Here is a 112,745-nt window from a genome sequence, read left to right as displayed (position 1 = left end):
TCCAGCCGAATTCACGCTGGAGCGGTTCGATCAGGATGCCTGCTGACCCCATAGCGGCGGCTGTCGCCAGCATGGTCAGGAAAGTTATGGCGGCGACGATCCATCCGTAATGGATGTTTCTCTGGTCGAGAAAGCTGGCAAGGCGGGCAGAAATCATCTTCAGCGCTTTCTGGTTCAAGCTAGCTATTGGCCAGCCACGGGTTTGATGGCGAAGCCGATCGCTCCATAGCGGGTATGCGGCTTCAGGTCATTGTTTTCGGTCAAGGGGTGTTTGATACCCGATCAATCGAGACTGCGAAGAAGGTTTTGCAATTGCTCTACGCCTTCCTTTCCCAGCCGAGTTTCGATTTCTTCTTGCGCCTGATTCCAGAGCGGAGCGCCTCGCTCCACGAGATGGCGACCTTCAGCCGTCAGCGCAACGCTGGTCTCACGGTGGTCTTCGCTGGCCGCCGGCTCGATCAGGCCCATGCGCTGCAGAACCTTCACATTGCGACCCATTGTCGAACGATCCAGCTCGGATAGATGTGCAAGTTCCGTCAGTGAAATGGAGCCAGCACGGCGTATTTTCCGCAGCGTACTGAACTGCGAAACATTAATGCCAAGCGGAGCCAGCGCATTGTCATAGATGCTTGATGTCTTGCGGGCTGCCTGACGCAGAAGGATACAGAAACAAGGATGAGGCATGTTGCGGGTATATACCCGCAATAGATTGATTGCAAGGCCGAAGTGAAAGCAGGGAGGTCGTTGCTGCCATTCAGTTGACAACAACGATGTGGGGGGATTTATCGTGCGTTAAACCCTGTTATACAGCGATACAGGCCGTCTCTTTCACTTCCTCCATCACGGCGTAGGTGTGCGATTCCCGCACGCCGGGCAAAGAAAGAAGCGCCTCCGAAAGGAAGCGCCGATAGTGATCCATATCGGATACACGGGCTTTGACCAGATAATCGAAGCCGCCGGCAACCATGTGGCATTCTAGAATGTCGGGATTGTTGCGGGTGAAGGTCGAGAAGGTCTCGAAGACTTCCGGCGTTGTACGGTCCAGTTTGATCTCAATGAAGACCAGCATGGCCCTGTCGAGCATCTTGGGTGAGAGCCTTGCCGAATAGCCGAGAATATAACCTTCCCGGGTCAGTCGCTTGACGCGTTCGGCGGTGGCTGTCTGCGAGAGATTTATGCGATCGGCCAGTTCGGTATTGGTCAGGCGTCCATTCTCCTGAAGGGCGCGCAAAATACTCCTGTCCATCGCATCGAGATTTTTCATCAGTGTCCCCAATGGCCGTTTATATGTGACGGCTCTGTTCTTGAATTTTGCATATGTATTTGAGTTGCCACGGAAATCAATCCGAAATCGGCTCTCGACGCAAGACGAAACTTGTTGGGTGGTCCTACATTTTTTTCGACTTTTCGGATGAATGCTGCTGAAAAGTCTGCATAAATGCAAACGGCAACTATAGGTTGCAATTAATATACAACCTTTGGTAATATTGCTGCGTATACTGAAAGTTATACTGCACGTAAAAATTGTATATGGGGTGGGCGACCCGGATATGGAGGAATTGTCCCAATCCTTCCGTTTCGTTCATCCCGCTTCTGAGGAAAACCCGGACAGCTTCAAACTGTCCGGGTTTTCTTTTGAAAGCTGCTGGAACTTCGTTCCGAAGATGGCGCGATTTCACGCTTCGCCGGTCGAATTTTCCGGTTGCAAGTGGACTCATTGAACGGTAACAGTATGTCCATGAACATTTCGCGCAATATCGTCATCAATGGTTGGTGGTGGGTCCGCTAAAAGCGGCCACGCAGGCGTTTGTGCAATTGCGTTTAGGAAACAGGCCGCTGGGATTATCCGGGCGGCCTTTTTGTTTGGCTGTTTGAATAAGACCGGCGGCAACCGGGTTCTGGAAATATTCGGAAGCAACTAAGATTTGGGATAGCCGATCATGAATGCGAAGATTGCGGATAGCGAGATATTCCGGCACGAGACGGCAGGCGGTATTGTCGTCGAGCGGGTGCGCCACCTTACGGCCTATAAAGGTGCGATCGAGACTTATATTGATGCTCTGAACGAACGGCGCGGTGCGGTGTTTTCGTCAAATTACGAGTATCCGGGGCGTTATACGCGATGGGACACGGCTATTGTGGATCCTCCCGTGGTCATCACCTCGCGCGCTCGCAGCATGCGCATCGAAGCGCTGAATGCCCGCGGGATCATTCTGCTGCGGCCTATCCTGGATACGATAAAGGCTCTTTCCGAAGTTGCGATCGATAAGGCTGAGGAAAGCCGTATCGAGCTGACCATCGCCGAGCCAAGCGGAACCTTCACCGAGGAAGAGCGCTCGCGCATGCCTTCGGTTTTTACCGTTTTGCGGGCGATTGTCGGCCTGTTCTTCTCCGAAGAGGATGCCAATCTTGGTCTTTACGGTGCCTTCGGCTACGATCTGGCGTTCCAGTTCGATCCCGTTGAGTACAAGCTGAAGCGCCCCGACGATCAGCGTGATCTGGTGCTGTTCATACCCGATGAAATCTTCGTCGCGGACCATTATTCGGCGCGTGCATGGGTGGATCGCTATGAATTCACCTGCGGCGGTTCTTCCACACATGGTCTTGCACGGGCTACGCCAGCCCAGGCATTCAAGCCGTCAGAAGCCAAGGCTGCGCGCGGCGATCACAATCCGGGCGAATATGCTAAACTCGTAGAGCGAGCCAAGGAAAGCTTCAAGCGCGGGGACCTCTTTGAAGTGGTTCCGGGCCAGACTTTCTATGAGCGCTGTCACACGGCGCCATCGGAAATCTTCCGCCGGTTGAAGACGATCAATCCGTCGCCCTATTCGTTCTTTATCAATCTAGGGGACAACGAATATCTTGTCGGCGCCTCGCCGGAAATGTTCGTGCGGGTCAATGGGCGGCGTATCGAAACCTGCCCGATCTCTGGAACGATCAAGCGCGGCGATGATGCAATTTCGGATTCGGAACAGATTCTGAAGCTGTTGAATTCCAAGAAAGACGAATCCGAGCTGACCATGTGTTCGGATGTGGACCGTAACGACAAGAGCCGTGTCTGTGAGCCTGGCTCGGTCCGCGTCATCGGTCGCCGCCAGATCGAGATGTATTCACGCCTGATCCATACGGTCGATCATATTGAAGGGCGCCTTCGTGACGGCATGGACGCCTTCGATGGTTTCCTCAGTCATGCGTGGGCTGTGACGGTCACCGGCGCGCCGAAGCTTTGGGCGATGCGTTTCCTTGAGGAAAACGAACGCAGTCCGCGCGCCTGGTACGGCGGCGCCATAGGAATGATGCATTTCAACGGCGACATGAATACGGGACTGACGCTGCGCACCATCCGCGTGAAGGATGGTGTGGCAGAAATCCGCGCCGGTGCAACGCTTCTGTTCGATTCCAACCCCGAAGAAGAAGAAGCGGAAACCGAATTGAAGGCATCCGCGATGATTGCGGCTGTGCGCGATGCACAGAAGAGCAATCATATTGCCGAAGAGCGCGTGGCGGCGAAGGTGGGCGAGGGGATTTCTATCCTGCTGGTCGATCATGAAGATTCCTTCGTGCACACACTTGCCAATTATTTTCGCCAGACGGGCGCTACGGTCGCGACAGTGCGTTCGCCCGTTGGCGATGACGTGTTCGATCGGGTCAAGCCGGACCTCGTGGTCCTTTCACCCGGACCGGGTACGCCGCAGGATTTCGATTGCAAGGCGACCATCGATAAGGCGCGCAAGCGAGAGCTGCCGATCTTCGGTGTCTGTCTTGGGTTGCAGGCGCTGGCCGAAGCCTATGGCGGCACGCTGCGCCAATTACGTATCCCGATGCACGGCAAGCCGTCGCGCATCCGCGTGTCGAAGCCCGAGCGTATATTCTCTGGCCTGCCAAAGGAAGTGACGGTCGGGCGTTATCATTCGATCTTCGCCGATCCAGAACGCCTGCCGGATGATTTCCTAGTGACGGCGGAAACGGAAGATGGTGTCATCATGGCTTTCGAGCACAAGCGTGAGCCGGTCGCCGCCGTTCAGTTCCACCCGGAATCCATCATGACGCTCGGCCACAATGCCGGAATGCGCATGATCGAGAATGTGGTCACGCATCTGGCGGGTAAGAACAAGGCGCGCCGCACCAACTACTGATCGAACGTGCTTCGTTCCTATGTCGAACCAGCCACAGCTATCGCTGCGGCTGGTTTTTTTATGCTTTTTCGATGTGTGCCCATTGCCTGCTTTGGCAACTCATTTGCAACTGTAATGCCTTGCATTTGCAGGAGAAAATTAAATGCGCGAACGTAAAAAATAGGGTACGAAGTTTTGCCTTTCTGGGGTATAGAACGGCTGTGAATTGCTGCTGCACATGCCACATACGTTGCGGATTCGTCCCACGTTCAAGCCAATGCGTGAGGGGCCAACAGTTGGCCCGCCCCGGTTTCGGGACAAGATAAAGACAATCAAAGGTTCATCATGGACGCGAGTGCAAAGGTTCGGCGGCTTGCCGCTTGGTCTATTCCCATTGCTTTCGGTGTGATGGGTCTGAAATATCTGGCCTACGCGCTCACAGGCTCCGTGGCTCTTTACTCGGATGCGCTGGAATCCATCGTCAATGTGATCGCTGCAATCGGCGCATGGTGGGCTATTCGTGTCAGCCATTTGCCCGCCGACAACAATCACCCCTTCGGGCACCATAAGGCCGAATATATCTCGGCTGTCGTGGAAGGCGTTCTGATCACGGTTGCAGCACTTCTGATTTTCCGCGAGGCTTGGTTTGCGCTTCAAACGCCGCGGATGCTCAATGAACCTTGGCTGGGTCTCGGTATCAACACGGCGGCCGCTGCCATAAACGGCTTATGGGCATCATTGTTGATTCGCACTGGTCGCAAGTCCCGCTCACCTGCGCTTGAAGCGGACGGCAAGCACATCATGACGGATGTGTTCACCTCCGTTGGTGTTCTGGTGGGGCTTGTTGGTGCTATTGTGACCGGTTGGGCCATACTTGATCCACTGCTCGCCATTCTGGTGGCAATCAACATTCTCTGGCAGGGGTGGGGCGTCATCAATTCCTCGATACAGGGGTTGATGGATATTGGTGTCGAGCCTACCGAGGAAATGCGCATTCGAGATGTCATTTCTTCCAACGCGGGTGGCGCTATCGAGGTTCATGACCTGAAGACACGTATTGCGGGCCGTGTCACCTTCATCGAGTTTCATCTGGTCGTTGCGGCGGATATGAGTGTTGGCGATGCCCATGCGATTTGCGACCGTATTGAAGAGGCCGTGAAGAAGGAGATCGACAGCGCGCACGTGGTTATCCATGTCGAACCGGAAGATGAGGCAAAGCTGCCGCCGGGAACCAGCGCGGTGCCGTTCGCCTGAATAAAATACTGTCTTGCACAGTACAAATCTCGCGTGTAAAAGCTTTTCTCATGACGATAACAAGCGCAACATCATTGGAACATTCCGCAGCGGCCTTCGGCGCGCGCGTTGATGTTTGCGTTCTAAACTCGCTTCTTACCCTCGGCCTTAGCGGCGATCGCCGGGCTCGCTGAAAGGAGCGTCCGGCGGTCGATCTCCGGTCGCAGGCCTGTGCTCCTTTCCAGAAAACCCTTTTAATCGATCAGTAGTGTCCGCGCTTGACGGTTTGAACCCGTCGAAAGCCGGGAGGAAACGAAAATGAATCAGTCTATTGCCGCGCCGCAATCACAATCCGTCTCCGAGCGTAAAGGCATGCCCGTAGCAGGCAGCAAATATTCGCCTTTCCCGGTTCCGCAGCTTGATGATCGCACCTGGCCGTCCAAGCGTATTGAAAAGGCACCGATCTGGTGCTCGGTCGATCTGCGTGACGGCAATCAAGCCTTGATCGATCCCATGGGGCATGACCGCAAGGAGCGCATGTTCCGCCTGCTGATCGAAATGGGTTTTCCTGAGATCGAAATCGGTTTTCCGTCCGCGTCGCAGACGGATTTCGACTTCTGCCGCTGGGCCATCGAACAGGGTAACGTCCCTGACGAAGTGGATTTGCAGGTTCTGGTCCAGTGCCGTCCCGAACTGATCACGCGCACCTTCGAGGCGCTGGAAGGCGCGAAATCGCCGATCATTCATTTCTACAACTCCACCAGTGAATTGCAGCGCCGCGTAGTCTTCGCCAAGGATGTCGGCGGTATCAAGCAGATCGCGACTGACGCCGCCAAGATGATTATGGATATGGCCGCGAAAGCGGGCGGTGGCTACCGTTTCCAGTATTCGCCGGAAAGCTTTACCGGCACCGAGCTGGATGTGGCTTTGGAAATCTGCAATGCGGTCATTGAGATCGTAAAGCCGACCGCAGACAACAAGCTGATCGTCAATCTGCCTTCGACGGTGGAGATGAACACGCCGAACATTTATGCCGACCAGATCGAATGGATGTGCCGCAATCTCGATAATCGTGAGAACCTGATTATCTCGCTGCACCCACATAACGACCGTGGAACAGGCATCGCCGCAACCGAGCTGGGCTTGATGGCCGGTGCGGACCGTGTTGAAGGCACGCTGTTCGGCAACGGCGAGCGTACCGGCAATGTGGATGTGGTGACGTTGGCGCTCAATATGTACACGCAGGGCGTGGACCCCGAACTGGACTGCTCCGACATCAACCGGATGAAGGAAGTCTATGAATATTCGAACCAGTTGAAGATTGCCGAGCGTCATCCTTATGTCGGCGAGCTGGTCTATACTGCTTTCTCCGGCTCGCATCAGGATGCGATCAACAAGGGCATGAAGGCGCGTCGCTCGGCCAACTCTCCGATCTGGGAAGTGCCCTATCTGCCAATTGACCCACAGGATGTGGGCCGTTCCTATGAAGCGATCATCCGCATCAACTCCCAGTCGGGCAAGGGCGGTATCGCCTACATTCTGCAGGCGGATTACGGCTTGAACCTGCCACGCAACCTTCAGGTTGAGTTCCGCGAGATCGTCCAGAACATCACCGATGAGGAAGGCAAGGAACTGCCGTCGAAGCGCATTCACGACGAGTTCCAGCAGCTTTATGTGACGCAGCCCGATGCCCGCATCAAGTTCGTGGATCACCACACCATGCCCGATCCCGAACAGAAGGGCCGCCGCATCCTGACCGCCGAAATCACTGATAACGGCGTGACCAAGAACATCGAGGGCAAGGGAACGGGACCGATTGACGGTTTTGTCGACGCGCTTTCCAAATATCTCGGTGTGAAGATGTCGGTTGTCGACTATTCCGAACATTCACTACAGCAGGGTTCGGACGCTTCGGCCATCTCTTACGTCGAAATGGCTCATCCAGGCGGCAAGCTGTTCGGCGCCGGTATCAATGACAATATTGTCAGCGCTTCACTGGAAGCCATCGTATCGGCCGCCAACCGCGTTATTGGCAAGTGAGACAACGCAAACAGAATAGAAACGGCGCTTCGGCGCCGTTTTTGTTATAGAGTTAATAAAGAATGCGCTCGTTGAGCTTCGTTATTTTCTCGCTTGCATCAGAGACGCCGTGCTCTTCCATCAGGCAGGACCATTCGCCACCAGGCCGCTTATCGATATTGAATATATTATAGCGGGCAGCGGGCTTGTGGCCGCCGAAATTCTGGCTCGCTGACGGCACGCTGATAACTGGAATCTGGCCATTTGGCCCCTCGATCTCGTAATGTGTGATCTGATGCGTATGGCCGTGAAGAACCAGTTCCGTCCCATGCTTGCGTATGATCTTCTGGAAACGGCGAATGCCATAGAGCCGCTTATGGGCAGGCGTCGCGCCATAGATCGGCGGGTGATGGATCATTACAACGCGGAAGAGCCCGCGCGCACCGGCTTCATCCAGCATTGCGGCCAGACGCTTGCCCTGTGCAGATCGGAAATCACCGCTCGCCATAAAGGGGGCCGTCGCCCGCGCTGACGACACACCGATCAATGCAACGGGTCCACGCACGCGCATATAGGGAAATCGCGGGCGGTTGCCCTTGTTGTCGATGGCGTCGCCGCGCATCCATGGTTCCCATTTCCGGCACGCCTTGTCGAGCGCGCCCGGAACATAAGCATCATGATTGCCCGGAACGACCGAGACATCGTCCGGGTTGCCCAATCTGGACAGCCAGTCATAGGCAATATCGATCTCAAGATTGAGCGCCAGATTGACGAGATCACCCGTCACTGCAATATGATCCGGCGTTTGCGCCTGCATGTCGCTGATGAGAGTGTCCAGAACTGTTCCATGCATCGCGTTTTTGCGATTGCGCAGCCAGTTGATATAGCCGGTAATACGCTTCGATGCCAATTCGCGATATCGTACGCGCGGCAGGGGCGAAAGGTGTATATCAGAGATATGGGCGAGGCGAAACATAAGGCCCATTTACTGGATAATGCGTGAAACCGAAACCTGTTTAGCGACTTTTTGTTGATGTCATTGCTGTTTTGGATAGAGGTATATTGCCTCGCGGAGAGACGGTATGCGTTTTCGTCATTTCATATTTCATACTTATTTTCTGATACGACGCCCGATGACGTTGGGTGTCAGAGCAATTGTCTTTGATGAAAAGAAGAATTCCGTTTTCCTTGTCAGGCATACCTATGTGCCCGGATGGCAATTGCCGGGCGGAGGGGTCGAACGCGGCGAGACCTTCGGGCAGGCGCTGGAAAAGGAGTTGCGCGAAGAGTGCAATATTGTGCTGAAGGGTGCGCCACGGCTTTTCGCGCTTTACAAAAACGCTCATGCATCGCCGCGCGATCATGTGGCGCTTTATGTGTGCAAGCAATTCGAGCAGACAGCGCCGCGTTTGCCTGACCGCGAAATAGCGGAGTGCGGCTTTTTTACCCTCGACAGTTTACCGGAGGGAACGACGCCCTCGACGAAGCGGCGCTTGCAGGAAGCGCTTCACGATTTGGAGCCGTTGCCCAATTGGTGAAGGCACGCTGCCGCGCCTCCACCGTGACATTCGGAATTTTAGAACCGGTAGGTGACGCCCGTACCGATAAGCCATGGATTGAGCTTGGCTTTGCCGCTGACTTCCGTGCCGCCGATCAGGGTGGCGTCGAACTTGGGTTCCAGGAACAGCTTCTTGACGTCAAAATTCACGCCCCAATGCTCGTTGAGCATGTAGTCGAAGCCGATTTGCAGCGCGCCGCCGAATGCATTTTTGACCTTGAGGTATTCAACGCCTGTCGCATCCTGATTGTAGAACATGGTGTAGTTGACGCCCGCTCCGACGTAAGGCTTGAAGGCGCCGAAATTAGTAAAGTGATATTGCATAGTGAGGGTGGGCGGCAGAATCCATGCCTTGCCGATTTTGCCCAGCCCGTCGATTGAGCCGGCACCGTTGATATTGGCATAGGTCGTGCCGAGAATGAGTTCGGCGGCAAAATTGTCGGTGAAATAATAGGTGATATCGAGTTCAGGCGTGATCGACTTGGAGTAGTCGAGATCCGAACCCGAAACGCCGTTCACATAGCCGGAATTCTGGGGGATGACGCCGAGCGCGCGAACACGAATCTGCCATGGAGACAGGGCTTCCGGCACAGCCTGAATTTCTGAAGCGGGCTGTGCTACGATGGCATCCGCAGCAAATGCAGCCGGTACGGTGAAGGTCAGCGCGGTCGCGGCCAGCAATCCACTCATGAAGCGGTTCATCTTCTCTCTCCTTAAGTCGTGGTCGGTCTTGGGAACGTAGTGATGCGTGCAATCTGGACCACGCAAGGAAACGCCCCATTGATCGAAATCAAAGGGGCACTTGAGATTTGAGAAAGTGCTGATGTTCCACCAATAGTGTTGCAGGAAGAACGCAGTTCATCCGATCAGGCCATAGAACATGTCCAGTTTGAACCGAAACGTTGGAAATGCTCTATCTTTTTGTTTTTACGCAAGATCGCTTCGCGCTTTTGCTGGAAATGCTATAGGGAAACGATCCCGCTCATGAGGTGCGGAGAAGTCGATCTCCGGTCCGAGCGGCACAACGCCGGTCGGGTTGATCGTCTTGTGGCTGCGATAGTAATGGCCCTTGATGTGCTCCATGTTCACAGTCGCGGCCACGCCTGGCACCTGGTAGAGCTCGCGCGTGTAGTTCCACAGGTTCGGGTAATCGGCAATCCGGTGCAGATTGCACTTGAAATGACCGACATAAACCGGGTCGAAGCGCAACAGTGTCGTGAACAGCCGCCAGTCGGCTTCGGTCAGGCGTTCGCCGGTCAGATAGCGCTGCCGCGAAAGACGGTCCTCAAGCGTATCAAGTGCTGCGAACAGTTGCCCGAACGCTTCCTCATAAGCTTCCTGCGTCGTGGCGAACCCGGCGCGATAAACCCCGTTGTTGATATTGGGGTAGATAAAATCATTGAGCGCATTGATTTCGCCGCGCAGCGCTTCTGGATAGAAGTCGAGCGAAGCATCACCGAATTCGTTGAAGGCTGTATTGAGCATGCGAATGATTTCCGACGATTCGTTGGAAACAATCGTCTGGCGCCGCTTGTCCCACAGAACGGGAACGGTCACGCGACCGGAATAATTCGGATCAGCGCGGGTGTAGATTTCATGAAGACGTTTTGAGCCGTAAAGCGCATCGCCTGTGCTGCCGGTCGTGCCGTAGAAGGTCCAGCCTTCTTCCGCCATCAGATAATCCACGACCGAGACGGAAATTACTTTCTCCAGCCCTTTCAGCGCGCGGAAGATCAGCGTGCGATGTGCCCACGGACAGGCGTAGGAAACATAGAGATGATAGCGGCCAGGTTCGGCCTTGAAGCCGCTTTCGCCGGTTGGGCCGGGGCTGCCGTCTGCAGTTACCCAGTTGCGGAATTGCGATTTTGACCGTTCAAAACGGCCTTTCGTGCTTTCGGTGTCGTACCAGACATCGTGCCACTTGCCATCGACCAGAAGTCCCATGAGATTTCTCCTTTTGGAAAGAGAATAGGTCGAGGAGCGCCATTTTGCAGGATCGCAAGCCGTGAACAGTGCGTAACGGTGCCAAAAAGAACAGTCATTTCCGCCATTTTGAAAAAACAGGCTTGATCTCTGTCCATTTTGGTGTAATGCACCTTCCAGATTGCGGTCGTCATGCCGCCTGGGAGAACGCTGTAATGGAAATGCTTTTCATCCGACGATGAAACTTGGACCGTGCCAAAACGCACGGAACGCATTCCATTGACCTGATGGTCCCCGACTTCTCCTATTGCGATCTTAAGCCCATGCAGCAGCTTGAACTGACCTATGCGCAGGAATGCCCGGCGCACGACATTGAAATTGAAGCCATTAACGCGGAAGCCTTCGGACCGGGACGGTTTACGCGCGCCGCGCATTTCATCCGTGAAGGCGGTCCGCACACTCTCGATCTTTCCTTTGTGGCGTTGATGGGCGGGATTGTCGTCGGGTCTGTGCGGCAGACGCCGGTTGTCATCGGCAAGACGCCCGCGCTTTTGCTCGGACCGCTTGCCGTCAGGCCGGAATGGAAAAAGCGGGGCATCGGCGGCAATCTGATGCGCATGTCGCTGGAGGCAGCCCGGAAGGCTGGCCACAAGCTGGTTGTCCTCGTCGGCGACGAACCCTATTACGGCACGTTCGGTTTCAAGATGGTGGCACCGGGTTCCATGCTCATGCCAGCGCCGGTCGATCCGCGCCGGATGCTCGCCTGCGAACTCGCGCCGGGCGCGCTGAACGGCGTCAGCGGCATCGTGCGCCATGCCAACCAGGCCTGATTGATCTTACCCTGATACTTCGACAGGCTCAGGATGAGGACAAGAGGTGAGAATGATCGGGGCGGGCTTACCTCCCTTCACGATACCACATGCCGCCAAAGACGAAGAGCAGCAGGCCAAGCGCCAGGAAGCCGGAGAACAGAGGCAGGCGGTTGACACTTTTCAACTGTGTATCTGCGGTTTCACGCAGGCCAATCCAGTCATTACCGCTGGCGTTACGGTTGCCGCTGATGGCGGTGATTGTAGGAACCCGGATCGAACTTCCGGCGCTTGCCCGCACCCGATGAACCGAGCCTCCGGTCGCGTCAGCGAGCGGCTTCAGGCGATCGGCCGTGGAGATGCTGTCTGCGAATTCCGGCGCATCAATCGGCCCCACATGGGCCAGTGCTTCCAGATCACTATTCTTCACCCGGAAGATGCCGATCTCATCCGTCTGCAATGAACCTTCAAACAGACCCGGCTTGCTTTGCGCAAGATTGACCTGCAATTCCTTGCCGGATGGAGTGGTGACGGTTGCAACACCCGGATTGTCGCCCATGGTCTGGCGGCGGATGGAAAGGATGCGGCCATTGCCGGAGGCGGTGAGCGCCTCTTCCTCCAGTTCGGGCTCCTGCATCAGCCAGTGGGCGATACGGCGATAGAGTGAAGCATAGGGGCCACCGCCCTCGAAGCCGCGTGCCCAAAGCCAGCCCTGATCGGAGAGGAACATGCCAACACGGCCTTTTCCGACGCGGTTGAGAACGAGCAACGGCTTGTTGTCCGCGCCGCTCATCACCGTTTCGCCCTGTGGCGCGGTGATGTCGATGGTGCGGAACCAGCGGCTCCAGTGTGGCGGCTCCTGATCGCTGCCGTCGAGACCACGCGTGACAGGGTGGCGTTTTCCAACAGTCGTGAGACGCGGATAGAACGCCTTTTCTGTCACTGCACCGGTGGGCATGGCGGGCAGGGCGCTATAAAGCGGCGTGCGGGCAATCGACATTTCGCCTGCATATTCCGGGCCTGCTGCCACCAGCAAGGCGCCGCCATTCTCCACATATTGCGCAATGTAATCATAATAGAGGAGCGGCAGCACATCGCGGTGCTGGTAACGGTCGAGAATGATGAGGTCGAACTCGTTGACCTTGTCTACGAAGAGTTCACGCGTCGGGAAAGCGATCAGCGACAATTCGTTGATCGGTGTACCATCCTGCTTTTCCGGCGGGCGCAAAATGGTGAAGTGAACGAGATCGACGGCAGCATCGGATTTCAGCAGGTTGCGCCATGTGCGTTCGCCGTTGTGTGGCTCACCGGAGACGAGCAGAACGCGCAGGTTCTCGCGAATGCCGTCTACGGTTGCGACAGCGCGATTGTTGGCGTCCGTTACTTCACCGGGAAGCACTGGCGTGGCGACTTCGACAATGTTCACACCGGCGCGAGGCAGGGTGATGGTTATGGGTGTTTCCCTGCCGACCTGCGCTTCTTCCGTGCTGACAGTTTTGCCATTGACGCGGATTTCGACCGGCGCCGGACTGCCGAGGCTTTTTCCTTCGTCGATCACTGTAAACGACATCTCGAGCGGCTTGCCGCTGATGCCATAGCGCGGCGCCTTGTTGAAACGGATACGGCGGTCGAATTCATCCGGTTTGCCTGTCACAAGCGCGTGCAGCGGCGCATCGAAGCCGAGCGCACTCTTGCTGGCGGGAATATCATGGACCTGACCGTCGGTAATCATGATCGCACCTGCAACGCGCGATGGCGGCACATCGAGAAGCGAACGCGCCAGCGGACCGAAAAGCCGGGTTGCATAACCGTCTTCGTTTTCGCCGGGCTTGCCTACTTCCACAATGCGGGTTTCAAACTGCGGCATGGTCGCAAGTTGATCCTGTACCGCTTTCAAGGTGGCATCCGTGTCGGTACGGCGGCCGCCTAGTTCCTGGCTCTGGCTGCGATCCACGATCACTGAGACCACGCTTTTCAGCGGTTCGCGTTCTTCATTGATGATAACAGGATTGAAAAGAGCAAGTGCAAGCGCTGCCGCAGCCAGAAAGCGGATCAGTCCGCCACGCATCCGCAATGCGATCGTGGCCAGAACCAGCAACACCAGCGGTAGGAGAATGGCGATCAGCCACGGTGTGGAGAGGAACGGTTCGAATTCGATATTCATTCTCACCTCCTACCGTCGTTCGCGTTCAAGATGAGGGGAAAACAAGACCGGGAATCGGAGATACTGTTGGAAAACATCACGCTAGTTCCCCAACCGCTCAATGAGGTCCTTGGCGTGGACCTGATCGGATTTGTAGTTGCCGGTCAGCATATACATCACGATGTTTACACCGCCACGGATGGCGTAGATGCGCTGCATCGGATCGTTCGGCACGGTCGGAAGCAGCGGATTGCCTTGTTCATCCACGGCCCATGCGCCTGCGAAATCATTGGCCGTGATCATGATCGGCGTCACGCCGTCGCCGGTGCGCACGGGACGCTCGTGGGGCGAAGCATTCGGGGTCGAGGCCTCGACCCAAAGTGGGCTTCCATCATAGCGCCCCGGAAAATCCGGCATTATGAAGAAGGATTTGGTCAGCACATGATCGTCAGGCACGGGTTCCAGCGGCGGAACGTTCATGCCGTCCAAAATGGCACGCAGACGCTGGTTGGCAGGGGAGGCGGATGGATCGAGGCTTGCTCCGGCCTGCAATTGGTCGCGCGTGTCGAAAAGCACAGTGCCGCCCTGCTGCATATAGGCATCGACCTTGGCAATTGCTTCCGGGCTCGGCATCGGTGCATCGGGGTCGATAGGCCAGTAAATCAGCGGATAAAAGGCCAGTTCGTCCTTTGCAGGATCAACACCGATAGGATCGCCCGGTTCGAGCGCTGTCTTGTCCATCAGCGCGAAGCTTAAGCCCCGCATTCCTGCCTTGCTAATGTCGTCGGTCTGGGCGTTTCCGGTGATGACATAGGCAAGATGCGTCTGCGAGACGGAATTGATGATCGCCTCGTCTCCCGGCTTGCTGTCGTCATGCACCTGTTCTGGAACTTTAGGTTGGGATTGTGCTTGCGCCTCGTCCAACCCGGAAGGAAGAAGATTGAAGGTGAGGGAAGCGGCCAGCAGAACAGCTATCCCCACTGTCTTGGCGCGCACTTTCATGCGGCGGCGGAAGGCGCCGCGCAGCCACAGCATCAAAAGCGTGTCAAGCGCGAGAAGCATCGTCGCAGCAGCGAAGAATGGCCCTGCCAGTGGAACCGACTGGTCCGATGTATAGGAGGCAGGCGTTATTCCGACGGACAGCGTTGGCTGGGCAATCGGTTGCAGCCTGATGTTTGCACCTTCGAAGATGTTGAGCGCTTTCAAGCCGTCCTCATTGCCATAGAAACCCGGTGGCGTGTTGATGCTGACGCTGGGCTGCTCGTTCTTTTCGACGATCAGCGGCTTTGCTTCGGATGTAGGCGGGGTCAGGGTGCCCGAAGCCGAAAGGAGCTGGTACGGAGGAAACGAGACTGAAGCCTGCTTTTCCTGCGCGCCGCTTCTCTGTGACAGCGAAACGATGCGGCGCAACATTTCCACGAATGAACCCGAAATGGGCAAGCTCGACCAGCTCGCGTCGGGAGAGATATGGAACAATACGATGTTGCCACGTCCACGCCGTTCGCCGGTCACAAGTGGTGTCCCGTCCTGTAGAACAGCGTAAGCCTTGTCGTTGAGGTCGAACGAAGGCTCGGCAAGAACCTGCCGGGTGATGGTCACATCGTCGGGGATGGCCAGACCGGCGAAAGGTCCATTCTCCGGGAAAATACGCAGCTTTTGCGGTTCTGACCAGGACAGCGTGCCCCCAAGCGCGCGTTCGCCCTTGCGCAATTTCACGGGCAGAAGCGGATCATTGTCGCTCGCGCCGGCGAGGCGTGGGCCTGCGAACCGCACCAGCGTACCGCCGTTCTCGATCCATTTGGCAAGCTGTTCGGTGACAGGCTGTGGCAGCGTGCCAATATCGGCCATGATGAGGATCGACGGCTTTGCATCCAGCACATCCGGCACGGATTCGAGAAGGTCGGCGGAGCGCGGTTCGATCAGATTGACATAAGGCGACAGGGCACGAGAAATATAGTGCAGCGGCGAGAGCAACGGCTGCGCCAGATCACCGTCGCCGCTGGCGATAAGTCCGACCGTGCGCCGTTCCGAGCCCGCATCGATCAGCCGTGTTGCACCTGCCTGTTCGATGCCATCCACGCGGATCACGCGGAAATCATTGCGAAGCTCCACCGGCAGGTTGAACCGTGCCGTACCTTCAGCACTTCCAAGCGCGAAGGAAAGCGGCGCTTCCGCGATGCGGCGCCCCTTGTCGTCATAGGCAGCGGCGGTCAGCGTGCGCGGAGCCGACACGCCTTCCGGGCGGATGGCAAACGCTTCCAGACTGTCAGCTTTGTTGTCTATGCCCGTCAGCGCGAAAGTACGGCTCAGGTCCGCGCCATACCAGAGAACCGAAGCGAGATGTCCCGACTTGTCGAGTTCTGCAAAGGTTTCCGCATCTTCTCGCGATGCCAGCCCATCGCTCATGAAGGCCAGCCGGACCTTTGCATCCGCAGGCAGGGCTGATGCCAGCCGTTCCATTGCCGACTTGCGGTCAACAGGTACGGGGCGTGGTTCCAGTGCCTGCAGGCGCTCGGCAGCGCGTTTGCCGTCATAGGGGCCGATTTCGGCATTGGCCGGTTCTGCCGAACCCATGATGTAGATTGGCGCGTCGCTGCCCTCGGCATCGGAGATGAGTTTCTCGGCGGCATTGACCCGCTGTTGCCAGTCCTCGGCGGAGGCCCAGCCATTATCGATGACGATAGCGAGCGGTTCATCGCCGGACAGTGCGACCGGACGCGGATTCCAGACGGGCGAGGCAAGCGCGAGAATGACGAGTGCGGCGATGAGCAGGCGCAGCAGCGTCATCCACCATGGGCTTTTTGAAGGGACTTCCTCGCGCTTGAAAACCTGTGCCAGAATGCGAAGCGGCGGAAAGGTTTCCTCCTGCGGACGCGGTGGCGTCAAGCGCAAAAGCCACCAGATGACCGGCAGGGCGATCAGTCCTGCGAGTATAAGTGGCGAACCGAAGGCGAAAGGCAGAAAATTCATGCGCCCGCACTCCCCGTTGTGCTGAGGGCATCATGCAGGCGTGCCAGCGCTTCTGCTGTCGGCCTGTCTGTTCGGTGGACCGTATAGCTCCAGCCAAGCCGCTTGCAGAAATCCGAAAGGGTTTCACGACGGGCCGTATAGAGGCGGCGATAGTCGTCCGCATAGGTTTCTGCGCGCCCGGCGACAAGCGTGGTGCCGGTTTCCGGATCGCGGAACTCGGTGCGGCCGAAATAGGGGAATGTTTCTTCCGCCGGATCGGCAACTTCCACAAGATGCGCGCGGACACCGCGCTGCGCCAGACGGTTAAGAAAATCGGTCAGTTCATTGAACGGATGCAGGAAATCCGATACGAGGACGACTTCGGAAAACCGGCGAATCTGGCCAATGTCTGGCAATGCTGCAACCGGTGTTTCGTGCATCAGCGCGCCCGCCAAACGTTCCGCGCCGTTGCGAGCAGAAAAAGGCTGGATCAGCGCCGGAAAGGCAATGCGTTCGCCGGAGCGCGAGAGAAGCTCGGCAAGGGCGAGCGTCAGTACAAGCGAACGCGCTTCCTTTGAAACGGGCGCGAGTTGCGAGCGATAGAGCATTGAAGGCGAGAGATCGCACCATAGCCAGACCGTATGGGCGGATTCCCATTCGCGGTCGCGGACATAGGTATGATCGTCGCGCGCGGAGCGCCGCCAGTCGATGCGGGCAAAGGATTCCCCGTCTACATAGGGCCGGAACTGCCAGAAATTTTCGCCGGGACCGCGTTTGCGCCGTCCGTGCCAGCCGTTCATGACGGTGTTGACTACGCGCTGTGCTTCAACCAGCAGATCGGGAATGGCCGCTGCCCGCGCACGGGCGCGAGCAAGTGTCTCCTTGCGATCTGCGGTGGAAACTTCTGCGCCAATGACCATCAGACAGCAGCCTTTACCAGATTTGCGATGACGTCACGAATATGCATGCCATCGGCGCGCGCAGCAAAATTGAGCGCCATGCGGTGCTGAAGGACTGGCTCGGCCAGCGCCTTCACGTCATCCACCGAAGGCGCGAGGCGGCCCTCATAGAGTGCGCGGGCGCGGGCGCACAGCATCAATGCCTGGCTGGCGCGCGGGCCTGGGCCCCAGGCAATATGTTTCTTCGCATGGTCGTTATCGGCGTCCGGGCGGGCAGAACGTACCAGCTTGAGGATTGCTTCCACGACGCTTTCGGACACCGGCATCCGTCGCACCAATGACTGCATTTCGATCAGCCGTTCGGCGTTGATGATCTCATAGGCCTTGGCTTCGGAAACGCCAGTTGTCTCCAGAAGAATGCGGCGCTCTGCATCCAGTTCTGGATAGAGAATGTCGATCTGCATGAGGAAGCGGTCGAGCTGGGCTTCCGGTAGCGGATAGGTGCCTTCCTGCTCCAGCGGGTTCTGGGTTGCCAGCACATGAAAAGGTGCAGGAAGATCGTAGCGCTGGCCGGCAACGGTCACATGATATTCCTGCATCGCCTGAAGCAATGCGGACTGGGTGCGCGGCGAAGCGCGGTTGATCTCGTCTGCCATCAGAAGCTGCGCGAAGATCGGGCCCTTGAGGTAACGGAACGAACGGCGTCCGTCAGCGTCCTGTTCCATCACTTCCGAACCGATGATGTCGGAGGGCATCAGGTCGGGCGTGAACTGGATACGCTGGCCGGAGAGCCCGAGCACGGTGCCCAACGTTTCGACCAGCTTGGTCTTGGCGAGGCCCGGTACGCCGACAAGCAATGCGTGTCCGCCAGCCAGAACGGCGACGAGTGCGCGCTCGATCACATTTTCCTGGCCGAAGATCACAGTCCCAACGCCTTCCTTGATGCGGGCAATGTCTGCGAGCGCCCGTTCGGCCTCCGCGACGATCTGTTCGGAGTTGGCGGTTTCAGGCGTGATGACGACACTCATGGGAACCTCGCAATGTGTGACCGCTCTGGCGGAACTGCCTCATAAATCGCATATAATACTGACAAGCCGTGAAAGGGTGACTATTTCATGGCTTTGGATCTATTTGCGCAGGAATAACCGAGTCGGATGATAAAAAGCACCCCTGAAGGCAAAGACGCGCTGCACGAATCCCTGTTGAATATGGGGCGTGATGTTGGAATGACCGGTGGACTGGAGGCACTGATCGCACGCGCCCATGCCGATGCACAAAGCGGACCGGCGACGAAAGAGCGCGGAATTCCACCGGTAGAGCGCTGGAATCCCGACTTTTGCGGCGACCTTGATATGGAGATCAAGGCGGATGGCACATGGTTCTACATGGGTACGCCGATTGGCCGCAAACAGCTTGTGCGGCTCTTCTCGACCGTGCTGCGCAAGGATGATGACGGTAAGACCTATCTCGTCACGCCGGTTGAAAAGGTTGGGATCCGTGTGGAAGATGCCCCTTTCATAGCGGTTGAAATGGAAGTCTCGGGCGCAGGCGAGGCGCAGGTGCTGACTTTCCGCACCAATGTGGGTGACGTGGTGACCGTCGATGCGCAGCATCCCTTGCGCTTCGTGATTGAGCAGTCAACTGGTGGTCTCAAGCCCTATGTGCTGGTTCGTGGAAGGCTGGAGGCGCTTATCGCACGTGCCGTCATGTATGATCTGGTGGCGCTGGGCGAGGAAATCGAAATCGACGGCGTGCCGACATTTGCCGTTCGCTCGGGTGGCGTGGTCTTTCCGATGATGGCGTATGACGCACTGGAGGCTGCTCTTCAATGAATGAATTCCCAGCCTTTTCAGCCGGTGATTTTGCCGAGCGGGTTCGGCAATGGCACCCGGACCACGATGCGGTAACAGGCGATCATTTGCTCAATCCCGATTTCACGCAGGCCATGGTGACCGCGAAGATGCGCGATGCGGCTGTACTGGTACCGGTTGTGGATCGTGGTTCGGAAGCCACGCTGCTCTTGACCCAACGTACTGATACTTTGCGCAAGCATTCCGGCCAGATTGCCTTTCCGGGCGGCGCGATCGACCCGGAGGATGGCACGGCAGAACGGGCGGCGCTTCGCGAGGCGAATGAGGAAATCGGGCTTGCGGCGGATCGCGCCGAGATTATCGGCAATCTGCCGCGTTATCTCACTGGCAGCGGTTTTTCGATCACGCCCATTCTGGCAGTGGTGCAAACTCCGTTTGACGTGTATCCAAACCCGGACGAGGTGGCCGATATTTTCGAGGTACCGCTTTCCTTCCTGATGAATCCGGCCAATCACCGCCGTGAAAGCAGGTTGTTCAACGGCAAGGAACGCTTCTATTACGCCATGCCCTATCACGAGCGATTCATCTGGGGGGCAACCGCCGGTATTATTCGCGGACTTTATGAAAGGCTCTACGTTTGAGCGAGAGTATGAATATTTCCGGCAAGGCAGATTGGCTGAAGGCAAAGCCGTTGCAAGCCCTGTTCAAGGCGCTGAACCGTGATGGCGGCGAGGCGCGCGTCGTGGGCGGCGCGGTGCGCAATACGCTGCTCGGCACCAAGGTGAGCGATGTTGATCTGGCGACGACGCACCTGCCGGAGGAAACCGTGCGGCTTGCTACGGAAGCCGGTTTCAAGCCGGTTCCGACCGGTATTGAGCATGGCACAGTCACCGTCGTCGTGCAGGGACATCCGTTTGAGGTCACGACACTGCGCCAGGATGTTGAAACCAATGGCCGCCATGCCAAAGTTGTATTCGGGACTGACTGGAAAGCTGATGCCGAACGGCGGGACTTCACTATCAATGCGCTTTATGTGACGGTCGATGGTACTGTTATCGATGATGTCGGCGGTCTTGGCGATATTGAAACCCGGACGCTGCGCTTCATTGGCGATGCGGAACAGCGGATTCGCGAGGATTACTTGCGCATCCTGCGCTTTTTCCGGTTTTTTGCCTGGTATGGTTCGGGACGGCCCGAGGGCGAGGGATTGCGGGCCAGCGCTCGGTTGAAGGACGGCCTCTCACAGCTTTCCGCCGAACGGGTGTGGTCGGAATTGAAGAAGCTCCTGTCCGCTCCCGATCCGTCGCGCGCACTCTTGTGGATGCGGCAGGCTGGCGTGCTGAACCTCATTCTGCCTGAAAGCGAGAAATGGGGTATCGACGCCATTCATGGGCTGGTGCGGACAGAGGCCGATCTCGGCTGGCAACCTGATCCGCTGCTGCGGCTTGAGAGCATCATTCCGCCCGACAGCGTGCGGATGGAAGAGATGGGCAAGCGCTTGAGAATGTCCAATGCGGAAAGGGCGCGGCTTGAAGCCTGGGCGCGGGCCGATGCGGTCAAGCCGGAGCTGTCAGAACAAGCGTTGAGAAAGACCCTCTATCGCGGCAGCAAGCAGGCTGTGCTTGACCGCATCCGTCTGGCCTATGCGGCAGCGCGGGCGGATGCTGCGGGCAGTGATGGTGCGATGATCCGCGCCGGTGGCTTCGCACGTCTTCTGGAATCTGCAGAGCATTACGATGCCCCTGTTTTTCCCGTCACAGGCAGTGATCTCCTGGCGTTGGGTTTGAAAAAAGGCCCTGGTCTCGGAGAGACCTTGCGGTCGCTTGAAACTTTCTGGATTGACTCCGGTTTTAGCCTTGACCGTAGCGCGCTTCTGGACAAACTTGAGCGTGGTTAGCGTGGTTAGCGTGGTTCGGTTCCGGGGTGCGGACCCTCACCGCTTTTTCTCCGGCATTTCCGAACACAGAACCGTGTTTCACTTTTATCGGAAATACCCTGAAAATGAATAGCCCATGGCTTGTTTGCAAATTTCAGCCGTAGTTTCATCGCTTTATAGCTGAAGCATGTTGCCCGAAAGGGGAACCGATTTTGGCGGGAAATACGCCCAAGACAGGCAATGAAAATTTCTAGCGCGCGTTTTGAAAGAACATAAGATGTCCAACCCAGATACATCGATACAAGACAAGGCAGCTACCGATCCGAAGCAGAAGTTTGGTACCGAAGGCATCGCCGCCATGGATCGGCCGAGCCGGATCACCCGTTTCTTCATGGGGATCGTATCCTGGGCCGAAGGTCTCAATCTGAAATATGCCAAGCTTGGCAATCCGCCGGTCTATGACAACGCGACCTTCCCTTGGGCTGCTGAGATCGAGAAGGAATGGCCGGCGATCCGCAAGGAGCTGGACAAGATTCTTCTGCGCCAGAGCGAGTTGCCTTCCTTTCAGGATATTTCCACCGATGTGAAGACGATCTCGACCGATAATCGCTGGAAGACGTTCTTCCTGCTCGGTTTCGGTGTGAAGTCGGAGCAGAACATCAAAGCCTGTCCAGAAACCTGGCGTATCGTCAACAAGATTCCTGGCCTCACGACAGCGATGTTCTCTATCTTCGAGCCGGGCAAGCATCTACCACCGCATCGTGGGCCTTATAATGGCGTTTTGCGCCTGCATCTCGGCCTCATCGTGCCGGAGCCCAACGACCAGCTAGCCATTCGCGTGGACAAACAAGTCTGTCATTGGCAGGAAGGCAAGGTGCTGATTTTCGACGATGCCTATGAGCATGAAGCATGGAACCACACTGACAAGACGCGGGTCGTACTGTTTGTCGATTTCGTCAAGCCCTTGAAGTTCCCGGCACGGTTCATCAACTGGTGCCTCATGAATCTCGCCATCTTCACGCCTTTCATCAAGGAAGGCCTCGATAACCACAATGAGTGGGAAAAGAAATTCTACGCGGAGGCGGAAAAGCTTCGCAACCAGCCGAAAACCTGAACGATTTGACACTGGTACGTCGTGTTTGTAAATGAGCAGGAGGGCTTATCGCCCTCCCGTTTTGTGTTCTTGCCGCGCTGCTTTTAAGGGGCGAGAATCTCATGAAGAGGAATTGTTGATGCTGGAGATTGTAGGAGGCCTTTGATCGTTCCGAACTAGCTGCACAATATGGAAGGCGCCGAGAGCGTCTCATAGTGCAGTGTTCAGGAGCGGAAACGGCATTGGCCGTGGATGGTTCGCCATCCGCGAGAGCTGGTGCTTGTCATGGTTTCCATCCAGGCATGAACAACAATGAATATCTCACGCATGGAACAGCGCGTCTTGCACGTGCTGGCGCAGGGCGGCTACATCCGCCATCTGCGCGAAGACGGACGTATCTGCGGAATCGAATGCTTTACCCGTGAAGGCTATCTGCTTTCTGATTGCACGATGGCAGTTTTCCAGCAATTACGCCGCAAGAGACTGATCGAATCCCGAATGGGCAGCCCTTATCGCATCTCGTTCAAAGGGCGCGAAAATGTTCGCGCTCAGCTCAACAACCGGTGAAGGAGAGCGTCATGCATATTCGCAAGGAGATGTCTGAAGACGCCGATGCAATCCGTCAGGTGACGGACGAGGCATTCCGTACCGTGGCTTATAGCAACCAGAAGGAAGGGGAGATCGTCGATGCGCTTCGTGCTGCAAAGGCGCTCACCTTGTCACTGGTTGCTGAAGACAAAGGCGAAGTTCTGGGGCACGTCGCCTTCTCACCGGTTCTGATTGGCGGCGAGGACAAGGGTTGGTATGGGCTAGGCCCGCTCTCGGTTCGTCCTGACCGGCAAGGTGAGGGGATCGGCGGAATGCTTATCCGCGAGGGCCTTGCTATTCTGCGGCAGGAAGGCGCCAAAGGCTGCGTCCTTCTCGGTAATCCCGGCTATTATGTGCGCTTCGGCTTCAAGGCCGAAGCGCGGTTGAAGCTGCCCGGTGTGCCCGCGGAATATTTCCAATGTCTGGCCTTCGGGCCAGACATGCCGGAAGGCGATGTCGCCTATCATGCGGCATTTGATTCATAATACAAAGGGCCGGTTTCCCGGCCCTTTTCATGACTGTCACGGCCACTTCACCACGGGCGGCATGGAAGACAGGATGGAATTCACATTGCCACCGGTCTTGAGGCCGAAGATCGTGCCGCGATCATAAAGCAGGTTGAATTCGACATAACGGCCGCGGCGGATGAGCTGTTCGTTGCGGTCCGCATCGGTCCAGTCCTTGTTGAAGTTCTGGCGCACCAGATGTGGATAGACGACCGAAAAGCCACGCCCCACATCGCGCGTATAGGCAAAATCCGCGTCCCATCCGCCTTTTTCTTCGGGCGAATGCAGCCAGTCATAGAAGATTCCGCCGGTGCCGCGCGGCTCATTGCGATGTGGCAGGAAGAAATATTCGTCGCACCAGTCCTTCACGCGCTGATAGTCGACAATATCCTTGTGTTTGTCGCAGATGAAACGGAAGGCTTTGTGGAAGGCAAGTGTGTCTGGATCGTCCTGTATGCGGCGTCGGTCAAGCACAGGCGTCAGGTCTGCGCCGCCGCCGAACCACTGGCGCGTGGTTACGACCATGCGCGTGTTCATGTGAACGGCTGGCACGTTCGGGTTCTGCGGATGGGCAATCAGCGAAATACCGCTCGCCCAATAGCGCGGATCTTCCTCAGCACCGGGAATCTGCTTACGGAACTCCGGCGAGAACTCGCCATAGACTGTCGAGACATGCACGCCGACCTTTTCGAAGACACGGCCATGCATGATGGACATGACGCCGCCACCGCCGCGCCCTTCATCCTTCTGCCATGGCGTGCGCACAAAACGTCCGGGTTCACGATCCGAAAGCGGGCCCTGTAATTCATCTTCAAGTTGTTCGTAGCTTGCGCAGATGCGGTCACGCAGTTCCTCGAACCAGCTCTGTGCTGCCTGCTTCTTCTCTTCTATGTCTGTGGGGATGATTGCTGGAATTTCGTCGCGTTGCATTGTTTGTTTCCTTCCAGCGCGGTTTGCCGGATCGCTCGGCGGTATCTCGAAGCCAAGGGTAAATGGATGAACGAATGTTTCTTGGCTTATCAAAGTCCGCCGCTGGGGCAAAGCACGAAGCATGCGATCGCCGCGCAGTATAGACCCTCTCCCCAAGAAAAGACTCGTCTTTGTCAGCCTGTTCCCCTATCTTTCTCTACTCAGGGTTTGGAGGCAAACGCATGACAACAGCACCGCCCCGTCCGCCGCTCGAAGGCTTGCGTAAGCAGCTGCAGAAGAGTCGCACCCAGAAAGGCTTGAAGCAAAGCCGTATGCCGCGCGACGGTTTTGTTCGCGAGACATTCACCCTGCCGAGGCCGGAGGCCCGCGAAAAAGCACGCGAATGGTTCGAGACTTTTCCGAAAGCTGCCTACTGGACTGAAATCGAAAGCTGGTGCGAACGCCCTGACGATGTGATTGAGTTCACCATGCGCCGGCTGGCCACTGCGGATTGAGCAATGCTTTAATCGTGACGGTCAAAGCCTTGAAATAGGATTCAGATTAGAGATTGAAGAAAGGCGCCCAGTGGGCGCCTTCCATGTTTGAATTGTTATTCCATTACGGGCTTAGTGGGCCGCGGTCTGCGGTGCCTTTTCCCATGCATTCCAGTTCTGAATGATGCTGTCTGCGTAGGCCTTGCCGACGCGATAGGCGTTGGTCGTCGCGAGCGGGAAACCGCCGGAATTTGCGGCAAGCGATTCAGCCGCGGTCTGGTCCTTGCTCTGACGGTCGAAGTTCGAGGCGGTGCGCAGCAAGGCGATGCGGTTGAAATCGAGCTTGCCAGCTTCGGAACCACGTTTCAGTGCGGTCAACGTAGCATTGTCTTCCATTTGCGAAGTGCAGTAGTCGGCCTTGCCATCGGTTACAAGTTTGGCCCATTCGGCCATGGCCTCGCCGAGCTTCGCACCATGCCAGTAGGTATCGCCCGAAGCCGTATCGCAGATCGTGACCTTTGGAGCGCCAGTCGCAGCGTCTTCAGTGTAGTGCTTGCGATATTCCTTGGCTGCGTCGCTATCGAGAAGCTCTACGTTCTTGGTCGTTGCCAGTGCATAATCAGCAAGCTTGCTGTTGAGTTCAAAGACTTCCGTGCCAGCAGCCCATTTCGGTTTTTCATCGGGCTTTGCCGCGCCGAGGCCGAAAAAGTCCGTGTGCCAGCCTTCCGGTGCTTCACGAATGTCGATGCGGTGGTTCAGATTGGCATCGATGGAATATTTTGCCCAATGCGCCGATCCCAGCGTGCCGTGCTTGGGATCAACACCGGCGATGCCGGCGATCAGGAAATAGGTGTGGCTGAGATCGAACTTGTCGCTCAACGCCAAAGCCGCCGTCGCGCTCGCGGCATTGGCGAAACCCATGGCCGTCGTCATATGGCAAAGGCCTTCGGCCGTGCAGTCGATCTCTGGATACTCGGGGCTCAGGCCCGGCAGGTTGATCTTCTGCGTGAATTTTTCGCCTTCAAGCCATGGCTTGGCTTCTTCGCCAAACATGGTGATGACCATCACCTTGGGCGCGATGGGGGAAGCCTGTTTGGCAAAGGCCGGAGCGCTCGCCAGCAGGGAAGCGGCAGAGGCAGCGAGAGCGATGGTGCGAACGGACAGGTTCATGGATGAAGCGAGCCTTTCAGACCGGATGGGGAGGGATGCCTTGCGAAGCCGGCCCCTTCGCAAGGCGTAATCTTGGATAGTTTATTCCTGCTGGAGGGAATCGCGTCTTTCCCTCCGCTGTCGCAGAGCTTCGCCCGCCGTCATCGCGACCGAAACCGCAAGATTTAGCGATCTCGCACCGGGCATCATCGGGATCAGAAGTCGTGCATCAGCGGAATCGTGAACAGCGTCGGGGACGCCGGACGACTCACGCCCGAAAAGCAGAATGTCATTTTCCTGAAACTGATAATCCGTGTAGGGGATCGCGGCCTTGGTGGACAGCAAAACGATGCGGCGTCCGGCTTGCTGTCGCCAGTCTGCGAAGTGGCGCCAATCCGCATGGCGGGTGAGGGCGGCCTGCTCCAGATAGTCCATTCCGGCGCGCTTGAGGGAGCGGTCGGAAACGTCGAATCCGGCAGGCTCGATGAGGTCGACCGCGAAGCCGAGGCAGGCGGCCATACGCAGGATCGTTCCCGTGTTGCCGGGAATGTCCGGCTGGTAAAGTGCGACGCGCAGTTCCATATGAAGCGGGTAACGCGAAATGCTTATCGCCGCAAGCGCCGAAGGCGGCAATAACCGGAACATCAACAGCTCCGGTGTTGTTATTTCTACGGAATGCATCTGTAGAAATATTCTTGTTTTGTTCCTCTTCCGTCTTGGCAAGTCTCCCGGGACCACCTAAAAGGTGCACCATGTTTAGATGGTTTGAAAAACGACTCGAAGCCTATCCCGAAGAGCCGCCGCGCGAACCCCCGCGCGGACTCGTAGCCTTTTGCCTTTATTATACACGCGGTGCCTGGCCGTGGATCATCGGCATGGCGATTTTCACAACGCTCATCGCCGTGATCGAAGTTTCGCTTTTTGCCTTCATGGGCAACATTGTCGATTGGCTTTCACACCAGTCGCGTGAGACTTTCCTCAGCAATGAAGGCTGGCGGCTCGCCCTGATTGCGGGCGTCGTCCTGATTGGTCTGCCGGGCGTGGTGCTGATCCATTCGCTGCTGATCCATCAGACATTGCTCGGCAATTATCCAATGCGTGTGCGCTGGCTGATGCACCGTTATCTGATCCGCCAGTCGATGGCATTCTTCCAGGACGAATTTGCCGGACGTATCTCCACCAAACTGATGCAGACTGCTCTCGCTGTTCGTGAAACGGTGATGAAGCTTCTGGATGTGCTGAACTATGTCATCGTCTATTTCGCGGGTACTCTGTTCATTGCAGCGTCTGCAGATCTTGTTCTGATGATCCCGTTTGCCGTTTGGTTACTCGTTTACATCGTTTTGTTGCGTGTCTTCATTCCGCGCCTGCGCACGATTTCGGAACAGCAGGCCGATGCGCGTTCGTCGATGACCGGACGTATTGTCGACAGTTACACCAATATCGCCACCGTAAAGCTATTCTCGCATTCCAGCCGGGAAGAATCATATGTGAAGGAAAGCCTTGATGGTTTCCTCGGCACTGTGCATCGACAGATGCGTCTGGTGACGATGTTCCATTTCACGCTCTATATGGCGAACTGCATCCTGTTGTTTGCTGTGGGCGCAATCGGCATCCAGCTTTGGATGAACCAAGCGATCTCCGTGGGAGCTGTTGCCGTTGGCATCGGTCTGGTGCTGCGGCTCAACGGCATGTCGCAGTGGATCATGTGGGAAATGTCTGCGTTGTTCGAGAATATCGGCACGGTGGAAGATGGCATCACGACGATTGCGCGCTCGCATGAGGTTGTGGACGTTCCCAATGCGCCGGCATTGCAGGTGACCAAAGGCAAGCTCGATTTCGACAGGATCGGCTTCCATTATGGCAAGGGCAAAGGCGTCATCGAGGACCTTACGCTCCACATCCGGCCTGGCCAGAAAGTTGGTCTCGTCGGACGTTCCGGTGCTGGCAAATCCACGCTGGTCAATCTGCTGTTGCGCTTCTACGATCTGGAGAAGGGCCGCATTCTGATCGATGGGCAGGACATTTCTGAGGTCACGCAGGATTCGCTTCGCGCCAATATCGGCATGGTGACACAAGATACGTCGCTGCTGCACCGTTCGGTCCGCGAGAACATCATGTATGGGCGACCGGATGCGACAGAAGAAATGTTGCAGCAGGCAATCCGGCTTGCGCAGGCCGACCAGTTCATTCCGCTTCTGACCGACCCGAAGGGGCGGCAGGGGCTGGATGCGCATGTCGGCGAACGCGGGGTCAAGCTTTCGGGCGGGCAGCGCCAGCGCATTGCCATTGCACGTGTGATGCTCAAGGATGCGCCGATTCTCATTCTGGACGAGGCCACCTCGGCGCTCGATTCGGAAGTCGAGGCGGCCATTCAGGACAGCCTCAACACGTTGATGGAAGGCAAGACCGTGATCGCCATCGCGCACCGCCTTTCCACCATTGCAGCACTGGATCGCCTCGTGGTTATGGACAAGGGGCGTATCGTGGAAGACGGCACGCATGAGGAGCTTGTGGCGCTCGGCGGCATTTATGCAAGTCTGTGGGCCCGACAGTCCGGCGGCTTCCTCGGCTTCGATGACAGTTCAGAGGATGCTCTGGTAGAGTAGGGGTGGAAGAATGCTGCTGGTGGCCCCTTCGGGCGTTGGGTTTGCCCTTCCTTCCGTGAACCAGTCCGGCAGCGTTCCTTTCGACGAGCCGGGTGCCGCTGGTTGATGCTCCCGGTTCCGATTCGGTGGTTCGGATGCCATTCAGGAAATCTGAAACGGCCTCATGAAAGGGATGTGATAGCTGTCCGTGGCGCTATCAGTGCAGGGCTTTGGGTCCACCAGTCCGTGGTTTCAAATGGCGAAGCGGCGAAAGTTGAAGGCTTTGCGCTGCCTTTGGTCTGTTATCGCTTTGCCATGCATTCCCTGAATTGAGTAGGCAAATCCGCCTGCGACATCGTGCCGTCATAAGGGCTTGGTGTCTGGACAAGCGATTTTTACACGCATAAACCGGATAGTGAAATGGAGGGAATTTCGTCCTGTGAGCACTTGCAGGACTACTTTTGCGCAAGTGCAAAAGAGGACGAGGGGAGAGTTCAATTGAACATGCAGGTTGAAAAGGAATTGGCACGTGAGCGCACACGACACGGCTGAGCCGACACGGCGTGATTTTTTGTATATTGCGACGGGAATGGCCGGTGTCGTCGGAGTTGGCGGACTGGCCTGGCCGTTTATCGACCAGATGCGTCCGGACGCTTCGACACTCGCGGCTGCGTCCATCGAGGTTGATGTTTCGTCCTTGACGGAAGGAGCATCATTGACTGTTAAATGGCGTGGTAAGCCGGTTTTCATCCGTAACCGCTCCGCCAAGGAAGTTGAGGATGCCAAGACAACTGCTCTTGGTGATCTCAAGGATCCGATCGCGCGCAATGCCAACCTTGCTTCGGACGCGCAGGCGACCGATCTCGCCCGCTCGGCAGGCGAAGGCAAGGAAAACTGGCTGGTGATGATCGGTGTATGTACCCATCTGGGTTGCGTGCCGCTTGGTGAATCCGGTTCTTTCGGTGGCTGGTTCTGCCCATGCCATGGCTCGACCTATGACACTGCCGGGCGTATTCGCAGTGGCCCGGCGCCGGAAAACATGCACATCCCGCAATATGCATTCACTTCCGATACGGTCATCAGGATCGGCTAACAGGTCTTGGGGAGAGAAGACATGAGTGGTGGACACTCCACATACACGCCGAAGACCGGCATCGAAAAATGGGTGGACGAACGGCTTCCCTTGCCGCGTCTCGTCTATGATTCTTTCGTGGCCTATCCGACGCCGCGTAACCTGAACTACATGTACACCTTCGGTGGCATTCTGAGCTTCATGCTCATTTCGCAGATCGTTACCGGCATTGTGCTGGCAATGCATTATGCTGCTGATACGGGGATTGCTTTCAATTCCGTCGAAAAGATCATGCGTGACGTCAACTCCGGTTGGTTGCTGCGCTACATGCACTCAAACGGTGCATCCTTCTTCTTTATCGCCGTCTATCTCCATATCGCCCGCGGCCTTTATTACGGTTCCTACAAGGCGCCGCGCGAGCTTTTATGGATTCTGGGCGTGGTGATCTTCCTTCTCATGATGGCAACCGCTTTCATGGGCTACGTGCTGCCATGGGGGCAGATGTCCTTCTGGGGTGCCACGGTTATCACGGGCTTCTTCACGGCTTTCCCGATCATCGGCGAGCCGATCCAGCAATTGCTGCTGGGTGGTTTTGCGGTTGACAATCCGACGCTCAACCGCTTCTTCTCGCTGCACTATCTGCTGCCGTTCATGATCGCGGGTGTCGTCATCCTGCACGTCTGGGCGCTGCATGTGACGGGTCAGACCAATCCGACAGGCATTGAAGTCAAGTCCAAGACCGATACGCTGCCGTTCACGCCTTATGCGACCATCAAGGACGCTTTCGGCGCGCTCGTCTTCTTCGTGTTCTTTGCCTACTTCATCTTCTATATGCCGAACTTCCTCGGCCATCCGGATAACTATATTCCGGCCGATTCCCTCAAGACGCCTGCCCACATTGTTCCTGAATGGTACTTCCTGCCGTTCTACGCGATGTTGCGCGCCATCACCTTCAATATCGGTCCGATCGATTCGAAGCTCGGCGGCGTGCTGACCATGTTCGGTTCGATCGCGATCCTCTTCGTCGTACCTTGGCTCGATACATCGAAGGTTCGTTCGGCTGTCTATCGTCCGTGGTTCAAGCTGTTCTTCTGGCTGTTTGTGATCAACGCCATCTTCCTCGGCTGGTTGGGTTCGCGTCCTGCGGAAGGTTCCTACGTCTTCATGGCGCAGCTGGGTACGCTCTACTACTTTGCATTCTTCATCATCATCATGCCGGTTATCGGCCTGATCGAAACGCCGAAGCGTTTGCCGAACTCGATCACCGAGGCGGTTCTGGAGAAGAGCGGTAAGGCCGAGATTGCCCCAGTGGAAATCCCTGTTGAAACTCGGGGCTGAACCAGCGAGAGAGATGAAGGACGTCACAATGAAAAACATCCTCAAGAATTTCGCTGCCTTCGGCATTGCTCCGCTGGTTGCGCTTGGTATTGCCTTCGCCGGTTCGGTGGGCCTTGCCTCGGCTGAGGAAGGCGGTAATGCCGCGGAACCCGCACATTTTCCGATCCACCATCCCAAGCAGGAAAAGTGGAGCTTTGCTGGTCCGTTCGGAACCTATGACAAGGGCCAGCTTCAGCGTGGCCTGAAGGTCTACAAGGAAGTCTGCTCGGCGTGTCACTCGATGAATCTGGTGGCCTTCCGTACGCTGGAAGACCTCGGTTACTCGCCGGAACAGGTCAAGGCATTTGCCGCTGAATATGAAGTGCAGGACGGCCCGAATGCGGATGGCGAAATGTTCACCCGCAAGGCGCTTCCGACAGATCACTTTCCGGCGCCATTCCCGAACGCAGCCGCAGCTGCAGCCGCGAACAACGGGGCAGCTCCTCCGGACTTCTCGCTGATCGCGAAGGCCCGCGGCGTCGAACGGGGCTTTCCGACATTCATCTTCGATATATTCACGCAGTATAACGAGGCTGGCCCGGATTACATCCATTCCCTGCTGACCGGTTACGACGAACAGCCACCAGCGGGTATGCATATTGCCGAAGGCACGCACTACAATCCATACTTCATCGCTGGCAAGTCGCTGGCCATGGCAAAGCCGCTGAGCGACGATCAAGTCACCTATGACGACGGCTCGCCGCAGACGGTGGATCAGTATGCACGTGACGTTTCGGCTTTCCTGATGTGGGCTGCAGAACCGCATCTGGAAGAGCGCAAGCGAACCGGTTTCCGTGTTCTGGTATTCCTGATCCTCTTTGCCGGGCTGGTTTACGTTGCCAAGCGTTCCATCTGGTCGGATGTCAAACACTGACAACGGATCATTATGAATTTGCGAATGGGCGCCGTAGGCGCCCATTTTTATTTGCGGTGCGGAGGAGGGGTAATCCTTGCGGCTGCCACACTTAAGCCATGAAAGTGACGGCGCGTCGCCGTAATGTTTCTGGCGAAGATGGGCAGTTTCTTTTGCAATTTGCTCGTTTGAGGGTGTAAAGGAGCTTTGCCCCAACTTTGCCTTGATTAATCTGACCGGCCTTCAGGCCGCCTGAAAGGATGGAAAATGGAATCCGGATTTAAAGCCAGCTTGAAGGATGCGATCCGCACCATTCCGGATTATCCGAAGCCCGGCGTCCAGTTCCGTGACGTGACGACGCTTATGGGCGATGCACAGGCATTCCGTCGTGCCGTCGATGAGCTGGTCTATCCCTATGCAGGCAACAAGGTCGACAAGGTAGCCGGTATAGAAGCACGCGGCTTCATTCTGGGCGGCGCAATTGCACATCAGCTTTCGGCAGGCTTTGTGCCGATCCGCAAGAAGGGCAAACTGCCGCGCGATACGGTGCGCATCGCCTACAGCCTTGAATACGGCATTGATGAAATGGAAATGCACCGCGATGCGATTGAAAAGGGCGAGCGGATCATTCTGGTGGACGATCTGATCGCTACAGGCGGAACGGCGGAAGCGGCGGCGAAACTTCTGCTTCAGATGGGTGCGGACATTGTCGCTGCCTGTTTCATCATCGATCTGCCCGATCTCGGCGGGCGCAAGAAGCTCGAAGCGCTCGGGGTCCCGGTGCGGACTCTCGTGGCCTTTGAAGGCGACTAAGACAGATATCATAAGGGATATTGATTGTGGCTTTGTCGTTTGGACTTCTGGTTTTTCCCTCCATTCAGCAACTCGATCTGACAGGACCTTATGAAGTTTTTTCGTCGGCAGAAGGGGCTGACGTTCACCTGATCTGGAAGGATCGCAATCCGGTCACGTCCTCATCGGGGCTCACCTTCATACCGACGGCGACTTTTGATGATTGTCCGCAACTTGACGTGATCTGTATTCCTGGCGGCGGGGTGAACCCGCTGCTGACGGATGACGTTGTGCTGGATTTCGTCAGGCAGCAAGCGCAGCGCGCGCGGTATGTAACCTCTGTCTGCACAGGCGCATTGGTTCTCGGCGCAGCCGGACTGCTTAAGGGGCGAAGGACGACAACGCATTGGAATGCCATGGATTTTCTAGAGCACTTTGGGGCGATAGCAACCGAGGCGCGCGTTGTTCGAGACGGAAATGTCATTACCGCCGGTGGTGTAACGTCCGGTATAGATTTTGGTTTGTCTATCCTCGAAGAGCTATTCGGACAAACAGAAGCGGAAACTGTTCAATTGACGCTCGAATACGCTCCCTCACCACCGTTCAAGTCAGGGACGCCCAACGAAGCTCGCGCGGAGGTTTTGGAGCGGGGCCGTGAACGTCTCGCCGCATCCAGAGCGGCGAGGGAGGCAATTTTTTCGGGCTGGAAGCGAGACTGATTACCGTTCTGGCAGTTTCACCATCGCGGCATTGTCGAAGGACAGCACCTCTTCGCCATTCTGGTTATGGGCGCTTGTCGTCATGGTCAGCATGGACCAACCGGGACGGGAAGCGAGTGGCCTGATGGCATGGACCCGGCGCCGGTAGGTGATCGTATCCCCGGCATAAACGGGCTTCGCCCATTTGAGGTTTTCAAAGCCCGGCGAGGGTCCAAATGTCGGCGGTGTTTCGCCGCGTTTCAAAGCTTCCTTCGTCGCCTGCACGATGGAAGCGACATTGAGCTTCATGAACACTGCCGTGGTGTGCCAGCCGGAAGCGCATAGCCCACCGAAGACGCTCTTCTTTGCTGCGTCGGCATCCAGATGGAACGGCTGCGGATCATACTTTCGAGCGAAATTGACGATTTCCTCGGCAGTAAACGTATAGCTGCCGATGACCAGGTTCTGTCCGAGATTTTCTTCCAGGAAACTCATGACGCTCCTCCCGCTGTCGCCTCGCAATAGCGGCGCAGCATCATGCACGGATGTTGCATTTCGCAAACGCTTTCGCCGCGCTGATTGAACAGCTCATGATGGAACGTTACCAGCCCGATTGCCGGGCGCGATTTTGAAATGCGCTTGTCCTTGATCGTTGTCACGCCATTCAGCGTATCGCCCGCGAGCACGGGGCGCTTCCAGCGCGTGAATTCGACGCCGGGACCACCTTGTGAAGTCGAGTTTGTGAGGTAGGCATCGCAGACCATGCGCATGATGAGAGATGCAGTTTGCCAGCCTGAGGCGGCCAGCCCGCCCAGCACGCTTGCCTTGCCTGCTTCCTCGTCAAGATGGAATGGCTGCGGATCGAACTCGCTGGCAAATTCGATGATTTCTTCCTTGCTGATCGTACGAGGACCGAAGGGAAGGGTCATTCCCGGTTCCATATCCTCATAAGCATATTTTGGCAAAGGCTTGCTCACCCTCGATCTCCTCCAAAGACACAAAAAGAAAAGGCCGCCGGTTTTGGGCGGCCTGATCGTATCAGGTATTGAAACGGAACAGCATCACATCGCCGTCATGGACGATGTATTCCTTGCCTTCGTCCCTGGCCTTGCCAGCTTCCTTCGCTCCGACTTCGCCATTGTATTTGACGTAGTCTTCATAGGCGATGGTCTGGGCGCGGATAAAGCCGCGCTCGAAATCGGTGTGGATGACACCGGCTGCACCCGGAGCCTTGGTGCCGCGCTTGATGGTCCAGGCGCGGGTTTCCTTCGGTCCGGCAGTGAAATAGGTGATGAGGTCGAGAAGCTTGTAACCGGCACGGATCAGACGGTCGAGACCCGGTTCTTCAAGGTCCATGCTTTCCAGATATTCCTTGGCTTCCTCATCGGGGAGCTGTGCCACTTCCGCTTCGATTGCAGCGGAGATGATGACCGTCTGGGCACCTTGTTCCTGGGCCATCTTGTCGACGGCCGCGCTGTATTCGTTGCCGTTGGCGGCATCGCTTTCTGCGACGTTGCAGACATAGAGAACCGGCTTGGACGTAAGAAGGTTCAGGCCCTTCAGCGTCAGAAGGTCTTCCGGCGAAATGTCCGCCAGCATCAGACGGACAGGCTGGCCATTCTGGAGCAGCTCCAGCGCCTTTTCCATCACCGGCAGAATGGTGAGGGCCTCCTTGTCTTTGCCCGTCGCGCGCTTGCGGATCTGAACGATGCGGCGCTCGATGCTTTCGAGGTCCGACAGCATCAGCTCGGTTTCGACCGTCTGGGCGTCTGATACGGGATCGATGCGGCCTTCGACATGGGTGATATCGTCGTCCTCGAAGCAGCGCAGTACATGCACAATGGCGTCGACTTCGCGAATATTGGCGAGGAATTGGTTGCCAAGACCTTCGCCCTTCGATGCGCCGCGGACGAGACCAGCAATGTCAACGAAGTTGATGCGGGTCGGGATGATTTCTTTCGAACCTGCGATTTTGGCAATCTCGCTCTGGCGCGGATCAGGAACCGCCACTTCGCCCGTGTTCGGCTCGATGGTGCAGAACGGATAGTTCGCGGCCTGTGCTGCGGCCGTTTTGGTCAGCGCGTTGAAAAGCGTCGACTTGCCAACATTTGGCAGACCGACGATGCCGCATTTGAAACCCATGATCGTACCTGTCAGACTAGAATGGAATTACCGTCGCTATGCGACATTGAGGTGTGAAGCGTCAAGAGGCGGCAAGCAGGCGTGTGGTGCTTAGTCTTTTTTGCCCAGCAGCTTTTTCAGCATCTCGGCCATAGGACCGCTTTCAGGAATGTTCGGTTTTTTCTGGTTCTGCCGGGCCTGACGGATATGGCTTTGTGCCTTGGGCGGCGCCTTTTCCATCTGTGCAGGGTCAGCCTTGAATCCGCTTGGCCGCTGATTGCCGTCGCCCATGGCCAGCGCAACGCGATTCATGAAACTGTTGTCCTCGCCCTTGGCGAGCATCGCGGCATTGTCGGCGACAGCGCCCAGAAGCGTGTCCAGCCATTCATTGTCGGCCTTGGCGAAATCGCCGAGGACGTAATTATGCACGAGTTCCTTCGCACCTGGATGGCCGATGCCAAGACGCATACGACGATAATTCAGGCCGCCGGGGAAGGACTGCAAATGCGCGTCGATGGATTTGATGCCGTTATGTCCGCCTGAGCCGCCGCCGGTCTTGATGCGCAGCTTGCCCGGAACAAGGTCCAATTCGTCATAGATCACGACGAGATCGGCAGGTGCCAGCTTGTAGAAGCGCATGGCCTCGCCGATAGACTGTCCCGAGAGGTTCATGAAAGTCTGTGGTTTGACCAGCAGAACCTTTTCACCATCAATCACACCGTCGGCGATTTCGGCCTGAAACTTCTTCTGCCAGTTGGAAAAGCGATGGCGGCGGAATATTTCATCCGCCGCCATGAAACCGATATTGTGCCGGTTATGCGCATATTTGGGGCCCGGATTGCCAAGACCTGCGATGAGCAGCATGGTTCAGAGCCCCCAAAATGCGGCAAGCGATTATTCGCCGTCCTTGGCTTCTTCTGCAGCGCCTTCTGCGTTTTCTTCCGACTTCAGGCCGGCAGGAGCAGCAATGGTGGCGATGGTGAAGTCGCGATCCTGAATGGCGGGCGTTGCGCCCTTTGGCAGCTTAACGGCCGAAATGTGAACCGAGTCGCCGATCTCAAGACCGGTCAGGTCAATTTCAAGCGCTTCCGGGATTGCATTGGCCGGAACGATAAGTTCAACGTCGTGACGAACGATGTTGAGAACGCCACCGCGCTTGATGCCCGGAGCTGCTTCTTCGTTTTTGAAGTGAACCGGAACATTTACGTGGACGACCGACTTCGCGGAAACGCGCAGGAAGTCGACATGCTGCGGGAAGTCACGGACCGGATCCAGCTGGTAGTCCTTCGGGAGGACCTGAATCTTCTTGCCGTCCACTTCGATCGTGGCAACAGTGGTCTTAAAGCCACCGCCATGAATCTTGTAGAAGATCTCCTTGTAGGAGACAGCGATTGCGAGGGGTTCCTGCTTGTCGCCATAGATGACTGCAGGAATCTGGCCGTTGCGACGCAGTTCGCGGGAGGACCCCTTACCAACCCGGGTACGCAGATCGGCCTTGAGCACGTAAGTCTCGCTCATGGCATTTCCTTTCGATGTTACTGGAGTGTCGCCCGCTGTATAATCTGCGCATGATCTTGTCCGAAAACCGGTTTCCACTTTTCGGGACCATGCTTCAACAAACGACATGAAACAGCCCGTATCGTCTGTCACAAGGTGAAAGACCGGACCGCTCCATTCCGCGTTGCCTCCAAGGGTGTCTACGCGGATGGCGGTGCTATAGAGCATAGCGCGCGGCGGTGCAAGTTTTTTGGGTTTGCCTCACACGGAGGCTGACGGGCGATAGTTGGAAAAGTGATCCCGATGGCCTATATTCGGATCGGTAGCTGAAGCGTGAACTCCAGCTAACGTGTACTCAGATAAAGAGCTGTACCCGCACTGTAGCTTGCCAGCCGGTGCGGGTTTTCTTTAATCTAAGCGTGAATATGATGGGGATTAACCACATTCAATTCACCTCCGAATAGAGGGCAAAGCCTTTGCCACGGTCGGAGCGGCTCATCCTCCCCGACGCGCCCGCTTGCTGGACGCTAGCTGCTTTTGCCCCCTGACAGGATTGCTATCAAAACTTCAGGTTGCAATCTACTGCCCGGCATCTGTGGGCATTTGTCTTAACGGGTGGCAATGACAGCCGCAAAAGTGTTAAGCGGGTGCCTGATCGACTGGCGGGTTTTCTGCGCGAGTCGTCTGTTCCTGTAATGTTGAATCAAGGAGGCGAGATGCAGGTCGGTATCGACATGGGTTCTGTCACGGGAAGCGGTTCTGCCTCGGCGGCAGCGCTTGGCGGTGGCAAGCAGGCCATGCTTGATCTTGAGGAGCTTCTCGCCACACGTCTGCTTGTGCAGGGCAATTCCGGCTCCGGCAAGTCGCATCTTCTGCGCCGCCTTCTGGAACAGAGCGCGCAATGGGTGCAGCAATGCATCGTCGATCCCGAAGGCGATTTCGTCACGCTGGCCGATGTTTACGGCCATGTTGTTGTCGATGCCGCCCGCACCGAGGCCGAGCTGACCCGTATCGCTGGACGCATTCGTCAGCACCGCGTTTCGGTGGTGCTTAATCTGGAAGGTCTCGACGTCGAGCAGCAGATGCGCTCAGCCGCGGCTTTTCTCGGTGGCCTTTTCGATGCCGAGCGCGACTATTGGTATCCGATGCTCGTGGTCGTGGATGAGGCGCAGCTTTTTGCGCCTGCTGCCGCTGGCGAAGTGTCGGATGAAGCCCGTAAGCTGTCGCTGGGGGCAATGACCAATCTCATGTGTCGCGGACGAAAACGCGGGCTAGCGGGTGTCATCGCCACGCAGCGACTGGCGAAGCTTGCCAAGAACGTTGCCGCTGAAGCCTCCAACTTCCTCATGGGGCGCACATTCCTTGACATCGACATGGCCCGCGCAGCCGATCTTCTGGGCATGGAGCGCCGCCAAGCTGAAATGTTCCGCGATTTGCAGCGTGGACATTTCGTGGCGCTTGGCCCTGCATTGTCGCGCCGCCCTTTGCCGATCAAGATTGGCAAAGTGGAAACCTCGGCGCGGTCTTCTTCGCCCAAGCTGATGCCGCTGCCCGATGCGCCGGAAGATCCGCTCGATCTCATCTTCACGCCAGCGCCGCAGGAAATCCGCACCCCCGTGCGCAGAGCGCCACCGCCCCCGCCGCCGCCATCGACGTCGGAAATCCTGGCGCAGGTGGCAAAACCCAAGCCCGAAGCCGAACTCGCACAGGAACCTTTGTTTCCGGGCATTGTGGAAGCCGAACGCGATGAGCTTCTTGAAAAGGTCATGCGCGAGATTGTTGATGATCCAGAAGCCTCGTTCCGATCGGTCGCGGTTCTTTATCAGGACTTTCTTGTGCGCTGCCGCATCCATCGCGTGCCAGGCGAGCCATTGGCGCTGCCAGCGTTCCGGCGCAGGCTGGCAGTGGCGCAGGCCAGTATCGAAGGCGATGTTGCAAGCGGCGAGACGTGGCAGCAGGCGCTTGCTCTCTCGGAAAGCCTCACCGATGACGTACAGGGCGTGTTCCTGATTGTGGCGCAGGCGGCGGTGACTGGCGCCCCTTGTCCGTCCGATGCGGCGCTTGCACGTGCCTATGGCACGCATTCGTTCAGCCGCGCACGGCGTCTGCTGACTTATTTTGAAGAGCGAGGGCTTCTGGTTGTCCGCAATGATTTCAAGGGACTGCGCATCGTCAATTTCCCTGACCTCGGCTGTGAGACTGCACCGGGCGACCCGAATGCGCCGGATGATCTGGCGGAAGAGGGTGCAGCCGCCGAGTAAAACAAGGTGTTGCCTGTGATAACTGTCATGAACCTGCAATGATCATCGACGACAGCTTGTGATGGAATCAATCAGGACGGTCACGTGACAGAGCTAGAAGAGCGGCCAGGTTTCGGGGAAATTTTCACGACATTCGGCAAGATAGGTGTTCTATCGTTTGGTGGACCTGCTGCGCAGATCGCCATGTTGCAGCGCATCCTTGTGGATGAGAAGAAATGGTTGGATCAGGAGCGGCTGATCCATGCGCTGAACTTCTGCATGTTGCTGCCGGGGCCGGAAGCCATGCAGCTTGCGACCTATTGCGGCTGGGTGGTTAAAGGCTGGCGCGGTGGCCTGCTGGCAGGACTGTTATTCGTGTTGCCCGGCGCTGTTGTCATGCTGGCATTGTCTACGCTTTATATCGCCTTCGGGCATGTCGAGATCGTGGCCGGACTACTGTTCGGCCTCAAGGCCGCTGTTCTCGCGGTAGTTTTCGAAGCGCTCTATCGTATGGCCAAACGGACATTGGCTTCGGGCTTTTCTTATGCGGTGGCGATTTCGGCCTTCATTGCGATAGCCTTTCTGAAACTGCCTTTTCCGCTTGTCATCCTGCTTGCGGCTGTCGCCGGTGGATTACGGCACCTCATTCAGGGGAGCAGTACAGCAACAATTCTGGGCGAGGCGACACCCGGTGCCTTGCGTGAATTTACGCAGCAGACGCTTATCTGGGGCGGCCTGTGGCTTTTGCCTCTGCTTGGGCTCTTCTTGGTTTTTGGGGGAGGGCATGTCTTTGTGCAGGAAGCAGCGTTTTTCTCAAAGCTGGCGGCGGTGACATTTGGCGGGGCCTATGCGGCACTGTCCTATACGGCGCAGCAGGCGGTCGAGCATTTCGGCTGGATGAAGCCGGGCGAGATGCTGACCGGACTCGGTCTGGCGGAAACCACGCCGGGGCCGTTGATCCTCGTGCTGGTCTTCGTGGGCTTTGTGGGTGCTGCGAACCTCTCGGGCCTGCCGCCGCTTTCGGGGGGCTTTTCCGGCGGATTGATTGCGCTGTGGTTTACCTTTGTGCCCTGCTTTTTATGGATACTGGCCGGCGCGCCATTCGTCGAGCGGCTGCGTCAGGTGCGCTGGCTGTCTGCCATGATGGGTGGGATCACCGCCGCCGTCGTCGGCGTGATTGCCAATTTGGCGCTGTGGTTCTCGCTGCATGTGATCTTTTTGCAGGTGGTCGAGAAGGCCGCCGGTCCTTTCACATTGCCGCTTCCGGTCTGGAGCACAATAGACAATGCCGCCGTCCTGATCGCAGGCGCGGCGGCATTGTTGCTTGTCGTCTTCAAACTGAACATGCCGCTCGTGCTGTTGCTGGCGGCATGTTTCGGGATCGCCATCAGGCTGGTATTCTAGGCTCCAAGCATATCGTGATGGGAAAACCGGTTTCCACTTTTCCGCGACATGCTTTTAGTCGAACAGGCTCGAAACCGACTCTTCCGCTGCCGTGCGGGCGATGGCTTCGCCAATCAGGTCCGAGATCGACAGAACGCGGATATTCGGCGCATCGTTGATTGCCGTGGTCGGCTGGATGGAATCGGTGATGACCAGTTCCTTTAGCTTGGACGAGGCGATACGGGCAACAGCACCGCCGGAAAGAACACCATGCGTAATGTAGGCGGTGACGCTTTTCGCGCCCTTGTTGAGCAGGGCTTCGGCTGCGTTGCAGAGCGTGCCGCCGGAATCGACGATGTCGTCGAACAGCAGGCAGTCCTTGCCGGAAACGTCGCCGATGACGTTCATGACTTCCGATTCACCTGGGCGTTCACGGCGCTTGTCAACGATGGCGAGCTGCGCGTCGATGCGCTTTGCGAGCGAACGGGCACGCACCACGCCGCCAACGTCAGGCGAAACGACCATGCAGTTGCCGGTGGCATAATTGGCCTTCACATCGCGGGCAATGACCGGAACGGCATAGAGATTGTCGGTCGGGATATCGAAGAAGCCCTGAATCTGACCGGCATGAAGGTCGAGCGTCAGAACGCGATTGGCCCCGGCTTCGGTGATGAGATTGGCGACAAGCTTTGCCGAGATCGGCGTGCGCGGACCGGGCTTGCGATCCTGACGGGCATAGCCGAAATAGGGCAGGACGGCGGTGATGCGACGCGCCGAGGAGCGACGGAAGGCATCGATCATGATGAGCAGTTCCATCAGGTGATCATTTGCCGGATAGGAAGTCGATTGCAGAACGAATACGTCTTCGCCGCGTACGTTTTCCTGAATCTCCACGAAGATTTCCTGATCGGCGAAGCGGCGGACGCTGGCCTTACCGAGCGGAATGTTGAGATACTGAGCAACGGATTCGGCAAGAACCCGGTTGGAGTTGCCTGCGAAAAGTTTCATTCTTTTGCCTCTGACGCCGATGCGGTCGCGGTTTGCAGTCTGGTTGTCGCAAAAGTCCGTCGTAACGGACAATCTCAAAAACTTTAAAGCTGCGTACTTATCTGACAGGATCAAGTACAGCAGCTTGCAAGGTTCTTTCGGATGCCGGGGCTATTGCAAAGAGTCATCGTCATTGCAAGGCCTTCGGAAACACAATTGCTGCAAAAAGGCCGGAAAACCGGCTTTCCCACAGTAGGCAAAACAGATTCAGCAAAAGATTTCAGTCTTTTGCTGCCAAAGCAAGTTTCTATGCGCGATTTGCCGCAAGCCAGGCTGAATATTCCTGCATGGTGCGGTCGGCGATTGCCTGCATTGCGGAAGCCGGAACCACGCTCCATGAATCTGCGGCAGCACCGGGAACTTTCTCCTGTCCCTGTATCCGGTGAAGGCGGTTGCCCGAAGCATCCAGAACGTCCCAGACGTAAAGCACCGTGGTCTGGTTATCTTCTGACAGAACGGAGAAATATCCCTTCATGACGTAGGCGGCGCTTGGATCGTTATTGCCTGCAAGCTGGATGCCCTTCGTCTTGGCGTCATCATTCATACGATGGGTGAGGGGCGTCACCACATTGACCGGCGCACCGACTATCGGGGCAATGTGCAACTTGCCCGGCTTGAGCGCTGCACTGCGCTGCGGCGCTGCTGCTGTGGGGGCTGCGGGTGTTGTACCCGTCGCAGGGCTGCCCCGCGTCGTCGCCGGTGCAGCAGTTTGGCCAGCCCCCTGATTGCTCCCTTGTACATTCAGAGCGGATTCGGTGCTGTTGCACGCGGCAAGGACGCTTGTGAGCGCTCCAGCCAGCAACAACATCGTTGAAAGACGTGCCTTGTTCATGTTCGGTTTCATGCTCCTGAAGGCGCGGGTTCTCCGCGGTAGGGCATTTTCAGTTCAAAGTATTCTATCGATTTTTCTCGACGTACATTTTTTCCGAAAACCGCATTCCAGTTTCCGGTGTGCGCTTGCGGCAGTTTTATCACCGATTGCGCCTCATTTTACAATCATATCAAGAGAATGGCGGGATAATGGCTGAGCGGCCCCATTTGTTGTGAGATATGTCTGACCCAGCGTCATGGCGGTCTGTGTGTCGGAATCCATGATGATCATATGCGCGAAAAGCGTCATATCCGGCTGGATGCTCTCCGGATTTCCGGCATAAAACATCTGCGGGTCCATCCATGATGGCGTGAAACGCGCGCCCACCGAATAGCCGCAGGCGTTGAGTCGGTGGCGGGTCAGACCATGGGCTTCCATGGTCCGCGCATGGGCGTCGAAAACGTCGCCGAATGTCGAGGCGGGCGTCATCGCAGCTTCCACGGCTTCCAATGCCTCGCGCGCGGCGGCATAGAGTTCCAGATGATGCGTGGTCGGCTTTCCGATGATCAGCGTGCGCATCATCGGCGCATGGTAGTGTCGGAAGACGCCCGACCATTCGAGCGTGAGCTGATCGTTCTTGTTCAGCCTGCGCCGACCGGACTTGTAGCGGCAAAGCAGGGCATCGTTGCCCGAGCCGATGATATATTCGTTCGCCGGATAATCGCCGTCGCCCGCGAAATTGGCGCTCATCATAGCGGCCAGAATATCGGCCTCGCTGGCACCTGCCTTGGTGAGTTTCACCGCAGCATCAAGCGCGTCGTCACTCAGCTCAGCAGCGCGCTTGGCACAGGCAACTTCGGCAGGGCTTTTGAGAAGGCGCAACCGATCCACCATGCCGGATGCGTCGTAAAGCTTGGCAAAGCTCTGCAACTGTTCGTCCAGCTTGCGGGCATTAGCGCCGGTAAGGCCGTGGGTCTGATATTCGATGCCGATCCGGCTGCCGAGAAGGTCGAGTTCCGTTAGTATATTGCGTAGGTCGGACGCCGGATTGGCATTCTCACGGTCGGTCCACACGACGATGTTCTCGATGTTCGACGTATGGCGTGCCTGCCGAAGATCGGCGGAGCGCGTCATCAGCACCATCGACCCGTCGGCTTTCACGACGAGACATTGGAAGAAGCAGAAGCCGAATGTGTCATAGCCGGTCAGCCAGTACATGCTTTCCTGTGCGAAAAGCAGAAGCGCATCCAGCTTTTCTTCCTCCATCTTCAAGGTCAGACGGTCGCGACGTGCGGCGAATTCTTCCGGCTCGAAGTGAAGGGCCATGTGGTTCTCCTAGTCTTCTATGATGGCAATCGCTGCAATCTGACGCCCGTAATCGGGTTCATTGCGATGGGTTGTGCGGCGGTAGGAATAGAACTGTTCCTCATCGGCATAGGTGCACTGGCGAAGGGATTCTGCCCGCACGCCAGCCTTTGTCAGGCGGTCGGTAATGAATGTCCACAGATCGAACAGCTTGTGGTCGGGCTTGTCGGAAGGCCGGAAATAGGTGGTGTAGGCAGAATCTTTGCCGATGAATTCGGCATAGAATTCCGGGCCGACTTCATAGTTTTCCGGCCCTATAGTCGGTCCGAGAACGGCAATGATATTCCCGCGCTTTGCGCCGAGACCGATCATGGCTTCGATAGTGTTCTCAAGAACGCCACCAAAAGCGCCACGCCACCCCGCATGGGCGGAGCCGATGATCCCCGCTTCGTGATCCGCAAAAAGCACTGGCCCACAATCGGCAGAGAGGGCGCCAATGGCGATGCCCGGCACATTTGTTACCATTGCATCAGCCTTCGGACGTGGGGCGCTGAACGGTTCTGTGACATGGAGGACATCGGGCGAATGCACCTGATGTACAGTCATGAGATGCTCGGGCGCAACGCCAAGGCTTGTCGCAACGCGACGGCGGTTCTCTGCAACCTTTTCCGGCGCATCGTTCGATCCGCTTCCGACATTCAGGCCCATATAGATGCCATCGGAAACACCACCCTTGCGGGTGAAAAAGCCATGCGCAATCCGCTTCCCGTTCTGTCCGACGGGCTTTTCAAGGAGAGGCGAGCGGAGCGGTTGCGGCATATCTGTCATCTTGTTGGCTTTCGTAAACGGCGGGATGGTGGGGGAGGAGGGACAGCTTGTCAAAATCTTTCTGATAGGGAAACGTCAGGCTGGTGCGAAAGGATAGAGGCGCGTCTGTCTGTCGCTTAATGCGAGAACCTTGAACAAGGTTCCCATTTGATCGGGTGCGGCCAGTCTTTCGACGTCCTGTTTGATTTTTTCCTGAAACGCCAGGTCCTTGCCTGCGCCGAGCCGTCCGGCGCGATCAAGAAGGCCCATTGCGAGCAGAAATTCCCCCTGCGTCATCATTCCGGTCTTGCAGCCGGTCGCCCGTGCGCTCTTGTTCAGGCTGTCGAAATCGACATGGCTGGTAAGATCGGCCACACCCGGATTGGCGAATACATCGTCAAACCCGTGTTTCAACATGGCTTGCAGCGTATCGCCGAAACCGGCTTCCAAATGGCCGTAGTCGATGTTGAGTGCCGCGCCGCGCGCGGTCGCTATACGGCGGGCAATTTCCTGCATCAAGGCCGTGCGCGCCGGGGCTGCTTCAAAAATCGCACCTTCGGGTGCTTCCGCATGGCTTGCAGGTAACAGCGCCGGATCGATGCCGCCCAGCCCGCTGACGAAATGGAAATCGTCTTTTTGGTCCAGTGCAATCATCCGTTCGACAAAGCGGCCACTGACCTTAACGAACTGCCGGAACGGGATTGCATCGAACAGTTCGTTGGTAACGAGGATCAAAGGGCCGTCGGGTATGTCAGAAAAGCGCTCGAACCAGTCGATCTTCGCACCCGCATCAGACAGCTTCCCCTTTTGCCTCTCGACAAGGCGCGGGCTGGTTTCCACCATGGCGACCCTTGCTTGGCCCAGCATTTGCGGGGCAAGCCTGTCGATAGTGCGCAGCATGTCGCTCATCAGCGTGCCGCGACCGGGCCCGATTTCGCACAGCACAGTATTTTCCGGGCGTCCCAGCGCATCCCATTCGCTGACGCACCAGATGCCGATCAGTTCGCCGAACATCTGGCTCACTTCCGGCGCGGTGATGAAATCGCCGTCACGTCCGAAAGGTTCGCGCGTCGTATAATAGCCTGCCTCGCGGTCACCGAGGCAGGCCGCCATATAATCGGCAACGCTGATCGGCCCGGAAGTGGCGATCAGGCGTTTCAGCCGGTCTTTCAGCGAGAGGTCAGGCATTCTTTGCGGCAGCCCGCTTTGCACGCCAGACGGCCCAAAGCCCGATCAGCACCATCGGCACCGAGAGGACCATGCCCATGGTCAGCCACCCGCCGAAGAGATAGCCAAGCTGAGCGTCCGGCTCGCGGAAGAATTCGACCGCGATGCGGCTGAGGCCGTAGCCTGTGACGAAAGCGCCGGCAATGAAGCCGGGTTTCTTCAGTTTGCGCCCGAACCAGACGAGAAGGAACAGCACAAAGAAAAGGACTATGCCTTCAAGGAATGCTTCATAAAGCTGGCTTGGATGACGCGGGAGCGGGCCGCCATTGGGGAAATAGACCGCCCATGGCGCATCGCTGACGCGGCCCCAGAGTTCCGAATTGATGAAGTTGGCGACGCGCACCACGCCCAGCCCGACTGGTACACCGGCGGCGATCGTGTCGAACATGCTCCAGACGTTGATGCCTCGTGAGCGGGCAAACAGGATCATGGCGAGCGTTGTGCCGAGAATGCCGCCGTGAAACGACATGCCACCATCCCACACCGCTGGAATGGCGAGCGGATTGGAGATATAATAAAAGAAATTATAGAAGAGCACGTAGCCAATGCGCCCGCCAAGCACCACGCCGAGCGCTGCCCAGATAACGAAATCATCGAGTGTTTCCGGTGCCATGGGCGGCTGGTTGTTGGCCCAAAGGCGGTGGCTTCGCAGGAGTTTCTTGCCGTACCACCAGGCGAACATGATGCCGACCACATAACCGAGGCCGTACCAGTGCACTGCCAGCGGCCCGACGCGGAAGATCACCGGGTCGATATTTGGGAAAGCGAGTGCCGATGCGGGTAGCAACGTCTCAATCATGAAATCACTCCGTTTTGTGACGGAACATGCTGGACCGACCCGTTGTGGTCAAGTTGTTCCCGCCGTGCTGCAAGTCGCATTGTGCTGCGCCTCGGGTGCTCATGTACCCTTAAGGCAGCCTTAAGTATATTCGCCACGGACACTCACGGTTGCCGTGGCGGCTATTTTCACGAGGTCCAGGGTTGTCGATTCAAGTGCGCCGAACCCGATCACTTTCTATAGCTGCGCTTGCATCGGAACCGAGACGGCCCTATTTCAAATTTATGTTTTCAACAGGTCTCTCCTGGAAATAAGGAATGATTGCCATGACCAGCGGACAGAACCGGGTTCTTGATGAACTCGCCAAGCTTGTGACGGATGCGGCGGGCGCTGCGCAGGGCGTGCGCCGTGAAGTGGAGACGGCATTGCGTTCGCAGGGGGAACGCGTGCTCAACACGCTCGATGTGGTGCAGCGCGAAGACTTCGAAGTCGTTCGCGAAATGGCAATCAAGGCGCGTGCGGAGAGCAGCGCGTTGCTGGCAAGAATCGAAGCTCTCGAAGCACGTCTTGCGAAATTCGAAGTTGATTCTGACGCCAAACCGGCAAAATCGGCTTCATCTTCGGCGAAATCCAAAAATAATCCCTGAATATTTATTAACAGGCCGCAAGTGGCAAAAACCCTTGTCTTAGAGTCGGTTAAGGCAAGGGTCGCGGCCGGTCCCCCGTATATTTCCACATGCTTTCACGGCTCTTTGCTCAAAAGGGGCTGGCGTTCAGATTCAGCATCAATAGACTGAAAACACTACATGATTCGTAATGTGGTCATGTAGGCGGCGGCGGGGGGGCTGAGTATCAGGCTTCGCGTCTTTCAGGCTGCTTTCCAGTATCAGTTGCGTATGTGCGTGTGCCATTGGGGCGCTTGCATGCCGATGTGCATGCCGGTTCCTCGACCGATCAATTCGTGCCTGTTTTCCTGCGCTTGTTCTTGCGCGGTGGCTGGCACGGGCGAGCAATGACTTGCGCGCCGGGAATTAGGAAGCATCTGGGGGCAGATGCTTCCCAGAACAGGAAACGGACATGAGCCTTCTTGAGCTTGAATTCGCACGTGAGGCGCATCCGGTGGATGTGATCGAACAGGTCGCGCATTCAAACGACTGGACGTTCGAGCGGACTGGCGACGACGAAATCGCAATTTCGGTTGCGGGCAACTGGACTGACTATCACATCTCGTTTTCATGGATGGAGGATTTCGAGGCGCTGCATCTGGCCTGCGCATTCGACATCAAGGTGGCAGAGCCACGTGTGAACGAAGTCATGCGCCTGCTGTCGCTCATCAATGAAAAGCTTCTGATGGGACATTTCGATCTCTGGCAGCAGGAAGGCGCGATCATGTATCGCCAGTCGCTGCTGCTGGCAGGCGGTGCGGAACCGACCAGCCGTCAGGTGGAGGTGCTGCTGTCGGCAGCGCTGGAGGCCTGCGAAGCCTATTTCCAGGCCTTCCAGTTTGTGGTCTGGTCGGGTGTCACGGCGCGAGAAGCGCTGGAAAGCGTGGTGTTCGAGACCGTGGGTCGCGCCTGACTTCCGTTAACTGAACTGTGCCCCGGCGCTCGCGCCGGGTTTTCTGCGAGGCCGGGAATGAGGGCCGGGGAGTGAAAGAATGAGCGAAGCAACCACCATCACCTGGGCAGATTTCGAAAAGGTCGATATCCGCAGCGGAACCATCGTGGAAGCTGTGCCATTTCCCGAAGCGCGCAAGCCTGCCTTCAAGCTGAAGATCGATTTCGGCGAAAAGATCGGAATCAGGAAATCGTCAGCCCAGATCACCAAGCACTACACGCCAGAGCAATTGATCGGCAAACAGATCATGGCTGTAGTGAATTTCCCACCGCGACAGATCGGGCCCTTCATGTCGGAAGTGCTGACGCTTGGCATGCCGGATGAAGATGGCGAAGTGGTTCTTGCAGCAATCGATAAGCCTGTGCCGAATGGTGGTAAGCTTTATTAAAAGCATGAGAATTTGCGTTAAGCGACCGCGTTGCCCCTCATTCTGATGAGCCGTTGAAAACGGCATCTTGCGGAAGAGGGCGAGCCCGTCCGGTTGACAGAACCAGAACGCTTTAAGCCGGAATATTGATGATAGCGCGTAAGCCTCCGGTCGGGGCGTCTTCCAGCGTGATGTCGCCGCCATGGCTGCGTGCAATATCGCGTGCAATGGCAAGCCCCAGCCCGCCGGTACCGCCTGAATCCTGCGTTCGCGCTTCGTCCAGCCGGACGAAAGGCTTGAACACGTCTTCGCGGCGGTCTTCGGGAATGCCCGGCCCATCATCGTCCACGATAACTTTCAGCCAGCCCTCGACGTGCGAAATCGAAAGCTCGACATTCTGCGCGTGGCGGAAGGCATTCGATACGAGATTGCTGACCAAACGCGAGAAGGCGTTCGGGCGCACATGGACCTCGCTGTTGCCTTCGATGTGATATTTGAAACCGCGCTCGCGCAAGCGCGCCTCGTGCTCCAGTTTTTCGCAAAGCCTGGTGAGGTCGTAGCTTGCCGCTTCCTCAGAACCTTCGCCGCGCGCAAAGGCTAGATAGCCTTCGAGCATGGTCTGCATGTCGGCGATGTCCTGATTGAGCGGCTCGGTGTCGATGGAGTGGCCGGTCAACGCGAGCTGCAACTTGAAGCGGGTAAGGATGGTGCGCAGGTCGTGGCTGACGCCGGAAAGCATGGCTGTGCGCTGCTCGATCTGGCGCTCGATGCGCGAGCGCATCTGGATGAAGGCAATGCCGGCGCGTCGTACTTCCTCGGCCCCGCGCGGATGGAACCCTTCGGGCATGGGGCGCCCCTTGCCGAAACTTTCCGCCGCTTCGGCAAGCTGCTGGATCGGCTTGATCTGGTTACGCAGAAAGGCGATGGCGATAATCAACAGAACTAGCGCGGTGCCGACCATCCATGTCAGGAAGATGCCCGTATTGGACGCATAGGCCTGGCTGCGCCGGGCAAAGACGCGCAACACCTTGTCCTCAAGCTTGATCCTGATCTCGATGAGGTCAGAATCGCCGACTGTGTCCACCCAGAAGGGGCGATTGATCTGGCGGGTAATCTCTTCACTGAGGAAGTAATCGAGAATGGCGAAAAAGGGCTTTGGTCCGGGAGGGGGCAGTGGATCGGGCGGCAGGATCGAAATGTTCAGCGCCAGCCGCTGTTGCGCAATGCGGATGAGATTATCGTAGCCCGGCTCTTGGGGATAGGTTTCAAGAATGTCGATGATGCCCGCAATATCGCGCACGACGGCGGTCGACAGTCGTTCGGTCACCATCTGCCAGTGACGCTCCATGAATACATAGGCGATCACGGACTGGAGCAAAACCATCGGGGCAATGATGATAATCAGCGATCGCGCATAAAGCCCCTTCGGCATGATACGCGCCAACCAGCGGGAGAACTTTCTCAAGGGCGATCTCATCGTGTCAAAACGTCCCTAAGTACTTACGGTTGCGCATCTCGTCGCACACCGCTTCGCTCTTTTTCTGGGAATGCGCTGCCGGAAATATTGCTGTCTGCAAATGGCGTTTTCCATGAACAACATCGCGGTTGTACTTTTGTACACGTCGCCCTGCGTTTTGAGAAAACACCATTTTCTGATCGCGATATTCCTGATTGCCGATGGTTGCTATTCGATGCTGAGCTTATAGCCGATACCGCGCACAGTCTGGAGCCAGATCGGATTGGCGGGGTCCTGCTCGATCTTGCGGCGAAGACGATTGATCTGGACGTCGATCGTGCGCTCGCCGACATCGCCATCCTGACCGGTCAGCTCGTGGCGGGGGATCGTTTCACCGGCACGTTCTGCGAAGATCGCCATGATGTCCTGTTCGCGATCAGTCAGCTTGATTGCTTCGGAGCCCTTTTTCAGCTCGCGACGCGGGATGAAGAAAGTATAGGGACCGAACACGATCTGTTCGATCTTCGGCTGCGCCGGAGGAGCGCCACGCCGCAGGATATTGTTGATGCGGAGCGTCAGCTCACGGGGGTCGAACGGCTTGGGCAGATAATCATCCGCCCCGGCGGACAGGCCGTCAATACGGCTATCGGTTTCCGAAAGGGCGGTCAGCATCAGGATGGGGACGTTCTTCTGTTCACGCAACGACCGTGTCAGCGAAACGCCGGTTTCGCCGGGCATCATCACGTCAAGGATCAGCAGATCGAAATCGATGCCTTCCAGCTTGCGACGTGCCTCAGCCGCGCTTCCAGCCATGGTGACGCGGAAACCGCTATTGGTCAGATATTGTGAGAGAAGGCTGCGGATGCGCGTATCGTCGTCAACGACGAGGAGATGCGGCGCGTCATCCGAGAGCGTCTTTTCTTCTTCTGCAGCCATGGCGTCTTTCGATCCCATTTCGTTCCAATTCGACTATGACGCAACGTGCGTCGGCCGGCATATTACCGACTGGAATGCGGCGCGTCTATTCACTGCCTTTATGGGCGCGTTTTTATGCAAGCACTTACTGCTACTTTGTGTAACACATTGGCTCAAACCTGCCGGGTCGATGGATCTTCGGCAGAAAACTCATCGATCTGCACACGCCGTTCGGGGTTGACCATATTGTAAAGAAAGCGCTCGATTACTTCACGATCCTGCGGTGCGCAATCCTCCAGAGCACGCGCGATGCGCCGCGACTGGGGAAGGGCGAGGGCAAGCGTGAGCTGGCGGCCGCTCTTGGTTGGATAAAGCTTGCGGTGGCGGCGGTCGTTCAGGCCGGTTGCCTGAACGACGTGGCCGTTGTCGATCAACTGCTTGAGCACGCGCGAGAGGCTCTGCTTGGTGATCCGCAAAACTTCCAGCAGTTCCGCAACCGTCATGCCCGGCTTACGGTTGATGAAATAGAGAACACGATGATGTGCCCGCCCGAATCCGATCTTTTCCAGAATAAGATCAGGGTCGGCGGTAAAGTCGCGATAGGAAAAAAACAAAAGCTCAATCACGTTGAGATCGGCAGCCTCCTCAGCCGTCAACGGTTTGCTTATATAATCCATATGGTTCGTCGAATTCACATCGGTGCTCCATTCTGTCGCGCTAAATATGTCAGCATTATTGACATAATTCAATCGCGCAGATAATTTTCGACAAGTGTAAGCCGGTTTTTTTGGAATAATGTTCGCACTGGTACATGCGAGGATGAGGAATAATTGCGCTACCTGGGCTCCTGCCGCCGTTTGAAAATGCGATGGATGGGATTGGGCTTCTGCAATGTTTCGTCAACGGAGGGTTTAATTTCTTTCCATGCATGCTTCGCTTGGGATTTGCGCAATATGTTTACGTAACATCAGAGCATTTTGAACAAAAAAGCCAGTCATTACGCAGAGAAAGGTGACCGCTTCACCAGTTATATCGATTTAGCTGGGGAAGACGGCTGCGGAGAAGTTTGCCCGACCGGAAATCGGTTTCGAGACAGCGCCGCGAAATGTTCAGGAGCAATAAAATGGCTGCGATTCCATTCGATCAACGGGACGGATTTATCTGGCTGGACGGAGAATTCGTCGACTGGAAAGATGCAAAAATTCACGTGCTGACCCACGGCCTGCATTATGCGAGTGCCGTGTTTGAGGGCGAGCGAGCCTATGGCGGCGAAATCTTCAAGCTCAACGAGCACACCGAGCGCCTGCATGAATCCGCGCGCATTCTCGGTTTCAACATTCCGTTCAGCGTTGCAGAAATCAACGATGCCTGCCGCGAACTGCTGACGAAGCAGGGTTTTGAAGATGCCTATGTGCGCCCGATCGCCTGGCGCGGTTCAGAATCGTTGGGTGTTTCGGCGCAAAACAACCGCATTCATCTTGCCATCGCCATCTGGCAGTGGCCGAGCTATTTCTCGCCCGAAGAAAAGATGAAGGGTATCCGGCTCGATATTGCAGAATATTGTCGCCCAGACCCGCGCACCGCACCGTCGCGCTCGAAGGCGGCCGGACTCTATATGATCTGCACGATCTCAAAGCATGCCGCCGAAGCCAAGGGTTACGCCGATGCATTGATGCTCGACTGGCGCGGGCAGGTTGCCGAAGCGACGGGCGCAAACGTCTTTTTTGTAAAAGATGGAGCGCTTCATACGCCGACGCCTGACTGTTTTCTTGACGGTATTACCCGCCGCACGATCATTGATCTTGCCAAACGCAGGGGGATTGAAGTCATCGAGCGGGTAATCATGCCGGAAGAACTTGCCGGTTTCTCTGAATGCTTCCTGTGCGGAACAGCAGCAGAAGTGACGCCGGTCTCCGAGATCGGTCAATACCGTTTCAAGCCGTCCGAGCTTACGAATCTTCTAATGAATGACTATTCTGCAGAAGTTCAGCCGAAGCGCGCGGCAGCCGAATAACTCGGTTTTAAACAGAAAAAGAGCGGCCTTCGGGCCGCTTTTTTGTTATTCCGTCCGTTATTGTTTGACATTGGGTGGTTTAGGCACAAGGTTTCTTTTATCGGAGTCTCGCTATTCCGGTATAAAACTCAGATGGGGTGACGATTATGGAAAGTCTACTACCTATCATTATCCAGCTCGTCGCTGGCGCAGTTGGCGGCAACATTGCTGGCGCGGTGAAGAATATCAGTCTGGGCACCACGGGTAACACGGTGGCTGGAGGCATCGGTGGAGTCATCCTCGGTCAGCTACTCCCGATGTTGTCGGGCGGTGGCCTTGATTCTGTTCTCAACGGTGTTGTCGGCCAGCTGGCTGGCGGTGGCGTTGGTGGCATCGTGCTTACGGCCGTTGTCGGCCTGATCAAGAACGCAATGGCCGCCAAGGCCTGACGCATTGAGCACATCCCGAAAGGCGTAAAACGGCTTTCGGACAGGCTGTGCTTAAGAGGCAGACAGGTAGAGCGCTGATCTGTTCAATCAGATCAAAAGCGCTCTAAAGACTGCATGGTTGTGGGGACAACCGGTACGACGAACTGTCGGGGCGCATTCCGAGAACCGTGAGGCGGCTTTCGGAGAGAGCTTTCGACAACTCTGGAGAGGGAAAACGGGCGGCGTTGAGTCGCCCGTTTTATTTGAACCTCACGCGGAATCGCAGAACCGCTCGATCTGCCTTTTTGAACGCACTACCCAGTGCATGGAAGCGAGATGGAAATCAGTCCAATGAACTGATTTTCTGCTTAGGTGCTTCGCACTTTTGCTGGAGATGCTCTATTTGTGTGTCAGAAAGCGCCTTCCAGACCGCAATTTATTCGAGTGGAGTAGTACCAATGGGGCAATTACAGGCCATCATCGTTCCCGTCACGCCGTTCCAGCAGAATTGCACCATTCTGTTCGACGGTGAGACCAAAAAGGGCGTTGTGATCGATCCAGGCGGTGATCTTGATCGCATCAGGGAGGCTATTGAGTCACAGGGGATCGATGTCGAGGCCATCTGGATCACGCATGGCCATATCGATCATGCTGCGGCCGCGCTCGATCTCAAGGAAGTGTTGAACGTGGACATTATCGGCCCGCACAGGGATGACAAGTTTCTCCTCGACAATCTGGAAGCGGCCGGCCTGAAATATGGCATCACCGAGGGCGTCCGTAATGTTACGCCGGATCGCTGGCTGGACGAAGGCGACAAGGTTTCAGTCGCCGGGCACGAGTTCGACGTCCTGCATACGCCGGGCCATGCGCCGGGGCATGTGGTGTTTTTCAGTCCAGAAGCGCGGTTCGCGATTGTCGGTGATGTTCTTTTCAACGGCTCGGTGGGGCGTACCGATCTGCCGGGCGGTGATCACGCGGCGTTGATTCGGTCTATCAAGGAAAAGCTGCTGCCACTCGGCGACGATATAGGCTTCATCTGCGGGCATGGTCCGGGTGGTCGGTTCGGTGAGGAACGGCGCTCCAATCCGTTTTTGAACGACGTTGGATATGCATAAGCGAAAAGCCGTTAATACAGACGACGACGCTGAGATCAGGGCCGTCGTCCGTGTAGTCTTTTAGCCTCATTATCCCGCATAGGGCTTCGCACTTTTGCTGGCGGTGCCCAAAAGGCGGGATTTTTATTGGACTCTGGCTTTAATTCGCAGAGCAGAAGTGATCGCGGCCGTCATAACCGCGATAGGTGCCGGTATTCGGATTGAACGACCGATAACGGTCGGAGCAATATTGATACCAGCCGCGGCTCCATGGTTCATAGCTTGAGCGATAATAAGTCACTCGGCGCGCTGGTGCTGCCGGGTAATAGGCCGGTGGCGGCGGAGGTGGTGCATAGACCGGGGCAGGCTGCACATAGGTTGGCTGCGGCTGGCTCAGTGCGCTGCCGATGAGGGCGCCCGCTGCAAGGCCGATCACGCCTGCGGCGACTGCATCGCCGTGGTCGCGGTGCCGGTCACGGTAATAGGGACGATCCCAGCCTCCACGATCCCAGCCGTGGCGGCCCCAGGAATCTGCCGATGCAGTTGCCAGCGGTGCGGCAACTGCCGCGATCGATGCTGCTGCCAGAATGGCTGTTTTCGCAAATCGGTTCATTGTTCGCTCCTTCAGAAGCTCGACTGCAATTTCTCCGATACGCTCGCCGAACGGGGCACGCACGTATCGTTTATGAATAACTAATTAACTATTTCGACATGAATGGAGGCTGAACAATGGTGAAGAGGTAAGGAAAACAGTCAGTTTCCGGTCAATTACATGCAGCTTCTGTAATATTTCGCGCCTGAATTGGCAATTCGCCCAGAGCGCGTCCGTTGAACGCGGATTCGCAGATCCGCCCTATCTCTTTGTTTGTATGCATTATCTTGCGCAGAGCCTGCTTCGCCCTTCTGCTGGAAATGCTCTGTGAGCTATCCAGAGGCAACAAAAAACCCCGGCGAAAGCCGGGGGTAAATGGTAGGTTCTAGTATGAACGATCAGCCGGTAACGGTGATGTTCACGGCCTTCGGGCCTTTGCCGCGACGATCCGGTTCCGTCTCGTAGGAAACCTTCTGATTGTCTGCGAGGCCAGTGAGGCCAGAAGCCTGTACAGCGGAAATGTGTACGAAGATGTCAGCGCCACCGTCGTCCGGCTTGATGAAACCGAAGCCTTTTTCGGTGTTGAAGAATTTGACCTGTCCGGTCTGTGCCATGGGATCCGTTCCTTTTCCTTGGCGCCACCGCTCTTGTGGAGACAGTGGTATTATAAATTCTGCCAAGCGCACCACACACCCGGCAGAGGGTTATGCAGGCAGTTCTCGACATTGGGAAGGAACCGATCATTGCCGAAGGGGAGCCTTCGACCCGGAACTTATAGCGGCCCCGGCACGCCGTTCTTCCAGTCTTCCATTTGTTCGCTAAATGCCCGAACGAGTGAAGACTGATCTATGAAGCGGTATTTGGCAAGCAAATTCTTTGGGGAGCATATGATTGGTTATCTTTGAACCGGCATCGTCATAATTTTTTACGATTGTTTCAAGAAAATCCACTGCCCATTTCCAAAACAGAACAGGCTATCCCTAATATATCGCGAATTTAACCGGATATGTCTTGGTATTCTTATCGATTGCGCGAAACTATGCATGCGCCACCGGCGGCGCGCAACTTCGCACAAATTCTGTCGGCTTCCCCGCGACTGTCGGCGCCGATGCGAACCGCGTAGATGCCGCGACGTCCCATCGGGGTCCGTATCCCGCTGATGACGGGATCGTGCCCAGCCAGTACACTGTTGAACTGCCTGCGCAGACGCACCCATTGATTGACGGCTGCGCTGCGGCGGAAATTGCCTGCGACCTGAATGCCCCAGGGCTTGGGTTTCACGCGCGACATCGGAATCGTGGCGCTGCGGATGATCGGCAGGCGCTTGCAGGCCTCGTCGAATGCGAGCTTGGGATCGAGCGGGCGGTTTACGATCTCTTTGCCCGCCGCGAAGTCGTCGGCAGGCGCTCCGGTAATATCCAGCACGTAATTTTCAGTTTCGAGCGGCAGAAAACCACCGGATCGCATCCAGCTTGAAACGCGCCCGGCTCCTGCATTATAGGCGGCGGCTGCGAGGCCCCAGTTGCCGAACGCGCCTTTCAGGTCGTGCAGGAAACTCGCGGATGCGGGGATGGCCTGCTCTATGTCGAAAGGATCGGCAAGGCCGCGTTCCTTCGCCGTATAAGGCATGAACTGCGCAATGCCCTCAGCCCCCACAGGACTGACTGCGTTGTGATCGAAACGACTTTCCTTCCAGATCAGTCGGGCAAAGAAATCACGCGGGATGCCATGGGCGTCGGCATTGGTGCCGATGAGCTGGCAAATGCGGCCGACGGTTGGCGTCGCCTTCTCCGGCGGCAGCGGCGGGGCATAGACCGGCGGGTTTGGTTCATTGGCTGCGTGGGATGAAGTAAAGCCAAAAGGCAGGCTGAAAAGCTGCGAAGCCAGAATAACCGCTATGCTGTGCCGGTACCGATTCATGCTGCCTGTTCCGCCCCTCAACTGCGGCCAAGGTAACCTATATGGGCGGCTTGTCGATATGGTGCGCAAGGTTTTGCACTTTTGCAAAAAGACTTGCCCTTATTGCGGGCTGCGTCATCTTATCGTGTGGGACAAAAGGAGAGGAAAATGCGATTTCACCAATTGAGACAATTTGCAGTTTTTGCGGGGATGCTGTTTCTCGCCGGTTGCGTTGCAGAAGGCGGGATGGATCATCGACCACCGATGCGTCCAGGACCGTCGCAGCCGCAAATGTGTCCGATGATCTATGCGCCTGTCTGCGCTACACGGGGTTCTTCACGAAAGACTTTCGGCAATTCCTGCCAGGCAAGAGCGGAAGGTTACCGGGTCGTTTCAAACGGCCAGTGTGGCTCTCGGCCCGGCTCCGGCTGGGGCGGACAGGGTGTCGGTCCGGTACGCCCGCCGCATCAGGGCAACAGGCCCGGCAGACCGGGCGCAGGCGCTTGCACCCGCGAATATATGCCGGTTTGCGGGCGCCGTGGTAACGACCGGCGCACCTTCTCCAACCGTTGCGAAGCCGACCGTGCAGGCTATCGAATCATGAACGGCGGGCAGTGCCGCTGAAGATGGCAGATGAAAGGGCGGCAGATGCCGCCCTTTTCAAGCTACGGGCTGAGATTTGATGGGTTTGAAACGGTCCATGTTCGTCTCGCCCCAGTCTTTGAGCGCAAGCAAAATAGGCTCGATGCTGCGACCCAATGGGGAAAGACTATATTCCACCTTCGGCGGCACCTGTGCATAGACTTTGCGCTCGATCAGACCATCTTCTTCCAGTTCGCGAAGCTGGTTTGTCAGCACTCGCTGCGTGACGCCGGGTATCTGTCGTCTCAACTCATTGAAACGCAGCGTTCCACCCAAAAGATGAAACAGCACAACGCTTTTCCATTTGCCCTCGATAAGGCCGATGGCTGCCTCGACCGCGCAACCGGGACTGCAATCAAAACGGGAGTGCTTTGCCTTGGCCACTTAAGTATCCTTTTAATACTAAGTTCTTTTATAGGAACTATAAGCTGTTTTTGTTCGTATTTTCATATTCATACAGTAGTCTAATATTTGATCCATAGCAAATGGAGCAAAGATAATGAAAGCTGTTGCCTATCAAAACGCCGGTAAGCTGGAGCGAGCGGATTCGCTTGTCGATATAACGCTGGACAAGCCGGTGGCTGCCGGGCGCGATCTCTTGGTCCAGGTGGAAGCAATTTCTGTGAACCCTGTCGATTACAAAATCCGTAATGGTGTTTCGCCCGAGGCTGGTCAATGGAAAGTGCTTGGTTGGGATGCGGTTGGAACCGTCGTAGAGACCGGTCAAAAAGTGCAGAACTTCAATACTGGCGATAAGGTCTGGTATGCAGGTTCATTGATCCGTCCGGGTGCCAATAGCGAGTTTCATTTGGTTGATGAGCGCATCGTTGGCCACAAGCCCGAAATGCTCGCTAATAGAGAAGCTGCTGCCCTGCCGCTGACGTCGATTACCGCTTGGGAAATGCTGTTTGACAGGCTTGATGTGCGTAAACCCGTAGCAGGTGCGACTAACGCCATTCTTATAATCGGCGGAGCCGGTGGCGTCGGCTCAATCGCAATCCAGCTTGCACGAGCGTTGACGGATTTGACGGTGGTCGCAACGGCTTCGCGACCAGAAACGCAAGAGTGGATCACGCAGCTTGGGGCACATCATGTCATTGACCACAGCAAGCCGCTGGCCAAGCAGTTTGAAGCTCTGGGGATCGGTGCGCCGGCCTTCGTCTTTTCGACAACGCAGACACAGGAACATCTTTCTGAAATCGTCGCGCTGATCGCGCCTCAGGGCCGGTTCGGACTGATCGATGACCCGGACAAGCTCGATATTATGGCTTTCAAGAGTAAGTCGGTTTCTGTGCACTGGGAACTGATGTTCACACGCCCGATCTATCAGACCGCTGACATTGCAGAGCAGGGCAGGCTGCTAAACGAAGTCGCGCGCCTTGTCGATGAAGGCAAGATCAGGACAACGTTGACCGAAGTCCTTTCACCGATCAATGCTTCCAATCTCAAGGCAGCGCATGGAGTGCTGGAGAGCAGCAAGGCAAAGGGCAAGGTCGTGTTGGAGGACTGGTAAGCCTCCAGCTCATTAATCAATGATGTCCGATCACCGTCCCGGTCGGCCTGTCTTGCCGGGGCGGCGCTTCTTGCGCGCTGTTTCTGCCGGGTCTTCGTAAGAGCCGATGCCGGTGCGCTCACGGCGGATCGCCGCATCGTTTCCACCGCTTGGCACTTCGGTCCGCTTGACCGTCATCTCGTCCAGCGTGTTCTTGCGGAACAGCGGTTTCGCCATGTCGGTGCCCGGTCCCATATCGTCGAGCGACGGCTTCTGGAACAGAGACGGCTTGCCGAGCGGGCGCGCCGTATCCGCGCCCATTTCATCCAGCGCCGGTTTGCGGAAACGCGAATTGCCAGAGGGTTTGCCCTTGTTGCGGCTTGCACCCGCATCGCCCGCCTCGAACTCGCGTGCCAGCGGATCGTCGGCAATGGCCAGTTCCGTTTCGCGCAAGCGCTTGATTTCGTCGCGCAGGCGCGCGGCCTTTTCAAAGTCGAGATCGGCAGCGGCATCGCGCATCTGCTTTTCCAGATGCTCCAGATGGGCGGTGAGATTGTTGCCCATCATAGCGCCTTCTTCAGCAAAGCCAGAAATATCGGCCCGGACATGATCACGCTCGTAAACCGAGCCGAGAATATCCGAGATATTCTTCTTCACCGAAGCAGGCGTGATGCCATGCTCTTCATTGTAGGCGACCTGCTTTTCGCGGCGGCGGCTGGTTTCATCCATCGCGCGCTGCATCGAGCCGGTAATATTGTCGGCATAGAGAATGACCTTGCCGTCAACGTTACGCGCTGCACGGCCGATGGTCTGGATAAGCGAGGTTTCGGAACGCAGGAAACCTTCCTTGTCTGCGTCAAGAATGGCGACGAAGCCGCATTCGGGAATGTCGAGGCCCTCGCGCAGAAGGTTGATACCTACCAGCACGTCGAAAGCACCAAGGCGCAGATCACGGATGATCTCGATACGCTCCAGCGTGTCGATATCGGAGTGCATGTAGCGCACACGCACCCCCTGTTCATGCAGATATTCCGTCAGGTCTTCAGCCATGCGCTTTGTCAGCACCGTGACCAGTGTGCGGTAGCCCTTCTTCGCCGTATCGCGAATTTCGCCAAGCACGTCGTCCACCTGCGTCTTGGCAGGACGGATTTCCACCGGCGGATCGATAAGGCCGGTCGGGCGAATGACCTGTTCGGCGAAGACGCCACCCGCTTCTTCCATTTCCCAGCCGCCCGGCGTCGCCGAAACGGCGATGGTCTGCGGGCGCATAGCGTCCCATTCCTCGAAACGAAGCGGTCGGTTGTCCATGCAGGATGGCAGGCGGAAGCCATATTCGGCAAGCGTCGCCTTGCGGCGGAAGTCACCGCGATACATGCCGCCGATCTGCGGAACTGTGACATGGCTTTCATCGATGAAAACCAGCGCGTTGTCAGGAATATACTCAAACAGCGTCGGCGGCGGTTCGCCGGGATTGCGGCCGGTCAGATAGCGCGAATAGTTTTCGATGCCCGCGCATGAGCCGGTTGCTTCCAGCATTTCCAGATCGAATGTCGTGCGCTGGTCCAGGCGCTGGGCTTCCAGCAGGCGGCCGGCGCGCGTCAGTTCGTCAAGGCGATGCTTCAGCTCTTCCTTGATCGACTTGATCGCCTGATTGAGTGTCGGACGCGGCGTCACATAGTGCGAGTTCGCGTAAATCTTCACCGATTTCAGGTCGCCGGTCTTCTGGCCTGTCAGCGGATCGAACTCGGTTATGGTCTCAATCTCATCGCCGAAAAGTGAAATGCGCCAAGCGCGATCTTCCAAGTGGGCCGGGAACAATTCGATCGTGTCGCCGCGCACGCGGAACGAGCCGCGCACGAAATTGATGTCCTGCCGCTTGTATTGCTGGGCCACGAGATCGGCGAGCAACTGGCGCTGGTCGAGCCGGTCCCCGATCTTCATTTCAAAGGTCATGGCCGTATAGGTCTCGACCGATCCGATACCGTAGATGCACGATACGGAGGCAACGATAATCACATCGTCGCGTTCGAGCAGCGCGCGGGTAGCCGAGTGGCGCATTCGGTCGATCTGCTCGTTGATGGACGATTCCTTCTCGATATAGGTGTCGGAGCGCGGCACATAGGCTTCTGGCTGGTAATAATCGTAGTAGGAAACGAAATATTCGACGGCATTGTGCGGGAAGAAGTTCTTGAACTCGCCGTAAAGCTGCGCGGCCAATGTTTTGTTTGGTGCTAGGATCAGGGCGGGGCGCTGTGTCCGCTGGATGACCTGCGCCATGGTGAAGGTCTTGCCCGAGCCGGTGACGCCGAGCAGGACCTGCGTGCGGTCATCGTTCTCCAGCCCCTCCACGAGGTCGCGAATAGCCGTCGGCTGATCGCCGGACGGTTCGAAGCTGGTTTCCATACGGATCGGAATTCCGCCTTCGGATTTCTCCGGGCGGGCAGGGCGGTGAGGCGTCCACAGTTCGCCATTCTTGAACAGCGGATTGCCGGAAGCGATCAGATCCGACAGGGCTTGAACCGTTGCCGTTGCGCCGGACGGATTGAGCCCGGTCGCGTCTTCCAGACTGATATCGAGACCGGCGACGGGATTGAGGCCAGCCGCTGCGCGTTCCTTGGCGGAAGCGGCACCACCCATCGAAGTGCCGCGGCCCGTGCGCGACGCTTCCTTGCTGCGCTCGGGAATCTTCTTGGGTTGTTTGGGGCTTTTCGCGCGTGGTTTTGCAGCCTCGTTGCCGATCTCTTTCGCCCAGTCAGCGATGGAACCGGATAAAGGCGAACCGGAAAACCCGGCCTGAGGTGCTTCGCCGAAACCACCTGAATGTGGCGTTTGGCCGAAGTCGCTAGCTTGGTCGAGCGAATCCTGGGAGTGTTTATCTTTTGAGGAAGCCATATACTCAATATGGAATTTCAGCGCCCAAATGAAAAGAGTGCGACAGCGAAATCCATCACACCCTTTTCGCATTTACCCATCCTCCTGACAGAAGGCTGTCAGGAGGGCGGTCTTTCTGAAGTGCTTTACAGCCTGCCACCGGGGCGTATACGGGGGCCGGGACCAAAGCCGGGGTGGAAACCCGGATGGTCATTCCAGCCGGGACGGTCCGTCCAATGCGGGCGTGGCGCTCCCCTGTACGACTGGCAATTGCGCCCGATACAGCCATTGTAAACATTGCCGCCGCCATTCCAGCCGCGATAAGGGCCAGGACCCCAACCGGGACCCCAATAGGGGCCGTTATTGGCGGATAAGGCCGAGCCGATAGCAATGCCTGCGATCAGCGGTATGCCGATGGCTGCGGCGGTCGATCCAAAATTGTTATTCGTCGTATAGCCGCCATTGCCGGTCTGAATGGCGATATAGCTCGATGCGGCCCAGCCGGTCATGCCACCATAGGTCACCTGACACCAGCCGTAGCCGCTGGTGCAGCCTGCAACTGTGATGCCGACGCCATTCGGGATCGCGCCAATGGTTCCATACTGGGTGCCGGGACCGACGCGAAGATTAATTGTCGATGTTACGATTGCTGATGATGCGTACGCATTTGTTGAAACAAGAATTGCTAATGTAACTATGGAAGATCTTACCGATAGTTTCATATGTCATTCCTCTAATATGCTTATAGTAATTACTTATAGCACGAAGATAATTATTTATATGCATCACGATTTTTCGATTTCAATTCATGATTAATGAATAACGGCCCCTTGAAATCGACGTTCATTCTAACGGTAAAAGGCTTCATGTGACACTTTTCTTCCGGGGACGCTTGTTTCATATTTGAATGCGACTCTCTCAAGCACGTAAGGACAGACATCGATGAGTACTGAAAATGTGCCGAAGGGCATGCTGACGTTGCGCGTTCCGGCCATGCCCAAGGATGCGAATGCGGCATTCGATATTTTCGGCGGCTGGGTGATGGCACAGATGGACTCTGCATCCGGCATTCGCGCGGCAGAGCGCGCCAAGGGCCGCGTGGTGACGGCGGCGGTTCGTGAAATGTCGTTTGCCAAGCCGGTGAAGATCGGGGATGCGCTCTGTGTTTATACGGAGATCACGCGGGTTGGGCGCAGCTCTATAACACTGCGTGTTGAAGCCTGGGCGCAGCGTTACCTGACCCAGCAGATGGACCTCGTGACCCATGGCGAGTTCATCATGGTTTCGCTGGATGAGAACGGCAAGCCGACGCCGGTGCCGCCGGAAGAATGAACCGATGCGAGGCAGCCCGGCGCAGACCGGGCTCCTTTATTTGCAGGCACGATAGCCGCTGCGCCGCTGCATCAGGTCGAAATGGAAGTGATCGGCATGTTCCGGGTTATAGCCGGGGCCGAGAACCGTCGTGAAATAACCGCAAGCGTCAGAGCGTACGCTGTTGAGCAGGCCCTTTTCACGGAAGGCGAAGAAGCCCGGCTTGCGCACCATAATGTTCTTGCCATTGTTCAGCACGATCTTGGTGACATCGATGGCGTTGCCGCGTGAATGTTCCGACATTTTCGCACCGCGACGGTTGTTCATGGTGCGGCAGGAATAGCCCCCGGCGTTATAAATCGTGCTCACGCCGGACAGATAGCGCAGCCGCGAGGCCGGTTGCAGATCGCCCTTTATCCAGCGTGCAAAGGCTTCTGTCACCTGACAGTTCAGCGTCGCTGCCGGTTTGAAGGCGATGGAACCGCTGTTGAAGCCCGATACTTCGATAGGGTTCTCGATATGGCAGGAACTGCTGCGATAGATCGCCGGCTTTTCCTTGAAGACAACGCCGAGCCGTTTCAGGCGCGTTCGGCAGGCCGCTTCGGCGTTGGACATCGTGTAGATGTTTTCGGCGGCTGTCACCGGATTTTGAATAGGAGCCGTGAAACCATAATCGCCAGAATAGTGCGGCTGGCTCTGCTGCGCGGATCGCGCGACATGACTTTCTTCTTCTTCGGCAAGTCCGACCACGCGCTCTTCCTGGGGCCCCTGCATGACGGGTGCGTTCATCACTGGAGCGACATTTGCGATCGGTGTATCCGGCACCACAATATCGGAGTTGCCGACATTGGCCTGCGGACGCGGGGCGCTCTCGCCGGAACAACCGGCAATGAGTGCCAGCAGGACGATCGGGAACGACGGGGCCAGGCCCCGCATTCGGGCGCGCTGGCGGCTGACTGGAACGGTGGCGGACAACGCAGAACTCATGTCCATACCTTTTCTTCAGGAGACCAGACCGATGGCGTTCCGCAAATACTAGCTTGCAAGCGTAAAGGAAGAGTCAGCGCCTGTGTTAAGGGCTGTGGCGTAAACGGGGCAGCGGCACAGCTTGATCCGACCAGATTAAAACGAGGATCGACAAGATTACGCTTCAATTAAAAAATAAGGGAATGCCGATCAACTCCGTAAGATCGAACTACGCTTCAAAGCCCGGCATTGGCAAAATCTCGCCATTGTTCTATCACCCCACAGCGGCTTCGGGCCATGCCGCAGATAACAACCTCCCGGTCCCTAAAGTCATTTCCATGTCAGCACTGATTTCGCCAAGCGTTCTGCCGATTCTCCTTCTCATCGGCTCGAACATATTCATGACTTTCGCCTGGTATGGGCATCTGAAATTCACCAGTACGCCACTCGTCACGGTCATTTTTATCAGTTGGAGTATAGCGCTGATCGAATATTGCCTTGCGGTTCCGGCCAACCGCATCGGGCACGAGGTCTACTCCGCAGCGCAGCTCAAGACCATTCAGGAGGTCATCACGCTGGTGATCTTCAGCCTGTTCTCGGTGTTCTATCTCAAGGAAGCCTTTACCTGGCACCATCTGCTGGGTTTTGCGTTCATAGCGGGGGGCGCGGCTTTGATATTCAAAGCTTGATGGCCTTATCTGGCTGGATCGGCGGCGTGAACCAGCCCGATCTTGCGTTTCCAGAACATGGGTACGAGCTCTACGGCCAGCATCGCGGCGAAAAGCAGCCCACAGCCGATAAAGCCGATGAACGTCAACCGGTCGCCGAGGAAGATGGCGCCGAAGAGAGCCGCGAAGAGGGCTTCCGAAGACAGGAAGATCGCGGCCTGTGCGGACGTCGTATAGCGTTGCCCGACAGCCTGCAAGGTGAAGGCGATGCCGGACGAAAATACGCCGGTGAAGAGGATTTCTTTCCAGGTGAGTGCGATGGCAGACCAGTTGACGTCTTCGACCATGGACGCGATGGCGATGCCAGCGAAAGCGCTGGTCGCGAATTGGATGCAACTGAGCATTATCGGCCTGCCAGCCCTGTTTGCTCTGCCGATGAGCACAACCTGCAAGGCCCAGAATACCGCGCCGCAAATCACCAGCCAGTCACCCTGTTTAATGGCGGTCAGCGTTCCACCGGAAAGCAGGAATATGCCTGCAAGACACGTTGCCGCGCTTGGCCAGACGACAGGATGCGGCCATGTGCGAAACAGAATGACGCCGAGCACAGGCACCATCACGACATAAAGCCCGGTCAGAAACCCGGCATTGGTGACGGATGTGGTGATCAGTCCGATCTGCTGGAGGACAAGCCCTGTGAACAGGCTCAGTCCGATAACCATGAAAAAGAGATAGTTCGAGCGGCTCAGGCTGGTATTCGCACGGCGTCCTTCGGCTATGGCCCATGGCAAGACCGTGAGCGCTGCGATCGCCGAGCGGATGCCGATGAAAAGAAACGGGCCAATGCTGGCCATCGCCGTCGATTGGGCCACGAACCCCATGCCCCAGATGACGCCTGCCAGAAGCAGCAGCATGTTGGCCTGTACGCGCGTCATTCTTACCTCGGTTCGATCTTTTCCTGTCGTCATGCTATAGGCAATATTGCTGGCAGGCGGCAAGGGAACTTCCGATTCTGCGACATTCGTGCATGATCTGCTGCCGGTCAGCGGGCTTTCTACCAGCGGAGTTTTTATGCTTTCTTTGTATCGTCAAGCCGCCGTCGTGGCGTCAGTTGCCACAACGATGCTGTTTCTGGACGGAGGCGAATCACTCGCTGCCTTCAAAAAGGTTCGCGACACGCTGGCTTTTTGCGATTTGGCGCAAAACTGTACATTGACTCTTACTCCGGTTGAGAGCGACGGCGCACCGGCGCTTGGTATCTTTCGCAGCAGCCAGCCTGGCTCAAAGCCGCTGCTCCGGCTTTCCTATGTCGACCCATCACAGAGAACCGGCAAGATGGAGATCTCCATCGAAGGTCAGACGCTGATCAATGTCGATGTTTCGGCATTGAAGGCGCGGGATGATCAGTTTGATTATACGGGTGATCTTGCCGGTATGCTTCATGCGATGAAGAACGGCCAGAAACTGCAACTGAAATTTGCCGGAAAGTCCTCGACCTATTCGCTTTCAGGCTTCGTTGGCGGACTGATCTATGTGGACGAACAGCAATCGCGCAACGGGACCGTCGAGGCATTGCAGGTCAAGGGCAGCAAACCGGCACCGGTTCCCCCTACATTAAAACTGATTGAAACGATCGAGGAAATACCAGCGGAAATCCGTGGGGACTTTTCGGACGAAGCTGCGGCTTGTGGCGGCGCCAGCCCCGGCACGTTCCGCAATGCAGGTGGTTTTGAAACGAAGATTGCCGATGGTCTTGATCTTATCGGCCTGCCTTGCGGCTCACCTGGGGCCTATAATCAGCCTTATGCCTTCTATAGCCGCTATGAAAACAAGATCGTGCCGATCTCCCTGCCGACCATTTCCGATGACGGCCCGACTGTGACCGATACGGCGTGGAATATCGATTGGTCACAGAAAACCTTGACGTTGACGGGGGTCTTCAAGGGAAGAGGGCTTGGAGACTGTGGCATCTACGATGTCTGGAAAGCCACAGACCGCGGCGAGGGCAGGGTGCGTTTCGTCCTGTTGCAGGAGCGGTCAAAGGGCGATTGCGATGGAAATTATGCTGGAGGCCCCGAGAAGTGGCCCGCAAGCTGGCCAGTCAACACGAAATAGGGGCCGCTTAACGGCGGAGTTGACAGAGACATATTTTTCCGCGTGAAATGGTTGATGGAAATGCTATAGTTCTATGAACGGTTATTCGAACGGTTCCGAGACGGATGTTTCGGTGACCGTTTTCTTTTTGTGTGTCGGAGGCTGGTTGGCCTTCGAAAAGCGCCTCGCACTATCCAAGCATTGCGCGAGGTGAGGCGGGCAAACCAAACTGCCGGTGCGTGCAGGACCTCCGGGAGAGGCCAAGCGCCGGATGAAGGAAAGGACTGGGTATGGAAAAGTTCCCTATGACCCCTGGCGGTTTCGAGAAGCTCAAGGAAGAGCTGCGCTGGCGTCAGCAATCGGAGCGTCCTCGTATTATTGAAGCAATCGCGGAAGCTCGCGCGCATGGCGATCTGTCGGAAAACGCCGAATATCACGCTGCGAAAGAAGCCCAGAGCCTGAATGAAGGTCGTATCAACGAACTGGAAGATCTGGTCGCACGCGCCGAAGTCATCGACGTCTCGAAGCTGTCGGGCGACCGTATCAAGTTTGGCGCCACCGTCACCATGATCGACGAAGATACGGAAGAAGAGAAAATCTACCAGATTGTCGGCGATCAGGAAGCCGATGTGAAGGAAGGGCGCATCTCCATTTCATCGCCGATTGCGCGCGCGCTGATCGGTAAGGGCGAAGGCGACACGATTGAAGTCAACGCACCTGGTGGTTCGCGTTCCTACGAAATCGTCGGTTTGAAATTCGTCTGATTTCCGTGACCGCCGACAAGTCAGATTCAGGGCTGGTTTCCAGACAGGTTCGGGTTGAGGACGTGGAGGTGGTGGCGCCGAATTTCAAGCGCCGCCTCTCCGGTGTCACATCGACAATCGTTCAGCTTATCCCTTTGCAGCGCGCAAAGGGGCTGAACATTGCGACGATGGGACCGGGGCTGCCGGATACGCTGCCACATCTGGGATGGGGCGCTTTTTGCTCCTTCTGGTCGAAACCAAGAACGAAACCGTTCCGCATCTGGCATGCGCGGCGCAATATCGAAATGCTTGCCGGTATTTTCATGCGGGATGTGCTACGCATGAAACTCAGGCTGATCTTTACCTCGGCAGCACAGCGAGACCACAAGCCTTTTACCAAATGGCTTATCCGTCGCATGGACGCGGTGATCGCGACGAGTGGCCGGTCGGGGAGTTTTCTCGAAGTCCCGCACCAGGTCATCATGCATGGCGTGGATTTGCAGCGGTTCCATCCGCCTCTCGGCGACGAGGACAATTTCACGGCGTCGGGCCTGCCCGGAAAATTCGCCATCGGTTGTTTCGGTCGCGTGCGTTCCTCCAAGGGAACGGACCTTTTTGTCGACGCGATGATTGCGCTTTTACCAAAATATCCAGACTGGACGGCGATTATTACCGGGCGCACGACTGCGGAACACCAGTCGTTCGAGGATGCGCTGAAGGCGAAGATCGCCGCTGCCGGCTTGCAGGACCGTATCCTGATACTGGGGGAGGTGCCAGACATCCGCGTCTGGTATCGTCGTCTGACGCTTTATGTTGCGCCGTCACGCAACGAAGGTTTCGGGCTGACGCCGCTTGAAGCCATGGCGTCGCAAACCGCAGTTGTTGCCAGTGATGCGGGTGCCTATGCTGAAATGATCGTGGATGGCACCGGTACATCGGTTGCGGCTGGCGACGGGGAGGCCCTGCGCAAAGCTATTGAGCCTTATCTTGCCGATCCGGCTTTGGCTGTGCGTGATGGCAAAAACGCGCTTAGGCATGTCCGCGCCACTTTTCCGCTTGAGAAGGAAGCCGCCGCAATCAGCGGCGTCTACGAGCGCGTATTCGCCGGGAAGTGATAAACCAGCTCCCGGCACAAGCTGTCACAATGTCAGAGGATCATCAGCGGTTCGTCCTTGACTGGACGAATTGTCAAAGCTGTGCGCACGGAATCCACATTGGGAGCAGCGGTCAGCTCTTCGATTACGAACGTCTGGAACGTGTTGAGATCGCGCGCGACGCAATGGAGCAGGAAGTCGGATTCGCCTGAAACCATCCAGGCACGGCGTACCAGCGGCCACTGCTTGGTTTTTTCGGCGAAAGCCTTGAGGTCGGCATCAGCCTGACGATGAAGGCCGACTGAACAGAAGGCGACCAGATCCTGCCCGAGCGAGTTGCCGTTCAATATGGCGCGGTAGCCCCGGATTACGCCGCTTTCTTCCAGCTTTCGCACACGGCGAAGGCAAGGCGGAGCGGAAATACCAACACGTTCTGCCAGCTCGACATTGGTGATGCGCCCGTTATTCTGGAGCTCCCGAAGGATTTTCCAATCGATTTCATCCAGATCGGCCTTGATCGGCATGCGTAACTCCGCGCGCAAGGAAATTTCATTCCGGGGTAATTATAGAACATTCATCGCCATTGTGGCGCAATCTAATCCTGCTCATATCAAATGAAGCGGGCGGATGTAAACTGCCTAACGCTCTGTCAACGCATCCAAAAAGTGCGAGTGAACAGGATATACACGGTGACGAGCTCCAGACGCCCTGCCAGCATCAGGAAGGAAAGGACCCACAGCGCGGGATCATGAACGGTGGAAAAGTTACCCACGGGGCCAATCGTGTCACCAAAGCCGGGGCCTATGTTGGAGAGCGCAGTAAGCGCGCCGGTGAAGGCTGAGACGAAGTCGAGTCCCAGCGAGGCAAGCAGCACAGCGCCTATAATTAGCGAGGCGCAGTAGAGGAACAGGTAGAGAAGCACGTTCTGCGCTATTTCGCCGGAAACTTCCGAACTGCCGTAGCGTATCTTGATGACAGCATGCGGCATGATGAGCCGGGCAAGATTGGCGCGCGTCAAGCTCCATAGGATGATGAGGCGATTCATCTTGATGCCACCGGATGTCGACCCGGCGCATCCACCCAGAAATGAAGCGAGAAAGAAAATTCCAATCGCTGGCGGTCCCCACAGGAAATAGTCTTCTGTGGCATAGCCCGTTGTCGTCATGATCGAGACGAAATGAAACGAGGCCGAGATCAGGGCGTCGCCAAAAGGCACATCAGACCCGAGCCGCAGAACCACCGCGAGCGCAAAGCTGAAGCCGATCACGATTGTGAAGAACAGTTTCACCTGCGGGTCGACAAGTGATTCCATGCGGCGTGGCATGAACGCCTTGATATAAAGCACGAAGGGCAAGGCTGAGAGAGCCATGAAAATCGTAGACACGACCAGAAGAGGGCGGTTTCCGGCATAAAAGCCGATGGAGCTGTCGTGCGTGGAAAAACCCGCAGTCGCAATTGTCGTGAAGCCATGATTGATGGCGTCGAACATGCTCATGCCGACGGCAAAATAAGCAATAATACAGGCAGCAGTCAGGCTGAGATAGGCAAGCACGATGCCCAGCGCGATCTGGTTCATGCGCGGGAGGATTTTTTCCGACTTGTCGGAGTTCTCCATATGGAAAAGGGCGAGCCCGCCCGCCCGTAAGGAAGGCAGCATCAGCAGGGCCAAACCGATAAAGCCGATACCACCGATCCAGCAAAGAAGCGAACGCCACAGGAGAATGCCGCGCTGCATATTGTCGAGCCCGCTCAGCGCGGTTGCGCCAGTGGACGTCAATCCCGACATGGCCTCGAAGAACGCAGCCGCGTAACTGATCGGCAAATGCGAAAAATAGAGCGGGATAGAGCCGAGGAAACTGCCCGTGAGCCAAAGGCAGGCAGTCAGCAGAAAGCCGAGACGCGGAGTAAAGCGCGTCGTCTGCTTTTGTGTCGCAAGCAGGATGAGCGCTGACAGCGCACCTGTCGCAGCGGCGGAGCGCACGAAGATCAGCCAGTCATCACTTCCGTCTCGCAAGTCGATTGCAGCGGGCAGGAGCATGGCCATTGCCATGATGAGGCCGAAACGTGCGCAAATATTGGCGACTGTCTTGTAAATGGCGGCCGACTCCGGGTTGCGCAGGTTATTCCTTATATCGAGCTTGTTTAGCGTGAGATCGATCCACCCGCAACGTGCTGGCGTGAAAGGGTTTGCTCAAAAGGTGACAAGCTGTGGCTAAAGCGCAGCAAATCCCCATGGAACCTTGCAAACAATCAGGTGCAGACCTACCTTGGCCATAAAGTCTGGGCATTGGCTGAACGAGACGCGAAAGTGATTCTGTTAAGCTGGAACCCACCCGCTTTAAATCGATTTTATAACCCTTCCAAAAACTGTGGAACATTTTTGGGAAGGGTGCCGTAAAAGCAAACCTGTGAAAACCAACATATGGAGCGCCGATCTGGCTCGATAAGGTCGCAGCGCTCCCGGACCGGAGAGAAACTTCATGTCACAGCGTCACGCGCCAGTCATAGTCATCGGCTCAGGTCCTGCTGGTTATACTGCGGCGATTTATGCCGCGCGCGCCATGCTGAAGCCCATCGTGATTGCTGGTTTGCAGCAGGGCGGTCAGCTCATGATCACCACCGATGTGGAAAACTATCCGGGCTACGCCGAACCCGTTCAGGGGCCATGGATGATGGATCAGATGGCGACACAGGCGCAGAATGTCGGTGCAGAAATCGTCCACGATATTATCACAGAGGTTGAAACCACGGTGCGGCCTTTCCGTCTGAAGGGCGATTCCGGGACGATCTACACCTGTGATGCGCTGATTATCGCCACAGGAGCACAAGCCAAGTGGCTTGGGCTCGACAGTGAACAGACGTTCATGGGGGGCGGCGTTTCGGCTTGCGCGACCTGTGACGGTTTCTTCTATCGCGGCAAGGACGTGGTCGTTGTCGGTGGCGGCAATACCGCTGTCGAGGAAGCGCTTTATCTTTCGCATATCGCCAAGAGCGTGACGGTCGTGCATCGCCGCGATGGTTTCCGCGCGGAGAAGATCATGCAGGATCGCCTGCTTTCGCGCCAGAACGTCTCCGTAGTCTGGAACAGTGTGATCGACGAAATCCTCGGCACCGAAGCAAAGCCACCAATGGGTGCGACAGTGACTGGCGTGCGCCTCAAGAACGTGGTGACGGGTGAGACGCAGGAACTCGATACGCATGGTGTTTTTGTTGCTATCGGTCACGCACCTGCGGTTTCTTTGTTCGAGGGCAAACTCAAGCAGAAGCCGAACGGCTATCTGTGGACCGCGCCCGATTCGACCGCTACCGACGTTCCAGGCATTTTTGCTGCGGGTGACGTAACGGACGATATTTACCGGCAGGCTGTGACGGCCGCCGGTATGGGCTGTATGGCTGCTCTTGAAGCCGAGCGCTGGCTTGCCGCACAGGAACCGCTGCACGAAGCTGCCGAGTAAAGCATTTCCGAGCCAAAAGTGTGAGATGGTTTTGCGTAAGGTAAATGCGGTGAAAACAATGAGAGGGGATAATCGTGGTCGCTCCGCTCGACTGGGATAAATTGCGCATTTTTCATGCTGCGGCTGAGGCCGGGTCGTTCACCCATGCAGCCCAGACATTGCATCTGTCGCAATCAGCTATCTCGCGCCAGGTGAGCGCGCTGGAGCAGGATGTCGGCGTCCCGCTGTTTCATCGTCATGCGCGCGGTCTCATCCTGACCGAGCAGGGCGAAACACTTTATCGCACGGCACATGACGTGCTGATGAAGCTCGAAAACGTTCGCTCGAAGCTGGCCGAGAGCAAGGAAAAGCCGACGGGCCGTCTCCGTGTGACGACGACGGTTGGTCTTGGTTCTGGCTGGCTGGTCGAGCGCATTCAGGAATTCGTCGAACTTTATCCCGACATCCAGCTTCAACTGATCCTCGACAATGAGGAGCTGGACCTGACAATGCGGCACGCGGATTGCGCCATCCGTTTGCGGCAGCCGCAGCAGCCGGACCTGATCCAGCGGCGGCTGTTCACGGTGCATATGCATGTCTATGCGTCTGCCGGATATGTCTCGAAATATGGGAAGCTGAGTTCGATTGACGAAATCGACCAGCACCGCGTCGTGACTTTCGGTGAACCGGCGCCAAGTTATCTGACGGGCCTGAACTGGTTGGAGGTTGCCGGACGGACTGACGGCAGCACACGTATTCCGGTGTTGCAGGTGAACAATCTGCTGTCGATCCGTCGCGCCGTGCAGCGGGGCGTTGGTATCGCTGTTCTGCCCGACTATATGGCCGACAAGGAATCCGGTTTGGTGCAGCTTCTGCCAGAACTGGAAGAAATTCCGTCCTTCGATACGTTCTTCTGCTATCCGGAGGCTTTGAAGAACTCCGCGAAACTGCATGCCTTCCGCGACTTCCTGTTCTCGAAGGCTCGCAACTGGACCTATTGATCGCATCTTGCGACACAAAAAAGACCGCGCTGGCAACCAGTGCGGTCTTTTTGTTGTGTCGAACAAGCAGGAGCATGTCACACCCTCATCCTTCGAGACGCTGCCTTCGGCAGCTCCTCAGGACGAGGGCGATGGCGTCTGCGACCTGACTCTTACTTGCGCGGCAACAGGCGCCGGACTTCCTTGGAGGCATCGGCAAGGGCTTCTTCCGGCGTGGCGGACTGCTCGACGACGCGCGAAAGATTGTCCACGATGGTCTGTGTCACCTTCACGCCGTTCGAGCCCGGAAAGGCATACCAGGGAATCATCACCGGCATCTGGCTGAGACCGGCTTTGAAGAGGGGGTTCTCGTCGTAGAACTTGCCGAGATACTCGTCGGATTTTGCAGCCAGTTCGTTATTCGGCACGTAGCCGGTGCCGGGAACGACAACGGAGGCACCATAAGGACCGGCGGCAAACTTGGCGAATTTCCATGCCGCATCCTGCTTGGCCTGGTCTTCGGTCAGGATGACAACCGCGTTGCCTCCGGTAGGCAGGCGACCTTTCTCAGCGTTGACGAGTGGGATTTTCGCCGTGCGAAGATCGAACTTGTCGCCGACATTCTTGATGGTGTTGCGCAGCGCCCCTGTCGTCTGGAACGAGAAGCCGACTTTTCCAGCCGCGAAAGCCTGTTCACCCGCAGCTTTGGTCAGAACCGGCATACCGCCTTCCTTCACCATGCGGTCGATCAGCTTGAAGGCCTGGAGACCCTCCGGTCCATCGAAAGCGACTTTTTTCTCATCTTTGGTCAGCATGGTGCCGCCAGCGCCAAACAGCAGCGCGGAGAACATCCAGTCGTCGCCCTGCCAGCGGAAGTCAATGCCCTCATTGCCGTTGCCGAGCGCCTTGATCTTGCCGCCCAGTTCAATCACTTCGTCCCAGGTGGCGGGTGGATTATCAGGATTGCCGCCAGCGGCCTTCAGAAGATCGGCATTGTAATACATGATCGGGTTGGACGTTGCGAAGGCAAGGCCGACCTGACGGTCGCCGACACGGGCAAGACTCAGCAGGTGATCAGTGAAACCCTGTGCTTCCATGTCGGCTTCTTTATCGACCAGCGCCTTCATGTCGACACCGATATTGCGCTCTGCCAGAACACGCAGGCGATTCAGACCAGTGAATGTGATGTCCGGCATTTCCGACGTTCCAGCCTGACGCATTATCGTCTGGATACCTTCTTCGTAGGTCGCCGACGGACTGACGAAGTTGATCTTGATGTCCGGATTTTCCTCCATGAACTTCTTGGAGATATCAGCCATGACATCCTTGAAGAAGCCCGGCATCGGATAATGAACATTGAGGGTCGTGTCGGCAAAGGCGGGCGAGCCGAGACCTGTTGCCATAGCCAGAGCGACGAGTGCACTGGACAAACGTTTCATGTTTGAACTCCTGTGGTGGAAGGGAGGGAAGAATTCAGCCTTTGAGGCCGGTGAGGGTGATGCCTTCGATGAAGCGGCGCTGGGCAGCAAGAAATGCCAGCAGCAGCGGCAGGGTGATGATGAGAGTCGCTGCCATCAATGCCCCGTAATCGTCGCCTGCTTCCGCAGCGCGGAAATAGAGGAGACCCAGCGGCGGCGTAGCGCGCTCCATGCCATTGATGACGATCAGTGGCCAGAACAGATCGTTCCAGTGCGCGACAACGGAGAAGATAGAGAAGGCCGTAATCGCAGGCCATGCATTGGGCACAATGACCCGCATGACGATGCCTGCTTCGGACATGCCGTCGAGGCGCGCGGCGCTGATCAGATCATCCGGCATCGCGCGGAAGAACTGTAGAAACAGGAAGATGCCGAAAACGGAGATAAAGAACGGTGCACTGAGAGCGAAATAGCTGTTGAGTACGCCGAGCTGGTTGAAGCCGACATAGAAGGGCAGTGCGGTGGCATGGATCGGCACGAGCAGACCGAGCATGACCATCATCATCATGGTGCGTTGACCCCGGAAGTTGAGCTTTGCCATGGCATAGGCGCAAGGTATGGCCACAACAACCTGAACGACCAGAACGAGCGCGCAGACGACCACGCCGTTGAACAGCAAAAGCCCCATCGGCACGCGGTTGAATGCCTTGGCAAGATTTTCCAGGAGCGCCCAGTTGTGCGGGATCAGCGACAGGGAGGATGAGAAAATATCCTGCTGCGACTTTGCAGCCGTCGACAACATGAAGATGTAAGGCGCGAGGAAAAGCAGCGCACCCATTGAAAGAATGCCGAGACGGAGCGAACGGGTGAAAGACATACCGAATTCCTCAATAATGGGTGCGGCGGTCCAGCACGCGGAACTGCAACATCATCAGGATCACGAGAACCGCAAGAAAGATCACCGTCATTGCAGAGGCATAGCCGACGCGCAGATAGACGAAGCCTTCCTGGTAGATGGTCCAGAGCAGGACTTCCGAAGCCTTGTTTGGGCCGCCTTCGGTCAGCGTCTTGACCGTCTCAAACACCTTCACAGCATTGATGATGCTGATTGTCGCGACGAAAAGCGTGGTGGGGCCAAGCAGAGGCCATGTGACGAGCTGGAAGCGCTCCCAGCCGCTTTTCACGCCGTCCACTTCGGCTGCGGAGTAGAGTTCTCGCGGAATGGCCGTGAGACCGGCCAAAAACAACACCATGTTGAAGCCGACGCTCTGCCAGATGCCAATCAGCGCAAGGCTGAAAAGCGCGGTCTCGCTGGAGCCTAGCCAATTGGGTCCGGCGATGCCGATCATGCCCAGCATGGCGTTGACGGGTCCGAGTGTCGGATGCAGCAGATATTGCCAGACGGTTGCCATGGCGACGAGAAGCGACGCAACCGGCAGGAAATAGACGGTGCGAAAGAACGATTTGCCGCGAACCTCGCCTTCGATAAGGAGAGCGACGCCAAGGCCGAGAAAGACGGAAGCGGGCGCTACGATCACGGTGTAGAGCGCGGTGTTCTTCAGTGAGATCAAAAATGTCCTATCACTGAAGAGTTCCGCATAGTTTTCCAGTCCAATGAACTCGAAGCCGTCGTAACCAAGTTCGAAATTGGTCAGGCTCCAGAAAATCACAGCGGCCGTCGGAAGGAGAATAAGCAGCACCGTCAAAATGATGGCCGGAGCCGCAAGTTTCCAGGCAAGTCGTTCTTCACGGCGACGGGCTTCCTCCGCAGCCGTGCGTGCGCTGGTGGCCGCGAGTCCAGATAGCGTAAGATCAGACATGTGCGGCAGCCTTTGTCGGCAATGCGATCTTGACGATGTTTCCGGCTGGCTGGCGAAGGCGCAGACCATCTTCCCCGAAGAGATAGGCGTTGCTCGCATCGAAATGCAGGCCGACGGGCAGGCCGACCACGATGTCGCGACCTTCTTCGGGTGAAAGCTTCACAGTGAGATGGTGTGTTGCGCCGGGAGCATCGAGATAGACGAGAACTTCCGAGCCGAGAAACTCTATCCGCGAGATCGTGCCCGCAATGCCTGTCCTGTCGTGCGGCTTGAGCTGGAAATGTTCGGGACGAATGCCGATACGGATATTGGTACCGGAATGGGCAGCTACGTCTTGCAAGACGGGACGGCCGGCAAAATGAACCATGCCGTTGTCACTGACCAACGCTTCCAGAATATTGATGCGCGGCGTGCCGATGAACTGCGCCACCTCGATATGACGAGGATCGTTATAGATTGCGGTTGGCGTATCGATCTGGAGCAGCTTGCCGCCCATCATGACGGCAACCCGGTCGGCCATGCTGAGCGCTTCGGCCTGATCGTGGGTCACGTAGATGGTGGGAACACCGGCACGGCGATGCAGCTCAACGATTTCCGCGCGGGTGTGAACGCGCAGATTGGCATCGAGATTGGACAGCGGCTCATCCATCAGGAACACGCCCGGCTGACGGACGAGCGCGCGGGCAAGAGCCACACGCTGGCGCTGGCCACCCGACATCTGGCCAGGTTTACGGTCGAGCAGATGATCGATCTTGAGGCTCGCTGCGGTTGCCTTGACCTGCTTCTGTATGGCGGTGCGTTTGCTGCGCTGGCCAGGAATGAGCGCGCCGATCATGGGCAGGCGTTCCACGGCGGTCAGATCACGCATTGCAAGCGGTACCGCGATGTTTTGCGCTGTCGTCAGATGGGGATAGAGCGCGTAGGACTGGAACACCATGGCGATGTTGCGGTCTGCGGGATGAGCGCCGGTTATGTTGCGCCCGGCAAGCTCAACGCTTCCTTCGTCCGCATGGTCGAGACCGGCGAGAATACGCAGTAATGTGCTCTTGCCGCAGCCTGAGGGGCCGACGAGAGCGATGAACTCGCCTTCCGCAGCTTCAATGGAAATGCCATCGAGAATGCGGTTCCCGCCATAGGATTTACCGATGTCACGGAGGACAAGCGTGCTCACTGGCTTGCCTCCTCGGTGACTTTTTCGCTGTCGCCGGCATGGTGTGGATAGACTTCATGCACCACATCGTCGATGACATAAGGCGTCAGCCCATCGATGCGGACAATGCTGCTCGTGGCGACTTCATTGAGATCGTGAATGGCAGCGCCGAGAATGCGCTCGCCGGGGAGGTCGCGTTCCATCGGACCAACGATGAAGGCAGCAGCGGGAGCCCAGATATAGTTCGTGCCGAAAGCCTCGCCTGACCACGCACGGTGCAGGTGACCGCTGGCATGTAAATGCACATTGTACTGCGCGAATAAATCATAGAGACGCTGGCGCGGGGCGGGGCGGATGCCCCAGTAACCGCTATCGCCTTCATCGGGATCGTCCACAAAGAGCGGCTTGTGGGCGAAGACGGCAACAGGCTTGCCATCGCTGTTCTTCAATTCATCTTCGAGCCACCGGAACTGGTCTGCTTCTTCGGCCTCACCGGAGCCGATGATAAGGCTGTTAAGGCCGATAATACGCCAGTTGCCGAAGTTTTCCGCCCAGCGGTCCGGTCCGATATGGCGACGCCAACGCATCAGGCGTTGTAGATTGACCGGCTGGTGGCTTTCAGGAAGGTGACCGATGTCGTGATTGCCCGGAAGGCTGAGAACACGCGCTGGAAGTTCATTCAGACAGGCACGGCAGAACAGAAGATCGGCCTCCACGTCGGCGCCATCCACTGTAAGGTCGCCAGTGTGGATGATAAGATCGGGCTTCTGCCGATCGATCCAGGCAACGAGTGGTTCCCAGTTGCGATTGAAGTGCGGCTTGATGGGGCTGAGGTGGGTGTCTGTAATCTGAACGATCCGCACGGGTACGCTCCTTCTCGGGTCTGTCTATTGTCGCAGCACTTGCTCGCGCACTTCAGGCGGCGCGACATGCACGGCATCTTGCCGGGGCTTTTAGGCTTGTTGTGTGACAAGCTCGCTGCACTGCAGTGACAGTTGCATGACATCTGCTTCAAGCGACTCAGAGAGGGGGGATTTGCCAAATTTGGAGGCATCGTTGTTATGCCGATGCTCATGCTTTAGGCGGCTAATCTGCGCATTATAATATTGCGAGATAATTTGTATCGCCATAAGTATTTGTTTTTAAATAATTTTAACTCTTGATCTAGACATGCGTAAAATGCATGGCTGCATTGCGCTAAAGTCGCATTGCAAAAACAATGGGCAAGAGGCATATAAAGGTCATCTCAGCGCTGCGTTTCCTCCTCCCATTTGCGCGGGCTGAGTGTTCCCCTCTGGAGGTTTGCCTCAAGGCACCTTCAAAACTCAAAGCCAGACATTTGTCTGGCTTTTTTTTTGGCTTTTTGCCTTCCCTCTTTTGTTCGTTGAATTGTTTGCACGAAAAAGGGGCCTTTCGGCCCCTTTGTCATTCAATCTTTTAGGCTGTTAGCGCAAGCTGGCGCAGAAGCGCTGAATGCGGGTGCAGGCTTCTTCGAGAAGTGCATCCGACGTCGCATAGGAAATACGGAAGTTCGGTCCGAGACCGAAAGCCGAGCCATGAACAACCGCGACCCCTTCTGCTTCCAGCAGTTCGGTGACGAAGTCTTCATCGGTTTCAATAACCTTACCGGCTTCCGTCTTCTTGCCGATGAGGTCGGCGCAGGACGGATAGACGTAGAAGGCGCCTTCTGGAGTCGGACACTTGATTCCTTTTGCCTGGTTGAGCATGGACACGACCAGATCGCGACGCGCCTGGAAAATCTTCTTGTTTTCCGGGATGAAATCCTGGGGGCCATTGAGGGCTTCAACTGCGGCCCATTGTGCGATGGAACAGGCGCCCGAGGTCTGCTGCCCCTGCACCATATCCATGGCCTTGATGAGCTGCAACGGGCCTGCTGCGTAGCCGATACGCCAGCCCGTCATCGCATAGGCCTTGGACACGCCGTTCATGGTGAGCGTGCGGTCGTAAAGCGACGGCTCGACCTGAGCGGGGGTTGTGAAGACGAAGTCACCATAGACCAGATGCTCATACATGTCGTCGGTCAGGATCCAGACATGCGGATGACGAACCAACACGTCAGTCAGGGACTTGAGTTCAGCTTCCGTGTAAGCTGCGCCGGTCGGGTTCGATGGCGAGTTGAAGATAAGCCACTTGGTCTTCGGGGTGATCGCCTTTTCCAGATCGCCGGCAGTCAGCTTGAAGTTATCTTCGATCTTCGTGTTGATGAAAACCGGATTGCCGCCGTTGATCGCCACCATTTCAGGATAGCTGACCCAGTAAGGGGCAGGAACGATGACTTCATCGCCAGGGTTCAGCGTCGCCATAAAAGCGTTGAACAGAATCTGCTTGCCGCCAGTGCCGACAATGGTCTGTTCCGGCTTGTAGTCGAGACCGTTTTCACGCTTGAACTTGGCAACGATGGCCTGACGCAGTTCTGGGATGCCAGCAACCGGCGTGTACTTCGTTTCGCCGCGATTGATCGCGTCGATGGCAGCCTGCTTGATATTCGTGGGCGTGTCGAAGTCGGGCTCGCCTGCACCGAGACCAATCACGTCCTTGCCCTTGGCTTTCAGTTCACGTGCTTTCTGGCTGACCGCAATGGTCGCAGATGGCTTTACACGAGAAAGGGCGTCGGCGAGAAATGCCATGATAGATCTCCATAGATGGCAGGCTCTGTTAACCGGCACCGGGCGCGGTCCGGCTTTGCGGGTTTTTCTATGTCCCATCGGCGCAGGAAGCGCAACAGAAGGATTGTGATTTCATCGGCAATTGCTGGATTTCGCAAAAATGTGTTGCCGAAACGAACAGATCCATCAGCAATGCTGACATATCAACGCAAAGAAACTGATTGGACACGAGGCCGCCGGGCAGAAATATTGCCGCACGATAGGAGAAGATCATGCTGACACTTTATGAGCACGCCGATTCCGGCAATTGTTACAAACCTCGCCTGCTTCTGGCAAAAATCGGCAAGCCCTTTCGTCATGTTGCGGTTTCCTCGCTTGATGGATCGACGCGCACACCGGAATACCTGGCCAAGAACCCGAACGGCAAGGTTCCATTGCTGGAACTCGAAGACGGGCGCTTCCTCGCTGAATCGAATGCCATTCTCTTGCATCTGGCGGAGGGGACGGCCTTGTTACCGACAGACGCTTACGAGCGCGCGCTGGTCTATCAGTGGCTGTTCTTCGAACAATATAGCCATGAGCCTTACATCGCAGTACGCCGGGCCTTGATGGTCTATCCAGAGCGGTCCCGCGATGCGACCCCGGAGCGTCTTGCGGCCACGCTAGCCGGTGGCGACAAGGCGCTGGCAGTAATGGAAGCTCAATTGAAGAAAACTTCGTTCATCGCCGGTGACGATTATACGGTGGCTGATATTGCACTCTATGCCTACACGCATGAAGCGCATCTTGGCGGTTTCAACATGCAGCAATATCCCGCTGTCCGTGCATGGCTACAGCGCGTGGCCAGCGACGAGGGGCATGTGCCGATCGACTGGTTGCCGTAAGTTTCATCCCGCCATCAGATCGCGCAAGCAGCGCGTGGCCATCAGTTTATAAGCGGCTATCAGCGCATCGCATTCGATTTCCGAAACCTCGACGGCGATGCGCATGGTGGATTCGCCGAAATGCATCAGCAGGAAGGCGGTTTCGTCCAGTTGTGACGGAAGTGTGCCGGGTGCCAGTCGACGGATCGTTTTGGCCAGTAGCTGGCCGTTCCGCCTGCTTTCCGCAATCTCCATCTTTGACAGGGACTTATCTGTCTGCGTGGCCGACCAGATATCGCGCATTGCCGGTTCCAGCCGCATCAGGGCCAGATAGTCATCCATCAAGGCATTGAAGGCGACAAGCAGCTCGTCAGCCGAACTGGCTGCTGCAAGTCCTTCCGCGATGCATTGGCGCGATTGCGCATTGCACCTCTCAAACAGGTAACGGATCAGCGCACTTTTATCGGGAAAATACTGATAGAGCGCGCCGATGGAAATACCAGCCTGCTGGGCGATTTCACTCATCTTGAGACTGTCGCTGCCTTTGGCGGCGATTAGAGCTGTAGCGCATTCAGCGATGCGACGAATTTTTTCCTGTGCGCGGCTTTGGCTTGGCGTGCGGCGCAGAACTGATGCACTGGCTGTCTCTGCTTGCTTGGCGGAATTCTGATTCATTATCGACCCACATATTTCGCTCTTGACAGAATATGAGGAACTCTCACATATTGCAATATGAGGGTTTCTCATATTTTAAAAGAAGGAAGACGAACGCGCATCGTGCGCGCAACGCTGCCGTTGACGGCGGATGGGAGGACCAACGATGACGACGAGTTTTCAACTGCTTGTTCTGCTGACGGCGTGGGGAAGCGCGATTACAGGGGGCATCTTCTATGCGTTTTCAAGTTTCGTGATGGCCGCGCTGGCACGCATTCCGGCCAATGCTGGTATAACGGCGATGCAGTCGATCAATATCACCGTTATCAATGCGACGTTCTTTGCTGCCTTTTTTGGTACAGCATTGTTGTGTCTGGTGATTGTCGCGCTGGGATTGACGGGTTTTGGAGGTCTGTCAAAGTGGGCGATGATTGGCGCTGTCGTCTATCTCGTCGGCACGATTGGCGTCACGATGATTCTGAATGTGCCACTGAACAACCAGCTCGCCGGGATGGATGCCAATGCTGCGGCGTCGGCGGATGTATGGTTCGCTTATGTACGCGACTGGAGCATGTGGAATCATATCCGCACCATTGCGGCTCTGATCGCGGCTTTAATTCTGGGCGCAAGCGCGCTGGCGAAGGGTTGAGTAAAGGCAGACAAACAAAAAAGCGGGCCCGAAGACCCGCCTTTTCTCTGCCTTGCGGCAAAACTTATGCTGCGACGAGGTTGTCGGCAGACGAACGGCCCGAACGACGGTCCTGTACGATTTCGTACGAAACCTTCTGACCTTCATCGAGCGTGGCCAGACCAGCGCGCTGAACGGCGGAGATGTGAACGAAAACGTCCGTGCCGCCCTGATCAGGCTGAATGAAGCCGAAGCCCTTGGTCGTGTTGAACCACTTAACTGTTCCCGTAGCCATGGGAAATTCCTTTGTAACATAGTAGTAGAGTAGTCCGTATGCTTCGCACACGTCCCTGTGAATCGAATTTATGGACAGGAGATCGTTAGGAAGCACGGCAGGCCGCACGGGTCGCAAAGTCACTTGACCGAAAAATCGATGCAACAACTATATGCGACAAATTTGACCAATACAAGACAGCTACGTTGCCAGCTAGAAACTGATTTTATTCAAGCTTCTCGCCATGCCGAGTCCGAGCCGGTTTTGCGCGCTCGATCGGTCGAGCCAAAATAGCCGGAACAGGATCGGAGCACCTCCGTCGCATGGTGTCATTTCATAATGATCCCAGGTTTCAGGCGCGGAACTTCTCAATTGCAAATGAAAGCAGTGGCGGCGATGCGGCTCCGTCCTTCCGAGTTCGGGGTAGTCATAATCGACGGTTTCGACATGGATCATGCCGTCGTCGTAGAGAAGCCCCGTTTCTTCGGCAAATTCGCGATAAGCGGCGGCGAGAATATCTTCTCCGGCATCGACCGTGCCGCCCGGCACCTGAAGCGGCGTTTCAGGAGAATCCGGTTCTTCAAAAACTAGAAGGCGACTGTTCCAGGTTGCATAAATGAGCACTTTGTCGATGGGCTGGATTGTAACGGTCATGGAGTGCTTCCGGCAGGGTTCGTGCTCTGGCCATAATTGCAACGAATGATTTGCGGTAAAACCCACATATTGTTGTGGGCCATCATGGGTGATTTGCGGGAAAAGCGTACTGATCTCCTATCTTTGACTTCCACGTGACGCAGATATTCAGCATGTTGCAGACATAACTGCGAGATTGAACGGGCGGATGGGCAGCGAGGCAGGACATGACGTCTGAATCAGACGAAGACAAGACGAAGCAGAGCGTGCCTAAAAGAGAGCGCCACAGTAGAAAGCCCAGACGCAGTGTCACCGAGCGTCTGCGTAAAAGTTCGGTCAAGCTGATCGGCGGCAATCCGTCACGCGACGGGACCGATCTTTTCTCTCAGGTGTCGATGATGGTCGGGGCTTTTCTGGTCTCGCCGGTTCGCAACACGCTGATCGCACTTGGGACCGGCATTTTCGTTCTGATTGTGCTGATCGCCATTGGACAGGTCGCTATCAATCGCTGGAACGAACCATTCTACGACGCGCTTTCACGTCGGGACATGCAGGCTTTTTTCCATCAGCTACTGGTCTTTTTCGGGATTGCGGGCAGCCTGCTTGTGCTTAACGTGTCTCAAACCTGGCTCAACCAGATGTTCAAGCTCAAGATGCGTGAGGGGTTGGCGCGCGATCTGGTGGGCCAATGGCTGGTGCCGGGCCGGGCTTTCCGTCTTGCCAATGCAGGCGAGATCGGTATCAATCCCGACCAGCGTCTGCATGAAGATGCACGGCATCTTGCCGAAATGTCATGCGATCTGGGCATCAATCTGCTTCAGTCGACGGTCATTCTGGTGAGTTTTGTCGGCGTTCTGTGGTCGCTTTCGAGTGGTTTCGTGTTTCATGTCGCGGGCTACAGTTTCTCGATCCCTGGCTACATGGTCTGGGCCGTTATCATCTATGCGGCTTCCGCTTCCTGGCTGACATGGATCGTCGGGCGCAGCCTGGTCAATATCAACGCCAATCGCTATGCACGCGAAGCGGATTTTCGCGCATCGCTGATGCGCGTCAACGAGCATCTCGACGCCATCACCCTCTCGCGCGGAGAAGGTGACGAGCGGCGACGCCTTGATCTGGATATCGATGCTGTTCTGACTGCGATCCGCAAGATTGTCTATGCAACCACGCGCTTGACCTGGGTAACGGCCGGTTATGGCTGGCTTACCATCGTGGCACCTATCCTCGTTGCGGCTCCGGTCTATTTCGGCGGTGGGCTGACGTTCGGCGGGCTGATGATGGCCGTTGGTGCGTTTTCGCAGGTGCATAATGCGCTGCGCTGGTTTGTTGATAATTTCGGGGCGATTGCAGACTGGCGGGCGACCCTGCTGCGCGTCGCGAGCTTTCGTCAGGCGGTACTGCGCATGGACGAGCTTGGCTATCTGGACCGGCAAATCGATCTTGCCGTCAACGACAGTGACAAGCTGACGCTCGATGATGTTTCCATCGCTGCGCCCGATCAGTGCCTGAAGCTTTCCTGCAAGGCCTTTTCCGTGAAGCCCGGCGAACGGGTGCTTGTCACGGGCGGAACCGAGACCCAGAGAACGCTCCTGTTCCGCGCATTAGGCGGGCTCTGGCCATGGGGTGAGGGGCGGATCGGTATGCCTGCCGGCGATGGCGTCGCCTTCATGCCACGGGCGCCTTATTTTCCTCCTGGCAACCTAAAGGGCGTGATCGTCTATCCGCTGGACATCAAAAGGTTTTCGGAAGAAGACTTGGAGAATGTGCTGCGACGGGCGGGGCTTGAGCGGCTTTCCACGAGCCTCGACCGGGTTGCGCGCTGGGATCGGGGTCTGACCGACGATGAACGTCAATGCGTCGCCTTTGCGCGCTTGATCCTGCAAAAGCCGCAATGGATCGTCATCGATGGCGCGCTCGATGGACTTGATGCCGAAGCCTATGATCGTATTCGCGATATGCTGAATACCGAATTGAAAGAAGCAGCCATCATTCATCTTGGCAAGCCACATCTGCATGATGGGCTTTTCACGCAGCAGGTCAATCTGGAAGATGATCCTTCAGGAAAGCCCCTGGAGATACCAACCCTTAAAACAGCATAAAAAAGCCGCCGGTTTATCGGCGGCTTTTCTAAGTTCATGATCTATGCGATCAGCGGAAGTAATCCTGAAGCGGACGCACTTCCAGCGATCCGGCCTTGAGGGCTACAATCGCTTCGGCTGCTGCTTCGGCTCCGGCCATGGTTGTGTAATAAGGCAGCTTCTGCATCAAGGTTGCGCGGCGGATCGATTTGGAATCGGATACCGCACTGGCGCTGTCGGTTGTGTTGAAGACCAGATGAATCTGGCGATTGCGGATCGCATCTTCAACATGCGGACGGCCTTCGATGACTTTGTTGATCTTGGTCGATTCGACGCCGTTGGCTTCGAGGAATTTCTGCGTACCGCCGGTTGCCATGACCTTGAAGCCGATGCTTGCAAGCTTGCGCACCGCGCCGAGTACACGTTCCTTGTCTTCGTCACGCACCGATACAAACACCGTGCCTTCGCGCGGCAATTCAACACCAGCACCGAGCTGTGCCTTTGCGAAGGCCAAGGCGTAGTCGTAGTCGAGACCCATGACTTCGCCGGTCGAGCGCATTTCCGGTCCGAGCAGTGTATCGACGCCGGGGAAGCGGGCAAACGGGAAAACAGCTTCCTTGACCGCGATGTGCGGACGGGATGGTGTTTTCGGCTTGCCGCCATAGGCTTCAAGCGCTGCTTCAAGGCTTTCGCCAGCCATGATGCGGGCTGCAACCTTGGCAATTGGTGTGCCAACGGTTTTGGCGACAAAAGGAACGGTACGTGATGCGCGCGGATTGACTTCGAGAATGAAGATTTCGCCATCCTTGATGGCAAACTGAACATTCATCAGGCCGCCAACATTAAGTGCCTTGGCAAGAGCCTCCGTCTGGCGTTCCAGTTCGGCGACGGTTTCAGGGGAAAGCGAATGAACCGGCAGCGAGCAGGCGCTGTCGCCTGAGTGAATGCCAGCTTCTTCGATGTGTTCCATGATGCCGGACACATAGCTGTTCTTACCGTCGCAGAGGCAGTCCACGTCCACTTCGATGGCTTGTGTAAGATAGGTATCGAACAGAAGCGGGTTCTTGCCCAACAGGGTGTTGATCTGGCCGGTCTTGTCGTTTGGATACTTGGCCTTGATGTCTTCAGGTACCAGTTCCGGCACCGTATCAAGAAGATAGGTCTGCAAGCCACGTTCGTCATGGATGATCTGCATGGCGCGACCGCCAAGCACATAGGACGGACGCACAACCAGCGGGAAACCAAGATCGGCAACGATCAGGCGAGCCTGCTCAACCGAATAGGCAATGCCGTTCTTTGGCTGATTGAGGTCAAGCTTGATCAGCAGCTTCTGGAAGCGATCACGATCTTCCGCAAGGTCGATGGCGTCCGGCGAGGTGCCGAGGATCGGGATACCTGCCTTTTCAAGCGCATTGGCGAGCTTGAGCGGGGTCTGGCCACCGAACTGCACGATGACGCCGTGCAGCGTGCCTTTTTCCTGTTCAACACGCAGGATTTCCAGCACGTCTTCTGCTGTCAGCGGCTCAAAGTACAGGCGATCGGAAGTGTCGTAGTCGGTTGAAACAGTTTCCGGATTACAGTTGACCATGATGGCTTCATAGTCTGCATCATTGAGCGCGAACGCCGCATGGCAGCAGCAATAATCGAACTCGATGCCCTGACCAATACGGTTTGGACCGCCGCCGAGAATGACGACTTTCTTGCGATCCGACACTTCGGCTTCCGAGTGCGGCTGGCCAACAAAAGGTGTTTCGTAGGTCGAATACATATAAGCGGTTGGCGAAGCGAATTCCGCAGCGCAGGTGTCGATGCGCTTGTAGACCGGATGTACGTCGAGATCATTGCGCAGCTTGGCGACATCCTCTGCGTCCAGACCGGTGAGGCTGGCGAGACGTGCATCGGAGAAGCCCATGGCTTTCAGCATACGCAGGTTTTCGGCATCCTGTGGCAGGCCGTGTTCGCGAATACGGGCTTCCGTATCAACGATTCCTTCGATCTGCTCAAGGAACCATGGATCGATCTTCGACACGTCATGGATCTGCTCGGTGGTCAGGCCAAGACGCATTGCCTGTGCAACCATACGCAGGCGGTCTGGCGTTGGTGTACCGATGGCTGCACGGATTGCATTCTTTTCGTCGCCTTCGTCGATGTTCGGAATGGCGATTTCATCAAGGCCGGTCAGGCCCGTCTCAAGACCGCGCAGTGCCTTTTGCAAGCTTTCCTGGAAGGTACGGCCGATGGCCATGACTTCACCGACCGACTTCATGGCGGTGGTCAGGATTGGTGATGAGCCGGGGAATTTTTCAAAAGCGAAACGTGGAATCTTGGTGACGACATAGTCGATCGAAGGTTCGAACGAGGCAGGCGTCGCGCCGCCGGTGATGTCGTTATCAAGTTCGTCGAGCGTGTAACCAACCGCAAGCTTGGCCGCGACCTTGGCAATCGGGAAGCCGGTTGCCTTGGAGGCAAGCGCGGAAGAGCGTGAGACACGCGGGTTCATTTCAATGACAATCATGCGGCCATTGGCCGGGTTGATCGCGAACTGAACGTTTGAACCGCCGGTTTCGACGCCGATCTCGCGTAGCACCGCAATCGAGGCGTTGCGCATGATCTGGTATTCTTTGTCGGTCAGCGTGAGTGCCGGGGCAACGGTGATGGAATCGCCGGTGTGCACACCCATCGGGTCGAGATTTTCAATCGAGCAGATGATGATGCAGTTGTCCGCCTTGTCGCGAACCACTTCCATTTCATATTCTTTCCAGCCCAGAACCGACTCTTCGATCAGAACTTCAGTGGTTGGCGATGCATCGAGACCACGTTCGATGATTTCAAAGAATTCCTGGCGGTTATAGGCAATGCCGCCGCCGGTGCCCCCGAGCGTGAAGCTTGGGCGGATGATGGCCGGAAGGCCAACCACATCGAGCGCCTGAGCAGCCTTTGCCAGTGCGTGCGTCATGTAACGCTGCTTGCGTTCAACCTCGCCGAGCTGCCACTCGGTTTCAAGCTTATCGAGTGCCTTATCCAGTTCGTCACCCGAAAATTGGGCCTTGACTTCGGCACGTCTGGCCTCGTGGCGCTTGCGATCCTCGTCCTTAATTTCGGTCGCATTGGCGAGCATCGAAGTCGGGGTGTCGAGGCCGATCTTTTCCATGGCTTCGCGGAAAAGCGCGCGGTCTTCTGCCTTATCGATCGCTTCCGCGTTTGCACCGATCATTTCAACATTGTAACGCTCAAGAACGCCCATGCGACGGAGCGACAATGCGGTGTTCAGCGCAGTCTGGCCACCCATGGTCGGCAGAAGCGCGTCAGGGCGCTCTTTGGCAATGATCTTAGCAACAACTTCAGGCGTGATCGGCTCGATATAGGTCGCATCCGCCAGATCCGGATCGGTCATGATCGTTGCCGGATTGGAGTTGACGAGGATGATGCGATAACCTTCCTCTTTGAGCGCCTTGCAGGCCTGTGTGCCGGAGTAATCGAACTCACAAGCCTGACCGATGACAATGGGGCCCGCGCCGATGATCAGGATCGATTTGATATCTGTACGTTTCGGCATGAGCTCATCCTATCTTCTTCGCGCGCATGATCTTGTCCCGAAACCGGTTCCCACTTTCGAGAGACATGCTTCTTAGCCTGCCAGAAAAGCCCGCACGGTTTTCCGGCGGGTTGGCAGTGTATTAATTCTGTGGGCTAAGCGGGCCTTATAGGCAATCATTTCGATAAGCGGAACCCCACAAATCGTTTTATTTCAAAGAAAGTGGGTGCATTCATGAAAATTCTTGCCCACCTCATGCTTTCTCTATGGATGTTGTAACCGAACCAAAGCGTTCGCGGGCCAATTTCTGGCTGGCGCGGTTGATCGGCAGCAGGTCGCCGTCATTCGTCAGCAGGCTGAAACCGCCATTGGCTTTGCGCAATCCTGCGACATGCCGGTCGGCAATCCAGTGTCAGCGATGTATCTGGGGCCTCCATTTACTTTTTATGTTGCCGTGCCAACTCTTTATGCGACAATTAAAGGTATAGTTTGGTGCCGCTTCGTTGAGGGTGGCGTGGTGCAGGGGAGTTGATCAATGCGCTGGCAAGGTCGTAGGCAAAGCGACAATGTGGAAGATCTGCGCGGGAACCAGGGTGGTGGTGTCGGCGGCGGGTTTGGTCGCGGTGGTGGTCTTGGCGGACCCGGCTTTCGAATCGTTCGGGGCGGGGGCATTTCTGGCATCCTGATTCTGGTGGTGATGTTCTTTGTGCTGCGTGCGGTTGGCATCGATCCACTGCCGATCCTGTTCGGTGATGGCAGTATGGGGCCAGGCGTAACGCAGCAGGCGGGTCAATCCGGTCGAACGGTTGCCGAAGGTGGCAATGTCGCGAATGACGAAACAACACAGTTCGCCCGGACGGTGCTGGCCGAGACGGAAGACGTGTGGAGCGGCATTTTCCAGTCGCGCGGTCAGACCTACACGCCGCCGACGATGGTTCTGTTTTCCGGGCAGGTTCGTTCAGCTTGCGGCTTCGCATCTGCAGCGTCCGGTCCGTTTTATTGCCCTGGTGATCGCAAGCTCTACATTGACTTGAGTTTCTATAAGGAACTGGCAAACCGTTTCGGTGCCTCCGGCGATTTCGCGCAAGCCTATGTCCTCGCGCATGAGGTCGGTCACCATGTCCAGAACCTGCTCGGCATTCTGCCGAAATTCAATCAGATGCGCCAACAGATGAGTGAAGCGCAGGCAAACCAGATGTCGGTTCGGGTTGAACTTCAGGCTGATTGCTTCGCCGGTGTGTGGGGCTACTACACGGAGCAGAAGGGTATTCTGGAGGCTGGCGACCTTGAAGAAGCCCTGAATGCGGCGCACCAGATCGGTGATGACACGCTGCAGCGCCGCAGTCAGGGTTATGTCGTGCCGGAAAGCTTCAATCACGGTACTTCTGCCCAACGCGCCAAGTGGTTCCAGCGCGGCTTCGATAGCGGTAAGCTCGAATCCTGCGATACATTCAGTGGCGATGTTTGATATCGTTCTGCTGCTGTAGACATACTGTAGAAGAGGCGGTTTCGACCGCCTTTTTCTTTGCGCCGGTAAATGTTGGCCCTTTTTGGCAGGAAGCCCGTAATATTCGCCTTGTCGTGAAATAATTTTCCAGATAAATGCTTTTTCCACCGGCGCGGCCTTTTTCCGATTTACAAGCGTGACGCTCATCAGTTTGAGCGGCGATGGCGCGCGAGTTCTCCAATCAACACAATTTATGAATGTTCCACGCTGTTGGTGGTGGAGCATATTTCAGGTGTCCCATGCATGATCCCCAGTTTGTACGGCGGGGCTTGTTACTCGTCTTTATGACACTGTTCCTCGACATTATCGGCATTGCGATCATCATGCCGGTTCTGCCGACTTTTCTTGAAGAGCTGACCGGCGCGGATATCGGCACCGCAGCCGTCGATGGCGGCTGGCTTTTGCTGGTGTATGCTGGGATGCAGTTCCTGTTTGCACCCATGATCGGCAATCTGAGCGACCGCTTTGGCCGACGCCCGGTGCTGCTGGCCTCGATCTTCACCTTCGCTCTTGATAATCTGATCTGCGCGCTTGCGGCTTCCTACTGGATGCTGTTTGTCGGTCGTGTTCTGGCGGGCATAAGCGGGGCGAGCTTCGCGACGGCATCTGCCTACATCGCCGATGTCAGCGATGACAGCAATCGGGCGCGCAATTTCGGTTTGATCGGCATTGCTTTCGGTGTCGGTTTCGCGCTTGGTCCCGTGCTGGGCGGTTTACTGGGTGAATTCGGTCCGCGCGTTCCGTTCTACGGAGCGGCGTTCCTGTCTTTCATCAATTTCATCCTCGCCTATTTCCTCTTGCCAGAGACGCTGACGCGCGAAAACCGGCGTACCTTTCAGATCGCCCGGGCCAATCCGCTGGGCGCGCTAAAGCAGATGCGAAATTACCCTGGTATCGGTTGGGTAGTGCTGGTCTTCTTACTGTTCTGGTTGGCCCATGCGGTCTATCCGTCGGTGTGGGCCTTCGTCGGCGCCTATCGCTATAACTGGAGCGAAGCCCAGATCGGTCTGTCGCTCGGACTGTTCGGTATCGGCGCAGCATTCGTGATGGCTCTGGTTCTGCCAAGAGTTTTGCCAGTGCTCGGCGAGCGGCGCACAGCGATCACAGGCTTGCTGTTCTCCTGTCTTGGCTTGATTGGATACGCCATCGCATGGAAAGGTTGGATGGTATATGCCGTCATTTTCCTGACGGCGTTGGAAGGTCTGGCCGACCCGCCGCTGCGTAGCATCGCGGCAGGCAAGGTTCCACCATCAGCGCAGGGCGAATTGCAAGGGGCGCTGACAAGCGTGTCAAGCATTACGACCATCATCGGCCCGCTCATCTTCACGCAGCTTTTCGCCGTGTTTACCGGTACGAGCGCACCGTTTGTCTTTGCAGGCATGCCCTATGCCGTTGGTGCCGGGCTTGTTTTTCTGGCGTTGGTTGTCATGGTGGCGCGGGTGCGCCCGAAACCACCGGCCAAGCTGTCGGAGGTTTGATCAGTACGAAAACGAAAAGGCCGGAATTTTCACTCCGGCCTTTCACTTTGATGGCTTGTGCAGAGTGTTAGGCTGCCTGTTCGCGTTCCGAAAGCGGTGTTTCGCCCTTCTTTTCGCGGATCAGGTTGATAAAGCGACGGAACAGATAGTGCGAATCCTGCGGACCGGGCGACGCTTCAGGATGGTGCTGCACCGAGAATACTGGCTTGCCGACGACGCGCAGACCGCAATTGGTGCCGTCAAAAAGCGATACATGGGTTTCCTCGACATGTTCTGGCAGCGAATCTGAATCGACCGCGAAGCCGTGATTCATCGAGACGATCTCGACCTTGCCGGTCGTGTAGTCCTTCACCGGATGGTTGGCGCCGTGATGGCCCTGATGCATTTTCTCGGTGCGTCCGCCGAGCGCTAGCGCCAGCATCTGGTGGCCGAGGCAGATGCCGAAGACCGGAAGATCGGTTTCGACAAGCTTCTTGATGGTCGGCACGGCATATTCGCCAGTTGCTGCCGGATCGCCGGGGCCGTTAGACAGGAAGACGCCATCCGGGTTGTGGGCGAGAACGTCTTCAGCGGTTGCCGTTGCAGGCAGCACGGTAACCTTTGCGCCGAGGCCGGTGAGCAGGCGCAGAATGTTACGCTTCACGCCAAAGTCGAGCGCTACTACGTGATATTCCGGGGCGTCCTGTTCGCCATAGCCGTCTGTGAGCGTCCATGGCGTTTCCTTCCATGTGAGGCTCTGGCCAACGGTGACGTCCTTGGCGAGATCGAGATTCTCAAGGCCGCTCCATGCGGCGGCGCGTGCCTTGAGCGCGTCGAGGTCGAACTTGCCGCTTGGATCGTGTGCAATGACCGCGTTCTGCGCGCCGCGCTCGCGGATGAGCGAGGTCAGCGCGCGCGTATCGATACCGCTCAGTGCAATGATTTCCCGCTGCTTCAACCAGGCATCCAGATCTTCCGTTGCGCGGAAATTCGACGGCGATGTGATGTCGGCCTTGAAGATGGCACCGACCGCACCGTGCCGATTGGCCGGCGTCAGGTCTTCGATGTCCTCGGCATTGGTGCCGACATTGCCGATATGTGGGAAGGTGAAGGTTACGATCTGACCGGCATAGGATGGGTCGGTCAGGATTTCTTCGTAGCCGGTCAGTGCGGTGTTGAACACGACTTCGGCTTCGATCGCGCCGATCGCGCCAAGGCCCTTGCCTTCGATCACGGTTCCATCGGCAAGGACGAGGATGGCGGTTCGCTTCTGAATAGTCCAGGGTGCTGTTTTCGGTGTGGTTTCTGTCATGGTCTGCACTCCTGTTTCGTTAGCCACGCGCCAGCGTATGCTGTTATTTCGTTACCAGTTGGAGCATCGATCTGATGCAATCAAATCGATGCTCCAACTGTTTGTCTTCATGCACGCCGTTGTGCCAAAACCGGTTCCGACTTTTGGGCGGCATGCTCTCGGCGGCACGTCCCCATGTTTCACCCCGCCACCGGTAAGGTAGCTTGAAAGATGAAGCGTCAAGGGTCATATATGCGCCAAAAGGCAGCGGGGATTTCAAACCTCCCGCCGCGAGCACGTGCCGATGTCCTGCTAAGCCTTGAGCAATAGAGAAACTTGAAGGCCGGGTCAATCGTCCGAGGCCATGCTTTCCTGAAATAATGACGATATTCGTCGTATTATTATTTATCGGGATGGTGGTTCGGACAGCTCGGCGATTCCATTCGCTTGCTGTATAGATGCAGGAAACGAACAAAACAGAACTTACATCGTCAGGAGAGACGTTATGCTTCGCCAGGAGATTTCCCAGGCCCTCACAACCGCGCTGAAAGCACAGGACAAGCGCCGCATGTCGACGCTGCGGCTGATCCTGGCTGCGGTTAAGGACCGAGATATCGCCAATCGCACCGCTGGCAAGGACCCCGTCGGGGATGAAGAATTGCTGGGTATTCTCGGCAAGATGATCAAGCAGCGTGAAGAATCCGCCCGCATCTATGAAGAAGGCAGCCGCCTTGAGCTCGCGGAAGCCGAGCGCGAGGAAATTGCGATCATTTCCGAGTTTCTGCCGCAACAGATGACTGAGGCGGAGGTCAAGCAGGCCTGTGCGGATGTGATTGCCGAAATAGGCGCCCAGGGACTGCGCGACATGGGCAAGTGCATGGCTGTTCTCAAAGAGCGCTACGCAGGCAAGATGGACTTCACCAAAGCCAGCGCTATCGTGAAGTCGCTTCTGCAATGAAAGCGTGAGGCATAAGCGCTTTCTTGAACCCGATGCGTATTTGGCCCCGCTCTGCGGGGCTTTTCGCATATCGTCAGCTCTGCTTGGCGGCTTTCAGACGCGTATCGCTGAGGAGCCCTTGTTCTTCGAGTACCGGATAGGCCATCGAGGCGAGAAGCGAGTTGATCTGCTTGAGATCACGGATGGTGTCGAGATGGATGCTGCTCGTCTCAATACTGCGAGTGGCGCCTTCGCGCAGGCGGCTGAAATGGCGCATGCTCGTCTGCTTCTCCAGTTCACGCAGCTGGTCCTTTTCCTGCACAAGCTGGCGGGCCGTGCGACCATCGCGTGAAACGATCACATTGAATGCCATATGCGCATTGGCTAGAACCATGGCGTGGAAATGGCTGAGCTCTTTCCAGCCTTCCTCGGTGAATTCCAGCTTGTGATCCATCTTCTTTTGAACATGCACCAGCATGTTGCGCACGATGATGTCGCCGACCTGCTCAAGCTTCACGCATGCGCCCAGCAATTCCTGCATGCGCAGTGACTCGAAATCGCTGAGCTCATGGGTTGCAAGCTTGGTCAGATAGAGCTTGATCGCGGCATGGCGCTTGTCCACGCGGTCATCGAGGGCTTCGAGTTCATCGATCCGCACCTGATCGGGCTTTTCATAAAGTTCGATGATCCGCCGCAGCATGACTTCGATCGTATCGCACACGCCGACAACTTCGCGCGTCGCATTGGCAAGCGCCTGCGAGGGCCGGTCGAGCACGGCGGTATCGAGCGCACTATATTGCTCGATCTCGATCGGCTGCTGCGAAGCCGGGGCGGTTTTGTCCGCATTGAGATTGACCAGTGCCTCGGTTGCGCGCAGCACAAGGCGGGAAAGCGGAATACCGGCAATCATCACGATGACGTTGAACAGGATATGCGCATTGACCACCTGTGAAACCGGATCAGCGCCGAGGAAGGCAACCGACGGTTTGAAGGTCTGGTAAAGCACCAGCATGACCATTGATCCGGCGCCACGCATCAAAAGGTTGCCGAGCGGCACGACACGAGTTTCAGGCGGTGCGTTCCGGGTCAGGATTGGGGCGATGATCGACGAACCCAGATTGACGCCGAGCACCATCACCACGGCAAGCTCGGGATGGATCAACCCACGCGAGGCGAAGGTGGTGAGCAGAATAACGGCTGCAACGCTGGAATGAAAAAGCCATGTCATGATGGCCGCGAGCAAATAGGCAGTGATCGGATCGCTTGACAGATAGTCGACGATGACTGGCAGCAATTCGCTCTGCCGCAGCGGTTCGGTGGCCTGTCCTGTCATTTCCAGTGACATGATGAGCAAACCGATGCCGACCAGAATGCGGCCAATCTGCCGCCAGTCACGGCGCTCGGTGGTCATGAAGATGCCGGTGCCGATGACAAGGCAGAGCGGCACCAGAAGCGTGAGGTCGTAACTCAGGATCTTGACAACGAGGGCAGAGCCAAGCTCGCCGCCACGCACAGCCATGAGGCCTGCAACACCGCTTACAAACCCCGAGCCGACAAAAGAACCCACGAGAAGCGTAACCGCTGTCGAGCTTTGCAGCGCGACAGCAAGGGCAAGGCCGAAGGCGACAGAAAGCAGCGGGTTCTGCATCTGGCTGCGCAGACGCCGGCGCAGCCGGTCGCCATAGGCACGCTCCACCCCGGTCCGCACCATGCGCGTTGCCCATAGGAGAAGGGCGACTGCGCCAGCCAGATGCAAAAGGACTACAGAACCATTCACGGCAAAATCCCTTCGGGTTGGAGGTGGGTTGAAACTCGGATTGATTAAGCTAACGCAACAAATGAAGAAAAAATATGTTCCGGCTAATCAAATTTCCAAGAGATATGGTCTTGTTTGCAGCAAAAAGCAATCCACTCCCGCAGTGTCATGACGAATATATGACAGTTTTGTGACAGAGCGCTTGTTTGGCAGCGACGTGTGATTAGCGGGGAGTGGCATGCCTGCACGATGGACTGTGGGAACAGGCGCGCCTATATAGTCTATCGACAATCATCTGCCTGACCGGCTGACCCGAAAGTGAAATCTGTAATGCGTTTTCCGCCCTCCTTTCTCGATGAGATCAGAGACCGCGTCCCGATCTCGACGCTGATTGGTGCGCGCGTTTCGTTTGACCGCAAGAAAAGCAATCCTCCCAAGGGGGATTTCTGGGCTTGCTGCCCGTTCCATGGCGAGAAGACACCGAGCTTTCATTGTGAGGATCGCCGGGGTCGGTATCATTGTTTTGGTTGTGGCGTGACCGGTGATCACTTCAAGTTTCTGACTGACCTTGAAGGGCTGAGTTTCCCGGAGGCGGTGGAGCGTGTAGCCGATATGGCGGGCGTTCCAATGCCTGCGCGTGATCCAGAAATGGAAAAGCGAGAGGCACAGCGCGCAACGCTTTACGACGTCATGGATCTGGCTGCGCAGTTCTTCGAAAACCAGCTACAAAGCGCCGTTGGCGCCAAGGCGCGCGCCTATTTGCGCGATCGCGGACTTTCGACGGCAACACAGCAAGCGTTCCGCATCGGTTATGCGCCGGAATCGCGCAACGCATTGAAGGAATTTCTCGCAGGCAAAGGCGTATCGCGCGAGCAAATCGAGGCGTGCGGCCTTGTCGTGCACGGCGAGGGGGTTGCCGTTTCCTATGACCGTTTTCGCGATCGTGTCATGTTCCCGATCGAGGATCTGCGCGGGCGCATTATTGCTTTCGGCGGGCGTGCGCTTTCTGCCGATGCTCCGGCCAAATATCTAAACTCGCCGGAAACCGAACTCTTTCACAAGGGACGGGTTCTCTATAATGGCTTGCGGGCACGCAAGGCCTGCCAGCCGCAAGGCGGCGAGCCTGCCAAATCCATCATTGCCGTTGAAGGCTATATGGATGTGATCGCGCTTGCGCAGGCGGGTGTCCATCAGGTGGTTGCCCCGCTTGGTACGGCGCTGACGGAAGAACAGCTCGAACTTCTCTGGCGCATCAGTCCTGAACCCGTGCTGTGCTTCGATGGCGACGGAGCTGGGCTTCGTGCCGCCCATCGCGCTGTCGATCTCGGCTTACCGGCCTTGCAGCCCGGCAAATCGCTGCGCTTCGCGCTTTTGCCGGAAGGGCAGGACCCGGACGACCTCGTCAGGGCGGAAGGTCCCGCCGCGTTTCATGCCATCCTGCGTGACGCCAGACCGCTGGTCGATATGGTGTGGACGAGAGAGACGGCAGGCGGCGTTTTCGATACGCCGGAACGCCGGGCCGAACTCGAAGCGCGGTTGCGGGAAATCACCAGCCGCATCGCGAATGAGGATATTCGGCGTCACTACAGTCAGGATATGCGGGAGCGAGCACAGGCCTTTTTCGGGCAAGGACGTCGTCAGGGGTATCAAAGCGGCGGACAGCGCAATTCGTCTTTCAATCGCAGGAATGATGGCGGGCGTGGAGGCGGCGGACCGGCAGGCGGCAATGGTCGTCTTGCGATTTCCGACAGTCTGGTGCGCTCTACGTTGGTCAAGGGCGGCAGGCCGGGCGCGGGATCTCACGCCCCGTTGCGCGAAACAGCAATTGTGCTGACGCTTCTCAATCATCCGCGGCTGATCGAAGAGGATTTCGAGACGTTGGCCGCGCTCGATCTGGGGCACGAGGCCCTCAAATCGCTGCATCTGGCCATGCTGGATGTGCTGGCCGCCGGTCATATTGAAGATGGCCACGCGATGCGGCGTGCACTGGGCAATGCAGGGCATGGCGAGCAGATTGAAATGCTCGAACTCGTGGTAAAGGGTGCGAAACTCTGGACTGCGACAGCTTTGGCCGCAGAAGACGATGCACGCGAAGCTCTTCGGCAGGCGCTTCACTTGCATCAGCGTGCGCGCACACTACATAAAGAGCTGCGAGCCGTTGAGGCCGCGCTTGAAACCGATGAGACGGGCGAATTGTTTGCGCGTCTCAGAGATATACAAAATCAGATTTTGAAAGCTGATGCGACTGAAGCTCTGATCGACGGTTTTGGCCTCTCTTCAGGGCGCCCGCCAGGCGGTTTTTGATTCGGTTTTCCGAATCAGCTTTGCTGGAACGACCGGAATGCGGGGGTTGCGATCCGGAAAACGTGCTCTATCTGGCCGACGAAGAGGCCGTGACAACAAATGATTCGCTTTTTAAGCGCGAATCAGGTGAGTCGCTCTTGACGTGTGGCTTAAATGACGGAATCACGACAGTCCGAACAAGGAAAAGAACAGAACCGGTGATATCCGAGGCTGCCAGCAGCAAGGTGAATTTGGGCTGGAGAAGGAGCGTTGTCTGGCCGACCGCCTCTGCCCACAAGAACTCGGAGATCAAGAAGCCCGATACCGATGGCAAGGTTAATCTGCCATTAATAGGAAATCGGCTACTCGCAGAATCAACTGACGGATTGCGGCCTCGCAAAACTGTCCGAGAACTCTATATATCTTAGAAGCGACCGGGGTCGCCTGGAGAAGAACATATGGCAACGAAGGTTAAGGAAAACGAAGAAGCCGAAGTCGAGCGCGAAGGTGCCGCCGACGGTCCGCTTCTCGACCTTTCTGACGATGCTGTCAAGAAGATGATCAAACTCGCGAAGAAGCGCGGCTACGTCACCATGGACGAGCTGAATGCCGTGCTGCCTTCCGAGGAAGTGACATCCGAGCAGATCGAAGACACGATGTCGATGCTTTCCGATATGGGCATCAACGTCGTTGAAGATGATGAGCAGGACAACGACCGCGAAGAGAACAACGACGACGACTCGGAAGAGGGTGGCGATCTGGTTGAGTCTGGCGGTACGGCTGTTGCCACCACCACGACCAAGAAAGAGCCCACTGACCGTACCGACGATCCGGTGCGCATGTATCTGCGCGAAATGGGTTCCGTCGAGCTTCTGTCGCGTGAAGGCGAAATTGCGATTGCAAAACGCATCGAGGCTGGTCGTGAAACGATGATCGCCGGGCTTTGCGAAAGTCCGCTGACCTTCCAGGCGATTATCATCTGGCGCGATCAGCTCAACGACTCCAACATTCTGCTGCGTGAAATCATCGACCTCGAAACCACCTATGCCGGTCCGGAAGCCAAGCAGGCTCCGGTGATCGAGCGCGTGGAAGAGGAAAAGCCGCGCGATGACAAGCCTCAGCGCCGCTCGCGTGATGACGACGACATTACCAATGTCGGCGGCGACATGCCCACGGAAGAAGAGGAAGAGGACGAAGACGAAGCCAACCTGTCGCTGGCGGCCATGGAAGCCGAACTGCGTCCACAGGTCATGGAAACGCTCGACCTCATCGCCGACACCTACAAGAAGCTGCGCAAGCTGCAGGACCAGCAGGTCGAGGGCCGTCTGGCCGCGACCGGCGAACTGTCGTCGAGCCAGGAGCGTCGCTACAAGGAACTGAAGGATCAGCTCATCAAGGCGGTGAAGTCGCTGTCGCTGAACCAGAACCGTATCGAACAGCTCGTCGAACAGCTTTATGACATCAACAAGCGTCTGGTACAGAACGAAGGCAAGCTGCTGCGTCTGGCCGAATCCTTCGGCGTGCGCCGCGAGGAATTCCTGAAGGAATATCAGGGCCACGAGCTGGACCCGAAGTGGGTGGAGCGTGTCAGCACGCTTTCAGCCCGCGGCTGGAAGGAATTCGCAGCCAAGGAAGAGCGCGCGATCGACCGTCTGCGGTCTGAAATCCAGATGCTGGCGACCGAAACCGCGATTTCCATCGGCGAATTCCGCCGTATCGTCAATCAGGTGCAGAAGGGCGAACGCGAAGCGACTATCGCCAAGAAGGAAATGGTGGAAGCCAACCTTCGCCTCGTCATCTCGATTGCCAAGAAGTATACGAACCGTGGCTTGCAGTTCCTCGATCTCATTCAGGAAGGCAATATCGGCCTGATGAAGGCTGTCGACAAGTTCGAGTATCGCCGTGGTTATAAGTTCTCGACCTATGCGACGTGGTGGATTCGTCAGGCAATCACCCGTTCGATTGCCGATCAGGCGCGCACCATCCGTATTCCGGTGCACATGATCGAAACGATCAACAAGATCGTTCGTACGTCGCGCCAGATGCTGCATGAAATCGGTCGTGAACCCACGCCGGAAGAGCTGGCTGAAAAACTCGCCATGCCGCTCGAAAAAGTGCGCAAGGTTCTGAAGATCGCCAAGGAGCCTATCTCGCTCGAAACGCCGGTGGGCGACGAGGAAGATTCTCATCTGGGCGATTTCATCGAAGACAAGAACGCGCTTCTGCCAATTGATGCTGCCATTCAGGCCAATCTGCGTGATACGACGACCCGTGTTCTGGCTTCGCTGACGCCGCGTGAAGAACGTGTTCTGCGCATGCGCTTCGGCATCGGCATGAACACGGATCACACGTTGGAAGAAGTTGGCCAGCAGTTCTCGGTTACCCGTGAACGTATCCGCCAGATCGAAGCCAAGGCACTGCGCAAGCTGAAGCATCCGAGCCGTTCGCGTAAGCTGCGTTCGTTCCTGGATAGCTAAGTTCGACGAAGTATACGGGAGGGGCAGGCGATATGTCTTTTTTAAAGCGTCTTTTCGGTGGAGGTTCTGCCTCCGAGACATCGGCAGAACCGAAAGAGGCTGGTCGCCTTGAACACAAGGACTTTCTGATTATCGCTACGCCCTATAGCGAAGGCGGGCAGTACCAGGTCTGCGGTGTCATTTCCAAAACGATCGATGGCGAAGTGAAGGAATATCGCTTCGTTCGGGCCGACCGTTGCCCTGGTATCGAAGATGCCGCCAGCATTTCGCTGAACAAGGGCCGGCAAATCGTGGATGAACAAGGCGAATCTATTTTCCGCTGAGCCGCCTGCGAGAAAAATAGGAAGCCGCGCATCTTGTTGCGCGGCTTTTGCTTTTCTGGAGCATAATCCGACCGGAGTGAGACGAGGGTCGATAAGACTAAGCTGAAATAGAAGAAGTTAGAGCGCCGATCCGATCTTATTAGATCGAACCGCGCTCTAACCGTTAATGCGGCTCGCACACCAAGGTTACAATTCTACGCACGACGGGCAAAATGCCGAGGAGAACGGGAAAGGCGACCACCCAAGAAAGAGCCCATGCCATCATCCAGCTCGTAACTAGATCTGGGTGGGTAATGCCAATGTTTTTGGCGGTTGCAATCAATGAGACAATAAATGTCATCATGATTGATAGTATGAAAGGCATCACAATAGATGCATAGCGTGCTGGCAGCTTTCTGCGGCGTGCGCATTCAAACTGAGACATGTGTATTTCTGAATATTATGCGGGGAAGGCGCAACGAAACATCAATGCGAATTGCCGTTCCCGGCGAGATTGATGCGTTGCCTAACGTAAGACGCTTACGGTCATGATAATGACGCGGTTTTAATAACCCGATGCGAATAGAATTTCAAGAACGCTGAATGGCGGCGATTTGTCCACGCCACTTCCAGCATAATTCCATTATACGCTGTATCATGAACGACAAACCATTTTGGCGCACCAAGACCTTGAACCAGCTCACCCGCAGCGAGTGGGAGAGCCTGTGTGACGGTTGCGGCCAGTGCTGCCTGCATAAATTGCAGGATGACGACACAAACGAGATTTACTGGACCAGCGTTGCCTGCACGCTGCTTAATCCGGATAGCTGTCAGTGTCGTGATTATCCGAACCGCAAGAAGACAGTGCCGGACTGCGTTTTTCTGACGCCGGAAATTGTTGACGAAGTGGATTGGCTGCCTGTCACCTGTGCCTATCGTCTGGTTGCAGAAGGTTCGGACCTCTATTGGTGGCATCCGCTGGTTTCGGGTTCCCCCGAAACGGTGCACGAGGCAGGTGTTTCCGTTCGCGGCAAGGTGACGGCTTTCGATCACGATCTTGAAGATGACGATGATTATCTGGATCATATGGTGATGCCGAGCCACCGCTGATGGCTAATCTGGGGTTTTCAATCATTGCGTAAATTTAATCTATGCTTCGAATAGGGAGGCGTAGATTACGTATTTTCGTAACCATTTGAATTCATTGAACTTATATAAGGTTTCGTTCGAGAGCGCCCTCCGCTTCGCGAAAGCTGAACGACACATGAACATGAGTTTTTATTTCTGTTCATCTATCGGGCGTTACGTCTTGGATGTCTCAGGCAAGACCTGAAAGCAAATCGAAAGAGGTTCAAAGATGTCTGCTATTTCGCTCAAGTCGCTCGTCGTAACCGCCGCTCTTGGTGCTGCGGCCATCTTCACCACGGCCGCTTCAGCCAGTGCCGCATCGCCGATTGTCGCTCCGGTTGTCACCACGTCGGCAGGTACTGCCGTCGTGAATATTGACTACAGGGGCTATCGCCATGGTCGTCCAGTCTATCGTGGTCCGGCCTGCTCGGTGGAAGGCGCCAGAATGAAGGCTCACCGCATGGGGATTCGCAACGCGCGTGTGATCTATCGTGGGAAGTCGGTCAGGGTGCGCGGCTTCCGTCACGGTCGTCCTGTCGGCGTTGTGTTTGCGAATGTGCGTGGCTGCCCGATCATTCGCTAAAAAGGCATAGTGAAGTTTCAAGAGCCCTGGCTTGAACAATTAAGCCGGGGCTTTTCTTTTGCTGAAGGCAAATGAAAAGGGGCGCTGACGCGCCCCTTCGTGATTACCAGCTGGCTTACCGTTATTCCTTTATTTCGAAAACAACATTGACCGAAACGTTGTAGCTGTTTTCGCCTGTCGCAACCGGAACGGCATCCTCCGGCGCTCCAGCAGCCATGGTCTTGAACTGGGCGCGAGCGATCGGCATCGGCATGGGTGGGCGGCTCTGTTCGTTGATCTCGACAACGCGGCCAATGCCGACACCAGCGGCGTCGGCAAGCGTCTTCGCCTTGGCGATAGCGTCGGCAACGGCGCGTTTACGCGCTTCATTGATCGTGGCTGCCGGATTGTCGTTGACGAAGCTTAGATCTCCACCCTGATTGACGCCGAGCGTGACGGATTCATCAAGCACGTTGCCAACCTTCGCCAGATCGCGCACGCGAACTGTCAGGCTGTTTGAAACCGTGTAACCGGTGATGCTTGGCTCTTTCAGGCCATTCTTGTCGTCAGGATAGACATAGCGTGGTTGGATGTTGATACCGCCGGTCTGCAGATCGCGGTCTTCAATGCCGGCTTTCTTCATGGCTTCGAGCACTTTCGCCATGGCTTCGTTGTTGGCGGTCATGGCTTCGCGCGCGGTTTTCCCTTCGCGCAATACGGAGAGATTAAGGATAGCCATATCGGGCGAGGTGGTCATGGTGCCTTCGCCGGTGACGGCGATACGCGCAGGCTGCTTCGTCATCTGATTCTCCTGTGCCAGGGCTGGTAGCGCCAGCGCGCCAGCGAGCATTATCGCGGAAAAGGAGGTTGCAAGAAGAGTGGTAGCGCGGTTGTTCATAAAATCTCCTGTAGAGAAAGTTGAGGCAGCTCTGACAAAACTGGCTACCGGAGCGGCTGGCCGTTCTGCCTTGGAAATCATTTGTTTTCTAAGTTCCCTCTCGTATCCGAGGCCTACGATACCAAATTCGAAATGTGCACCAATTGCAACTGCCAGTTCAAATCAGTGCTACCGTGGTTCTAGGTTGCATGCATTGCAACTGAATATGTGCGCAATAGGGCAACTGATGCATTTGACAGCTTGTGTCCCGGCTTTCTTTAGGGTAGGGCAAGGATGCGTGGGGCCTGTAGCTCAATTGGTTAGAGCCGGCGGCTCATAACCGCTTGGTTGGGGGTTCGAGTCCCTCCGGGCCCACCATTCCTTCTTATATCGTTTTATATAAATGGGCTGCATTTTATTGCATTGCAGTAAATCCATTTATTCGCTGGTGACGATTAACGTTTTCCTTTGAGCGCAAGTTATATGTGAATTCCCTTCAACAGTGCCGTGGCGCCGTAAGGTTGCTTAGATCACAAGCGCACTATGTAGTATAATAGTAGATGGGGCGCGTGATGTATTACAAGTAGCCGAGAAGATTGCATATTCAGCGAAGCGAATATCCTCTTTGTTCATGATAACGGCAATGAGATTAGCAATTTCATTGGGGCTTCAATGCCGGTTCTGGATTTTCCATCATATATCAGATCTGCAAAACACCGGTTCGTTTCGACGGATCGGTGTTTTGTTCTCACTGCAAACTTTCAACAAATTTTAGCAGTTCGTTAAGAAAATAGTAACGCGATGAAACAATTTTTTAAGTGACGTGAACTTGCAACAAAATGGAGGTCTTGGGCCATGAGAAAAAATGCAACCACCGTAGCGCTGGCATTGGCGGGGTTGGTGGCGAGTTCTCTCGCGGCTTCAGCGAAGACAAGTTATTTGGGTGAATTCCGCGATTGGGGTGTTTACCAGAACACCGAGCTTGCTGGTAGCAAATGTTACGCTCTGACCGTGCCGATCAATTTTCATCCGACGGGTGTGCGGCACGGCGACAATTTCGTGATTATTTCCAAAGCGGATGGCCAATATAGTCCGCAATTGGTGATGGGCTATCAGCTTAAGGCCAATAGTTCGGTCAACGTGATGGTAGACGGCGCTCGTTTTCCTTTTTTTAGCGAGGGGAACCGCGCATGGGCGGAAAATGTTGCCGATGAAGCGAAGCTTGTGCGTGCCATGCGCGCGGGCAAAACGCTCAACGTGCAGGCGACCTCAGCACGCGGTACAAAAACCCGCTATACGTTTTCTCTGATGGGGCTGTCGGCGTCTCTGCAGCGTGTGGATCGCTGCCAATAGCAATCAAGAAAGCCCTGCCGACTGGCAGGGCTTCGTCTTGAAAGGGGCGGCTTTATGAAAGCCAGGTCTGGCGACTATACCAATCATCCAGCTCGGAGCGCACGCGGTCCTTCTCTATGCCGTAGCGCTCTTGGATTTTACCTTCCAGCTGCTCGCGTCGGCCATTGATCTGGTCAAGATCGTCGTCGGTGAGTTTACCCCACTGTTCCTTGATCTTACCCTTGGCCTGTTTCCAGTTTCCTTCAACGCGATTCCAGTCCATTGGTGGTTCCTCCGTTCTGGGTTGGTTATGATAAACTAACGCAACGGAGCGCGATTGGTTCAGCAGAAAATTGCAGAATCCGCTCAGAGGCCGAGGAACTTGAAGGGCTCGCTTTCCTTGAAACTGTCGTTGACGACACCATTGAAGGTGTTGGTTTGATTGGGGCCAAGGTCGAGTTTCTTGACCTTCCCGGTCTCTGGTGAGAAGTCGATGTCCTTCAAGTCGACCCAAAAGACATTGGGTGTCAAAGCGGATTCAAAGAAATAGAGCTTGCGCTTCTGGTCAGCCACCGTCCGCCAACGTGTTGAGGAAATGTTTGGCTGGTCAGGTGTCGTCAGGCCAAATGGAACCGATGTGTTCCGAATGACGCTGAAAACACTGGCAATCGACTTGACAGGATCTTCTGTTTTCGGGACGGCGTTTACATAGAACGATGCGCGTGCGAACCGGTCGGAAGCGCGGTTGGTGCCCGGCAGCATGACGGTGCCACCAATCTGCGTCCAGTAGGAGTTGAGCGCCAGTTGTTCGTCGTAGGTCGGCGAGTTGGTCATCACTTGATATTGCCTGCCGTGATGGATCACCTGCTTACCGTTGATGTATTCGATGATCGCACTGTCACCGGTGGAATCTGATATGGCCAGATGCAAAGTCGCCAGCCTATCTTCGCCGGGAACGTTATCCGTCACGATGGTAAAAGGTTCTGTGCGGAGGTTTTTGACCGCTTCGTCGACTGTGGCAAAGTTATCGAGCACATATTGTGCCCATGCCGCGATGCTGAGGCCCGGGGTGCTGCCGTCATATTTTGGATACTCGGATTCGACCAGCCACAGGACGCCAACGGAAAGTCCTGCTTCGTTCAGACCGTCTGTTGTGGAAATATCGTAGCCCGAGGCGATAACGCTACCATATTTGGATGTCCAATGAAGCGAGTTCTCGCCCGCCTCGCCGGAACGTTTCATGCCGCGTGGGAATATCCAGAGATTGGTTGCAACATCCACTTTCCAATCCATGGATCGGGCGGTCATCACCTGATCGTTGGTCCCGTGATATACGAAACGTGTGCAGGCTTCGGCAATTGGCGCGGCAAACATGCTACCTGCAACAAGCGCTGTGGTGCATATGCTGGAAAAAGACCGCTTCAAAATCGGCATGGATCGTCCCCTCTGTGGATGCCCCTAATCTCTGGGGCAGGATGCCCGTTCGTTATTGGGCGAGTGCCCTCGCAGCGTGATATAAGGCAGTGTTTGTAAGCGGAAAGATAGGCACACGGGTTTTAGTGCGTGATACGATCGAAGTGAAACACGCTCTAACGCTCCCCCATGTATCCGCGCTGCTTCCATTGCTTGAGCGGCATGATGTCTGGCAGTCCACCGCCTGCCTCATACCAGGAATCGACAGCCCATTTCTGGCCCTGCGTGTCTTCAACGACAGCCGTCCAATGCGGGTAGCGACCGTCGAGAAAAGCACCGCGTGACGTGCGGCGCGCGACCGTGTGGTGCTTCAGCCAACCGCGTGCTTGCAGATAACGCAGGAAGTTATCGGTATTGGTCGATTCATCGATGCAATCCATCTGGCCCCTGATGCGGGCCTTGCCAAACTGCATTCTCGGCTTGTCCTGTACGCCGACGAAGGCGGTGCTACGCTTTTCAAAGATTGCAACTGCCGTCCGAAGTGCTTTCCGCTCGCTTTCTGCGCTGCGACTGCCATTCCGCATGAGGTTACGTATGCGCTGCTGGTCCTTTGCGGTCAGTGTAACCTTGGTTCGGTAATGGCATTCATAACCATGACAGACGCTGAAGGTCTGTGCCGAAGCCAGTCCGGCTGGCAATCCCAAACCTATGAGGGCGCTTAGGCCCAGAAGTTTCATCAAATCGCTGCTCCGCGTTCGATTGAAAAAGTTCACTGCAATTTCAGTAAGATAAAGCAGGTCGAATCTCTCAATAGCTTAGCTACGTTTGTGACTGGTGAAAAGGAGAGACGGCTCAAGGCGTTCCAGTCCCTGATAGGGATTGGCGTGGATTGCGAGTATCCAGAGGCAGAATGAAGCCGTTAGCGAATAAATGACGAGTGCTTTTACACCAGCTCGCACGCGGTCTGCATGGGTTGCTGCGATGGTTATCGCCGTGAGGAATGTCAGAGAAAGTACGAGATACCATTTGTAATAGTCGATTGAGGTCGATCCGACGGCCAGACGCGTATTGCGCGCGTCCTGCAGTTCATCGAAATCATTGATAAGTTGGGAGATAACTGGAGAAGGTACATCGCTACGCGCAAGATTAATGATCTCGCGCCTTATGTTCTGTAATGCGGTTTCGACGGAACCGGCCGGCTCGACATTGATCTTCTCGCGCCATTCATCATTGATTACAGCAAGGCGATAGCCGGTAAGCGCGGCAGTAAGTTTGGGTGCGTTCAGTATTTCTGTTTTGGACGTGCCGATGAGGCGAGAAATGGCTGAACGCTCTTCACTGATAGCCTGATCGGCTCGCGAGTTGACGCTCCAGATATCGGCGGCAACAAAACCGAGCGACAAGGCCCAGGCTGTTGCAATGGTGCTGATGAAGGCGCCGATTGGAATAGATAGAACGTCGTTAGCGGCATGCTTGGACAACATGTCGAGTGCGAAGCGTCCAACGGCGTAGAACACAATTCCAAGTACGGCGAAGGCCATAAAAGAAAGGTAAGTCGGCAGCTCGAAGATATAAGTCATTCATTTCCCCCACGTGAGATGGAGCTTATTATTATGGAAAGTCGTTGAATTTTACTTAGAGCTGATCAATAGGCGTGAATAAAAAGCCCGCCGACTTTGCCGGCGGGCGAAACACACGAAACTAGTTCTGTCGCAAATTAGAACGAGACAGAGAAACCGATGACCGGCCCGTGCTGGGTCACGTCATATTTGAAATTCTCGGACGTTTCGTCGTCCTTGTAATCCTGATAGAGCGCCCGATAACCGACGCGAAATGTCGTAGGGACATTAAAGACAAGCGTGCGGTAACCGAGATAAATCTGGCCGTTGGCGCTGAGTTTGGTCCCGGCTCCGAAGCCGCCAATGTCGGCTTCCGCAAAAATATTCCACCGATCATTGATGTCATAGAAGACACGTGTGCCGATGAATGGATCAGTCCAATCCACCTTGCGCGATCCGCTGTAAGGGCCGACTTCAAGTCCTGCCTCCAACTGGGTCCAACGAACACCGACGGTTGGTTCTATTGCAAAAACGCGCTGGTTTCCGAATAGTGTCGTTCCTTCGAGCTGTTGCTCATAAATACGGTAGTAAGCGCCGACTGACAGAACCGTGGTCTTGATGTCCAGGGCAAGCTCATTGTCCCGGAGGTTCTCGTCCTGGCTGGTCTTGACGTACTGGCCATCGACAAAGAAACCTATCGTACCGTTGTTGATATCGACATTGCCCATAAAGCTCATATCGAGATTATCGAGAATTTCGCTAAAGGGGACACTCACATCCGTGCTGCGTCCGAGAAGACTTGCTTTGCCGTTCAGCGAAGCACCCCAGACATAAGGACTGAAAACCACGCGCCAGCGCTGCTGATCCTTGATCTCTGGTTGCGGCTTCAAAGCATCCGCAGCGAACGATGCGGCTGACGCACCCATTAAAGCAGTTATAACTAATATAATGCAGATGGAGAATTTCACCAGTAAATTCCCGCTATCGTTACGCAATCTTCTGTCTTCCACTGAAAAAACCCCCTAGCTTATGTATTAGCAACTTCGATAATACATCGGATTCAAATCTTTTTCCATATATATGTTAATCATTCGGAGAAATAAACTGAAAATTGATACTTATATTAAGGTTTGTTCTGTTGACTTTCAGTAGGTGCAGTCATCTATTTGCGGTGTAAACAGGACTCCTTGAGGCCTGGAGAAATTAATTGGGCAATTTTAGAAATGACAAATCGTGGAGTAACGAGGTCATCATGAAAACGAAACAGTCTATCTGGAAATCGTCTCGCCGGATGTTTGCGCGGGGTGCTGCAACGGCTCTCATCGCTGTGGCTCTCGTCGCTCCTCAGGCAGCATTCGCCTGCACCAGCTTCGTTCTCCCGACGAGTGATGGCGGCATGGTCTATGGGCGCACGATGGAGTTCGCGTTCGAACTCAAGTCTGATATGATCGTCGTTCCGCGAAACTACGCTTTCACTGCAACCGCTGCCAACGCGAAGCCCGGCAAGCAATGGAAAAGCAAGTATGCCGTGATCGGCATGAATGCCTTTGGTGTTCCTGCTCTCACCGATGGCCTGAATGAGAAGGGGCTTGCCGGCGGCATCCTTTATTTCCCGGATTTCGCCAAGTTTCAGGATCCTTCCACAGCCAAGCCGGAAAACAGCCTTGCTCCTTGGGAGTTTCTCAGCTGGGCTCTAACCAATTTTTCAACTGTCGCTGAAGTGAAGGATGCACTCGCCGGGGTTGATGTTATTGATGTGAAGCAGCCCAATATGGGGCTCACGCCGCCTATGCATTACACACTGCACGATGCAACCGGCGCATCGATTGTTATCGAGCCGATTGATGGCAAACTCAAGGTCTATGACAATCCGCTTGGCGTGATGACGAATGCCCCTTCCTTTGACTGGCATATGACCAATTTGCGCAATTATGTTCATCTGTCACCGGAGAACAACCAGCCTTTGACTGTGAATGGTGCAACGTTCAAGCCGCTGGGTGAGGGTTCCGGTATGTTGGGCGTTCCCGGTGATACCACGCCTCCGTCAAGGTTTGTCCGTGCAGCGGCTTTCGTTTTGTCGGCGGCAAAAGTGCCGAGCGGTCCGCAAAGTGTACGCTTGGCAGAGCATATCGCTAATAATTTTGACATTCCCAAGGGATGGATTGTCGAGCCAGGCGCACCACTCGAATATACGCAGTGGACAAGCATTGCCGACATGAAAAACATGATTTACTACGTCAAAACCTATGACGATCAGGTCCTGCGTGGCGTGGCTTTCAAAGATTATGATCTTGATGCCAAGGACATGGTGACGATCAAGATGCAGCCGCGGCTGGCTCCTCCAGCACTGACCGGCAAGTAGTCTTCTGGGGGGTTCGAAGTTTGGAGCGCCGATCCGATCGGGTCGGCGCTCTTTTTATTTGTGCAGTCACTTTCAGAATAAGTTCCTGAAAAGAGGGTTCTGCTAAGGCACCTCATCGAAAGCAGTCGGACCACCCTCATTTTCCAAATTGGCGATGCGCCGAGTTTCCGACCGATTGAACTTCAGGCGCACGCCAGCGCCGCCGCCGTTTTCGGGGATGAACAGTGCTCCCGCTTTTTCCAACGCATCGGCCAATGCTTTTATTTGTTCATCCGCTGGCTTGCCGAGCTTGCGTTCGAATTGCTCGATGGTCGCAGTGTCGATGCCGGATAGTTGAGCCAGACGATCACGCGAGAATTCCACAAGGGCTCTGGCAGCACGGCATTGAGGTCCGGTTATCATCGTATGGTTCTCCCGTTGCGGTTATGTACGAAAGACAAATGCTGGAAATATTCTAGGGGCATTGCAATCCGACTGAAACAGATCGGCACCATAAATGTTTGTTTCGAAGCGCGCGTCCAGAAAATTGTGAAACGGATTTCGGGATCGCTCTAATGATGGCCGGAGTTACCGCCCTTGATCCCCGTACCGTTGATGATGGTTTCCAGCAACCAGGGCCGGTGGTCGATTATATCAGAAAGCTCCTGTAGACCTACTTGCGAACCGGCTTCTTTCAACAGTGCATCAGCTATAGAGGCTGATCCGTTTTTGCCTTCCTGGGCCGTGCGATGCGCCCTTCTGATCAGAAGTTCCGATTGTGAAAAACTGCTCTCGGCGAGTCTTTTTTCTATCCGACGCTGTAGCTCTTCCGGAGCAATCATCTGCTGAATATCCTTATTTCTGAATGGTGCGTCGCCGATAGCGGTTTGCCACCCACCCTGTGAATGTATGTTGAGACAAAGTTTTCGCCACGCGACAATTCGTACAAATCTAACGCTTCAGCCGATTTTATTGTGATGGCGAGCAGGTGCGATTGCGAAGTCGTTGGAGTTTAGTATCACGAAATAGTAACGAAATGTTTCAGCACATCAAATCCGCAAAGAAGCCAAATTATTGCCACGCTTTCTCTTGTTTGCATCTCATGGCCTTCTTACATAGCCTCTACGCCTTGGCGGGAAGAGCAGTGGTCAGGTAGAGCGCGCGACGGGAAGCGGATACCGCTTCGCGGGACGTTCGTTGTAGCGGCCGGTGCAAGTTTCCGTTTGATAACAATAATAATTCGATGGTTTGCAATGGCCACTCTTCGATACTTTATCTGGCCCATGGTTTTCACCGTACTGGGTCTCGCAGGTGCTCTCTGGCTAGGCTACGAAATGACCGGCACCTTTGGGGGAATGGTCTCCATCTTCATCATCTGTGCTGTTTTGAGCGTTCTTGAAATCTCGCTTTCTTTCGATAACGCTATCGTCAATGCGCGTATCTTGCGCGACATGACACCGGAATGGCAGCATCGCTTCCTGACCTGGGGCATCGTGATTGCGGTTTTTGGCATGCGCATCGTCTTCCCGCTGGCTATCGTCGCGGTTGCCATGTGGACCGACCCTATCTCGGCGTTGAAGCTTGCGATCTGGCAGCCGAATGAGTACGCCCGCGTCATTGCGGATTCGCATACGGGGATCGCGGCCTTTGGCGGGACATTCCTGCTGATGGTCGGCATGAAGTACTTCTTCGATGTCGAAAAGGACGTGCACTGGATCAAGGTCATCGAAAGCCGCATGTCGAAGTTCGCTTCTGTGCAGGGGGTTGAGATCGGCGTTGCAATCGCCCTGATCATCTTCTTCTCCTACCAGCTTGATGCCGAGCATTCGCACACTTTCCTGATCGCAGCCCTGTTCGGTCTCCTGACCTTCCTCGCTGTCGAAGGACTGGGCGAGGTTCTGGATGCGACGCAGGAACAGATGGACATGGTCCACCGCGGAGGCCTGGGCGCCTTCATCTATCTCGAAGTGCTGGATGCCAGCTTCTCGTTCGATGGTGTTATCGGTGCGTTTGCCCTGACTACGAACCTTTTTATCATCGCCATCGGTCTTGGTATTGGAGCATTCTATGTGCGTTCGCTCACCATCATGCTTGTGGAGCGCAAGACGCTCGGCCAGTACCGCTATCTTGAACACGGCGCTTTCTACGCGATCCTGGTTCTGGCGGTCATCATGTATGTGCAGACGCTTGTGCATATTCCCGAAGTCATCACCGGCCTTATCGGCGCGGCTTTGATCGGCCTCTCGTTTATGTCTTCCTTGCGCTACAACAGGCTGAATCCGAATTGGCAGGAAGATGCCGAAGAGGTCATAGGACACTAAATCGGTATCGTGATCTTGGATTAGAAGGGCAGCTTCGGCTGCCCTTTTTGTTGGGTGCGCCGAGCATGGCGCGTGGTGCGCAATCACCGTTTGACCGGGATGGTATCCGGTCGATGACTTGGAGGTGAAAGTCCTCTACGGGCCCTGGTGATGGGAACCGTTAGCCGAACAGCAAGGGCGTCGTCGTGAGGCGGGG

107 protein-coding genes, 1 tRNA gene and 1 pseudogene (1 of these 109 running past the window's edge) are annotated in these 112,745 nt (G+C 56.2%); 50 read left to right on the top strand and 59 right to left on the bottom strand.

Annotation, left to right across the window (positions count from 1 at the left end; translation table 11 throughout):
• The 3 genes from FJQ48_RS21095 to FJQ48_RS21085 all read right to left on the bottom strand — a co-directional run.
• A protein-coding gene (locus FJQ48_RS21095) for an MFS transporter (protein ID WP_139977079.1) crosses the window boundary here: on the bottom strand, positions 1-157 show its 5' portion. It extends 1,136 nt beyond the left edge of the window; only the first 157 of its 1,293 coding nucleotides appear in the window; it begins with the start codon at positions 155-157; the stop codon falls past the left edge of the window.
• Positions 158-282: 125 nt separating this feature from the next.
• Positions 283-684: a MarR family winged helix-turn-helix transcriptional regulator gene (locus FJQ48_RS21090; protein WP_139976879.1), complete on the bottom strand. Its 402-nt coding sequence runs from the start codon at positions 682-684 to the stop codon at positions 283-285.
• A gap of 118 nt (positions 685-802) precedes the next feature.
• Positions 803-1,264, bottom strand: a complete 462-nt coding sequence (locus FJQ48_RS21085; protein WP_139976878.1) for an Lrp/AsnC ligand binding domain-containing protein — start codon at positions 1,262-1,264, stop codon at positions 803-805.
• Positions 1,265-1,940: 676 nt separating this feature from the next.
• On the opposite strand from FJQ48_RS21085, the gene FJQ48_RS21080 reads away from it, so the two are divergent.
• From FJQ48_RS21080 to leuA, 3 genes are all read left to right on the top strand, one after another.
• Entirely contained in the window at positions 1,941-4,136 is a 2,196-nt protein-coding gene (locus FJQ48_RS21080) for an anthranilate synthase component I (protein WP_139976877.1), read from the top strand.
• Between the two features lie 324 nt (positions 4,137-4,460).
• The gene (locus FJQ48_RS21075; RefSeq protein WP_139976876.1) at positions 4,461-5,369 is read left to right on the top strand and encodes a cation diffusion facilitator family transporter; all 909 of its coding nucleotides are present in this window, start codon (positions 4,461-4,463) and stop codon (positions 5,367-5,369) included.
• 297 nt (positions 5,370-5,666) lie between these two features.
• Positions 5,667-7,388 carry a 2-isopropylmalate synthase gene (leuA, locus tag FJQ48_RS21070; RefSeq protein ID WP_139976875.1) on the top strand — a complete coding sequence of 574 codons (1,722 nt, stop codon included), beginning with the start codon at positions 5,667-5,669 and terminating at the stop codon, positions 7,386-7,388.
• A gap of 52 nt (positions 7,389-7,440) precedes the next feature.
• Here leuA and FJQ48_RS21065 read toward each other — a convergent pair whose 3' ends face one another.
• Positions 7,441-8,343 carry a metallophosphoesterase gene (locus tag FJQ48_RS21065; protein WP_139976874.1) on the bottom strand — a complete coding sequence of 301 codons (903 nt, stop codon included), beginning with the start codon at positions 8,341-8,343 and terminating at the stop codon, positions 7,441-7,443.
• A 106-nt stretch (positions 8,344-8,449) separates the two neighbouring features.
• Between FJQ48_RS21065 and FJQ48_RS21060 the strand changes: the two genes are divergently transcribed.
• Positions 8,450-8,905 (top strand): NUDIX domain-containing protein, encoded by a 456-nt coding sequence (locus FJQ48_RS21060; RefSeq protein ID WP_139976873.1) that lies wholly within the window; start codon positions 8,450-8,452, stop codon positions 8,903-8,905.
• A 38-nt stretch (positions 8,906-8,943) separates the two neighbouring features.
• On the opposite strand, the gene FJQ48_RS21055 is transcribed toward FJQ48_RS21060, so the two are convergent.
• Positions 8,944-9,627, bottom strand: a complete 684-nt coding sequence (locus FJQ48_RS21055; RefSeq protein ID WP_139976872.1) for an OmpW family protein — start codon at positions 9,625-9,627, stop codon at positions 8,944-8,946.
• Between the two features lie 225 nt (positions 9,628-9,852).
• Positions 9,853-10,869, bottom strand: coding sequence for a glutathione S-transferase family protein (locus tag FJQ48_RS21050; RefSeq protein ID WP_139976871.1), 1,017 nt, complete (start codon positions 10,867-10,869; stop codon positions 9,853-9,855).
• A gap of 302 nt (positions 10,870-11,171) precedes the next feature.
• Between FJQ48_RS21050 and FJQ48_RS21045 the strand changes: the two genes are divergently transcribed.
• Positions 11,172-11,678 (top strand): N-acetyltransferase, encoded by a 507-nt coding sequence (locus FJQ48_RS21045; RefSeq protein ID WP_139977078.1) that lies wholly within the window; start codon positions 11,172-11,174, stop codon positions 11,676-11,678.
• A 67-nt stretch (positions 11,679-11,745) separates the two neighbouring features.
• Here the strand turns inward: FJQ48_RS21045 and FJQ48_RS21040 are convergent, their stop codons facing one another.
• The 4 genes from FJQ48_RS21040 to FJQ48_RS21025 form a co-directional block, all read right to left on the bottom strand.
• Positions 11,746-13,821 carry a glutamine amidotransferase gene (locus tag FJQ48_RS21040; RefSeq protein ID WP_139976870.1) on the bottom strand — a complete coding sequence of 692 codons (2,076 nt, stop codon included), beginning with the start codon at positions 13,819-13,821 and terminating at the stop codon, positions 11,746-11,748.
• A gap of 81 nt (positions 13,822-13,902) precedes the next feature.
• Positions 13,903-16,770 carry a DUF4159 domain-containing protein gene (locus FJQ48_RS21035; RefSeq protein ID WP_139976869.1) on the bottom strand — a complete coding sequence of 956 codons (2,868 nt, stop codon included), beginning with the start codon at positions 16,768-16,770 and terminating at the stop codon, positions 13,903-13,905.
• A complete protein-coding gene (locus tag FJQ48_RS21030; RefSeq protein ID WP_139976868.1) occupies positions 16,767-17,669 on the bottom strand; it encodes a DUF58 domain-containing protein in 903 nt (300 codons plus the stop codon). Before FJQ48_RS21030 ends, FJQ48_RS21035 begins: the two co-directional genes overlap by 4 nt.
• Complete coding sequence (locus FJQ48_RS21025) at positions 17,669-18,676, bottom strand: MoxR family ATPase (RefSeq protein WP_139976867.1); 1,008 nt, start codon at positions 18,674-18,676, stop codon at positions 17,669-17,671. The genes FJQ48_RS21030 and FJQ48_RS21025 overlap by 1 nt, the downstream gene beginning before the upstream one ends.
• 126 nt (positions 18,677-18,802) lie before the next feature.
• On the opposite strand from FJQ48_RS21025, the gene FJQ48_RS21020 reads away from it, so the two are divergent.
• From FJQ48_RS21020 to FJQ48_RS20995, 6 genes are all read left to right on the top strand, one after another.
• A complete protein-coding gene (locus FJQ48_RS21020) occupies positions 18,803-19,480 on the top strand; it encodes a DUF1285 domain-containing protein (RefSeq protein WP_139976866.1) in 678 nt (225 codons plus the stop codon).
• Positions 19,477-20,100, top strand: coding sequence for a CoA pyrophosphatase (locus FJQ48_RS21015; RefSeq protein WP_139976865.1), 624 nt, complete (start codon positions 19,477-19,479; stop codon positions 20,098-20,100). Before FJQ48_RS21020 ends, FJQ48_RS21015 begins: the two co-directional genes overlap by 4 nt.
• A complete protein-coding gene (locus FJQ48_RS21010) occupies positions 20,097-21,356 on the top strand; it encodes a CCA tRNA nucleotidyltransferase (RefSeq protein ID WP_180350274.1) in 1,260 nt (419 codons plus the stop codon). The genes FJQ48_RS21015 and FJQ48_RS21010 overlap by 4 nt, the downstream gene beginning before the upstream one ends.
• Positions 21,357-21,612: 256 nt before the next feature.
• Positions 21,613-22,449 (top strand): aspartyl/asparaginyl beta-hydroxylase domain-containing protein, encoded by an 837-nt coding sequence (locus tag FJQ48_RS21005; RefSeq protein WP_139976863.1) that lies wholly within the window; start codon positions 21,613-21,615, stop codon positions 22,447-22,449.
• 291 nt (positions 22,450-22,740) lie between these two features.
• Positions 22,741-22,995 carry a YjhX family toxin gene (locus FJQ48_RS21000; protein ID WP_139976862.1) on the top strand — a complete coding sequence of 85 codons (255 nt, stop codon included), beginning with the start codon at positions 22,741-22,743 and terminating at the stop codon, positions 22,993-22,995.
• 11 nt (positions 22,996-23,006) lie between these two features.
• On the top strand, positions 23,007-23,501 hold the full coding sequence (locus FJQ48_RS20995; protein WP_139976861.1) for an N-acetyltransferase: 495 nt from the start codon (positions 23,007-23,009) through the stop codon (positions 23,499-23,501).
• Between the two features lie 36 nt (positions 23,502-23,537).
• Here the strand turns inward: FJQ48_RS20995 and hemF are convergent, their stop codons facing one another.
• Positions 23,538-24,452, bottom strand: a complete 915-nt coding sequence (gene hemF / locus FJQ48_RS20990; protein ID WP_139976860.1) for an oxygen-dependent coproporphyrinogen oxidase — start codon at positions 24,450-24,452, stop codon at positions 23,538-23,540.
• Between the two features lie 221 nt (positions 24,453-24,673).
• On the opposite strand from hemF, the gene FJQ48_RS20985 reads away from it, so the two are divergent.
• On the top strand, positions 24,674-24,946 hold the full coding sequence (locus FJQ48_RS20985) for a hypothetical protein (protein ID WP_139976859.1): 273 nt from the start codon (positions 24,674-24,676) through the stop codon (positions 24,944-24,946).
• 111 nt (positions 24,947-25,057) lie between these two features.
• On the opposite strand, the gene FJQ48_RS20980 is transcribed toward FJQ48_RS20985, so the two are convergent.
• On the bottom strand, positions 25,058-26,095 hold the full coding sequence (locus FJQ48_RS20980) for a purine nucleoside permease (RefSeq protein WP_139976858.1): 1,038 nt from the start codon (positions 26,093-26,095) through the stop codon (positions 25,058-25,060).
• A gap of 81 nt (positions 26,096-26,176) precedes the next feature.
• Positions 26,177-26,656: a tRNA (cytidine(34)-2'-O)-methyltransferase gene (locus tag FJQ48_RS20975; RefSeq protein ID WP_139977077.1), complete on the bottom strand. Its 480-nt coding sequence runs from the start codon at positions 26,654-26,656 to the stop codon at positions 26,177-26,179.
• Positions 26,657-26,826: 170 nt separating this feature from the next.
• Here FJQ48_RS20975 and FJQ48_RS20970 point away from each other — a divergent pair, with 170 nt between their 5' ends.
• The 6 genes from FJQ48_RS20970 (at position 26,827) to FJQ48_RS20945 (ending at position 33,475) form a co-directional block, all read left to right on the top strand.
• Positions 26,827-28,683 (top strand): ABC transporter ATP-binding protein, encoded by a 1,857-nt coding sequence (locus FJQ48_RS20970; RefSeq protein WP_139976857.1) that lies wholly within the window; start codon positions 26,827-26,829, stop codon positions 28,681-28,683.
• Between the two features lie 508 nt (positions 28,684-29,191).
• The gene (gene petA, locus FJQ48_RS20965) at positions 29,192-29,755 is read left to right on the top strand and encodes a ubiquinol-cytochrome c reductase iron-sulfur subunit (protein ID WP_061345909.1); all 564 of its coding nucleotides are present in this window, start codon (positions 29,192-29,194) and stop codon (positions 29,753-29,755) included.
• 21 nt (positions 29,756-29,776) lie between these two features.
• On the top strand, positions 29,777-31,072 hold the full coding sequence (locus tag FJQ48_RS20960; RefSeq protein ID WP_139976856.1) for a cytochrome b N-terminal domain-containing protein: 1,296 nt from the start codon (positions 29,777-29,779) through the stop codon (positions 31,070-31,072).
• A gap of 28 nt (positions 31,073-31,100) precedes the next feature.
• Positions 31,101-31,985 carry a cytochrome c1 gene (locus tag FJQ48_RS20955; RefSeq protein ID WP_180350273.1) on the top strand — a complete coding sequence of 295 codons (885 nt, stop codon included), beginning with the start codon at positions 31,101-31,103 and terminating at the stop codon, positions 31,983-31,985.
• A gap of 246 nt (positions 31,986-32,231) precedes the next feature.
• Entirely contained in the window at positions 32,232-32,777 is a 546-nt protein-coding gene (locus FJQ48_RS20950; RefSeq protein ID WP_139976855.1) for an adenine phosphoribosyltransferase, read from the top strand.
• Positions 32,778-32,803: 26 nt separating this feature from the next.
• Entirely contained in the window at positions 32,804-33,475 is a 672-nt protein-coding gene (locus tag FJQ48_RS20945; protein ID WP_139976854.1) for a DJ-1/PfpI family protein, read from the top strand.
• Here the strand turns inward: FJQ48_RS20945 and FJQ48_RS20940 are convergent, their stop codons facing one another.
• The 5 genes from FJQ48_RS20940 to FJQ48_RS20920 form a co-directional block, all read right to left on the bottom strand.
• The gene (locus FJQ48_RS20940; protein ID WP_139976853.1) at positions 33,476-33,949 is read right to left on the bottom strand and encodes a MaoC family dehydratase; all 474 of its coding nucleotides are present in this window, start codon (positions 33,947-33,949) and stop codon (positions 33,476-33,478) included.
• Complete coding sequence (locus FJQ48_RS20935) at positions 33,946-34,431, bottom strand: MaoC family dehydratase (RefSeq protein WP_139976852.1); 486 nt, start codon at positions 34,429-34,431, stop codon at positions 33,946-33,948. The genes FJQ48_RS20940 and FJQ48_RS20935 overlap by 4 nt, the downstream gene beginning before the upstream one ends.
• Before the next feature lie 61 nt (positions 34,432-34,492).
• Positions 34,493-35,596 (bottom strand): redox-regulated ATPase YchF, encoded by a 1,104-nt coding sequence (gene ychF / locus FJQ48_RS20930; RefSeq protein ID WP_139976851.1) that lies wholly within the window; start codon positions 35,594-35,596, stop codon positions 34,493-34,495.
• Between the two features lie 90 nt (positions 35,597-35,686).
• Complete coding sequence (gene pth / locus FJQ48_RS20925) at positions 35,687-36,439, bottom strand: aminoacyl-tRNA hydrolase (protein WP_139976850.1); 753 nt, start codon at positions 36,437-36,439, stop codon at positions 35,687-35,689.
• Positions 36,440-36,469: 30 nt separating this feature from the next.
• Positions 36,470-37,093, bottom strand: a complete 624-nt coding sequence (locus FJQ48_RS20920; protein WP_139976849.1) for a 50S ribosomal protein L25/general stress protein Ctc — start codon at positions 37,091-37,093, stop codon at positions 36,470-36,472.
• A gap of 695 nt (positions 37,094-37,788) precedes the next feature.
• Between FJQ48_RS20920 and FJQ48_RS20915 the strand changes: the two genes are divergently transcribed.
• Positions 37,789-39,333 carry an ATP-binding protein gene (locus FJQ48_RS20915; protein WP_139976848.1) on the top strand — a complete coding sequence of 515 codons (1,545 nt, stop codon included), beginning with the start codon at positions 37,789-37,791 and terminating at the stop codon, positions 39,331-39,333.
• 84 nt (positions 39,334-39,417) lie between these two features.
• On the top strand, positions 39,418-40,716 hold the full coding sequence (gene chrA, locus FJQ48_RS20910) for a chromate efflux transporter (protein ID WP_139976847.1): 1,299 nt from the start codon (positions 39,418-39,420) through the stop codon (positions 40,714-40,716).
• Positions 40,717-40,770: 54 nt separating this feature from the next.
• Here chrA and FJQ48_RS20905 read toward each other — a convergent pair whose 3' ends face one another.
• The 6 genes from FJQ48_RS20905 to lgt form a co-directional block, all read right to left on the bottom strand.
• Positions 40,771-41,703, bottom strand: coding sequence for a ribose-phosphate pyrophosphokinase (locus FJQ48_RS20905; RefSeq protein ID WP_010659620.1), 933 nt, complete (start codon positions 41,701-41,703; stop codon positions 40,771-40,773).
• Between the two features lie 286 nt (positions 41,704-41,989).
• A complete protein-coding gene (locus FJQ48_RS20900; protein ID WP_139976846.1) occupies positions 41,990-42,586 on the bottom strand; it encodes a hypothetical protein in 597 nt (198 codons plus the stop codon).
• A gap of 141 nt (positions 42,587-42,727) precedes the next feature.
• On the bottom strand, positions 42,728-43,879 hold the full coding sequence (locus FJQ48_RS20895) for a Xaa-Pro peptidase family protein (protein ID WP_139976845.1): 1,152 nt from the start codon (positions 43,877-43,879) through the stop codon (positions 42,728-42,730).
• Between the two features lie 9 nt (positions 43,880-43,888).
• Positions 43,889-44,686 carry a peptidoglycan editing factor PgeF gene (gene pgeF, locus FJQ48_RS20890; protein ID WP_139976844.1) on the bottom strand — a complete coding sequence of 266 codons (798 nt, stop codon included), beginning with the start codon at positions 44,684-44,686 and terminating at the stop codon, positions 43,889-43,891.
• A 75-nt stretch (positions 44,687-44,761) separates the two neighbouring features.
• The gene (locus FJQ48_RS20885; protein ID WP_139976843.1) at positions 44,762-45,853 is read right to left on the bottom strand and encodes a class I SAM-dependent methyltransferase; all 1,092 of its coding nucleotides are present in this window, start codon (positions 45,851-45,853) and stop codon (positions 44,762-44,764) included.
• Entirely contained in the window at positions 45,846-46,691 is an 846-nt protein-coding gene (gene lgt, locus FJQ48_RS20880) for a prolipoprotein diacylglyceryl transferase (RefSeq protein WP_139976842.1), read from the bottom strand. Before lgt ends, FJQ48_RS20885 begins: the two co-directional genes overlap by 8 nt.
• 305 nt (positions 46,692-46,996) lie before the next feature.
• Between lgt and FJQ48_RS20875 the strand changes: the two genes are divergently transcribed.
• From FJQ48_RS20875 to FJQ48_RS20865, 3 genes are all read left to right on the top strand, one after another.
• Positions 46,997-47,317, top strand: coding sequence for an accessory factor UbiK family protein (locus tag FJQ48_RS20875; protein WP_139976841.1), 321 nt, complete (start codon positions 46,997-46,999; stop codon positions 47,315-47,317).
• Between the two features lie 430 nt (positions 47,318-47,747).
• Positions 47,748-48,248 carry a YbjN domain-containing protein gene (locus FJQ48_RS20870; protein WP_006467319.1) on the top strand — a complete coding sequence of 167 codons (501 nt, stop codon included), beginning with the start codon at positions 47,748-47,750 and terminating at the stop codon, positions 48,246-48,248.
• A gap of 79 nt (positions 48,249-48,327) precedes the next feature.
• Positions 48,328-48,675, top strand: a complete 348-nt coding sequence (locus FJQ48_RS20865) for a tRNA-binding protein (protein ID WP_139976840.1) — start codon at positions 48,328-48,330, stop codon at positions 48,673-48,675.
• 112 nt (positions 48,676-48,787) lie between these two features.
• Here FJQ48_RS20865 and FJQ48_RS20860 read toward each other — a convergent pair whose 3' ends face one another.
• The 3 genes from FJQ48_RS20860 to FJQ48_RS20850 all read right to left on the bottom strand — a co-directional run bounded on the left by FJQ48_RS20860 (position 48,788) and on the right by FJQ48_RS20850 (position 51,720).
• Positions 48,788-50,131, bottom strand: coding sequence for an ATP-binding protein (locus tag FJQ48_RS20860; RefSeq protein WP_139976839.1), 1,344 nt, complete (start codon positions 50,129-50,131; stop codon positions 48,788-48,790).
• A gap of 207 nt (positions 50,132-50,338) precedes the next feature.
• Positions 50,339-51,046: a response regulator transcription factor gene (locus FJQ48_RS20855; RefSeq protein ID WP_139977075.1), complete on the bottom strand. Its 708-nt coding sequence runs from the start codon at positions 51,044-51,046 to the stop codon at positions 50,339-50,341.
• 152 nt (positions 51,047-51,198) lie between these two features.
• Positions 51,199-51,720 carry a MarR family transcriptional regulator gene (locus FJQ48_RS20850; protein WP_139976838.1) on the bottom strand — a complete coding sequence of 174 codons (522 nt, stop codon included), beginning with the start codon at positions 51,718-51,720 and terminating at the stop codon, positions 51,199-51,201.
• A gap of 428 nt (positions 51,721-52,148) precedes the next feature.
• Here FJQ48_RS20850 and FJQ48_RS20845 point away from each other — a divergent pair, with 428 nt between their 5' ends.
• The 3 genes from FJQ48_RS20845 (at position 52,149) to FJQ48_RS20835 (ending at position 54,561) form a co-directional block, all read left to right on the top strand.
• A complete protein-coding gene (locus tag FJQ48_RS20845) occupies positions 52,149-53,039 on the top strand; it encodes a branched-chain amino acid aminotransferase (protein ID WP_139976837.1) in 891 nt (296 codons plus the stop codon).
• A gap of 146 nt (positions 53,040-53,185) precedes the next feature.
• On the top strand, positions 53,186-53,467 hold the full coding sequence (locus tag FJQ48_RS20840; protein WP_139976836.1) for a hypothetical protein: 282 nt from the start codon (positions 53,186-53,188) through the stop codon (positions 53,465-53,467).
• 437 nt (positions 53,468-53,904) lie between these two features.
• A complete protein-coding gene (locus tag FJQ48_RS20835) occupies positions 53,905-54,561 on the top strand; it encodes an MBL fold metallo-hydrolase (RefSeq protein WP_139976835.1) in 657 nt (218 codons plus the stop codon).
• A 139-nt stretch (positions 54,562-54,700) separates the two neighbouring features.
• On the opposite strand, the gene FJQ48_RS20830 is transcribed toward FJQ48_RS20835, so the two are convergent.
• The 3 genes from FJQ48_RS20830 to FJQ48_RS20820 all read right to left on the bottom strand — a co-directional run bounded on the left by FJQ48_RS20830 (position 54,701) and on the right by FJQ48_RS20820 (position 57,052).
• Positions 54,701-55,153: a BA14K family protein gene (locus tag FJQ48_RS20830; protein ID WP_139976834.1), complete on the bottom strand. Its 453-nt coding sequence runs from the start codon at positions 55,151-55,153 to the stop codon at positions 54,701-54,703.
• A 377-nt stretch (positions 55,154-55,530) separates the two neighbouring features.
• A complete protein-coding gene (locus FJQ48_RS20825) occupies positions 55,531-55,746 on the bottom strand; it encodes a cold-shock protein (protein ID WP_006471910.1) in 216 nt (71 codons plus the stop codon).
• 406 nt (positions 55,747-56,152) lie between these two features.
• Positions 56,153-57,052 (bottom strand): transglycosylase SLT domain-containing protein, encoded by a 900-nt coding sequence (locus FJQ48_RS20820; protein ID WP_247870435.1) that lies wholly within the window; start codon positions 57,050-57,052, stop codon positions 56,153-56,155.
• 147 nt (positions 57,053-57,199) lie between these two features.
• On the opposite strand from FJQ48_RS20820, the gene FJQ48_RS20815 reads away from it, so the two are divergent.
• Positions 57,200-57,655 (top strand): Kazal-type serine protease inhibitor, encoded by a 456-nt coding sequence (locus FJQ48_RS20815; protein WP_139976833.1) that lies wholly within the window; start codon positions 57,200-57,202, stop codon positions 57,653-57,655.
• A 36-nt stretch (positions 57,656-57,691) separates the two neighbouring features.
• Here FJQ48_RS20815 and FJQ48_RS20810 read toward each other — a convergent pair whose 3' ends face one another.
• Positions 57,692-58,057 (bottom strand): helix-turn-helix domain-containing protein, encoded by a 366-nt coding sequence (locus FJQ48_RS20810; RefSeq protein ID WP_139976832.1) that lies wholly within the window; start codon positions 58,055-58,057, stop codon positions 57,692-57,694.
• A 115-nt stretch (positions 58,058-58,172) separates the two neighbouring features.
• Here FJQ48_RS20810 and FJQ48_RS20805 point away from each other — a divergent pair, with 115 nt between their 5' ends.
• On the top strand, positions 58,173-59,186 hold the full coding sequence (locus tag FJQ48_RS20805; RefSeq protein WP_139976831.1) for a zinc-binding alcohol dehydrogenase family protein: 1,014 nt from the start codon (positions 58,173-58,175) through the stop codon (positions 59,184-59,186).
• Between the two features lie 30 nt (positions 59,187-59,216).
• Here the strand turns inward: FJQ48_RS20805 and uvrB are convergent, their stop codons facing one another.
• Together uvrB and FJQ48_RS20795 are read right to left on the bottom strand one after the other, a co-directional pair.
• Complete coding sequence (gene uvrB / locus FJQ48_RS20800) at positions 59,217-62,057, bottom strand: excinuclease ABC subunit UvrB (protein ID WP_139976830.1); 2,841 nt, start codon at positions 62,055-62,057, stop codon at positions 59,217-59,219.
• Positions 62,058-62,182: 125 nt separating this feature from the next.
• Complete coding sequence (locus FJQ48_RS20795; RefSeq protein WP_139976829.1) at positions 62,183-62,758, bottom strand: SH3 domain-containing protein; 576 nt, start codon at positions 62,756-62,758, stop codon at positions 62,183-62,185.
• Positions 62,759-62,978: 220 nt separating this feature from the next.
• Between FJQ48_RS20795 and FJQ48_RS20790 the strand changes: the two genes are divergently transcribed.
• Positions 62,979-63,368 (top strand): acyl-CoA thioesterase, encoded by a 390-nt coding sequence (locus tag FJQ48_RS20790; RefSeq protein ID WP_139976828.1) that lies wholly within the window; start codon positions 62,979-62,981, stop codon positions 63,366-63,368.
• 36 nt (positions 63,369-63,404) lie between these two features.
• Here the strand turns inward: FJQ48_RS20790 and FJQ48_RS20785 are convergent, their stop codons facing one another.
• A complete protein-coding gene (locus tag FJQ48_RS20785; RefSeq protein ID WP_139977074.1) occupies positions 63,405-64,334 on the bottom strand; it encodes an extensin family protein in 930 nt (309 codons plus the stop codon).
• A 317-nt stretch (positions 64,335-64,651) separates the two neighbouring features.
• On the opposite strand from FJQ48_RS20785, the gene FJQ48_RS20780 reads away from it, so the two are divergent.
• Positions 64,652-65,002, top strand: coding sequence for a DMT family protein (locus FJQ48_RS20780; protein WP_139977073.1), 351 nt, complete (start codon positions 64,652-64,654; stop codon positions 65,000-65,002).
• A 5-nt stretch (positions 65,003-65,007) separates the two neighbouring features.
• On the opposite strand, the gene FJQ48_RS20775 is transcribed toward FJQ48_RS20780, so the two are convergent.
• A complete protein-coding gene (locus tag FJQ48_RS20775; protein WP_139976827.1) occupies positions 65,008-65,916 on the bottom strand; it encodes a DMT family transporter in 909 nt (302 codons plus the stop codon).
• Between the two features lie 136 nt (positions 65,917-66,052).
• Between FJQ48_RS20775 and FJQ48_RS20770 the strand changes: the two genes are divergently transcribed.
• The 3 genes from FJQ48_RS20770 (at position 66,053) to FJQ48_RS20760 (ending at position 68,933) form a co-directional block, all read left to right on the top strand.
• Positions 66,053-67,096, top strand: a complete 1,044-nt coding sequence (locus tag FJQ48_RS20770; RefSeq protein WP_139976826.1) for a DUF1176 domain-containing protein — start codon at positions 66,053-66,055, stop codon at positions 67,094-67,096.
• Between the two features lie 269 nt (positions 67,097-67,365).
• Positions 67,366-67,839: a transcription elongation factor GreA gene (greA, locus tag FJQ48_RS20765; RefSeq protein ID WP_006467294.1), complete on the top strand. Its 474-nt coding sequence runs from the start codon at positions 67,366-67,368 to the stop codon at positions 67,837-67,839.
• Between the two features lie 32 nt (positions 67,840-67,871).
• The gene (locus FJQ48_RS20760) at positions 67,872-68,933 is read left to right on the top strand and encodes a glycosyltransferase family 4 protein (RefSeq protein WP_139977072.1); all 1,062 of its coding nucleotides are present in this window, start codon (positions 67,872-67,874) and stop codon (positions 68,931-68,933) included.
• Positions 68,934-68,965: 32 nt separating this feature from the next.
• On the opposite strand, the gene FJQ48_RS20755 is transcribed toward FJQ48_RS20760, so the two are convergent.
• Both FJQ48_RS20755 and FJQ48_RS20750 read right to left on the bottom strand, forming a co-directional pair.
• Positions 68,966-69,436, bottom strand: a complete 471-nt coding sequence (locus FJQ48_RS20755; protein WP_006471903.1) for an Lrp/AsnC family transcriptional regulator — start codon at positions 69,434-69,436, stop codon at positions 68,966-68,968.
• 125 nt (positions 69,437-69,561) lie between these two features.
• On the bottom strand, positions 69,562-70,962 hold the full coding sequence (locus tag FJQ48_RS20750; protein ID WP_139976825.1) for a TrkH family potassium uptake protein: 1,401 nt from the start codon (positions 70,960-70,962) through the stop codon (positions 69,562-69,564).
• Positions 70,963-71,392: 430 nt separating this feature from the next.
• On the opposite strand from FJQ48_RS20750, the gene trxB reads away from it, so the two are divergent.
• Both trxB and FJQ48_RS20740 read left to right on the top strand, forming a co-directional pair.
• Positions 71,393-72,367 carry a thioredoxin-disulfide reductase gene (trxB, locus tag FJQ48_RS20745; RefSeq protein ID WP_139976824.1) on the top strand — a complete coding sequence of 325 codons (975 nt, stop codon included), beginning with the start codon at positions 71,393-71,395 and terminating at the stop codon, positions 72,365-72,367.
• A 74-nt stretch (positions 72,368-72,441) separates the two neighbouring features.
• Positions 72,442-73,347 carry a LysR family transcriptional regulator gene (locus FJQ48_RS20740; protein ID WP_139976823.1) on the top strand — a complete coding sequence of 302 codons (906 nt, stop codon included), beginning with the start codon at positions 72,442-72,444 and terminating at the stop codon, positions 73,345-73,347.
• 152 nt (positions 73,348-73,499) lie between these two features.
• Here the strand turns inward: FJQ48_RS20740 and FJQ48_RS20735 are convergent, their stop codons facing one another.
• The 6 genes from FJQ48_RS20735 to FJQ48_RS20710 all read right to left on the bottom strand — a co-directional run bounded on the left by FJQ48_RS20735 (position 73,500) and on the right by FJQ48_RS20710 (position 80,362).
• A complete protein-coding gene (locus FJQ48_RS20735) occupies positions 73,500-74,765 on the bottom strand; it encodes an ABC transporter substrate-binding protein (RefSeq protein WP_139976822.1) in 1,266 nt (421 codons plus the stop codon).
• A 34-nt stretch (positions 74,766-74,799) separates the two neighbouring features.
• Positions 74,800-75,621 carry a carbohydrate ABC transporter permease gene (locus FJQ48_RS20730; RefSeq protein ID WP_139976821.1) on the bottom strand — a complete coding sequence of 274 codons (822 nt, stop codon included), beginning with the start codon at positions 75,619-75,621 and terminating at the stop codon, positions 74,800-74,802.
• A gap of 10 nt (positions 75,622-75,631) precedes the next feature.
• Complete coding sequence (locus FJQ48_RS20725) at positions 75,632-76,564, bottom strand: sugar ABC transporter permease (protein WP_139976820.1); 933 nt, start codon at positions 76,562-76,564, stop codon at positions 75,632-75,634.
• Positions 76,557-77,735: an ABC transporter ATP-binding protein gene (locus tag FJQ48_RS20720; RefSeq protein ID WP_139976819.1), complete on the bottom strand. Its 1,179-nt coding sequence runs from the start codon at positions 77,733-77,735 to the stop codon at positions 76,557-76,559. The genes FJQ48_RS20725 and FJQ48_RS20720 overlap by 8 nt, the downstream gene beginning before the upstream one ends.
• Positions 77,732-78,577 (bottom strand): metallophosphoesterase, encoded by an 846-nt coding sequence (locus FJQ48_RS20715; RefSeq protein WP_139976818.1) that lies wholly within the window; start codon positions 78,575-78,577, stop codon positions 77,732-77,734. The genes FJQ48_RS20720 and FJQ48_RS20715 overlap by 4 nt, the downstream gene beginning before the upstream one ends.
• A 582-nt stretch (positions 78,578-79,159) precedes the next feature.
• Entirely contained in the window at positions 79,160-80,362 is a 1,203-nt protein-coding gene (locus tag FJQ48_RS20710) for a pyridoxal phosphate-dependent aminotransferase (protein WP_139976817.1), read from the bottom strand.
• Positions 80,363-80,613: 251 nt separating this feature from the next.
• Between FJQ48_RS20710 and FJQ48_RS20705 the strand changes: the two genes are divergently transcribed.
• Positions 80,614-81,225 carry a glutathione S-transferase family protein gene (locus tag FJQ48_RS20705; protein ID WP_139976816.1) on the top strand — a complete coding sequence of 204 codons (612 nt, stop codon included), beginning with the start codon at positions 80,614-80,616 and terminating at the stop codon, positions 81,223-81,225.
• 3 nt (positions 81,226-81,228) lie between these two features.
• Here the strand turns inward: FJQ48_RS20705 and FJQ48_RS20700 are convergent, their stop codons facing one another.
• Positions 81,229-81,879 (bottom strand): TetR/AcrR family transcriptional regulator, encoded by a 651-nt coding sequence (locus FJQ48_RS20700; protein ID WP_139976815.1) that lies wholly within the window; start codon positions 81,877-81,879, stop codon positions 81,229-81,231.
• A 145-nt stretch (positions 81,880-82,024) separates the two neighbouring features.
• Between FJQ48_RS20700 and FJQ48_RS20695 the strand changes: the two genes are divergently transcribed.
• A complete protein-coding gene (locus FJQ48_RS20695; protein ID WP_139976814.1) occupies positions 82,025-82,507 on the top strand; it encodes an anthrone oxygenase family protein in 483 nt (160 codons plus the stop codon).
• 64 nt (positions 82,508-82,571) lie between these two features.
• On the opposite strand, the gene FJQ48_RS20690 is transcribed toward FJQ48_RS20695, so the two are convergent.
• Entirely contained in the window at positions 82,572-82,781 is a 210-nt protein-coding gene (locus tag FJQ48_RS20690) for a cold-shock protein (protein WP_006471898.1), read from the bottom strand.
• 192 nt (positions 82,782-82,973) lie between these two features.
• A complete protein-coding gene (locus FJQ48_RS20685) occupies positions 82,974-83,414 on the bottom strand; it encodes an NUDIX domain-containing protein (protein ID WP_139976813.1) in 441 nt (146 codons plus the stop codon).
• 206 nt (positions 83,415-83,620) lie between these two features.
• Between FJQ48_RS20685 and FJQ48_RS20680 the strand changes: the two genes are divergently transcribed.
• Positions 83,621-85,492 (top strand): ABC transporter ATP-binding protein/permease, encoded by a 1,872-nt coding sequence (locus FJQ48_RS20680; RefSeq protein ID WP_139976812.1) that lies wholly within the window; start codon positions 83,621-83,623, stop codon positions 85,490-85,492.
• A gap of 49 nt (positions 85,493-85,541) precedes the next feature.
• Here the strand turns inward: FJQ48_RS20680 and carB are convergent, their stop codons facing one another.
• Both carB and FJQ48_RS22615 read right to left on the bottom strand, forming a co-directional pair.
• Positions 85,542-89,027 carry a carbamoyl-phosphate synthase large subunit gene (gene carB, locus FJQ48_RS20675; protein WP_139976811.1) on the bottom strand — a complete coding sequence of 1,162 codons (3,486 nt, stop codon included), beginning with the start codon at positions 89,025-89,027 and terminating at the stop codon, positions 85,542-85,544.
• Between the two features lie 232 nt (positions 89,028-89,259).
• Positions 89,260-89,433 (bottom strand): annotated as a pseudogene (locus FJQ48_RS22615) (DNA-binding protein); the annotation flags it as partial.
• 108 nt (positions 89,434-89,541) lie between these two features.
• Here FJQ48_RS22615 and FJQ48_RS20665 point away from each other — a divergent pair.
• Both FJQ48_RS20665 and FJQ48_RS20660 read left to right on the top strand, forming a co-directional pair.
• A complete protein-coding gene (locus tag FJQ48_RS20665) occupies positions 89,542-90,474 on the top strand; it encodes a neutral zinc metallopeptidase (RefSeq protein WP_139976810.1) in 933 nt (310 codons plus the stop codon).
• Positions 90,475-90,752: 278 nt separating this feature from the next.
• Positions 90,753-91,991 (top strand): TCR/Tet family MFS transporter, encoded by a 1,239-nt coding sequence (locus FJQ48_RS20660; protein WP_139976809.1) that lies wholly within the window; start codon positions 90,753-90,755, stop codon positions 91,989-91,991.
• A gap of 67 nt (positions 91,992-92,058) precedes the next feature.
• On the opposite strand, the gene carA is transcribed toward FJQ48_RS20660, so the two are convergent.
• Entirely contained in the window at positions 92,059-93,282 is a 1,224-nt protein-coding gene (gene carA, locus FJQ48_RS20655) for a glutamine-hydrolyzing carbamoyl-phosphate synthase small subunit (protein ID WP_139976808.1), read from the bottom strand.
• Positions 93,283-93,766: 484 nt separating this feature from the next.
• Between carA and FJQ48_RS20650 the strand changes: the two genes are divergently transcribed.
• Positions 93,767-94,219 (top strand): GatB/YqeY domain-containing protein, encoded by a 453-nt coding sequence (locus FJQ48_RS20650; RefSeq protein WP_139976807.1) that lies wholly within the window; start codon positions 93,767-93,769, stop codon positions 94,217-94,219.
• Between the two features lie 73 nt (positions 94,220-94,292).
• Here FJQ48_RS20650 and FJQ48_RS20645 read toward each other — a convergent pair whose 3' ends face one another.
• A complete protein-coding gene (locus FJQ48_RS20645; RefSeq protein WP_139976806.1) occupies positions 94,293-95,975 on the bottom strand; it encodes a Na/Pi cotransporter family protein in 1,683 nt (560 codons plus the stop codon).
• A gap of 309 nt (positions 95,976-96,284) precedes the next feature.
• Between FJQ48_RS20645 and dnaG the strand changes: the two genes are divergently transcribed.
• The 3 genes from dnaG (at position 96,285) to FJQ48_RS20625 (ending at position 101,037) form a co-directional block, all read left to right on the top strand.
• Positions 96,285-98,258 (top strand): DNA primase, encoded by a 1,974-nt coding sequence (gene dnaG, locus FJQ48_RS20640; protein ID WP_139976805.1) that lies wholly within the window; start codon positions 96,285-96,287, stop codon positions 98,256-98,258.
• A gap of 437 nt (positions 98,259-98,695) precedes the next feature.
• The gene (gene rpoD / locus FJQ48_RS20630; protein WP_109987182.1) at positions 98,696-100,714 is read left to right on the top strand and encodes an RNA polymerase sigma factor RpoD; all 2,019 of its coding nucleotides are present in this window, start codon (positions 98,696-98,698) and stop codon (positions 100,712-100,714) included.
• A gap of 32 nt (positions 100,715-100,746) precedes the next feature.
• Positions 100,747-101,037 carry an HlyU family transcriptional regulator gene (locus FJQ48_RS20625; RefSeq protein WP_139976803.1) on the top strand — a complete coding sequence of 97 codons (291 nt, stop codon included), beginning with the start codon at positions 100,747-100,749 and terminating at the stop codon, positions 101,035-101,037.
• A 163-nt stretch (positions 101,038-101,200) separates the two neighbouring features.
• Here FJQ48_RS20625 and FJQ48_RS20620 read toward each other — a convergent pair whose 3' ends face one another.
• Positions 101,201-101,461, bottom strand: a complete 261-nt coding sequence (locus tag FJQ48_RS20620) for a DUF2798 domain-containing protein (RefSeq protein WP_139976802.1) — start codon at positions 101,459-101,461, stop codon at positions 101,201-101,203.
• Positions 101,462-101,673: 212 nt separating this feature from the next.
• On the opposite strand from FJQ48_RS20620, the gene FJQ48_RS20615 reads away from it, so the two are divergent.
• Positions 101,674-102,126: a YcgN family cysteine cluster protein gene (locus FJQ48_RS20615; protein WP_139976801.1), complete on the top strand. Its 453-nt coding sequence runs from the start codon at positions 101,674-101,676 to the stop codon at positions 102,124-102,126.
• Positions 102,127-102,373: 247 nt separating this feature from the next.
• On the top strand, positions 102,374-102,727 hold the full coding sequence (locus FJQ48_RS20610; protein WP_139976800.1) for an antifreeze protein: 354 nt from the start codon (positions 102,374-102,376) through the stop codon (positions 102,725-102,727).
• Positions 102,728-102,848: 121 nt separating this feature from the next.
• Here the strand turns inward: FJQ48_RS20610 and FJQ48_RS20605 are convergent, their stop codons facing one another.
• Positions 102,849-103,604 (bottom strand): SIMPL domain-containing protein, encoded by a 756-nt coding sequence (locus FJQ48_RS20605; protein ID WP_139976799.1) that lies wholly within the window; start codon positions 103,602-103,604, stop codon positions 102,849-102,851.
• Between the two features lie 280 nt (positions 103,605-103,884).
• On the opposite strand from FJQ48_RS20605, the gene FJQ48_RS20600 reads away from it, so the two are divergent.
• Both FJQ48_RS20600 and FJQ48_RS20595 read left to right on the top strand, forming a co-directional pair.
• Positions 103,885-103,961: transfer RNA gene (locus tag FJQ48_RS20600), tRNA-Ile, on the top strand.
• Positions 103,962-104,438: 477 nt separating this feature from the next.
• Positions 104,439-104,936: an invasion associated locus B family protein gene (locus tag FJQ48_RS20595; RefSeq protein WP_139976798.1), complete on the top strand. Its 498-nt coding sequence runs from the start codon at positions 104,439-104,441 to the stop codon at positions 104,934-104,936.
• Positions 104,937-104,988: 52 nt separating this feature from the next.
• On the opposite strand, the gene FJQ48_RS20590 is transcribed toward FJQ48_RS20595, so the two are convergent.
• The 5 genes from FJQ48_RS20590 to FJQ48_RS20570 all read right to left on the bottom strand — a co-directional run bounded on the left by FJQ48_RS20590 (position 104,989) and on the right by FJQ48_RS20570 (position 108,825).
• Positions 104,989-105,198 (bottom strand): CsbD family protein, encoded by a 210-nt coding sequence (locus FJQ48_RS20590; RefSeq protein WP_139976797.1) that lies wholly within the window; start codon positions 105,196-105,198, stop codon positions 104,989-104,991.
• An 83-nt stretch (positions 105,199-105,281) separates the two neighbouring features.
• On the bottom strand, positions 105,282-106,289 hold the full coding sequence (locus FJQ48_RS20585; RefSeq protein ID WP_247870438.1) for a linear amide C-N hydrolase: 1,008 nt from the start codon (positions 106,287-106,289) through the stop codon (positions 105,282-105,284).
• Between the two features lie 215 nt (positions 106,290-106,504).
• The gene (locus tag FJQ48_RS20580) at positions 106,505-107,065 is read right to left on the bottom strand and encodes a hypothetical protein (protein ID WP_139976795.1); all 561 of its coding nucleotides are present in this window, start codon (positions 107,063-107,065) and stop codon (positions 106,505-106,507) included.
• Between the two features lie 78 nt (positions 107,066-107,143).
• Complete coding sequence (locus tag FJQ48_RS20575; RefSeq protein ID WP_139976794.1) at positions 107,144-107,908, bottom strand: DUF4239 domain-containing protein; 765 nt, start codon at positions 107,906-107,908, stop codon at positions 107,144-107,146.
• Between the two features lie 137 nt (positions 107,909-108,045).
• Positions 108,046-108,825 (bottom strand): hypothetical protein, encoded by a 780-nt coding sequence (locus FJQ48_RS20570; RefSeq protein ID WP_180350279.1) that lies wholly within the window; start codon positions 108,823-108,825, stop codon positions 108,046-108,048.
• A 314-nt stretch (positions 108,826-109,139) separates the two neighbouring features.
• On the opposite strand from FJQ48_RS20570, the gene FJQ48_RS20565 reads away from it, so the two are divergent.
• Entirely contained in the window at positions 109,140-110,249 is a 1,110-nt protein-coding gene (locus tag FJQ48_RS20565; RefSeq protein WP_139976792.1) for a choloylglycine hydrolase family protein, read from the top strand.
• Positions 110,250-110,351: 102 nt separating this feature from the next.
• On the opposite strand, the gene FJQ48_RS20560 is transcribed toward FJQ48_RS20565, so the two are convergent.
• Together FJQ48_RS20560 and FJQ48_RS20555 are read right to left on the bottom strand one after the other, a co-directional pair.
• Complete coding sequence (locus FJQ48_RS20560) at positions 110,352-110,651, bottom strand: helix-turn-helix transcriptional regulator (RefSeq protein WP_139976791.1); 300 nt, start codon at positions 110,649-110,651, stop codon at positions 110,352-110,354.
• Positions 110,652-110,800: 149 nt separating this feature from the next.
• A complete protein-coding gene (locus tag FJQ48_RS20555; RefSeq protein ID WP_139976790.1) occupies positions 110,801-111,070 on the bottom strand; it encodes a hypothetical protein in 270 nt (89 codons plus the stop codon).
• Between the two features lie 411 nt (positions 111,071-111,481).
• Between FJQ48_RS20555 and FJQ48_RS20550 the strand changes: the two genes are divergently transcribed.
• Positions 111,482-112,549, top strand: coding sequence for a DUF475 domain-containing protein (locus FJQ48_RS20550; protein ID WP_139976789.1), 1,068 nt, complete (start codon positions 111,482-111,484; stop codon positions 112,547-112,549).
• Positions 112,550-112,745: the final 196 nt, after the last annotated feature.

This window comes from Ochrobactrum sp. CGA5, from assembly GCF_006345815.1.
Taxonomy (GTDB): Bacteria; Pseudomonadota; Alphaproteobacteria; order Rhizobiales; family Rhizobiaceae; genus Brucella.
The sequence above is the reverse complement of the archived record's forward strand: the minus strand, read 5'-3'. Positions and strand labels throughout refer to the sequence as shown.

Bases quoted from the DNA above. Each gene is read 5' to 3' on its own strand.
- FJQ48_RS21090 (WP_139976879.1), bottom strand. From the start codon at position 684: ATGCCTCATCCTTGTTTCTGTATCCTTCTGCGTCAGGCAGCCCGCAAG.
- FJQ48_RS21085 (WP_139976878.1), bottom strand. From the start codon at position 1,264: ATGAAAAATCTCGATGCGATGGACAGGAGTATTTTGCGCGCCCTTCAG.
- FJQ48_RS21080 (WP_139976877.1), top strand. From the start codon at position 1,941: ATGAATGCGAAGATTGCGGATAGCGAGATATTCCGGCACGAGACGGCA.
- FJQ48_RS21075 (WP_139976876.1), top strand. From the start codon at position 4,461: ATGGACGCGAGTGCAAAGGTTCGGCGGCTTGCCGCTTGGTCTATTCCC.
- leuA (WP_139976875.1), top strand. From the start codon at position 5,667: ATGAATCAGTCTATTGCCGCGCCGCAATCACAATCCGTCTCCGAGCGT.
- FJQ48_RS21065 (WP_139976874.1), bottom strand. From the start codon at position 8,343: ATGTTTCGCCTCGCCCATATCTCTGATATACACCTTTCGCCCCTGCCG.
- FJQ48_RS21060 (WP_139976873.1), top strand. From the start codon at position 8,450: ATGCGTTTTCGTCATTTCATATTTCATACTTATTTTCTGATACGACGC.
- FJQ48_RS21055 (WP_139976872.1), bottom strand. From the start codon at position 9,627: ATGAACCGCTTCATGAGTGGATTGCTGGCCGCGACCGCGCTGACCTTC.
- FJQ48_RS21050 (WP_139976871.1), bottom strand. From the start codon at position 10,869: ATGGGACTTCTGGTCGATGGCAAGTGGCACGATGTCTGGTACGACACC.
- FJQ48_RS21045 (WP_139977078.1), top strand. From the start codon at position 11,172: ATGCAGCAGCTTGAACTGACCTATGCGCAGGAATGCCCGGCGCACGAC.
- FJQ48_RS21040 (WP_139976870.1), bottom strand. From the start codon at position 13,821: ATGAATATCGAATTCGAACCGTTCCTCTCCACACCGTGGCTGATCGCC.
- FJQ48_RS21035 (WP_139976869.1), bottom strand. From the start codon at position 16,770: ATGAATTTTCTGCCTTTCGCCTTCGGTTCGCCACTTATACTCGCAGGA.
- FJQ48_RS21030 (WP_139976868.1), bottom strand. From the start codon at position 17,669: ATGGTCATTGGCGCAGAAGTTTCCACCGCAGATCGCAAGGAGACACTT.
- FJQ48_RS21025 (WP_139976867.1), bottom strand. From the start codon at position 18,676: ATGAGTGTCGTCATCACGCCTGAAACCGCCAACTCCGAACAGATCGTC.
- FJQ48_RS21020 (WP_139976866.1), top strand. From the start codon at position 18,803: ATGATAAAAAGCACCCCTGAAGGCAAAGACGCGCTGCACGAATCCCTG.
- FJQ48_RS21015 (WP_139976865.1), top strand. From the start codon at position 19,477: ATGAATGAATTCCCAGCCTTTTCAGCCGGTGATTTTGCCGAGCGGGTT.
- FJQ48_RS21005 (WP_139976863.1), top strand. From the start codon at position 21,613: ATGTCCAACCCAGATACATCGATACAAGACAAGGCAGCTACCGATCCG.
- FJQ48_RS21000 (WP_139976862.1), top strand. From the start codon at position 22,741: ATGAATATCTCACGCATGGAACAGCGCGTCTTGCACGTGCTGGCGCAG.
- FJQ48_RS20995 (WP_139976861.1), top strand. From the start codon at position 23,007: ATGCATATTCGCAAGGAGATGTCTGAAGACGCCGATGCAATCCGTCAG.
- hemF (WP_139976860.1), bottom strand. From the start codon at position 24,452: ATGCAACGCGACGAAATTCCAGCAATCATCCCCACAGACATAGAAGAG.
- FJQ48_RS20985 (WP_139976859.1), top strand. From the start codon at position 24,674: ATGACAACAGCACCGCCCCGTCCGCCGCTCGAAGGCTTGCGTAAGCAG.
- FJQ48_RS20980 (WP_139976858.1), bottom strand. From the start codon at position 26,095: ATGAACCTGTCCGTTCGCACCATCGCTCTCGCTGCCTCTGCCGCTTCC.
- FJQ48_RS20975 (WP_139977077.1), bottom strand. From the start codon at position 26,656: ATGGAACTGCGCGTCGCACTTTACCAGCCGGACATTCCCGGCAACACG.
- FJQ48_RS20970 (WP_139976857.1), top strand. From the start codon at position 26,827: ATGTTTAGATGGTTTGAAAAACGACTCGAAGCCTATCCCGAAGAGCCG.
- FJQ48_RS20960 (WP_139976856.1), top strand. From the start codon at position 29,777: ATGAGTGGTGGACACTCCACATACACGCCGAAGACCGGCATCGAAAAA.
- FJQ48_RS20955 (WP_180350273.1), top strand. From the start codon at position 31,101: ATGAAAAACATCCTCAAGAATTTCGCTGCCTTCGGCATTGCTCCGCTG.
- FJQ48_RS20950 (WP_139976855.1), top strand. From the start codon at position 32,232: ATGGAATCCGGATTTAAAGCCAGCTTGAAGGATGCGATCCGCACCATT.
- FJQ48_RS20940 (WP_139976853.1), bottom strand. From the start codon at position 33,949: ATGAGTTTCCTGGAAGAAAATCTCGGACAGAACCTGGTCATCGGCAGC.
- ychF (WP_139976851.1), bottom strand. From the start codon at position 35,596: ATGGGTTTCAAATGCGGCATCGTCGGTCTGCCAAATGTTGGCAAGTCG.
- pth (WP_139976850.1), bottom strand. From the start codon at position 36,439: ATGCTGCTCATCGCAGGTCTTGGCAATCCGGGCCCCAAATATGCGCAT.
- FJQ48_RS20920 (WP_139976849.1), bottom strand. From the start codon at position 37,093: ATGAGCGAGACTTACGTGCTCAAGGCCGATCTGCGTACCCGGGTTGGT.
- FJQ48_RS20915 (WP_139976848.1), top strand. From the start codon at position 37,789: ATGCAGGTCGGTATCGACATGGGTTCTGTCACGGGAAGCGGTTCTGCC.
- FJQ48_RS20905 (WP_010659620.1), bottom strand. From the start codon at position 41,703: ATGAAACTTTTCGCAGGCAACTCCAACCGGGTTCTTGCCGAATCCGTT.
- FJQ48_RS20900 (WP_139976846.1), bottom strand. From the start codon at position 42,586: ATGAAACCGAACATGAACAAGGCACGTCTTTCAACGATGTTGTTGCTG.
- FJQ48_RS20895 (WP_139976845.1), bottom strand. From the start codon at position 43,879: ATGGCCCTTCACTTCGAGCCGGAAGAATTCGCCGCACGTCGCGACCGT.
- pgeF (WP_139976844.1), bottom strand. From the start codon at position 44,686: ATGACAGATATGCCGCAACCGCTCCGCTCGCCTCTCCTTGAAAAGCCC.
- FJQ48_RS20885 (WP_139976843.1), bottom strand. From the start codon at position 45,853: ATGCCTGACCTCTCGCTGAAAGACCGGCTGAAACGCCTGATCGCCACT.
- lgt (WP_139976842.1), bottom strand. From the start codon at position 46,691: ATGATTGAGACGTTGCTACCCGCATCGGCACTCGCTTTCCCAAATATC.
- FJQ48_RS20875 (WP_139976841.1), top strand. From the start codon at position 46,997: ATGACCAGCGGACAGAACCGGGTTCTTGATGAACTCGCCAAGCTTGTG.
- FJQ48_RS20870 (WP_006467319.1), top strand. From the start codon at position 47,748: ATGAGCCTTCTTGAGCTTGAATTCGCACGTGAGGCGCATCCGGTGGAT.
- FJQ48_RS20865 (WP_139976840.1), top strand. From the start codon at position 48,328: ATGAGCGAAGCAACCACCATCACCTGGGCAGATTTCGAAAAGGTCGAT.
- FJQ48_RS20860 (WP_139976839.1), bottom strand. From the start codon at position 50,131: ATGAGATCGCCCTTGAGAAAGTTCTCCCGCTGGTTGGCGCGTATCATG.
- FJQ48_RS20855 (WP_139977075.1), bottom strand. From the start codon at position 51,046: ATGGCTGCAGAAGAAGAAAAGACGCTCTCGGATGACGCGCCGCATCTC.
- FJQ48_RS20845 (WP_139976837.1), top strand. From the start codon at position 52,149: ATGGCTGCGATTCCATTCGATCAACGGGACGGATTTATCTGGCTGGAC.
- FJQ48_RS20840 (WP_139976836.1), top strand. From the start codon at position 53,186: ATGGAAAGTCTACTACCTATCATTATCCAGCTCGTCGCTGGCGCAGTT.
- FJQ48_RS20835 (WP_139976835.1), top strand. From the start codon at position 53,905: ATGGGGCAATTACAGGCCATCATCGTTCCCGTCACGCCGTTCCAGCAG.
- FJQ48_RS20830 (WP_139976834.1), bottom strand. From the start codon at position 55,153: ATGAACCGATTTGCGAAAACAGCCATTCTGGCAGCAGCATCGATCGCG.
- FJQ48_RS20825 (WP_006471910.1), bottom strand. From the start codon at position 55,746: ATGGCACAGACCGGACAGGTCAAATTCTTCAACACCGAAAAAGGCTTC.
- FJQ48_RS20820 (WP_247870435.1), bottom strand. From the start codon at position 57,052: ATGAATCGGTACCGGCACAGCATAGCGGTTATTCTGGCTTCGCAGCTT.
- FJQ48_RS20815 (WP_139976833.1), top strand. From the start codon at position 57,200: ATGCGATTTCACCAATTGAGACAATTTGCAGTTTTTGCGGGGATGCTG.
- FJQ48_RS20805 (WP_139976831.1), top strand. From the start codon at position 58,173: ATGAAAGCTGTTGCCTATCAAAACGCCGGTAAGCTGGAGCGAGCGGAT.
- uvrB (WP_139976830.1), bottom strand. From the start codon at position 62,057: ATGGCTTCCTCAAAAGATAAACACTCCCAGGATTCGCTCGACCAAGCT.
- FJQ48_RS20795 (WP_139976829.1), bottom strand. From the start codon at position 62,758: ATGAAACTATCGGTAAGATCTTCCATAGTTACATTAGCAATTCTTGTT.
- FJQ48_RS20790 (WP_139976828.1), top strand. From the start codon at position 62,979: ATGAGTACTGAAAATGTGCCGAAGGGCATGCTGACGTTGCGCGTTCCG.
- FJQ48_RS20785 (WP_139977074.1), bottom strand. From the start codon at position 64,334: ATGAGTTCTGCGTTGTCCGCCACCGTTCCAGTCAGCCGCCAGCGCGCC.
- FJQ48_RS20780 (WP_139977073.1), top strand. From the start codon at position 64,652: ATGTCAGCACTGATTTCGCCAAGCGTTCTGCCGATTCTCCTTCTCATC.
- FJQ48_RS20775 (WP_139976827.1), bottom strand. From the start codon at position 65,916: ATGACGCGCGTACAGGCCAACATGCTGCTGCTTCTGGCAGGCGTCATC.
- FJQ48_RS20770 (WP_139976826.1), top strand. From the start codon at position 66,053: ATGCTTTCTTTGTATCGTCAAGCCGCCGTCGTGGCGTCAGTTGCCACA.
- greA (WP_006467294.1), top strand. From the start codon at position 67,366: ATGGAAAAGTTCCCTATGACCCCTGGCGGTTTCGAGAAGCTCAAGGAA.
- FJQ48_RS20755 (WP_006471903.1), bottom strand. From the start codon at position 69,436: ATGCCGATCAAGGCCGATCTGGATGAAATCGATTGGAAAATCCTTCGG.
- FJQ48_RS20750 (WP_139976825.1), bottom strand. From the start codon at position 70,962: ATGGCAATGGCCATGCTCCTGCCCGCTGCAATCGACTTGCGAGACGGA.
- trxB (WP_139976824.1), top strand. From the start codon at position 71,393: ATGTCACAGCGTCACGCGCCAGTCATAGTCATCGGCTCAGGTCCTGCT.
- FJQ48_RS20735 (WP_139976822.1), bottom strand. From the start codon at position 74,765: ATGAAACGTTTGTCCAGTGCACTCGTCGCTCTGGCTATGGCAACAGGT.
- FJQ48_RS20730 (WP_139976821.1), bottom strand. From the start codon at position 75,621: ATGTCTTTCACCCGTTCGCTCCGTCTCGGCATTCTTTCAATGGGTGCG.
- FJQ48_RS20725 (WP_139976820.1), bottom strand. From the start codon at position 76,564: ATGTCTGATCTTACGCTATCTGGACTCGCGGCCACCAGCGCACGCACG.
- FJQ48_RS20710 (WP_139976817.1), bottom strand. From the start codon at position 80,362: ATGGCATTTCTCGCCGACGCCCTTTCTCGTGTAAAGCCATCTGCGACC.
- FJQ48_RS20705 (WP_139976816.1), top strand. From the start codon at position 80,614: ATGCTGACACTTTATGAGCACGCCGATTCCGGCAATTGTTACAAACCT.
- FJQ48_RS20700 (WP_139976815.1), bottom strand. From the start codon at position 81,879: ATGAATCAGAATTCCGCCAAGCAAGCAGAGACAGCCAGTGCATCAGTT.
- FJQ48_RS20695 (WP_139976814.1), top strand. From the start codon at position 82,025: ATGACGACGAGTTTTCAACTGCTTGTTCTGCTGACGGCGTGGGGAAGC.
- FJQ48_RS20690 (WP_006471898.1), bottom strand. From the start codon at position 82,781: ATGGCTACGGGAACAGTTAAGTGGTTCAACACGACCAAGGGCTTCGGC.
- FJQ48_RS20685 (WP_139976813.1), bottom strand. From the start codon at position 83,414: ATGACCGTTACAATCCAGCCCATCGACAAAGTGCTCATTTATGCAACC.
- FJQ48_RS20680 (WP_139976812.1), top strand. From the start codon at position 83,621: ATGACGTCTGAATCAGACGAAGACAAGACGAAGCAGAGCGTGCCTAAA.
- carB (WP_139976811.1), bottom strand. From the start codon at position 89,027: ATGCCGAAACGTACAGATATCAAATCGATCCTGATCATCGGCGCGGGC.
- FJQ48_RS20665 (WP_139976810.1), top strand. From the start codon at position 89,542: ATGCGCTGGCAAGGTCGTAGGCAAAGCGACAATGTGGAAGATCTGCGC.
- FJQ48_RS20660 (WP_139976809.1), top strand. From the start codon at position 90,753: ATGCATGATCCCCAGTTTGTACGGCGGGGCTTGTTACTCGTCTTTATG.
- carA (WP_139976808.1), bottom strand. From the start codon at position 93,282: ATGACAGAAACCACACCGAAAACAGCACCCTGGACTATTCAGAAGCGA.
- FJQ48_RS20650 (WP_139976807.1), top strand. From the start codon at position 93,767: ATGCTTCGCCAGGAGATTTCCCAGGCCCTCACAACCGCGCTGAAAGCA.
- dnaG (WP_139976805.1), top strand. From the start codon at position 96,285: ATGCGTTTTCCGCCCTCCTTTCTCGATGAGATCAGAGACCGCGTCCCG.
- rpoD (WP_109987182.1), top strand. From the start codon at position 98,696: ATGGCAACGAAGGTTAAGGAAAACGAAGAAGCCGAAGTCGAGCGCGAA.
- FJQ48_RS20625 (WP_139976803.1), top strand. From the start codon at position 100,747: ATGTCTTTTTTAAAGCGTCTTTTCGGTGGAGGTTCTGCCTCCGAGACA.
- FJQ48_RS20620 (WP_139976802.1), bottom strand. From the start codon at position 101,461: ATGTCTCAGTTTGAATGCGCACGCCGCAGAAAGCTGCCAGCACGCTAT.
- FJQ48_RS20615 (WP_139976801.1), top strand. From the start codon at position 101,674: ATGAACGACAAACCATTTTGGCGCACCAAGACCTTGAACCAGCTCACC.
- FJQ48_RS20610 (WP_139976800.1), top strand. From the start codon at position 102,374: ATGTCTGCTATTTCGCTCAAGTCGCTCGTCGTAACCGCCGCTCTTGGT.
- FJQ48_RS20605 (WP_139976799.1), bottom strand. From the start codon at position 103,604: ATGAACAACCGCGCTACCACTCTTCTTGCAACCTCCTTTTCCGCGATA.
- FJQ48_RS20595 (WP_139976798.1), top strand. From the start codon at position 104,439: ATGAGAAAAAATGCAACCACCGTAGCGCTGGCATTGGCGGGGTTGGTG.
- FJQ48_RS20590 (WP_139976797.1), bottom strand. From the start codon at position 105,198: ATGGACTGGAATCGCGTTGAAGGAAACTGGAAACAGGCCAAGGGTAAG.
- FJQ48_RS20585 (WP_247870438.1), bottom strand. From the start codon at position 106,289: ATGTTTGCCGCGCCAATTGCCGAAGCCTGCACACGTTTCGTATATCAC.
- FJQ48_RS20580 (WP_139976795.1), bottom strand. From the start codon at position 107,065: ATGAAACTTCTGGGCCTAAGCGCCCTCATAGGTTTGGGATTGCCAGCC.
- FJQ48_RS20575 (WP_139976794.1), bottom strand. From the start codon at position 107,908: ATGACTTATATCTTCGAGCTGCCGACTTACCTTTCTTTTATGGCCTTC.
- FJQ48_RS20565 (WP_139976792.1), top strand. From the start codon at position 109,140: ATGAAAACGAAACAGTCTATCTGGAAATCGTCTCGCCGGATGTTTGCG.
- FJQ48_RS20560 (WP_139976791.1), bottom strand. From the start codon at position 110,651: ATGATAACCGGACCTCAATGCCGTGCTGCCAGAGCCCTTGTGGAATTC.
- FJQ48_RS20555 (WP_139976790.1), bottom strand. From the start codon at position 111,070: ATGATTGCTCCGGAAGAGCTACAGCGTCGGATAGAAAAAAGACTCGCC.
- FJQ48_RS20550 (WP_139976789.1), top strand. From the start codon at position 111,482: ATGGCCACTCTTCGATACTTTATCTGGCCCATGGTTTTCACCGTACTG.